The 88,683-nt window shown below is 62.0% G+C and carries 85 protein-coding genes; 38 read left to right on the forward strand and 47 right to left on the reverse strand.

All coding sequences use genetic code 11. The features are described 5' to 3' along the window. Positions 1-223 precede the first annotated feature (223 nt). The 5 genes from LQ144_RS09110 to LQ144_RS23095 all read left to right on the forward strand — a co-directional run bounded on the left by LQ144_RS09110 (position 224) and on the right by LQ144_RS23095 (position 4,285). A complete protein-coding gene (locus tag LQ144_RS09110; protein ID WP_230118245.1) occupies positions 224-1,597 on the forward strand; it encodes a cation:dicarboxylase symporter family transporter in 1,374 nt (457 codons plus the stop codon). Between the two features lie 116 nt (positions 1,598-1,713). Beyond that, complete coding sequence (locus LQ144_RS09115; RefSeq protein WP_230118246.1) at positions 1,714-2,658, forward strand: phosphoglycerate dehydrogenase; 945 nt, start codon at positions 1,714-1,716, stop codon at positions 2,656-2,658. 34 nt (positions 2,659-2,692) lie between these two features. Continuing rightward, entirely contained in the window at positions 2,693-3,388 is a 696-nt protein-coding gene (locus LQ144_RS09120) for an isocitrate/isopropylmalate family dehydrogenase (RefSeq protein WP_290369738.1), read from the forward strand. A gap of 464 nt (positions 3,389-3,852) precedes the next feature. After that, positions 3,853-4,065 (forward strand): ketopantoate reductase C-terminal domain-containing protein, encoded by a 213-nt coding sequence (locus LQ144_RS09125; RefSeq protein WP_230118247.1) that lies wholly within the window; start codon positions 3,853-3,855, stop codon positions 4,063-4,065. Positions 4,066-4,114: 49 nt separating this feature from the next. Beyond that, the gene (locus tag LQ144_RS23095) at positions 4,115-4,285 is read left to right on the forward strand and encodes a ketopantoate reductase C-terminal domain-containing protein (protein ID WP_354962137.1); all 171 of its coding nucleotides are present in this window, start codon (positions 4,115-4,117) and stop codon (positions 4,283-4,285) included. A gap of 45 nt (positions 4,286-4,330) precedes the next feature. Here LQ144_RS23095 and LQ144_RS09130 read toward each other — a convergent pair whose 3' ends face one another. The 4 genes from LQ144_RS09130 to LQ144_RS09145 form a co-directional block, all read right to left on the reverse strand. Then, complete coding sequence (locus LQ144_RS09130; protein ID WP_230118248.1) at positions 4,331-5,029, reverse strand: maleylpyruvate isomerase family mycothiol-dependent enzyme; 699 nt, start codon at positions 5,027-5,029, stop codon at positions 4,331-4,333. 166 nt (positions 5,030-5,195) lie between these two features. Then, on the reverse strand, positions 5,196-5,726 hold the full coding sequence (locus LQ144_RS09135; RefSeq protein WP_230118249.1) for an aldehyde dehydrogenase family protein: 531 nt from the start codon (positions 5,724-5,726) through the stop codon (positions 5,196-5,198). Next, positions 5,621-6,499, reverse strand: a complete 879-nt coding sequence (locus tag LQ144_RS09140) for an aldehyde dehydrogenase family protein (RefSeq protein WP_230118250.1) — start codon at positions 6,497-6,499, stop codon at positions 5,621-5,623. Before LQ144_RS09140 ends, LQ144_RS09135 begins: the two co-directional genes overlap by 106 nt. 71 nt (positions 6,500-6,570) lie before the next feature. Further along, entirely contained in the window at positions 6,571-7,671 is a 1,101-nt protein-coding gene (locus LQ144_RS09145) for an NAD(P)-dependent alcohol dehydrogenase (RefSeq protein ID WP_230118251.1), read from the reverse strand. Between the two features lie 200 nt (positions 7,672-7,871). Between LQ144_RS09145 and LQ144_RS09150 the strand changes: the two genes are divergently transcribed. The 3 genes from LQ144_RS09150 (at position 7,872) to LQ144_RS09160 (ending at position 11,513) form a co-directional block, all read left to right on the forward strand. Then, on the forward strand, positions 7,872-8,351 hold the full coding sequence (locus LQ144_RS09150) for a hypothetical protein (protein WP_290369739.1): 480 nt from the start codon (positions 7,872-7,874) through the stop codon (positions 8,349-8,351). A gap of 638 nt (positions 8,352-8,989) precedes the next feature. Further along, the gene (locus tag LQ144_RS09155; protein WP_230118253.1) at positions 8,990-10,384 is read left to right on the forward strand and encodes an aromatic acid/H+ symport family MFS transporter; all 1,395 of its coding nucleotides are present in this window, start codon (positions 8,990-8,992) and stop codon (positions 10,382-10,384) included. A gap of 217 nt (positions 10,385-10,601) precedes the next feature. Beyond that, positions 10,602-11,513, forward strand: coding sequence for a LysR substrate-binding domain-containing protein (locus LQ144_RS09160; RefSeq protein ID WP_230118254.1), 912 nt, complete (start codon positions 10,602-10,604; stop codon positions 11,511-11,513). 44 nt (positions 11,514-11,557) lie between these two features. Here LQ144_RS09160 and LQ144_RS09165 read toward each other — a convergent pair whose 3' ends face one another. The 5 genes from LQ144_RS09165 to benA all read right to left on the reverse strand — a co-directional run bounded on the left by LQ144_RS09165 (position 11,558) and on the right by benA (position 18,942). Continuing rightward, positions 11,558-14,389 (reverse strand): LuxR family transcriptional regulator, encoded by a 2,832-nt coding sequence (locus LQ144_RS09165; RefSeq protein WP_230118255.1) that lies wholly within the window; start codon positions 14,387-14,389, stop codon positions 11,558-11,560. Between the two features lie 61 nt (positions 14,390-14,450). After that, positions 14,451-15,275, reverse strand: coding sequence for a benzoate diol dehydrogenase BenD (gene benD, locus LQ144_RS09170; RefSeq protein ID WP_230118256.1), 825 nt, complete (start codon positions 15,273-15,275; stop codon positions 14,451-14,453). Between the two features lie 2 nt (positions 15,276-15,277). Further along, complete coding sequence (gene benC / locus LQ144_RS09175; protein ID WP_230118257.1) at positions 15,278-16,852, reverse strand: benzoate 1,2-dioxygenase electron transfer component BenC; 1,575 nt, start codon at positions 16,850-16,852, stop codon at positions 15,278-15,280. Between the two features lie 133 nt (positions 16,853-16,985). After that, positions 16,986-17,522 (reverse strand): benzoate 1,2-dioxygenase small subunit, encoded by a 537-nt coding sequence (benB, locus tag LQ144_RS09180; protein ID WP_230118258.1) that lies wholly within the window; start codon positions 17,520-17,522, stop codon positions 16,986-16,988. A 37-nt stretch (positions 17,523-17,559) separates the two neighbouring features. Further along, complete coding sequence (benA, locus tag LQ144_RS09185; protein WP_230118259.1) at positions 17,560-18,942, reverse strand: benzoate 1,2-dioxygenase large subunit; 1,383 nt, start codon at positions 18,940-18,942, stop codon at positions 17,560-17,562. A gap of 339 nt (positions 18,943-19,281) precedes the next feature. Here benA and catA point away from each other — a divergent pair, with 339 nt between their 5' ends. The 4 genes from catA (at position 19,282) to LQ144_RS09205 (ending at position 23,046) form a co-directional block, all read left to right on the forward strand. Continuing rightward, a complete protein-coding gene (gene catA, locus LQ144_RS09190; protein ID WP_230118260.1) occupies positions 19,282-20,166 on the forward strand; it encodes a catechol 1,2-dioxygenase in 885 nt (294 codons plus the stop codon). 124 nt (positions 20,167-20,290) lie between these two features. Further along, positions 20,291-21,391 (forward strand): enolase C-terminal domain-like protein, encoded by a 1,101-nt coding sequence (locus tag LQ144_RS09195; RefSeq protein ID WP_230118261.1) that lies wholly within the window; start codon positions 20,291-20,293, stop codon positions 21,389-21,391. A 23-nt stretch (positions 21,392-21,414) separates the two neighbouring features. After that, positions 21,415-21,693 carry a muconolactone Delta-isomerase gene (gene catC, locus LQ144_RS09200; RefSeq protein WP_230118262.1) on the forward strand — a complete coding sequence of 93 codons (279 nt, stop codon included), beginning with the start codon at positions 21,415-21,417 and terminating at the stop codon, positions 21,691-21,693. A 30-nt stretch (positions 21,694-21,723) separates the two neighbouring features. Then, positions 21,724-23,046: a benzoate/H(+) symporter BenE family transporter gene (locus tag LQ144_RS09205; RefSeq protein WP_230118263.1), complete on the forward strand. Its 1,323-nt coding sequence runs from the start codon at positions 21,724-21,726 to the stop codon at positions 23,044-23,046. A 27-nt stretch (positions 23,047-23,073) separates the two neighbouring features. On the opposite strand, the gene LQ144_RS09210 is transcribed toward LQ144_RS09205, so the two are convergent. Continuing rightward, positions 23,074-23,658 carry an LLM class flavin-dependent oxidoreductase gene (locus LQ144_RS09210; RefSeq protein ID WP_230118265.1) on the reverse strand — a complete coding sequence of 195 codons (585 nt, stop codon included), beginning with the start codon at positions 23,656-23,658 and terminating at the stop codon, positions 23,074-23,076. A gap of 1,149 nt (positions 23,659-24,807) precedes the next feature. On the opposite strand from LQ144_RS09210, the gene LQ144_RS09215 reads away from it, so the two are divergent. Beyond that, positions 24,808-24,984: a hypothetical protein gene (locus tag LQ144_RS09215; protein WP_230118364.1), complete on the forward strand. Its 177-nt coding sequence runs from the start codon at positions 24,808-24,810 to the stop codon at positions 24,982-24,984. A gap of 526 nt (positions 24,985-25,510) precedes the next feature. On the opposite strand, the gene LQ144_RS09220 is transcribed toward LQ144_RS09215, so the two are convergent. Beyond that, entirely contained in the window at positions 25,511-25,993 is a 483-nt protein-coding gene (locus LQ144_RS09220; protein WP_230118266.1) for a helix-turn-helix domain-containing protein, read from the reverse strand. A 126-nt stretch (positions 25,994-26,119) separates the two neighbouring features. Here LQ144_RS09220 and LQ144_RS09225 point away from each other — a divergent pair, with 126 nt between their 5' ends. Continuing rightward, on the forward strand, positions 26,120-26,836 hold the full coding sequence (locus LQ144_RS09225) for an SDR family oxidoreductase (RefSeq protein WP_230118267.1): 717 nt from the start codon (positions 26,120-26,122) through the stop codon (positions 26,834-26,836). A gap of 47 nt (positions 26,837-26,883) precedes the next feature. Next, positions 26,884-27,408, forward strand: coding sequence for a PaaI family thioesterase (locus LQ144_RS09230; protein WP_230118268.1), 525 nt, complete (start codon positions 26,884-26,886; stop codon positions 27,406-27,408). Positions 27,409-28,008: 600 nt separating this feature from the next. Here LQ144_RS09230 and LQ144_RS09235 read toward each other — a convergent pair. Further along, a complete protein-coding gene (locus LQ144_RS09235) occupies positions 28,009-28,782 on the reverse strand; it encodes a DeoR/GlpR family DNA-binding transcription regulator (RefSeq protein ID WP_230118269.1) in 774 nt (257 codons plus the stop codon). Positions 28,783-28,868: 86 nt separating this feature from the next. Further along, entirely contained in the window at positions 28,869-29,234 is a 366-nt protein-coding gene (locus LQ144_RS22965; RefSeq protein WP_290369741.1) for an SDR family oxidoreductase, read from the reverse strand. On the opposite strand from LQ144_RS22965, the gene LQ144_RS09245 reads away from it, so the two are divergent. Continuing rightward, positions 29,148-29,498 (forward strand): hypothetical protein, encoded by a 351-nt coding sequence (locus tag LQ144_RS09245; protein ID WP_230118271.1) that lies wholly within the window; start codon positions 29,148-29,150, stop codon positions 29,496-29,498. The genes LQ144_RS22965 and LQ144_RS09245 overlap by 87 nt on opposite strands. Before the next feature lie 227 nt (positions 29,499-29,725). On the opposite strand, the gene LQ144_RS09250 is transcribed toward LQ144_RS09245, so the two are convergent. The 4 genes from LQ144_RS09250 to LQ144_RS09265 all read right to left on the reverse strand — a co-directional run bounded on the left by LQ144_RS09250 (position 29,726) and on the right by LQ144_RS09265 (position 32,851). After that, positions 29,726-29,929 (reverse strand): hypothetical protein, encoded by a 204-nt coding sequence (locus tag LQ144_RS09250; RefSeq protein ID WP_230118272.1) that lies wholly within the window; start codon positions 29,927-29,929, stop codon positions 29,726-29,728. Between the two features lie 579 nt (positions 29,930-30,508). Continuing rightward, positions 30,509-30,826, reverse strand: coding sequence for an Lsr2 family protein (locus LQ144_RS09255; RefSeq protein WP_230118273.1), 318 nt, complete (start codon positions 30,824-30,826; stop codon positions 30,509-30,511). 323 nt (positions 30,827-31,149) lie between these two features. Beyond that, entirely contained in the window at positions 31,150-31,746 is a 597-nt protein-coding gene (locus LQ144_RS09260; RefSeq protein ID WP_230118274.1) for a PASTA domain-containing protein, read from the reverse strand. Positions 31,747-32,059: 313 nt separating this feature from the next. Further along, positions 32,060-32,851 (reverse strand): hypothetical protein, encoded by a 792-nt coding sequence (locus LQ144_RS09265; protein ID WP_230118275.1) that lies wholly within the window; start codon positions 32,849-32,851, stop codon positions 32,060-32,062. A 617-nt stretch (positions 32,852-33,468) separates the two neighbouring features. On the opposite strand from LQ144_RS09265, the gene LQ144_RS09270 reads away from it, so the two are divergent. From LQ144_RS09270 to LQ144_RS09285, 4 genes are all read left to right on the forward strand, one after another. Continuing rightward, the gene (locus tag LQ144_RS09270; protein ID WP_230118276.1) at positions 33,469-34,134 is read left to right on the forward strand and encodes a hypothetical protein; all 666 of its coding nucleotides are present in this window, start codon (positions 33,469-33,471) and stop codon (positions 34,132-34,134) included. A 279-nt stretch (positions 34,135-34,413) separates the two neighbouring features. Beyond that, entirely contained in the window at positions 34,414-34,950 is a 537-nt protein-coding gene (locus LQ144_RS09275) for a M23 family metallopeptidase (RefSeq protein ID WP_230118277.1), read from the forward strand. Between the two features lie 258 nt (positions 34,951-35,208). Continuing rightward, on the forward strand, positions 35,209-35,535 hold the full coding sequence (locus LQ144_RS09280) for a hypothetical protein (protein WP_230118278.1): 327 nt from the start codon (positions 35,209-35,211) through the stop codon (positions 35,533-35,535). Positions 35,536-35,751: 216 nt separating this feature from the next. Further along, entirely contained in the window at positions 35,752-38,613 is a 2,862-nt protein-coding gene (locus tag LQ144_RS09285) for an AAA family ATPase (RefSeq protein ID WP_230118366.1), read from the forward strand. A gap of 1,689 nt (positions 38,614-40,302) precedes the next feature. Here the strand turns inward: LQ144_RS09285 and LQ144_RS09290 are convergent. Then, positions 40,303-41,511, reverse strand: coding sequence for an IS110 family transposase (locus LQ144_RS09290; protein WP_230118279.1), 1,209 nt, complete (start codon positions 41,509-41,511; stop codon positions 40,303-40,305). Between the two features lie 328 nt (positions 41,512-41,839). Between LQ144_RS09290 and LQ144_RS09295 the strand changes: the two genes are divergently transcribed. The 3 genes from LQ144_RS09295 to LQ144_RS09305 all read left to right on the forward strand — a co-directional run bounded on the left by LQ144_RS09295 (position 41,840) and on the right by LQ144_RS09305 (position 44,637). Beyond that, a complete protein-coding gene (locus LQ144_RS09295; RefSeq protein WP_230118280.1) occupies positions 41,840-42,523 on the forward strand; it encodes an IS110 family transposase in 684 nt (227 codons plus the stop codon). Next, positions 42,510-42,779 carry a hypothetical protein gene (locus LQ144_RS09300; protein WP_230118281.1) on the forward strand — a complete coding sequence of 90 codons (270 nt, stop codon included), beginning with the start codon at positions 42,510-42,512 and terminating at the stop codon, positions 42,777-42,779. The genes LQ144_RS09295 and LQ144_RS09300 overlap by 14 nt, the downstream gene beginning before the upstream one ends. Before the next feature lie 1,105 nt (positions 42,780-43,884). Then, a complete protein-coding gene (locus LQ144_RS09305; RefSeq protein ID WP_230118282.1) occupies positions 43,885-44,637 on the forward strand; it encodes a hypothetical protein in 753 nt (250 codons plus the stop codon). A gap of 88 nt (positions 44,638-44,725) precedes the next feature. Here LQ144_RS09305 and LQ144_RS09310 read toward each other — a convergent pair whose 3' ends face one another. Next, complete coding sequence (locus LQ144_RS09310; RefSeq protein ID WP_230118283.1) at positions 44,726-45,142, reverse strand: hypothetical protein; 417 nt, start codon at positions 45,140-45,142, stop codon at positions 44,726-44,728. After that, a complete protein-coding gene (locus LQ144_RS09315) occupies positions 45,114-45,413 on the reverse strand; it encodes a DUF4193 domain-containing protein (protein WP_230118285.1) in 300 nt (99 codons plus the stop codon). The genes LQ144_RS09310 and LQ144_RS09315 overlap by 29 nt, the downstream gene beginning before the upstream one ends. A 224-nt stretch (positions 45,414-45,637) precedes the next feature. Between LQ144_RS09315 and LQ144_RS09320 the strand changes: the two genes are divergently transcribed. Beyond that, positions 45,638-46,648 carry a competence protein CoiA family protein gene (locus LQ144_RS09320; protein ID WP_230118286.1) on the forward strand — a complete coding sequence of 337 codons (1,011 nt, stop codon included), beginning with the start codon at positions 45,638-45,640 and terminating at the stop codon, positions 46,646-46,648. A gap of 212 nt (positions 46,649-46,860) precedes the next feature. Here LQ144_RS09320 and LQ144_RS09325 read toward each other — a convergent pair whose 3' ends face one another. Together LQ144_RS09325 and LQ144_RS09330 are read right to left on the reverse strand one after the other, a co-directional pair. Then, the gene (locus LQ144_RS09325) at positions 46,861-47,217 is read right to left on the reverse strand and encodes a hypothetical protein (RefSeq protein WP_230118288.1); all 357 of its coding nucleotides are present in this window, start codon (positions 47,215-47,217) and stop codon (positions 46,861-46,863) included. Positions 47,218-47,342: 125 nt separating this feature from the next. Continuing rightward, positions 47,343-48,335: a hypothetical protein gene (locus LQ144_RS09330; protein WP_230118289.1), complete on the reverse strand. Its 993-nt coding sequence runs from the start codon at positions 48,333-48,335 to the stop codon at positions 47,343-47,345. A 96-nt stretch (positions 48,336-48,431) separates the two neighbouring features. Here LQ144_RS09330 and LQ144_RS09335 point away from each other — a divergent pair, with 96 nt between their 5' ends. Then, positions 48,432-48,635, forward strand: a complete 204-nt coding sequence (locus tag LQ144_RS09335; protein WP_230118290.1) for a hypothetical protein — start codon at positions 48,432-48,434, stop codon at positions 48,633-48,635. A 169-nt stretch (positions 48,636-48,804) separates the two neighbouring features. Here LQ144_RS09335 and LQ144_RS09340 read toward each other — a convergent pair whose 3' ends face one another. Then, complete coding sequence (locus LQ144_RS09340) at positions 48,805-49,614, reverse strand: hypothetical protein (RefSeq protein ID WP_230118291.1); 810 nt, start codon at positions 49,612-49,614, stop codon at positions 48,805-48,807. Positions 49,615-49,884: 270 nt separating this feature from the next. Between LQ144_RS09340 and LQ144_RS09345 the strand changes: the two genes are divergently transcribed. Together LQ144_RS09345 and LQ144_RS09350 are read left to right on the forward strand one after the other, a co-directional pair. Beyond that, complete coding sequence (locus tag LQ144_RS09345) at positions 49,885-50,763, forward strand: hypothetical protein (RefSeq protein ID WP_230118292.1); 879 nt, start codon at positions 49,885-49,887, stop codon at positions 50,761-50,763. Continuing rightward, on the forward strand, positions 50,763-51,575 hold the full coding sequence (locus LQ144_RS09350) for a GIY-YIG nuclease family protein (RefSeq protein WP_230118293.1): 813 nt from the start codon (positions 50,763-50,765) through the stop codon (positions 51,573-51,575). Before LQ144_RS09345 ends, LQ144_RS09350 begins: the two co-directional genes overlap by 1 nt. Positions 51,576-51,608: 33 nt before the next feature. On the opposite strand, the gene LQ144_RS09355 is transcribed toward LQ144_RS09350, so the two are convergent. The 6 genes from LQ144_RS09355 to LQ144_RS09380 form a co-directional block, all read right to left on the reverse strand. Beyond that, positions 51,609-52,310, reverse strand: coding sequence for a hypothetical protein (locus tag LQ144_RS09355; protein ID WP_230118295.1), 702 nt, complete (start codon positions 52,308-52,310; stop codon positions 51,609-51,611). A 152-nt stretch (positions 52,311-52,462) separates the two neighbouring features. Continuing rightward, entirely contained in the window at positions 52,463-53,596 is a 1,134-nt protein-coding gene (locus tag LQ144_RS09360) for an XRE family transcriptional regulator (protein WP_230118297.1), read from the reverse strand. Next, the gene (locus LQ144_RS09365) at positions 53,593-54,111 is read right to left on the reverse strand and encodes a hypothetical protein (protein WP_230118300.1); all 519 of its coding nucleotides are present in this window, start codon (positions 54,109-54,111) and stop codon (positions 53,593-53,595) included. Before LQ144_RS09365 ends, LQ144_RS09360 begins: the two co-directional genes overlap by 4 nt. A gap of 511 nt (positions 54,112-54,622) precedes the next feature. Continuing rightward, positions 54,623-54,829, reverse strand: a complete 207-nt coding sequence (locus LQ144_RS09370) for a DUF4177 domain-containing protein (protein WP_230118302.1) — start codon at positions 54,827-54,829, stop codon at positions 54,623-54,625. Between the two features lie 629 nt (positions 54,830-55,458). Next, positions 55,459-55,641: a hypothetical protein gene (locus LQ144_RS09375; protein ID WP_230118303.1), complete on the reverse strand. Its 183-nt coding sequence runs from the start codon at positions 55,639-55,641 to the stop codon at positions 55,459-55,461. Positions 55,642-55,671: 30 nt separating this feature from the next. Continuing rightward, on the reverse strand, positions 55,672-56,802 hold the full coding sequence (locus tag LQ144_RS09380; protein WP_230118305.1) for a DNA sulfur modification protein DndB: 1,131 nt from the start codon (positions 56,800-56,802) through the stop codon (positions 55,672-55,674). Between the two features lie 394 nt (positions 56,803-57,196). Here LQ144_RS09380 and LQ144_RS09385 point away from each other — a divergent pair, with 394 nt between their 5' ends. Next, positions 57,197-58,744 (forward strand): hypothetical protein, encoded by a 1,548-nt coding sequence (locus LQ144_RS09385; protein ID WP_230118308.1) that lies wholly within the window; start codon positions 57,197-57,199, stop codon positions 58,742-58,744. Here LQ144_RS09385 and LQ144_RS09390 read toward each other — a convergent pair. After that, positions 58,741-59,196, reverse strand: a complete 456-nt coding sequence (locus LQ144_RS09390; protein WP_230118310.1) for a hypothetical protein — start codon at positions 59,194-59,196, stop codon at positions 58,741-58,743. The two genes, LQ144_RS09385 and LQ144_RS09390, sit on opposite strands and share 4 nt — an antisense overlap. A gap of 530 nt (positions 59,197-59,726) precedes the next feature. Here LQ144_RS09390 and LQ144_RS09395 point away from each other — a divergent pair. From LQ144_RS09395 to LQ144_RS09405, 3 genes are all read left to right on the forward strand, one after another. Further along, entirely contained in the window at positions 59,727-60,842 is a 1,116-nt protein-coding gene (locus LQ144_RS09395) for a DUF4238 domain-containing protein (RefSeq protein ID WP_230118313.1), read from the forward strand. 1,105 nt (positions 60,843-61,947) lie between these two features. After that, a complete protein-coding gene (locus tag LQ144_RS09400) occupies positions 61,948-62,568 on the forward strand; it encodes a helix-turn-helix domain-containing protein (protein ID WP_230118315.1) in 621 nt (206 codons plus the stop codon). A gap of 190 nt (positions 62,569-62,758) precedes the next feature. Further along, the gene (locus tag LQ144_RS09405) at positions 62,759-63,109 is read left to right on the forward strand and encodes a hypothetical protein (RefSeq protein ID WP_230118317.1); all 351 of its coding nucleotides are present in this window, start codon (positions 62,759-62,761) and stop codon (positions 63,107-63,109) included. A gap of 96 nt (positions 63,110-63,205) precedes the next feature. Here LQ144_RS09405 and LQ144_RS09410 read toward each other — a convergent pair whose 3' ends face one another. Then, positions 63,206-63,304 carry a DUF2182 domain-containing protein gene (locus tag LQ144_RS09410; RefSeq protein ID WP_230118318.1) on the reverse strand — a complete coding sequence of 33 codons (99 nt, stop codon included), beginning with the start codon at positions 63,302-63,304 and terminating at the stop codon, positions 63,206-63,208. A 50-nt stretch (positions 63,305-63,354) separates the two neighbouring features. Beyond that, positions 63,355-63,558 (reverse strand): hypothetical protein, encoded by a 204-nt coding sequence (locus LQ144_RS09415; protein ID WP_230118320.1) that lies wholly within the window; start codon positions 63,556-63,558, stop codon positions 63,355-63,357. Between the two features lie 473 nt (positions 63,559-64,031). Here LQ144_RS09415 and LQ144_RS09420 point away from each other — a divergent pair, with 473 nt between their 5' ends. Then, positions 64,032-64,481 carry a Rieske (2Fe-2S) protein gene (locus LQ144_RS09420; protein WP_230118322.1) on the forward strand — a complete coding sequence of 150 codons (450 nt, stop codon included), beginning with the start codon at positions 64,032-64,034 and terminating at the stop codon, positions 64,479-64,481. Positions 64,482-64,974: 493 nt separating this feature from the next. Here LQ144_RS09420 and LQ144_RS09425 read toward each other — a convergent pair whose 3' ends face one another. The 6 genes from LQ144_RS09425 to LQ144_RS09450 form a co-directional block, all read right to left on the reverse strand. Next, entirely contained in the window at positions 64,975-65,982 is a 1,008-nt protein-coding gene (locus LQ144_RS09425) for a LysE family translocator (protein ID WP_230118325.1), read from the reverse strand. Continuing rightward, on the reverse strand, positions 65,960-66,856 hold the full coding sequence (locus LQ144_RS09430; RefSeq protein WP_230118329.1) for a dihydrodipicolinate synthase family protein: 897 nt from the start codon (positions 66,854-66,856) through the stop codon (positions 65,960-65,962). The genes LQ144_RS09425 and LQ144_RS09430 overlap by 23 nt, the downstream gene beginning before the upstream one ends. A gap of 131 nt (positions 66,857-66,987) precedes the next feature. After that, a complete protein-coding gene (locus tag LQ144_RS09435; protein ID WP_230118331.1) occupies positions 66,988-67,899 on the reverse strand; it encodes an EamA family transporter in 912 nt (303 codons plus the stop codon). Position 67,900: 1 nt separating this feature from the next. Continuing rightward, entirely contained in the window at positions 67,901-68,647 is a 747-nt protein-coding gene (locus LQ144_RS09440; protein WP_230118334.1) for a phenylalanine--tRNA ligase beta subunit-related protein, read from the reverse strand. Continuing rightward, positions 68,640-69,245 (reverse strand): XRE family transcriptional regulator, encoded by a 606-nt coding sequence (locus LQ144_RS09445; protein WP_230118336.1) that lies wholly within the window; start codon positions 69,243-69,245, stop codon positions 68,640-68,642. Before LQ144_RS09445 ends, LQ144_RS09440 begins: the two co-directional genes overlap by 8 nt. 356 nt (positions 69,246-69,601) lie before the next feature. Then, positions 69,602-70,897 carry an MFS transporter gene (locus LQ144_RS09450; RefSeq protein WP_230118338.1) on the reverse strand — a complete coding sequence of 432 codons (1,296 nt, stop codon included), beginning with the start codon at positions 70,895-70,897 and terminating at the stop codon, positions 69,602-69,604. Between the two features lie 97 nt (positions 70,898-70,994). Here LQ144_RS09450 and LQ144_RS09455 point away from each other — a divergent pair, with 97 nt between their 5' ends. Further along, the gene (locus LQ144_RS09455) at positions 70,995-71,570 is read left to right on the forward strand and encodes a TetR/AcrR family transcriptional regulator (RefSeq protein ID WP_230118339.1); all 576 of its coding nucleotides are present in this window, start codon (positions 70,995-70,997) and stop codon (positions 71,568-71,570) included. Between the two features lie 1,089 nt (positions 71,571-72,659). Here LQ144_RS09455 and LQ144_RS09460 read toward each other — a convergent pair. From LQ144_RS09460 to LQ144_RS09495, 8 genes are all read right to left on the reverse strand, one after another. Further along, positions 72,660-73,001, reverse strand: coding sequence for a hypothetical protein (locus LQ144_RS09460; RefSeq protein WP_230118340.1), 342 nt, complete (start codon positions 72,999-73,001; stop codon positions 72,660-72,662). A gap of 120 nt (positions 73,002-73,121) precedes the next feature. Beyond that, the gene (locus LQ144_RS09465; protein ID WP_230118344.1) at positions 73,122-73,940 is read right to left on the reverse strand and encodes an SDR family NAD(P)-dependent oxidoreductase; all 819 of its coding nucleotides are present in this window, start codon (positions 73,938-73,940) and stop codon (positions 73,122-73,124) included. A gap of 288 nt (positions 73,941-74,228) precedes the next feature. Continuing rightward, positions 74,229-74,561: a hypothetical protein gene (locus tag LQ144_RS09470; RefSeq protein ID WP_230118346.1), complete on the reverse strand. Its 333-nt coding sequence runs from the start codon at positions 74,559-74,561 to the stop codon at positions 74,229-74,231. Positions 74,562-74,776: 215 nt separating this feature from the next. Further along, positions 74,777-75,739, reverse strand: coding sequence for an alpha/beta hydrolase (locus tag LQ144_RS09475; protein ID WP_230118347.1), 963 nt, complete (start codon positions 75,737-75,739; stop codon positions 74,777-74,779). 25 nt (positions 75,740-75,764) lie between these two features. Further along, positions 75,765-78,260: a glycoside hydrolase family 2 TIM barrel-domain containing protein gene (locus LQ144_RS09480; protein WP_230118348.1), complete on the reverse strand. Its 2,496-nt coding sequence runs from the start codon at positions 78,258-78,260 to the stop codon at positions 75,765-75,767. 46 nt (positions 78,261-78,306) lie between these two features. Next, positions 78,307-79,377, reverse strand: coding sequence for a Gfo/Idh/MocA family oxidoreductase (locus LQ144_RS09485; protein WP_230118350.1), 1,071 nt, complete (start codon positions 79,375-79,377; stop codon positions 78,307-78,309). Continuing rightward, positions 79,374-80,636 carry a family 1 glycosylhydrolase gene (locus LQ144_RS09490; protein WP_230118351.1) on the reverse strand — a complete coding sequence of 421 codons (1,263 nt, stop codon included), beginning with the start codon at positions 80,634-80,636 and terminating at the stop codon, positions 79,374-79,376. The genes LQ144_RS09485 and LQ144_RS09490 overlap by 4 nt, the downstream gene beginning before the upstream one ends. Positions 80,637-80,749: 113 nt before the next feature. Continuing rightward, positions 80,750-82,147 (reverse strand): MFS transporter, encoded by a 1,398-nt coding sequence (locus LQ144_RS09495; RefSeq protein ID WP_230118352.1) that lies wholly within the window; start codon positions 82,145-82,147, stop codon positions 80,750-80,752. Between the two features lie 165 nt (positions 82,148-82,312). Here LQ144_RS09495 and LQ144_RS09500 point away from each other — a divergent pair, with 165 nt between their 5' ends. The 5 genes from LQ144_RS09500 to LQ144_RS09520 all read left to right on the forward strand — a co-directional run bounded on the left by LQ144_RS09500 (position 82,313) and on the right by LQ144_RS09520 (position 87,319). Continuing rightward, positions 82,313-83,272, forward strand: coding sequence for a LacI family DNA-binding transcriptional regulator (locus LQ144_RS09500; RefSeq protein ID WP_230118354.1), 960 nt, complete (start codon positions 82,313-82,315; stop codon positions 83,270-83,272). Between the two features lie 108 nt (positions 83,273-83,380). Next, positions 83,381-84,988 carry an AMP-binding protein gene (locus tag LQ144_RS09505; protein ID WP_230118356.1) on the forward strand — a complete coding sequence of 536 codons (1,608 nt, stop codon included), beginning with the start codon at positions 83,381-83,383 and terminating at the stop codon, positions 84,986-84,988. A gap of 241 nt (positions 84,989-85,229) precedes the next feature. Beyond that, positions 85,230-85,991, forward strand: coding sequence for an SDR family NAD(P)-dependent oxidoreductase (locus LQ144_RS09510; RefSeq protein WP_230118358.1), 762 nt, complete (start codon positions 85,230-85,232; stop codon positions 85,989-85,991). A gap of 313 nt (positions 85,992-86,304) precedes the next feature. Continuing rightward, a complete protein-coding gene (locus LQ144_RS09515; RefSeq protein WP_230118360.1) occupies positions 86,305-86,802 on the forward strand; it encodes a LacI family DNA-binding transcriptional regulator in 498 nt (165 codons plus the stop codon). Beyond that, a complete protein-coding gene (locus tag LQ144_RS09520; protein ID WP_230118368.1) occupies positions 86,693-87,319 on the forward strand; it encodes a substrate-binding domain-containing protein in 627 nt (208 codons plus the stop codon). Before LQ144_RS09515 ends, LQ144_RS09520 begins: the two co-directional genes overlap by 110 nt. Before the next feature lie 417 nt (positions 87,320-87,736). On the opposite strand, the gene LQ144_RS09525 is transcribed toward LQ144_RS09520, so the two are convergent. Further along, entirely contained in the window at positions 87,737-88,498 is a 762-nt protein-coding gene (locus LQ144_RS09525) for a hypothetical protein (protein ID WP_290369742.1), read from the reverse strand. Positions 88,499-88,683 lie beyond the last annotated feature (185 nt).

Here is an 88,683-nt window from a genome sequence, read left to right on the forward strand (position 1 = left end):
GTCAACAGGGCCTGGAACAACTGATCTCCCGGAGGTTTTTCAATGAGGCAACGAAGGGAGCCAACCGGAGGTTTTCAGATGAGGCAACGAATCACTCTTCCCGGAGGTATTGCAATGAGGCAACAGGCTAACCCCTCTGGTAGTGCCCGGTCCCGGGCAGGGTCACTGCCCGGGACCGCACCTCCCCATTTTTCTCTGTCTGTCGTGCAAAGGAGCACCCAAGATGTCGTCCCACACCATGCAGTACCCGCAACATTCCGCACCGCCCAAGCAGCGATCCCGGTTCGGCCGGCTGATCCGCGAACTCTGGTTCCAAGTTGTCCTGGGCGCCGTCCTGGGCGTCGTCGTCGGGCTGCTTCTGCCGTCCGTCGGTAAACAGCTCACCCCGCTCAGCGACTGGTTCATCGCGCTGGTGAAGATGATCGTAATCCCTGTGGTGTTCTGCGTCGTGTCCCTGGGCATCGCCTCGATGGACAGCCTGCGCAAAGCAGGCCGCATCGGCGTTAAGGCATTGGGCTACTTCATCGCCCTGTCACTGGTGTCGATGCTGATCGGCCTGGTCGTCGCCAACGTGTTCCACCCCGGCGCAGGCATGAACATCGATCCGTCCAAACTGGACGCCAGCAAGGTGCCGGAGGCCGCCAGCAAAGGCTTCGACGGCCTCGAATTCGTCAGCAACATCATCCCGGATTCCCTGTTCGGGGCCCTGACCGGCCACACCATCATCGCCGCGCTCATGGTCTCCATCGTGTTCGGTGCCGCCCTGAACGTCTCCGGAGAATCCGGCGCCTTCCTCACCAAGGGCATCCAGGCCCTGTCCACGGTCATCTTCAAGATCGTCAGCTGGGTCATGCGCCTTGCCCCCATCGGCACGTTCGGCGCACTCGCTGCCGTGGTGGCCAACTACGGCACCCAGAGCCTGCAGCAGCTGGGCTTCCTCGTCCTGCTGTTCACCGGAACCTGCATCGTGTACGTCGTCGTGGTCCTGGGCACCATCGCCCGGGCCTGCGGACTGAACATCTTCACGGTGATGCGCTATCTCAAGGCAGAACTGCTGATCGCCCTGAGCACCTGCTCCAGCGAAGCGGTCCTGCCGCAGCTGATCAAGAAGCTCGAAAACATGGGCGTCGGTGAGTCCACCGTGGGTATCGTGATCCCATCCGGGTTCTCCTTCAACCTCGACGGATCCGCCGTCTACCTCACCATGGCCTCGGTGTTTCTGGCCCAGGCCGTCGGCATGGACCTCTCCTGGGAACAGCAGCTGGTCATGGTCGGCGTCATGATGCTCACCAGCAAAGGCACCGCGGGTATCGCCGGCGGTGCGTTCATCGTCCTGGCCAGCACACTCAGCTCAGTGGGCGGCATCCCGCTGGCCGCCCTCGCCCTCATCGTCGGCATCGACCGGCTCCTGAACGAAGGCCGCGTCTTCATCAACGTCCTCGGAAACGCGATGGCAGCAGTCGTCGTCGGCAAATGGGAAAAGGACTTCGACCCGGAACAAGCCCGCAAAGCCCTGCACGCCTCCGGCCAGAAAAGGAACGCCATCGAGTCAAACGCACCGACCGCAATTGAAGCGGAAAAGATCGAGGTCCACTAACACAGCACCCCTCAGGGCCGCCGTGCACTCCGCGGCGGCCCTGCCCGCGTGAACCGTAGGCCAACGGCCGCTTTCACAACGCATCCCCAGCCATCAAATTAGGAACGTACCGCACCATGGCTCGCATTCTGATCACCACCGACTACCTCCACCCGGGAGATGCCGTTGACCAGCTCCTGCGCGAACGCGGGCTGGAACCGGTCTACTCGCCATCCCGGGGGCCGCGGACCCTGGAGGAACGCCGCTCGTTGTTCGAGGGCATCTCCGGCGCGATCCTCGCCAGCGAGCCGGTCACCGCCGACATGCTCGCCGGTGCCGCCTCCCTGCAAGTCATCGCGCGCAGCGGAGTGGGGTACGACTCCATCGACGTCCAGGCCGCGGCCGCACACGGGATCAGGGTCTGCAACGCCCCCGGAACAAACCACCACTCGGTCGCCGAACTGACCATCGGACTGATCATCATGGCCGCACGCCGCCTCCTGGAGGTCACCACCGCCGTCCGCCAAGGGCACTGGCCCCGGGAAGCCGGCCATGAACTGCGCGGTTCCACCCTGGGCATCATCGGCTACGGCCCCGGCGGACGCGCCACGGCAAACCTGGGTGTCGCCCTCGGCATGACCGTCCTGGTCAGCACAGCCCACCCGGACCGCGACAACACCGCTGTCCAGTTCACGGACCTCGACACCGTCCTCCGCGACGCAGACTACCTCTCCCTGCACACCCGCGCAGGCCAGAGCACCGGCAAACTCATCGATGGGCCCCGGCTGCAAGCGATGAAACCCACCGCCGTCCTCATCAACACCGCCCGCGGCTCACTCGTGGATGAAGGGGCCCTGGCCAAGGCACTTTCCGACGGCACCCTCGCCGGCGCCGCGCTGGACGTGCTCGAGAGCGAACCCCTGCCCGGCGACAGCCCCCTCCGGGGCCTGGACAACGTGCTCATCACCTCCCACCTCGCCGGACAAACGATCGAGGCACGGACACGGGCGGGGCTGGCAGCCGCGCACGCCGTCATCGACGTCCTCGAAAACCGTGAACCGGCACACCCCGTCGACCGCTAGCCCCGAGTACCACCAACGACGAAGAAGGATCCTGATGTCGAAACCCCACCGCATCGCAGTCATTCCCGGCGACGGAATCGGCACCGAAGTCGTGCCCGAAGGGCTGCGCGTCCTGGACGCCGCAGCCTCAGCCTTCGACCTGAACCTCACCTACGAGCACTTCGACTACGCCTCGGCTGACTACTACACCCGGCACGGGAAAATGCTGCCCGACGGATGGTTCGAGGAACTGAACCAGTTCGACTCCATCTTTTTCGGCGCCGTCGGGTGGCCCGACGTCGTCCCCGACCACGTCTCACTGTGGGGCAGCCTCCTGCAGTTCCGCCGCCACTTCGACCAGTACGTCAGCCTCCGCCCGGTCAAACTCCTACCCGGCGTGCCCAGCCCCCTGACCGGCAGCGTCCCGGGTGATGTCGACTTCTACGTCGTACGCGAAAACACCGAGGGCGAGTACTCCAGCATCGGCGGGAAGATCTTCGAAGGCACCGACCGCGAAACCGTCATCCAGGAAACCGTCATGACCCGCACCGGCGTGGACCGGATCCTCAAATACACGATGACCTGGTCCGGGCCGGCCTTGATGCCCTCGAGCTTCATCAATTCGGAAATGTGGGCACGCAGCTCGGGGATGCCGTCGCTGGCACCGTACTGGAATGAGCGTTCCCCGCTTTCGAGCAGGATCCGCTGGGCGTCTGCAGCGATCCGGTCGAACGGGAGGGCACCGAGGTAAGGTGCACCATTAGCGAACGAGATCATGCCCGGCCGCTGGGCGGCCCTGAACACTTTGCGGACTTCCGAGGGGCGCGCGGCGAGGGTGCGCTGCGCTAGGTGCTGCTGCCGGACGGGGACGCTGACGTCCCCGGGAATGCTGGCAGGGCCTGGAGATGTTTCCACTGATACGGACACGGGATACCTTTCAATCGCGAGTATCCTCCCAGTGTCGCGTTGGCCCGCGAATGCTGTCTAAGACCAAAGTCCGCGGGTTAGCATACCTGGACGGCATGATGCGCTTGAAGCGGCGTGGGCCAGAGCCCAATAGGCGACGGCTGTTCGGTGCAGCTCAAACGGACGATGGCGGGAGGTCCCGCCGTCGTATTGGCCACCGTTGGGCATTACGAGCGGCAGATCACGAGGTCTTTGCGTGTGATTCGGCCGGTTTGCTCGCGTGCGTCGGCAGACTTAGGTGGGCGGAGGATGAGCAATGCCTCCCCCGAAGAAGCCATCCAGGAACCCAACTGGGAGTGGCTTGCCTTCAACGCCGCCCTGAACACCCTAAGCGCCGCGACCGGACAAACAGTAGGCCAATTTGGAGCAAGCGCCCCGGCCCGCGAACTCGTGGCCCGCGTCGTCGACGAGACAATTGCCGTGGCACAAACCCAAAGCGTCAACCTATCTGCGGCGAGTTGATGCGGCCCTGGAAAATGCCTACGCGTACGCCGGTGAGCACAAGGCCTCAATGCTCCAGGATCGGGAGGCGCGGCGCCGCACGGAGGCTGACTTCATTGGCGGGGCAATTGTTCGTCTTGGCGAGCATTCAGGCGTTTCTGTTCCCGTGCTCGACCCACTGACCCCACTCGCGGCCGCGCCGATCCGGCAGCAGAATCTTCGGACCGCTGCCGGCGGTTGAACCCAACCGGAAACGAGCTGAAGACGGGCCCGCAGGATACGGGTCTTACCAGGACGGCAGTAGGGGCAGCGGGCCGTCAGCCTCGACATTGTCGGTCACACCGCGGGCCAGCCATTCGAGCAATCCCTCGCGGTCGGACATAACGCGCAGGGCACCGTCGCCGATCACCCACTCGTCGCGTTCCTCCGTCACGAGCGTCATCCCCGGCGCCCCCTTGGCGCGCATGGTGCGCACGGCGGCTTCCAGGGCGTTGAGCACAGAGTCCGGGTCCGCTTCCTCTATGGTCCATGCGGTGTCGAGGTCGTGGTGGTGCACCACGATCTCGGCGATCCGCAACGCCACAATGGACGTCGCAGGAATCTGCTTACCGTGCAAGTGCACTTCCTCCGCGGCGATCTCCCCGCCGAGCCGGAGGGCCTCTGCGGCGAAATAGGCGGAGGACTGGCGGAGTTTGCCCAGCAGTTCCCGGCGCGGCAGGGCGGCCAGCTCGGCTATCTCCCGGGCGCGAGCCTCCTGCGAGGCATACAGTTGCTGCTCTTCGCCGGACGTTGCCCAGTCGATGAGCTTGACTAAGGCCTGGCCGTTCGAAGCGATGTGGGCGATGACATCCGCCCGGGTCCAACCCGTGCACAAGGATGGGGTGGCCATTTCGACGTCGGACAGCGACTCTACGGTGGCCATGAACATATCGGTCTCCCGGCCCAGGCGGGACAGGTCCGAGTGCAGGCGTGCGGGATTGATCATAAATTCACCTTATCCATTGGCCCGGACGCCGGCTGGCAATCCGGGCCAATGATTCATATTGAAATCGTACCGATCCATACCGTTTGTGATGGCTGTAAGCGGCACGATGGAAACGGAAGTGCCCCGTCAATGCACGCTTATCCGTGCATCGGCGGGGCACCCGGCATTAGAGTCGCCTGACTCCAACCGTGTGGTCGGTGGTGAATTCAGCAATAGCCCAGTCTCCGTTGAACCGGCCCAACCCGGAGTTGCCCTCGCCACCGAAAGGGACGTGTGATTCGTCATGGACGGGCATCTCATTGATATGCGTCATGCCGGCCTTGATGCCCAGGCCGAATTGCACGCCGCGATCGAGGTCCTGGGAGAACACGGAACTGGAAAGTCCGAACTCTGTGGCATTGGCCAATTCCAGTGCGTGGGCTTCGTTGTTGGCCTTGATGATGCCCACCAACGGTCCAAAGATCTCCTCGCGGGCAATCTCCATGTCGGGACGGACGTCGGCGAACACGTGCGGCGGCACGACCCGGCCTGTGATTTCGCCTTCAAGGACAGCGCGGGCGCCCTCAGCCTTGGCTGTTGCGATTTTCGTTTTCAGCCCTTCAAGCTGGCTGTCGTTAACCACCGGACCCACCAGGGTCTGCGCTGAAGCGGGGTCGCCGAATGGCACTCCAGAGGCCGCCGCGGTGAAACGCTCCACAAATTCATCGTAGAGCGGGGCCTCAACAATGATCCGGTTGACCACCATGCAGATCTGAACGAAATCAAGCCAGGCACGGGATGGGTGACAAAGTCATCGCCGATTTCGGATCCGGCGCCCACCACCACGTTCAGCACTCCCGGCGGCAACCCCGCTTCCTCGAATACCCTCGCGAGGATCAGCTCGCCCGTAACTGGTGTATCACTGGCCGGTTTGATAACCACTGCGTTGCCCAAGGCGAGGGCCGGTGCCACTAAACGCTCGGACAGGTGAAGCGGAAAATTCCACGGGCTGATGACGCCGACCACGCCGATGGGGCGCCGGTAGACCCGCAACTCTTTGCCGGGCGTATTGGACTCGACGATGCGACCGTGGACGCGGGTGGGGAAAGACGACGCCTCCAAGGTAATACCGGCGGCCAGGGACACCTCAACCTGGGCCTTGCCCATGGTGGAGCCGGACTCTTTGATGAGCCAGTCCACAATTTCCTCGCGACGCTCCTCCAGGATCTGCGCTGCCCGGAGAATTACCTGGCGGCGGGCGGCAGGAGGCTGGGCGGCCCACTCCTTTTGCGCCGCTTCGGCAGCCCTATACGCCTCGTCCAGGTCCTGCTTGTTGGCTTGGCGGATGGAAGCCAGCACCGAGTCGTCGAAGGGGTTGGTGACTGTCAAAGTCGTCTCGGACCTGCCCTCACGCCACGTCCCGCCGATGAACTGCTGGGTGACGGGCAGGCCGGCAAAAGTCGCCGTGATTTCCAAGGTGGTCGTTGTCATGGTTTCGCTCCTGGGAGGAGTGGAATGGGTGAAGTGGAATCGTGGCGGCCCTGCATTGGGTCCGCCGGTGGTCAGAAGACCAAGACAGGCTTGATGACTTCGCCGGATTCGGAAGCGTCGAAAGCGTCGTTGATGTCGGCAAACGCAAACGTTTTGGTCAACTTTTCCAGCGGGAACTTTCCTTGCTGCCAGAGTCGGATGAGCTGCGGAATGAAGACCTGTGGCACGGAATCTCCTTCGATAATGGTGCGGAAGTGCCACCCTTTGAGTAACGAAGCACCACCTTCGAAGGACACCTCTGTGCCCGGGGCCGGGGCCCCGACGAGGGCCACCGTTCCACCGGTCCCCAGGATGCCGGCAGCCTGCCGCAAGACGGCGGGAATACCCGTGGTGTCCAGGGCATAGTCGACGCCGCGCCCACCGGTGATCTGCGCTATCTCTGCTGCCACGTCCGTGGAGCGGCTGGTGATAGCGTGAGTGGCACCCAGGTCCTTTGCTGTGGCCAGCCGGGACTCGACGATGTCGACCGCAACAATGGTGGTCGCACCCACAGCCGCGGCGGCCATGAGGGCCGCGCAGCCAGCGGCGCCGGTGCCGAAGACAACAATGCTGGAACCCGGACGTACGTCCAATGAGTTGGTGACCGCACCGGCCCCTGTCTGGAGGCCGCAGCCGAGGGGGCCGAGCAACTCCAGCGGAAGATTCCCGTCTACCTTCACGACGCTGCGGGCAGCAACGTTTACGTGCGTCGCGAACGACGATTGGCCGAAAAAGTGTGAGGAGACTGCTGACTCGCCATCGTTCAAGGCTGTGGAACCGTCGGGACGGGTACCCGCGAAATTGCGGCCGAAGAAGTCGCTGCAGTCGGCGGGCCGTCCGGTCACGCACTGCCCGCATACTCCACAGGAATTGGCGGAAAGAACCACAGAGTCTCCGACGGCGACGGAGGTCACCAAGGAGCCGACCGCCTCTACTATTCCTGCCCCCTCGTGCCCGAGAACCGCCGGCAAGGGCGTGGGGTAGACCTGGTCGCGGACGATCGCGTCGGTGTGACAGACGCCGGTTGCGACGAGCTTCACCCTGACCTCGTCGGGGCGGGGCTCATCCAGGGAGAGTTGGACGATCTCGAAAGGGGCTTTGGGCGCCGTAGCGAGGGCAGCAGTGACCTTCATTGGAATGGCTCCTCAGTGTAAGTCTTGAATTGGCGGAAGCTGACACGTGCGGCGCACGGTATGGGGTCGACGGCGGTGAGCGGCTTTCGGGGCCAAGGACCCAACGCTGGGCCTTGCAGCCGTCAAGCGTTTGGTTGCCGAGGAGAGTCCGTGCGTCCGGACCGGTGCCTATACTGTGACACGGAGCACAACGCGCGGGGTTGTGCTCCACGTTTGGCGGGCTTGAGGTAGTGGCTCTGGGCAGTTCCGCCGGGCAGGTTTCCGGTGCGCTGGCGGCGAAGGAGCTCGGCCACGTCGGAGTATATGGAATCTCGGGCACGCCACAGCAACTCGTCCGTTCACCCCGTGCAGTACGCCAGTCGCCGACGGATTTACTCAAGGTGTGCGCGATGCGCCGCGGGCGCTGCATCATCGAACAGTCCGGACGCGAGCTGACGGTCGAACCCGGGGAATTTGGCTTTTACGACACAGCGGTGCCCGACCGGCTCACCTTCCACGGCGCATGGCAATGCGAGGTCATGACGGCGCCGTCAACGTCCCTGGGCGCGCCACGTGCGGCCGTTGACGAAGCGCGGTCGCACCCTTGGTCGGCCACAACCGGGGCCGGGACGGTGCTGGCACAGTTCATCAGTGCCTGCACCTCCATGACTGTGCCCGCATCGGCAGCGAGGAACCACTAGGCCGCGGCCGGTGAAGCACTGCTGGCCAGCGTAGTCCTGCAGGATTATGAGCCCGGCTCCGAGGACATGGCTGAGTTCCTCCGGCATGAAATCGAGTCCTATGTCGATCGAAACCTGCAGGACCCGAACCTGGGCCTGAAGCAGATCGCATCCTCGCACCACGTCTCCGTGCGAACGGTTCAGCGGCTGTTCGTAGGAAGCGGGATGGGGCTGACCGGCCTGGTGCGGCAGAGACGCTTGGAGGCCGTCCGTCGTGACCTTGCGGCTCACCGCACTGCCCATCTCACCATCGCGGAAGGAGCGGCGAGATGGTGCATCCATGACGCTCAGTGGCTCGCCAAGCTTTCAAGTCCGAGTTTGGCATGGCGCCGTCGGAGTTCCGCAAATCCTCCGTGGGGCGTACAAACAGCGAATCTGCGCTGTAGACGCGTTCTTTCGCTGGCAGCAGCACTACTCTTTCCGAAATACGACTAACCATTTCTGATTGATATCTTTAAAGTATGGATCCTACCCCGGCCTAATCCCGGGTATTTGCCGCATATGGCGGGCGTCACACCTCTGGAACACTGGAGCAAAGCCAAGGGACACAGGTTCACCCCACGGCACTCCATCCATGCTCCGTCAGAGAGGACAGGCATATGGCTACGCTCCACGCCGTCATCGCCGAAGACCCGCGCAAAGAGGCGCGCACAGCAAACTGGGTGGCCTTCGTCATCTGCGCAGCACTGTTATTCGATGGCTACGACCTTGTTGTATACGGCACCGTCCTGCCCGGATTGCTTGCCGACTCGAGCCAGATCGGCGCATTCGACGCCGCCGCTGCCGGCCTCTTGGGCTCGTGGGCGCTGGTTGGTGTGCTGGTCGGGTCGCTGGCCTGCGGGGCGGTCGGCGACTTCTTCGGCCGCCGCCGGCTCATGCTCCTGGGCATCGCCTGGTTCTCGGTGGGAATGTTCGTCACGGCGCTGACCACAACCGTGGCGTCCTTCGGCGCTTTGCGTTTCATCACTGGCGTGGGCCTCGGTGTCGTCATCGCCACCGCAGGCGCCACGATGGCAGAGTTCGCGCCAGCCGGCCGGCGACAGTTCTACAACGCGATCGTCTATTCTGGTGTCCCCGCTGGCGGTGTGTTCGCCTCCGTCATGGGCATTCTGCTCCTTAGTAACATTGGTTGGCGCGGACTCTTCATGATCGGCGCCCTCCCCCTCGTCCTGCTCGTGCCCATCGCCTGGTTCAAACTTCCGGAGTCCCCCCGCTGGCTGTTGGCGCGCGGCCGTGAGGAGGAGGCCCTGGCTGCTTCGCAGCGGACCGGCGTTTCGCTCCTTGAAGAACAGGTCATCCGGCAGATCGGCGCAGCCCCGCAGAAGACCGGCTTCGCGGCTGTGTTTTCCAAACAGTTCGCCGTGGCTTCCGTGCTTCTGGCCTTGATGTCCTTCTCCGGCCTGCTGTTGACCTACGGCTTGAACACGTGGCTGCCGAAAATCATGGAGGGATACGGCTACGGGCGAACATACGCCCTGTTCTTCCCCCTGGCGTTGAACCTCGGTGCGGTGGCGGGAGGTTTGCTGCTCTCGCGCTACGCTGACAAGGCCGGTCCCCAGCGGGTTATTGCCAGCACCTTCGTCCTGGCCACTATTTCACTGGTGCTGATGACCTTCGGCTTCCCCCTGCCGATGTTGTTCCTGTGCATCGCCATCGCCGGAGTGGGCACCCTCGGCACCCAGGTGCTGGTTTACGGTTTCCAGTCAAACTACTTCACCACTAACGCGCGGGCAGCCGGTGTGGCCTGGTGTGCCAGTGTGGGCCGCTTGGGCGGCATCCTCGGGCCAATCATTGGCGGCTGGCTGGCGGCGGCGGGAATCGGCGGAGCCACCGCGTTTTACATCTACGGTGGCGTCGCCCTGCTGGGTGCAATCGTCACGGTTCTGGTCCCCCGTCAGCGCAAGCTGGAAGAAGCTGAGCACAGGGCCGAGGCAATCGTTGAGCACTCCGTGGACGAGGACCTCAGCACCGCCACTCCCCCGGCGCGCCTTTGACCCAGCGCATCCGGCCGCTGCCTTGAATGAGCCGGATCTACCGCGAGGGTGCCCAGGCCAGGCCTGGGCACCCGGCCGGACGCCAGTAAGCCGAGCCAAGCCAAGCCCTGCCATTATGTCTGGATCAGACAAGGGTGGTGGGCTTTATACTTGATTTCTGAATCAATGTGGTTTTGGCGCCTGACCGTAGGCGCCACACGGAGGGACGGCACAACCAATGGAGATCAGGCAGCTCAACTACTTTATTGCCGTTGCCGAGGAGCGCCACTTCGGCCGCGCCGCCAAACGCCTGCATATGGCCCAGCCACCTCTGTCCCAGCAAATCCGGCAGCTGGAAGAGCAACTGGGTGTGCGCCTGCTGAATCGCACCACCCGCCGGGTGGAACTCACGGCCGCCGGGCAGGCGCTGCTGGACCGGGGCCGGCAGATCGTCAATGCGGTCGGAACACTCCGGGCTGACGTGTATCAGGTCGGGCAAGGCGCATCCGGCGTTCTGCGCGTGGGCTTCTCCGGCTCAGCAACCTACGGCGTTATGCCACCGATCGTTCGACTGGCCAAGCAGGTACTTCCTGGGCTGTCGCTGAATCTGCATGGCGAGATGCTCACCCCGGCCATGGAGGCCGGCCTGCGGGATGGCACCTTGGATGCGGCCCTGTTGCGGCCGCCCATCGCCTCCCAGGAGATCGATTACCGCATCGTGACGCGCGAGGCGCTCATCGTGGCGTTGCCGTCCTTCAGCGCCCTGGCTATGGACCGGCCGGTGGCCATGCACGAACTCCAGGATCAGGAATTTATCTCCTACCCGCCGGAGTCGGTGCTTTACCGGACCACCGCAGGTCTTTGCCGCGAGGCAGGTTTCCAGCCACGCATCACCCAAGTCATCAGTGAGACGTCCACGATGCTCTCGTTTGTGGCTGCCGGTAGTGGAGTTGCCATCCTTCCGGCGAGCGTCCGTGCCCTGCAGCTTGAGGGCGTCGTTTACCGCGATATCGAACAAGCCCCCGAGGTGGAGCTGGCCGTGGCGTGGCGGCGTGAGGACCGGTCATCACTGCTCCAAAGCTTCCTGGATGTTGTAGGCACCGCGACCAAAGACCTGCCCAACCGCACTCCCAGCCCTCCAGGATCCTGATACGGGGCGGGGCCGGGCCGGTTCGATGCCAGATGGCCCGCGCTTCAGTCCGTGGGGCGGAATCGTGCGGCCAGTTCGCTGCGGGAGCGGATCCCTAACTTCCCATAGATGCGGGTTAGGTGGTACTGCACAGTCTTGTCGGCCAGGAACAGTGCGCGGGCAGCCTCTTTGTTGGTGGCCCCGGCCGCCACGAGTTCCGCCACTGACTGCTCCTGGGCAGTGAGCTGGACCTGCGGTCCTGTCACGGCTGCGAGCACGGCGTCAGATGGGTCGGGCATGTTGCCGACGTCCAGGCCGGTCGCCTTCAGCTCCCGATCGCATCTGTCGACATACGTGGCAGCGCCCAGGGAATCATAGAGATCCCTGGCCACGCGCAGCACTGAGGATGCCAAGCGCCTTTTGCCGGCACGTCGCATGCTTTGCCCGAAGGCAAAGCTCACCCGTGCCCGCAGATATGGCCGGTTGAGCCCTCGCAGATGACCCAGCGCCGTCTCGAAATGCTCCCGGGCGGTGTCTGGATCCCCCTGGGCGGCAACGAGCCGGCCCCGGGCCCACGCCATTCTTGCCAGATCTGACGGCACGGCCCGCTCCCGCGGCACCTGCTCGAAGGCGGTAAGGAAAGCGTCTGCCGTATCCAGCTGGTCGGTCATGACCAGGGCATTGACGTAGGAGTCCTGCCACGGCCAAAACGACACCCTGCTTTCTGTCCAGGGGTCCAGCTCCGTCAGTGGCTGCAGCACGGACAGGGCGCTTTCGTAGTCCGCCCGTGCCTCATGGAAGCGCGCCCGGGCCAGGCTGGCAGGGACCTGCATGGCGCGATAGGTGCCGGGCTGCACCGCCGCCTGGGAGACGTAGTACCGTGCACGGTCCCAGTCCCCGCGCATGGACCAGAGCTCGGCGGCTGTCCAATAAAGTAACGGGCGGATCAGCGGCATCCGAGAGGTCTCCAGCCGGACCGAGGCCCGTGCAACCGTGGCCCCCGCCGCATCCCAGTTGCCGAGTACAAGTTGGGTGCGGGCCAACCACGCCTCTGCCCAGAGGGAGATCCGCAACGAGCCGCCGCGGAACTCAGTCGGGGCAGCGGCTTCGAGATTTACAAGCGCTGTCTCTGCGTCGTCCAGCCGCAGGGCCAGCCATCCGGATCCCATCTGCACGCGTTGCTTTTGCGCGTTTTCGGAAGCGTGTTCGAAAGCCTGGCGATAGGAGGCCTCGGCTTCAGCCAGCCTGCCTTGGGCGTAAAGTCCCAGCCCATAAATGGCCTCGGATTCGATGTAGGCGGGGGTACCTGCCGTTGTCAGTGACATGGCTTGCTCCGCCCAACGGGTGATGACAGGGCCATCCCAGGAGGCCACCCCGTGCAGGACCAGGCGTTGGGCCACTTGGGCGGCGGCGGTGGGGTCCTGTTGCGGGTTGCTTGTTCGCCAGGCCATTTCCAATTGGGTTTGGGCGCTGTGGTTCTGTCCGGACGCAGTGGAGAGGTAGCCAAGAACGGAGGAACGCAGTGGCGAGGGTGCCATGGCGTCGACGGCGGCGCCCCACATTTGGGCCTGGGCAATGTTGCCGGACCCCACGAGGGCATCTACTGCTCTCAGCTGGCGATCGTTGCCGACCCGGACGTCACCCGAAAGCCGGGACGCGGAAAACAATGCGGTCGAGACATCGTGCCAGGCACCTACGAGGGCCTGTTGCCGGGCGTACTCCTCAAGCTCCGAGGCCAGGGCCTCGTCTGGTCCCGGGGTAGCCGACACCCGGTGACCCAGGCGGTCGCCCTCATTCTGCACCGAGTCCGCAGCCCTGCGGTGCAGGCGCATGCGCTGGCTCGGTGCAATTTGCTCGTAGACGGACTCGGTCATTCCCGTTTCGAAGAATGTCACCAGCGAGTGGGCCTGGTCCACTGAGAGGCCCAGCAGGCCGGCCCGGTGGCCCTCGTCGAGGGCATCCATCACGTGCTCGATCCCGCTGACACGGGCGACCTCAGCCACCCCGGCATTGCGGCCGAGTACGGACGTGGCCTCGGCCACGGCTACCAGGTCGGGGGACGCGGCTTGGAGGAGGCTACGCACTTGGGCCCGCACGCGTGAACTCGGAGGCAAGGACGAAAACCACGTCTGCCAGGTTTCCGGTGGAAGCTCGCCGAGAAGTTCGACAACCGGCTGCGGCCATCCCCCGGTATGCCGCACGATCTCGTGGGCGGCCGTGGCGTTCAGGTCGATGCCAAACCACCGCCGTGCGAGCTCCTGGACCCGCTGCGGTGACAGCGGATCCAGTGGAAGGCGGGAAACCTGATGCCCGCTGAGGAAGGCCAACACGCCGGCTGGCACCAGCCGGGCCTGAGCGGGATCCAGGGTGATCAGGAACAGGACTCTCTTGCTGCGCAGCCGGCGCATGACAAAGACGAGGACGTGCAGAGTTTCTGCGTCCAGATGCTGAACGTCGTCAACGGCAACCACCACGCTCCCGTGCAATTGCAGCCCGTCGAGGTGTGCACCCAGAGTGGACGCATAGTTGGCGGCCTGGACGGGGCTGAGTATGCCGCCCAGCTCCGCGGAACGGTCGTTTCCTCTGCCAGGGTCCTTTGCCAAACGCGGCGGCGGGGTGACCATGAGCTGGGAGTAGCCGGCGAGCGGGAGCTGCGCTTCCCATTCATCGCCCGTGGCGGACAGCACCCGCACGCCACGCGCGGCGCCCCGGCAGTGCTCCAGGAAAAGATCCAACACCGCCGTCTTTCCGGATCCCCGGGGGCCACTGAGCACCACCGTGCGCACGTTGCCTTTACGCACAGTGCGGAGCGTGTCCAGCAACTCCTCGAAGACCTCGGTATGGCCGAGCAGCGCCAGGTCCTCCTCGGGGTTGCCGTGGTGGTGGCCCGGAATCATGCTGGCAAGCTTACTCGACCGCGCGTCGCGGCCACGCCAGCGGGTTTCAGTCACAGCAGGCTCAGCCCAGGTCTCCGCCTGCCACCGGAAGGATGCTGCCAGTGACATACGATGCTTCGTCGGAGGCCAGGAATACGATGGGCGCAGCCTGCTCATCCAGTGTGCCGTACCGCTTCAAAAAGGATGATTCCACGGTCTGGTCCACAATGGCCTGGTACCACGCCATTTCGGTAGCTGACTGGGCTTCCGGTCCGCGCTTGACCTTTCGTGGCGGAGCTTCGGTGCCGCCCGGGGCGGTAGCAACGACGCGGATGCCGCGCCCGGCAACCTCCATGGCCAGGGACTGGGTCAGGGCGTTCACACCGCCCTTCGCTGCGGCGTAGGGGACGCGGTGCATTCCGCGGGTGGCCACTGAGGAGACGTTCACGATGGTGCCGGAGTCCTGGGCGAGCATCGCCGGGAGGACGGCGCGGCAGGACCACAGGGTGGGAAACAGCGAACGGCGGATCTCCCGCTCAATCTTCTCCTCGTCGTATTCTTCGAAAGGGCGGGCCCAAATGGTTCCTCCCACGTTATTGACGAGCACGTCAACCCTTCCGTGAAGGGCCAAGGCGGCGTTCACTGCCTGTTCTGCTCCGGCGAAGCTTTCCAGGTCCGCCGTGACGAAGCTGGCTGACCCGCCGCAGCCAGACTCCTGGGCGGCTTCCTGGATTCCCTTTGCAACGTCCTGCACAATGTCGGCGCGGTCAACCAGGACCACCGAGCCTCCTTCAGCGCCGACCCTCTCCGCGACTTTCTGCCCGATTCCCTGGGCCGCGCCGGTGACCACGGCCACTTTGCCGGCGAAGCGGCCGGGCGTGATGAACTGTCCTGAGTACGCAGCCACCGTCAGAAGCCCTTGACCGTTGCGTTGATCGCTTCGGCCATAGTTCCTTTTGCCTCGCGGGCGTGAGCCATGATCACTTCCCGGGCCCGCTCCTTGTCGTCGCGCTCAAACGCGTCCACGACATCCAGGTGATCCTGGGCGACCCGGTCAAAGATATGCGTGCCCTCTGCAAAAGTGGCTGCCATTTGGGCGTGGACGTCGAGCCGACGGTAAGACTCGAGCAGCATGGGGTTGTCGGAGATCATGAACAGGTACTCATGGAACTCTTCATTGGTCCTGACATACTCTTCCGGGTCGAGAACCCTTCCGGCATCCACCGCCCGGATGGTCGCTTCGGCAAGACGACGGAACTGGTGCAACTGCTCCTTGCTCAGGCGATCCAACATCAGCTCGGTCACGGCAAGTTCAAGGCCCATGCGGGCGTCCAGGTGCGCGAAACTGTCTTCCTTACGGAACTCGAGCCGGCCGGTCTCCATGGACGAAATGGCTTCCACGCGGCTGATAGTGTCACCTGTGGTCTCCACCTTCTCCGCGGGGGCGGGCGCGCCTGTCTCGGCGTCCCCGCCGGTGGTTTCCTTGGGAGCGAAACGTTCAAAGTAGAAGTTGGCTGGCTGTATGCCCTCGGTGTCCAGCCACTTGGAGACGGCATTGACCATGGGCGGCGGTCCGCAAAGGTAGATATCGACGTCGCCGTCGTTGAGGTGGGACGGCTGGATGATCTTCGTGACGTATCCCGTGTGCGGGGCGGACGTATCCGCCTCGGAGGCAATGTAATCCCAGGTGAAGGTCGGCAACTTCGCTTCGTAGGTGCGCAGCCAGTCGAGTCCCACGATGTCGGCTTCACGGGAGACGCCGTAAATCAGGTGGACCGGCGTGGCCGGGGGGTTCTCGGACAACTTCTCCAGAATGGACAGGAGGGGGGCCAGACCGGTGCCGCCTGCCAATAGGAGCAGGGGGCGCTTGGGCTCGCGAAGGAAGAAGGAGCCGTAAGGGCCCGTGAACTCGATGGTGTCCCCTACTGCCGCGCGGTCACGCAGGTACTCGGACATTGCGCCCTGCGGCGTGATGCGCACCATGAAGGAGGCATCCATCCCTTTGGGGCCGTTGCTGAACGAGTATGAGCGCTCCGCGTCGGTGCCCGGGACCTTGATGTTGACGTACTGGCCGGGCAGGAAAGCCAGTGCATCCCGGTTCTGCACCTCCAAGGTGAAAGAGATGGTGGACTCCGAGTGCTTGTCGAGTTCCTTCAGCGTGGACGCAAAAGTGGCGGCTGAGGTTTTCGCGGATTCGGAGGTCGCCGGGATCTGAATGGCGAGGTCCGATTCCGGAACGGCCTGGCAGGTGAGGAGGTAGCCCTTCTCCAGCTCCTCTTCGGTCATGGCGTCGTCGATATAGTCGCCGGGGTCGAACGAGCCGGAGTCGCAAAACGCCTTGCACGTGCCGCAGGCGCCATCCCGACAATCTGAAGGGATGTTGATGCGCGCCTTGTACGCCGCGTCCATGACGGTCTCATAGTCGCCGACTTTGATGACTTTGGTGACGCCATCTTCGAAACTGAGGGCTACCTGATGGCCCATGATTCCTCCTGGTTGGGGGTCGCATCCTCGCAACCCCCGGAAAGTTAGTGCGGTTATCTCTTGCGAGCAAATCTGGCGGCGGGCCGCTCCTGGCTGCCTTGCTGCGGCCGCGCCGTACGCGTGCCGGGTGCCGTCAGATCATGTAGACATCCACCACGTGGTGGATGTAGTCGTTCTTCAGTACAACCTTCTTTTTCAGGATCACCGGCTGCTCACCGGAGAGATCGATGGTGTAGAAGCTCGTGCCGAAATAGGTGTCGGTGGTGTTGTACCGGAAGTACAGAGTGAACCAGTTGAAGCGGACCTTGACCTGGTCGCCGTCGTGCTCCAGGACTTCAACGTCCGTGATGTTGTGCCCGGTGCGCGGCTCAGGGAGGGAGGTAGCGGAGGAGCGGTCCGTCTTGATGCGGAAAACCCGGTCCTCGATGCCGCCGCGGTTGTCGTAATAGATGAGCGAGATCTCGTTCTGGGGGTCCACCGTGAGCCGGTCGTCGACGTCCCACGCCGGCATCCAGTACTCGGAGTCCGGGTGGTAGCACTGGAGCCACTCGTCGAAGTGGCGGTCGTCCAGTAGTCGGGCTTCCCGGTAGAGGAAGGCGCGGACAGTTTCGAGGGTCGCGATTTCGTCGGCGCTCTTGAGCGCGGTCAAGGGGTTTATGAGGTTGGCCATTGATTCAGCACTCTCTGTAAGGATTCGGAAGTCTTAATTACGCCGTGACCGGCAAGGATTCCTGGGCAGCGGATTCCGCCTCGGCGAGGGCCCTATCCATTACTTCCTTCCAGTACCCGTGCTGGACCGGGTAGAGACCCTCGTCTTCGGTGCGTACACCGGAGGCGATCACCCGCGACATGCCCAGCGCTGTTGCCTGCTCGTCAGGACCGGCAATTTCGTGGGTGGAGCCTCGCGTCATGTCGTTCCACGGCGCGGAGGTGGCCCAGTAGGTCTTGTTGCAGGATCGGAACTCCTCGAGGTCGTCCGGTGTGGCCATGCCGGTTGCGTTGAAGAAGTCCTCGTACTGGCGGATGCGCTTAGAGCGGTTTTCCTGCGATTCACCCTTCGGCGCGATGCAGTAGATCGTCACCTCGGTCTGGTCCGCTGATATGGGACGGAAGTGACGGATCTGCGACGAGAACTGGTCCATGATGTACACATTCGGGTACAGGCAGAGGTTGCGCGAGATGTTGATCATGAAGTTTGCCATCTCCTCGCCATACTTTTCGACGAGCTCGTCGCGGCGGTCCCACAACGGACGGTCCTCGGGGTTGGTCCACTCCTGCCACAGCAGCAGGTGCCCGTGATCGTAGGAATAGAAGCCGCCTTTAACCTTGCCCCACTTGCCGGCGTCCATGGCCTTGGTCTTGTTGGCGGAGTCACCGGCGGTGCGGCGGGCGGTGGTCGCGGCGTAGTTCCAGTGCACGGCGGTGACGTGGTAGCCGTCGGCGCCGTTTTCCGCCTGGACCTTCCAGTTGCCGTCATAGGTGTAGGTGGATGACCCGCGCAGCACCTCGAGCCCCTCCGGGGACTGGTCCACAATCGAATCGATGACTTTGGTGGCATCTCCCAGGTGCTCCTCCAGCGGGAGGACGTCAGCATTCAATGAGCCGAACAGGAAGCCCCGGTAGGAGTCGAAGCGGGCCACCTTGGTGAGGTCGTGTGAGCCCTCCTTGTTGAAGGTTTCCGGGTACCCGGCATTGCGGGAATCCTTGACCTTAAGGAGCTCTCCGGAGTTCTTGAATGTCCAGCCGTGGAAGGGACAGGTGAAGGTGGTCCTGTTGTCGGTCTTGCGCCGGCACAGCATGGCGCCACGGTGGGAGCAGGCGTTGACGATGCAGTTGATCTTCTCGTCCTTGTCCCGAGTAAGGACGACGGGAGTCCGGCCAATGTAGGTGGTGAAGTAGTCCCCCACGTTGGGGATCTGGGATTCATGGGCAAGGTAGACCCAGTTGCCCTCGAAGATGTGCTTCATCTCCAATTCAAAGATTTCCTGGTCGGTGAAGATTTCACGCTTCGCCCGGATAACGCCGTTCTCTCGATCGTCGACGACGGCGTCAGCCAGGACTCCACGGACACGTGTCAGATTCTCGGTCATGGTGTGCTCCTTCTTGGGAGAGGGTGCGGGTAGGCGGGCAGCGACTGTGCGGCCACGCCTGTTCCCCTCGGACGGAATGCATGTGTTCCACCCAGTCTGCTGCAAGGTGACAGCGCTCACATCAGGCAAAACCCTAGTGCTGACCAAGGGTTCTTTTATGTAAGTTCAGAGACATAATAATGGCCATATAAGTCCTTGTTTCGTCCTTATTAGCTGGCTAGCATGAGATGGACGTCACGCGAAGCCGGTGAACCTGCGGGTGCACAGCCTGCGGACGGAGCGTTTCGGGGAACGGGCTCATATCCCGTTTCTTATGCATCTAGGAGTGTGGAGATCACTATGACTGAGAATCAGTTGGACACCCGCCAGGAAAATGAGGGCAGCGCTGTGGAGGCCGGTTCGAAGGCGACCGAGCGCTTCGCCGCGTCGGGCAAGCTTGTGGTGACGGGGGTTCCCAAGGAGCGAGTGAGCTTGCTCGCCGGCGCCCTCATCAAAGCCGCTAACGACATCGTCGTCGAACACGAAGTCACCTACGAGGAGTACAACGCCCTGAAAGCCTGGCTGATCAAGGTGGGCAACGACGGCGAGTGGCCGCTGTTCCTCGACGTGTGGCTTGAGCACACCGTGGAGGATGTCAACTCACAGGACCGGCCCGGCACCAAAGGCACCATCGAGGGACCCTACTATGTCCCGAACTCGCCTGAGCTGGATTCCCCCGCCACGGTTGAGATGCGTGATGACGAAGCGGGTGTTCCGCTGCAGTTCAGCGGCCGGTTCACCGATACCGACGGCAACCCGATCCACGGGGCACAGCTGGAGATTTGGCATGCGGACGCTGCGGGCTTCTACTCTCAGTACGCCCCGGGTTTGCCGGACTGGCTGTTCCGCGCCAATGTGCAGGCTGACAGCGAAGGACGATTCGTCCTCCACACCATGCGCCCGGCTCCGTACCAGATTCCCACTGACGGGGCCTGTGGGCAGCTGATCAGTGCTGCGGGCTGGCACGCCTGGCGCCCCGCCCACATTCACATCAAGGTGTCAGCGCCCGGTTATCAGTCTGTAACCCAGCAGCTTTACTTCCCCGGTGACCCGCACAATGCGGACGACATTGCCTCAGCTGTCAAGCCGGAGCTGATGCTGAACACCACTCCACGGACGGACGGCGCTGCCGGCGAAGAAGCCTCATATGACTACGTCCTCGCCAAAGTGGGACAGTCCGAGTAGAAGCTCCTGACGTGGTCGGGTTCATGATTTCCATCCAATGAGGTGCCCCAGGGCAGTGAGCCCTGGGGCACCGTTCTTCCCGGCACCACTGGACTGCCTGACACAACCGAAAGGAACCGAGCCGTTGAAGATCGAGCGGATCGAAGTGATCCCGTACTCCATCCCGTACACGCACCCCCTGAAGTTCGCCAGCGGCGAGGTGGCAAACGCTGACCACGTTCTTGTGCGTGTGTACACCGACGACGGCGTCGTGGGAGTCGCGGACGCCCCTCCCCGTCCTTATACCTACGGCGAGACGCAAGAGTCCATCGGGACAATCATCGAGAAGACCTTCGCCCCGCAGCTGACCGGTCTGGAGATTGTGGATCGGGAAAAGATCCATGCAGTAATGCGCCGGACCATACACAACCAGGTGGCGAAAGGCGCCGTCGACATCGCGGTGTGGGACGCGATCGGCAAGACGCTCGGCACTCCGGTGCACAAGCTACTGGGTGGGTATACCGACCGCATGCGGGTCAGCCACATGCTCGGCTTCCGGCCAGCGCAGGAACTCCTCGACGAGGCCCTGCGTTTCGGCGAGGAATACGGCATCACCACCTTCAAGCTGAAAGTGGGCCGTCGGCCGCTGTCACTGGACGTGGAGGCCTGCCACGTGCTGCGCGAGGGACTGGGCGAAGACGTGGAGATATACCTTGACGCGAACCGCGGCTGGACCGCGAACGAAGCCCTTGAGGTGCTCCGGAGGACTGAGGGGCTTGGACTGACCATGCTCGAGGAACCGTGCGATGCCAAGGAATCACTGAGCCGCCGCCGGCTGGTCGATAAATCGCCAATCCCGGTGGTGGGCGATGAATCCGTCCCCACGGCCGGGGACGCGTCCCGGGAACTGCTTTCCGGTGGCTGCAACGCCATCTGCATCAAGACCGCCCGTTCCGGCTTCACAGAGGCCACGGAGATATTGGGGCTATGCACTGGGCTCGGCGTGGATGTGACCATGGGCAACCAGATCGACACCCAGATCGGCTCACTTGCGACCGTCACCTTCGGCGCCGCCCACGAGGCCACGAGTCGCCGGGCAGGGGAACTGTCGAACTTCCTCGATATGGCCGATGACCTGCTGGCTGATCCGCTCCGAATCATCGACGGCACGATCTCCGTGCGCGATCTGCCGGGGGTCGGAGCAGAGATCGACGAGGACAAACTCGCAACCTACCGCCTGTCCTAGGCCCACTCACCAAGGAGAATCAAATGTTGTTTTTGGCCCGTATGGACGTGCACTTCCCAGCGCACCTCTCCGCCGAGGACGTCACCCGCATGCAGGGGTTGGAGAAGGAGTATTCCCACGCCCTGCAACAGGAAGGCCGCCTTGCCTCCATCTGGCGAGTGGCCGGCGAGTATGCGAACTATTCGGTGTTCGACGTCGGATCAAACGACGAACTGCACCAGATCCTGAGCAGCTTCCCTATGTACCCCTTCATGACAATCAAGGTCACACCGTTGGCCCAGCATCCCAACTCCATCCGCTGAGGAATCTCTTCAGCCACCAGGGCGACTTTTGTGGTCACCAGAACCCCACGTCCGTCATCTCTCAGGAGACATCATGCCCCGCTTCCCAAGGGCCGCGTCGGTGATCACCGGGTCACGACCGCGCCCGGTCCATGGAGCCCACCCCTCTTCGAACGGCCCGGGCTCCGTCCGGCTGGCGTACGCGACATCTGGCGGGACATCGGCCCGCACTACGTCTCGAACGGGGTCGTCGGACTGGCTTTCTCAGCATCCGGGCCGGTAGCAGTGACCCTTACCGTCGGGTCGCTAGGCGGACTGACGGAGGCCCAGCTCGCGTCGTGGGTCTTCGCCATGTTTCTCTCGGCCGGCGCGGCCACCCTGGTCATGTCACTGATCTATCGCCAGCCGTTGGGTTTCGCCTGGTCCATCCCGGGGACCGTGCTGTTGGGGCCGTCGCTGCAGCATCTGTCGTTTCCTGAGGTGGTAGGGGCATTCTTTTCTGCCGGGGTGCTGATACTCGCACTTGGTTGTTCCGGAGTGGTACGTCCGATCATGGCCGCGATTCCCGTGCCGATCGTAATGGCCATGGTTGCCGCCGTGTTCCTGCGGTTCGGGACGGACATTGTCTCCTCCACACAAGCCGACCCCGCAGTGGCGGCACCCATGGTGGTGGCGTTCCTTGTACTCACCGCAGTGCCCTCCCTGGGCAAACGCCTCCCGCCGGTACTCGGCACTTTGGCAACAGGCGTCGTCGCCGTCGTGGTCAGTGGCCGGTTCACGATATTGGCGGGCGGACCCATCCTGGCAGCACCCGTGTTCACTGCCCCCGCGTTCACTTGGGCCGCCCAACTGGAACTGGTGATCCCGTTGGCACTCACGGTCCTCGTGGTGCAGAACGGACAGGGTGCCGCCGTACTCCGGGCCGCAGGACATAACCCTCCGATCAACGTCTTCGCGATGAGCTCCGGTTTGTTCTCCCTGCTCAACGCCTTACTCGGCGCTGTCTCCGCGTGCGTGACTGGCCCTACCAATGCCCTGCTGACCGCCTCCGGGCAGAAAAGGCGCCAGTACACGGCCGCGGTGGTCTACGGACTGCTGTCCCTGGCCTGCGCTCTGTTGGCCCCCACGCTCACCAGCCTCATGCTGGCCACGCCCGAAGCATTCGTCCTGACTCTTGGCGGTATAGCTATGCTGCGTGCACTCCAACAGGCCTTCGTTACCGCCTTTGCCACAAACTTCACCCTGGGAGCCCTGGTGACTTTCGTCGTCACGATCTCTGGCCTGGACCTCTTCAACATCCATGCCGCATTCTGGGGCGTGCTCATCGGCTACGGCATATCGCGCCTGCTCGAGCGCCAAGACCACAAGCCCTGACTCCCAATTTGCGTTGGGGCCAGGATCCTATGTATCTGGCGGTTGCTCAAAGGCGGACGTCGTCAGGAGAAGATCGTTGGCGCCCGTGACGGCCACGAGACTCTCCAGCCGGTCGGCCACGGCGTCCAGGGTGCCCACAAAGCGCGTGAGCAACCGAGCACGGGCGATCCCGCGGTCGTCGTCGCTAAGGCCGTTTTCAGCGACCGCCGAGGGACCCAGCTCTGGTCCTGAACCGACGCCTTTGCGGATCTGGACCAGGCGTTCGGCGTAGCCGCGGCCAATCCGGTGGGCTTCGGAGTCGGAATCGGCCACCACAACATCTACTGAAACGGTGATGTATGGCGTCGCTAGTCTGGCTGATGGACGGAGGGCCTCACGATACGCTCCGATCGCATCCGGCACGAAGGACGGCGTTACATGGTAGTTGGAGCCGAAGGGCAGCCCCAGGGAGCCTGCGATGCCGGCGCTTAGGCCCGCCGTGGTGCCGTGCACCCAGACGTCATTGTCCGTATCCTTCGGCAACGCCGCCTGCAGCGGTTCACCGCTGGCGTCGGGGAGCGAGCCGTCAAGGAGGGAAAGGACGCTCTCGACGTCCTGCTCGAAGGGGTCCACGGCCTAAGCGTTCAGCAAGGACTCCAGCGTCGGGCTCGGGGCCGCCGTCGTGCCTGAGTATTCAGTCACGTTCGCCCCACCAGGTGTCCAGGTAGTACCAACGCCCATACCGCCGAGCCAAATGTGCGCAGTCATCCGGCGGGGCGCCGGAGATCACGTCCACGTTGCGGCCGCCCTGGAAATTCTGCGCTGTCGCCTACTGCGGCCTGCTGAGACCGCGGAAGCCATGCGGGCTCAGCCGGCGCTGGGCAAGCCGAGTAGCTCGCTGGCTGCGACGCTGTCTGTGACAAGAGTTGTCCCCAACCCGTTGCCATGACAGCCTTGAATCAATTCATGCCACTCCTTGACGACTTCTCATATGTTCCTCTCCTGCCAGCGGTGCACCGCAAACTGACTTCACGAAATCGGCATCTCTTTTCGTGTCCGTTGGGCTACACCCCAAGCTGACGTCAGGGTCGGAGGCCAGGCGTGCTCAGAATGAGGTTCGCTTCTTCTTTTCCCACATTGGCTTGGGAAGGCTCTCAGATCGAAACGCCGAGACCGAAGTATCGAAATGTTGCAGCGCGTCCGTCGCCCAGGCCGCAGCGCGGGCAGTGAGTTTCGCCCTCGGCCCGGCCAGTGCATGACCCTTCGGTGAATGTCGTTCTCGGGCCGTCGCGGTCCGGGCAGCGCCAGACACGCTTGGGGGCGTCAGATTGTTTGTGTAGGAGAGCTGGAGTCGCTGGATGATTGGAGAAGCATTGTGATACCGGCATTGGCCGTCGGATGTCCGGACAGAAATCGAGGACAACCTGGAGTTCATGCTGGATCCGGCGAACTGCGGCCGCTAGGAATCCTGGCAGGCAACAGTATTTTCACTGCGTGCCGACGATGTCGTGGAGGCCGTCCGAATCGAAGGCCGACCGCTGCACACCACCTGTAAAGCCAAGCTGAAGGGCGTGCATCACGAGCACGGTCAGCAGATCTAAGGCAGGATTGGTGAGACATTTTTCGCCTTATACGCGGGTATCGGGCGTTCAGGAGTATGCGCCAAAGACCACGTGTCCGTGGCCGGCCTGACGTGCTGCTGTACAAGCAACCGGCCAATGCCATCTCTGCTGCCCTGAAAAAAATCAACGGACCAGCGCGGCCGACCTGCCGGTCATAGAGATCAACGAAGCCTTCGCCGCCGTTGCCGCCCAGTTCCTGCACGAACTCGGCACGGACCAGGAAGGCATCAACCAACACGGCGGGGCCATCGCGCTCGGTCGTCCTGTAGGCGCGCCCGGAGTCCGACTCATTGGCACGCTGGCTAGGCAACTCTCACTTGCCGGCGCCGGCAAGTGAGACCCGCTGGAATCTGCGGCGGCGGAGGACAGCGCAGGCTGTCATCCTAAGGGCGAACTAGCATTCACGGGACTGGGTCCGCCGCGGGCGGGCGCTGGCGAGAGCAGTAGAAGGCATGGTGACCATGGTCGCGAATGTCCTCGTTGCCTCCTTTGGCACACCATAGGGCGTGGGGCACTTCGTCTTGGAAGTCAAACGTGTCACTGTGGACCCGGCAGCGCGCGGCCTCGTGCGGCGACTCGACTGGTGGCCGGACTGGAGCAGATGGCAGCCGTGGCTGGCGCCAGGCGGGTCACTCTTCAAACTGGCGGCGAACAACCAGAAGCAAAAGCCCTGTACCCGAAGATCGGCTATAGATACACACGCGGCTATTCGCCCTACGACACCGCGACATCACAGTCAGTCTGCTTCGAGAAGCATCCTGAGGCTTGATTCCAGGGAATTCGACCGGCGGAACGCCGTGCGCAACCGTGGCCAGAGGACGACGGCGGTGGTACCACCGTCGTCCTCTGTCCGGTTTTTGTTCTTACTGGTCGGACGCCGGGTCCGTACCGGCCACTGACACAAGCGGCCCCAGCATCAGACTTCCTGGGGTGAACTCCTCACCGCATTCCGCACACGACACCACCGGTTTCAGGTCGGCCCCGCAACTGTGCCGGTAAGAGGCACGGGGAGTCTCGTCGCGCATCCATGTACTGCTCCACGCTGCGAGTGAAATGAGGATGGGCGCGACTTCGGCCCCGGAAGTTGTGAGGTGGTACTCGTAGCGCGGGGGGCGCTCGGAGTACTGGACACGCTCGATCACGCCTTGGCTTTCGAGTGTGCGCAGTCGGCCCACCAGGATGTCGCGGGACGCGCCGGTATTTCGCGCGATCTGATCGAACCGGTGAACGCCCAACGACATCTCACGAAGCGCCAGCAGCGCCCACCGCTCCCCGAGCACGTCGAGCCCCGCCGCGATGAAACACGCCCTGGGCGCATCTACTGCCTTGTCGGTCGGCCGATTCATCGTTCACCTGCTTTCGGTACTTTCTTCAAGTATACAAGTCAGTTGGAAAATCCAACTCACTCGACTACTCTGATGTTCTGAGGTCGCGACAACCGCGTCGCCGCCTATCTGAGATCAGGAGAATCCATGCCACTGCTATCTGGCGCCGTCGTCCTCGTTACCGGTGCAAATGGAGGCCTGGGCCGCGAGCTCGTGGAACAGGCCCTCGCCCGGGGTGCTGCGAAGGTGTATGCGACGGCCCGCCGCCCGCAAGAGTGGAACGACTCCCGGGTCGTCCCCCTCGCCCTCGATGTCACCAACCCTGACTCGATCCGGGCCGCCGTTACCCAGGCCCGAGACGTCACCGTTCTGATCAACAACGCCGGCATGAGCGTCGAATCGGACACCCTGTTGGCGCTCTCCGACGAGGAGTTCCGTGAAGTCATGGAGACCAACTTCTTCGGACCGGTCGCCCTGACCAGGGCATTCGCACCGGTGCTCGCCGCCAGCAAGCCATCAGCGGTCCTCAACATCCACTCAGTGCTCAGCTGGATCGCACTCACCGGCGCCTACAGCGCATCAAAGGCCGCACTGTGGTCGGCGACCAACTCCTTCCGCGTGGAACTGGCCCCCCAAGGTACGCAGGTCACGGGTGTTCACGTCGGCTATATGGACACAGCCATGGCCAAGGGCGTGAATGCCCCCAAGACCTCCCCCGAGGAAGTCGCCCGGAAGTCGTTCGATGGGCTCGAGCAGGGTGATTACGAGGTTATCGTGGACGAAATCAGCGCCGGCGTGAAGCTCGGACTGTCTGGTTCGATCTCGGATCTGTACCCGGCACTGAGTACCAATGCTTCGATATGACCGCGACAAACCCTGAAGACCTGCAGAGCGCTAAGGAGGAAACCCCGGTGTCAACCAACACCTCGGCGCAACGCTCGGAAACCTTCACCTGGATTGATCCGGCAGTCGCACTCAAACAGCTGCCACGGCTGTCGGGTCTGGACTACTTTTCCGGCCTCCGCGACGGCAGCATTGCGCCGCCGCCGATCGCTTCCCTCATGAATTTCGATCTCGTCGATGCGAGGTACGGACACGTCGAGTTCCAGTGCTGGCCGGGAGAAGCGCACTACAACCCCCTCGGAATGGTGCACGGCGGCCTGGCCTGCACGCTCCTCGACACGGTGCTCGGCTGCGCAGCACACAGTACCTTGGAAGCAGGGATCGGCTACACCTCTATCGACCTCGCGGTCAAGTACCTGCGACCCATCACGCTCCAGAAGGGTGCTCTGCGCGCCGAGGGGTCAGTCGTGAAAACCGGCCAGCGGGTGATCTTCACCGAAGGCCGCCTCAGCACCGCCGACGGAGAACTCCTCGCCACCGCCACGAGCACGCTGCTCATCTTCCCCCACCAACCGGGCCCTCTGACAACATGACTGATACCGGCACCGCCGTTGCCCTGACGCCAGCCGCTCAGGTTCGCGCCTTGCCCCAGCCCCCCCCCCTTTCTGGAATGCCGGCGTTGAGCCGTTTCGGCGTTCCCTTGGGGCTTGCCGGTCTTGGCGGCGGCTGGTCCGCCGGGAGGGCACCTCCTTCCACGCACAGGAAGCCCGGGGGTATGGCCGGATCCTTCCCCGTACGACGCGTTCGAGTGCGCTGTGGCTTTCATCGAGGGCATGGGTGGGCGTCGGTCCTCGCAACCGAAAGCCGGTCAATCCACCGACGTGGCAGCCAGGACCCGGTACCGGTACGCCTGCCGAATCTCGCGAGCATGGGAGTTCGGCGCCGCTCGCGCGGGCGCCAACGGCCGGTCATTTAACAAGACAGAGGCAGGGGCGGGGGCAACAACAAGCGGGCGAGCGACCGCGGCAGAGGTGTTTGACAGGCAAATTGTCCACAGGACCAATTTGCGAACGGCGTGATTCCGCAGGTTCTGCCTCCCCGGATCTGGCTCGTTCTGCCATCGAAGATGGTCCTTTTCCACGCCCTCCAGAGCCGCAGACACCGCTCGCGAAGGGCATAGCGGCTCTGGGGAGTCAGATCTCGGCGATATGGATTCCAACGCCAAGGTCCTGGATCGCGTGCCGCGTCGGCTCAGCGAGAGCTGAGTCCGTGACAATAGCGTGAAGCTTCGCGAGGGGCACAATGTTGAAGCGCTCAAGGGATCCGAAGTTCTCGCTGCCGGCTAGCAGGACGCCCAAGGACGCCGCGTCGAGCGCCGCCCGCTCGAGGAGAACCGTCTCGGCCGACGTCGTGGTGACCCCGTGCTCGACGTCCCAAGCTTGAGTGCTGAGGAAGCAGAGGTCGAGGTTCACCGAGGAAAGGGTCGCGGCAGCGAAGGGGCCGCTGCTCGAGCGGCTATCAACGTCGATCGTGCCGCCCGTGTGGATCGTCTCGATCTGTGGGTAATCGAAGAGAGCAGCCGCGGCATAGTACGAGTTCGTCACGACGGTGATGCCTTTGCGGGCGGCTAGGAACGGGACGACCAATTCGCATATGATTCCCGCGTCGAGGAAGACGACCATGCCGTCTTCGACGAGGGCCGCCGCGAGTTCGCCTACGGCCCGCTTGTGCTGCAGGCTGAGCTGAGAGCGTGACGAGCGCTCGGCCGGCGGCTGGGTGCCAGAATTCTCCGCCAGGCGGACTCCACCTTGGACCGCTACGACGTGGCCGCTGGCCTCGAGGTTGGAGATGTCGCGGCGCACGGTCATATACGAGACCCTCAGGAGTTCCGTGATGTCGCGGATGCTCAGGACTCCAGCCGTCCGGAGGAGGCGCAGCAGCTCCTTCTGCCGCTGCTCCGGAATCATTGGACTTCCCACGGTCCCTCCCCTCGTGCCCGCGCTTTTGCCCGAAATCACGGTTGCCGGGCTCGGACCCTCCAGCGACCTCACGCTCAGGTCCCCATACCGAGGTGCGCACCTCCGGCCACGTCGAGTGTCACGCCGGTGATGTAGCGGTTGTCCGGGTCGGCGAGGAAAAGGATGGCGCGGCCGACTTCGTCGGGTTCGGCGAACCGGCGCATTGGAAGTTGCGCGGCGCGCTTGGCCCGGTTGGCGGTTGCGTCCGGTCCTGAGTCTTTTGCGAATTGTGCCCACATGGGAGTGTTCACCGGTCCCGGTGCGATGGCGTTGACCGATTTACCACGGTCAACGCCGTTGTCACCGAGATGGCCGTGGACTATGACCTTGCGCCCGAATGGCTGAATTCCAACGCATCGCCCTTCGTTCCAGACAACGCCACCTGGGTCGAACTGGAGCAACTGGATGGACTCACCATCCGCGCAGCGGACACAGAAACACTCCTGGCCATGAAAATCGCCGCCGAACGGGACAAGGATATGCTCGATATCGCCCGCCTCCTGCGCCGCCTCAACATCACCAACGCCGACGACGCCGTGAACCTCGCCTACGGCAAGTATGGCGAACACTCCATCCCTCTATCCGCGGGCCGGGACAACTACCTCATCGTCGTCGACGACGCCCTTGACGCAGCTACAGCTCTCAAGCCCGAACCCGGAGTATAGTCCAGTGCCTTCAAGAGCCACCGGCATCAGACTTGGGTCCATTCGCCTCACCTCGGATCCCGTCGGACTTTGTACGTTGCTAACCCCATGAGGAAATCAGGGAGCACGCAGCCTCGGCTCAGCGGGCTCCAGGAAGATGACTCCATGCCAGGTTCATCACACCGACGGCGATCAGCACGAGACCACGGTAGCTCGTCGTTGTCAGTTCCGAGGATGCGCCACCGCTGCTAACTGGCCGGCGTCACGACGTCCTCCAGCATTGACCTGTCGAAGAATCGGACCTCGCCCGTTGCCTGGAAGAACACTGGAACTACTGAAGTGTTCGCGTCCTTCGAGGTTTCGTAGATCTCGGGCGCGCTCGCGTGTTTTCGCGCAATGGTTCCAATCAAGTCGGTGCCGCGAACCCGGACGGTTCGATATTTATAGCTCATTTGGACCCTTTCGTCGGCCAAGGCAAACCCTACTCCTGAGGCACAGCGGGGAGCTGATCCGGGCGTCGCTGACCCAAAGCATCGAATGCTCGACACGGAAGCGGTCTCCGTGACGAGGCAAGAAGGCTTGCCCTTATCTGCGGCCCCCACCCCAGAGAGGCCGAAGCCCACAACCCGGTGACGGGTTTCGGCGGCACCGGAATAGGACTGCCTTCGACCCAAAGCACTTCCATCACGGCTGACAAAAGATCCGTTATCGGCGGTTGGGGGTCAGTCGAAAGCGGCTGAGGATTCCAAGGGGCGGCGAAGGCCTTCTAAAGCGGGAACCACGTTACTAGAAAGTTCGCCCGGGCTAGCAGTGCCGGTACCCAATGCTATAAGTAAGACGATACAAACTTTTCAGGTAATCCGTGCGCAGCATAGGGCGATACCTTCGGGTAAATAACCAATCAAGATCAGAAGCCGAAATGAGGCCTGATCCTGATTGTTACGTTGGCCGCCCGATTTTCTACAGTCCTGGGCCCGTTATAGCCAAAGTCAGTCCCGTGAACTCACTAGCCTCTTGGCTGTCATCTGTTGCTAGTGGGCAGCTTGGTACTTCTCCACCACGTCGGCCTGAATCCGGCCGCGGGTATTGACCTGAATACCGTTGTCGAGAGCCCACATCCGAATGGCCTTGGCGTCATTGCCACTCGATTTACGTACTGGCCGGCCACGGCCACCAGAAGTCTTACGGGCGGCATCGGTATAACGGCGTAGGGTTTCGCGGAGTTCGTTAGCGTGCTCGTCGTTGAGATCAATCTCATATTCCGCACCGTCAACAGCAAAATTCACGGTTTCGCTGGCCTTTGAGCCATCGAGATCATCTTCAAGGGTAACTACTGTTTTACGTGCCATACAAAAAGACTATCACCGCCGCGCTGTTATCGGCTTGCTCATTAGGGACTTGCCCCGGCTGAAGGGATTTGCGCTTCTAAATAATCCTACGTCTGTGAACCAGCGCACCCGTGCCTTTTTAGACTCCAAGTGGACGGGGTCAAGTGCGAAGCGCTGACGGCAGGTTGTTTTATGAGCTGCCGGATCTTGACGACTGAATTGAGCAATCAGTTGTTGATCGTGTCCGGCGCGAATGACGCATCCGGCGTTCCTGACTGCTGTCTCGCCGGCTGACACGGTATTGCGTGATACCGGAGGCAGCTTCACCTGGCTCTGCGGCTCGGTTACGAGACGTGGATTTCCTGCCAGGGAGCGATTCTTTCTCCGGGGCTTGGGGTTTGCGATTGGATAATGCTCGCCGGTTTCGGTGCGGGCATGTTCACCTTGAGGGTGAAATCAGTGCGGGTAATGAGAGATTGGGCCTGTTCTAGGGTCTTCCCCGTCAGGTTGGGGGCTACGGTCGACGCATGGGCGGTTGCGGCATCCAGCATATCCCGCCGGGCGTCGGTTGCATTAGCGGAGGCGAAATAAAATCCCGCGGCAGCAGAAGCCAAGGAAACAATCGGGCCGATCAAGGTCTTTTGTAGGTCAGCATTGCTCGAAATAAGAGAAGCAACGGACATGATGACAAGCGTCCCGACCAATAGAACGGCCAAAATAGGCCGAGTCAGGGATGTTGTATTTTCTCGGGCACGATGTTGCCGGAACTTGAAAACCACAATAGAAACCAAACTGATAATAACCAGGGCAATGACAAACCACAGTAGGGCGCTGGCAGCGCTGACAGGGAAGTCCAATGAAGTATCCGCTGCTATTTCTCCGTGCGTCGTCTTCGCTGTGAACTGATATTGGGGCATGGAAGCGGCCGTGTGCTTTTCCACGAAAAATTCCTTTCAAAATGTAGTGCAGGGCCGTGGTTCTGTCGCCCGGTTCCCTGCTATTTGCTTTCCGAATCCTCCTGCCGGAGGCAGAGAAATGGTGGTGCCGTATCTATGTGCCGGCTGTGAGCGTGGTCCTATGACGGGTTTGACGCCCCGCCTGGGCTGACCAGAAACAGCGCAGACAGGCTCGCCGATATTTGCTGACAAGGGGCGTTCCTCAGTCCTCCCGCAAGATTGCGGGGAGGACTGAGGAGTCCCATGCCTGACACCGCATACGGCCGGGTTCGCCGAGGGGTAGTCGACGCAGGTCGTGTTAGGACTTAGTTAGCTGGCCAAGGACGTCCTTGACCTCTTGGGCAATGTCGCCCGCAGCCTTAATTCCGTCGATGAGCTCGTTCCTTAGATCCCGGTATGACGGTGTGTCGGCCTGATACACGTCGACCCGGGCGCCATAGCGCCCGACTGCCTCAGGGAAGTCGTCACGGAATGTTTCCTGCCCATACGAGGCGCAAGCCGGGTCAGGGACCGAGCACCGGGTCGCCGCCGCGAATTCACGTGACACCCAAATTGCATGACCGCCCTCATCCACCACGAGGAGGAGCACCTTCCCTCTTAGCCCTCCGGTCCAGTTGTCATTCTTGGTATAAACGGAACACACGGCCTGACCCGAGCGGTAGAGCGTGCCGACCGTACTCATGGTCTTGGCGTAGCCGACGTTCTCATTGAGTTTGCTGATTGTAACCACGGCCCCAGGAGCGTAAACCGTGTTCGACGACCAGACTGCGTTCCCGTCGGAGCGGTAGATAACGAGGTTGCGGTCATCGCCCAGGACGAGCCTTGAGCCTCCGTTTCCTTCGGTGTGCGTCGCCCATACCGGGACTCCGCCCGGAGTGAGCAAAACAAGGTTCCCGTCGGGCTGCATGACGGCGCGATCTGGCCTGTGTTCCACCGGCAGCTGCCAGGTCCCCGTGTCCCAAACAGCCTGATTCCCAAACGCATACAGGACCAGGTTGCCGTCCCCTTGCATCACAAGGGTGTACTTACCGTTACTGGATGCAATGGACGAATTCGCAGACAGAGTAACGCCTGAATTAAGAGTGTCCACTCTCTTTACCTTCCTCGAATAGTGCCGGCTGGTTGCCCGGACACATCGAGTTTCTTTCAGCGCCCCTGTTTCAACATCCGCAGTTCGACATATGCGGCGGGGTCAAAAGCTTTAGTTCACATGTTCGCCCCGCGGCGACGGGAACCAACCCGGTTCTCGCGTACGTGGTTTCCGGCGGTAGCGGCGATCCGTGCTGTCGCAGGGGAGGACGATTCGGTGCCTCCGTTCAGTGTGGCGCCTGGATTTGCAGGCTAGTAAAGGTCCAGACCTAGCGCGATGGCCGGAGGGCCGCTCCATGCGTTAGGGGCCGGCATTACACGTTGGATGCCGGCTGGGGCCGGCGCCGCGGAGTTCGGGATGCCTAGAAAACCACACCCAGACTTTATCTCCCGGGGATGTCGTCCGTGGGCTCCGAAGCGTTGCCATGTTTCCGATGACTGCATTATCTGCCTGTGACGGAGGTCGCTCTCGTATCGGCTGCCTTGGCTAAGGGTTTTGGCCTGCCCGAGTACGTCGCATTGCAGATGTTGAGACCGCTGTGTGGGAACAGACTCAATCTACCTGGCACCGACAGGAGCCTGAGATACACCAAACAAAACCCAGCAAAGGATTCAATAATGTCCAAAGTTACCTACAACGGCGTTTATCTTCGTATCGAACTTGATCACGAAGAAACTGCGAAATTCACGGACACCCTGACCAATGGAGACGTGCGCGCGATTACGGCATTCCTGGCCGCGCTTGGGGTTTCCGCCGTCGTGGCGCCCATAGTCGCGGCAGCGGTGGCAGTACATCTGGCGTGGGAAATACCGGCGACGAAAGCCGCCGACAAAGGCGATGGTGTCTTCCTAACCGCGTACGGGTTCCCTCTCAACCCTGCCGCGTTCATTCCCTCGACAAGATACCCGCATCCCCAAAACGACACATGGTTCTCATCGGATGACGGAGTTATCGGCTCCTCCGAGGGCGACGTCATCGAAACCCATATCGAGCACGGAGTGATAGATCCGAACGCCGTGGCCTTCCGACTCAACAACCAGAGCCCTGAAGGGTGGGACAAACGAATGATCCTGCGCGATGGGAACGGCGCCGAATACCGCATCGAGGCCAAAGGGTACGCCTCCAACGAGAACGCCATCTATGTGAATGAGGCCGCCAACGACGCGCCCCTCACATTCTGGAAGCCGAAGATTTTTGGAATCTGGACGGAAATTTTTTCGGTCCGGGGCATTCGCAACATACCGGGCGGTGCCCGCGTGTCATTTACCTGGGCTCAAGACTGAGGCCCAGTTCATGCAAGCGACGACTATGCCATCTGCTCCCGGTCGATCGGGTCCGCACCGGGAGCTCTGGTACCCCACCCACAGGCAACAGCATGACTTGAACTCCTTGTGGTGCTGTGCCATCCCAACACGTTCAGAAAGACCATCAGTGAATCCGCATCATCGCGCTATCAACAGGACCATCGGCGCCCCAGCACGGGTCCGCAATTACAGAAGTCCGTGCGCACCGAATGAGCTTGTCTCCGCAGCTTCCGCACGACCAACGGAAGGAATCGTTCGGTGAGACCAGTTCCAGAGACGTTCCCGGTCTCGCAGGACTTCGGAGGAGGGGCGACGGCCGGTGTGGCACCAAGTCCGGACCCGAACAGCGGAATCGCCTACCTCGTCTACCTCTACGGCAACTACCAACCGCTTGGCCACGCTGGTCGGGACATCGCTTGTCCTATCGGTACGCCTGTCCGCGCCATGGCTGGAGGAACGGTGTTGTGGGCGGACTGGGCCACTAACCTCCCGGGCGATGATTCTTGGGTCGGGTGGGCGTCACGATGGTTCCTCTATAAGCGATTTCCTGGCATCTGTTCAGTCATCCAGCACCCGTGGGGCATCGGCGTTTACGCGCACCTGTCCGATAACAACATGGCCCCTGCCGGGATGAAAGTCCGGGAGGGGCAAGTTATCGGGCTTTCCGGCAACACGAAAGCCATCGGCCCGGCCGAATACGTCGGCGCGCACCTGCACGTCGAAGCGCTCATCGACCTCGGCTACTCCAACGCCAACGGTCTCATCTATGGCCGGACCGACCCGGCACAGTTCTAAAGCGGCGCCGCTCAGGACCACAGTATTGACCCCGACATCGCCCGCTACATAGCGGGCGATGTCCCTCAAACGCACGTGGAAATTCAGGTGGCGACATTGTCGACGGTGCCGGGTTCAGGCCGCTCCTTCCAAAGGACGTATAACGCATCTCAAGTGACGGTCACACCGGGCCCTTAACCGGCGGTCCCAAAAGTCTGGGCAATCACGCCCATAGCCTCTGGCAACTGAACAAACATAACAACCGAGGAGAAGCACAAAATGAGTAAAGACCGCGGCAAACAACATCGCCAGCTAAAGGCATCACCGCCGTCCATCATCGACCAGTCGCCAGCCATCACTCTTCAAGGGCTGCAACCATCCCGCGCCTTCGCGAGTGGGGCACAGAACCTGGACCACCACGCCGGTCGTCCCGAGAGGGACCTTGCGGTTGCCGACGAGAAAACGAAGCAGAACCTTCGGTACTGCGATTACTACTGCTTTATGTCATTGAAAGATTTTACGGCCTGGGTCCAGAGGGACGACGAAAGCGACCCGTCCATTTCCTATTCTGTGACCGCATTGGCAACTGAACTTCCCTTCTACTAACGATCACAGAGGTTGAGCCTCTAGCCGGACTTCAAAGTGAGCCCACAGGCATTTTGAGTGGGCCACAGCGGGTCGACTACCAACCACGCGTTTACTATTACCCACAGACATCACTAAATTGGGAGTGTTGGATATATTGGGCTGTCCCGACTCTGGCAGTTGGAGTAGTTGCCTCGCAGCCTAAAGGACCGCGCCACTAGAGGTCGTCCTAATATGATGATTTTTGGCAGGAGCTCTGAGCTTGCCCACTTATCTGCCCGACTTGACCTGGCTTATGGCGGATCGGGCCAGATAATGCTTGTGTCCGGGCCGGCCGGGATTGGGAAGACCAATTTACTCGATTGCGCGACTTTGTCGTGGGAGTCCAGAGGCGGCGCGACGCTGTGCGGCCGAAGTCCCGCTCTCGTGGGCCATGAACTGCCCTATCTTCCATGGGCGCAGGCGCTCGATTCGCCCCGGGGGACCCTGAGCACCCGTGCCCTTGAGAACTTGGGTCGGGCTGCCCGCTGTTTGCAGAGTGATGTGCAGGGAGGCCCACGCTCCCAGGCTGCGGCGTTCTGGCAGGCCCTAGTCCGAACTGCAGACGAAACGCCCTTGCTGGTTGTGTTGGATGACCTCCAGTGGAGCGACGACTCCTCCCTAGGCCTCCTCGCGTCGGGAATCGCGGAACTACCCCGCGCCCCCATATTTTTGGCCGTCGCGTTCCGCGTCTCCCCTGACATGAATCAGTCCCTGCGGCACCTGTGGCCTGAATGGGAGCGTCTGGAACTCTGCCATCATGCCCGCCTCTCAGCACTAGAAGACGGGGCGATAGTCCAGTTGCTAAAGAAAGCAGGCTATGACGGCAGGACTGAAGAACTTCTAAAAAGGGCGGCTGGCAATCCCTACTACGCCCTCACGCTGGCCCGCGCCGCGAGTGACAGTAGCCGCGCAACGCTTCCTGCCAGTCTGCTGGATTTTCTTTCGTCCCAGTTAATTCTTGCTGGCGAAGACGTTCGGCGGCTTGCACAGACTGTGGCTCTTGCGGGAGGCAGTATGGAGTTCCTCATTTTGGCCCGGGCGTTCGGGGGTGATGCTGTCTCTTCGGAGAAACAGATCATTAAGGCGGTCAATCAAAACATCCTGATTTTTGACGTTTCGACTGAAACGGTGGCTCTGGCGCACGACTTGATAGGGGAAGCGGCCACGCATTTGCTTGGACCTGAGGCCCGGGCAAGCATCCACCGCGCGCTAGCTCTCGCGTATGAGTCAGCAACACAGGATGTGCCTTTCCGCACGCCTAAGATGGCTACCCACTGGAGGGAAGCGGGTGAAGCGCCACGTGCCTTCGAGGCCTACCTCCTCGCGGCAGACGAAGCTTCATCCAGCGGTGCGTACAAGGAGCAATGGCACCACCTCGAGCAAGCAATGCTGCTCAGTGAAAGGTCGGCCCCGGCATCAGAGGAGCGCCGCAAATGGATGAATCATCTGCCAATCGCTGCGGAAGCCTCATACCGTGCAGGTAATGCTGCTATGGCGGCACGGTTGGCTCAGCAGGCCTTGGATTCTATGGAGCCCGAGATCGCTGACGAGTTGGATCTGGCCGAAAGACTGGTCCAGTACCTGCGGTGGGCAGGCGACGGGCCGGCAGCAGTGGAACGCGCCCGGTTAACAGCCCGTCGCGCTGGGTCAGCTGAGGGCGTCAGCGTACTGCGGAAAGCCGAAATCACTGCGACTCTTGCTGGCGCTCTGATTGGTTCAGGGCAAGCAGAAGAGGCCATGGAAGCCGCCGCCCAAGTTTTGGCTCTGTGCGCAGAGCAGCCCGGTGACCGTTCAGGGCAGACACGGGCGAACGCGCTGACCACCACAGGGATAGCCTACGCCTTGGCGGGTCGGATAGATGAGGGCGTGGAGATACTTGACCAGGCTCTGGCCCTCGCCCGCCAGCATGACGCAGGCGAAAACCTCCTCCGCACGCTGAATAATCACTCTTTCGTGCTTCAGGAAGCCGGACGCTACGAAGCGGCCGCGGGAGATGCCCTAGAAGGTTACCTTCTGGCAGGGGAACTCCATCTCGACCTAGGTGTAAACGGCCTGTGCATTAGTAACCTCGTGAGCTGTCTCGAATGGCTCGGGCGCTGGGACGAAGCAATGACATGGGTAGGCAAGGGACTCAAGGACGCGGTCGGGTACGAAATCAAAGCCGGCCTTCACGGCACCGCCGCGCTCATACTGGCATATCGTGGAGAACAGGTGGAGGCCTTGGCTTGGATGGAAACTGCCCTGAAGGACATTAGGAAATCCGTACTACCAGGAGTTCAATTTCAACTCACAGCCATGGCAGCTGATGTCGCTCTGGCCTCGGGTGAATATGTGAATGCACTGAACACCACAGTTCAGGCCCTGGAGTCCCCCGCCCTCCATGAGGAACCCAGAGACGTGCTCTACATGGCAACGTTGGGCCTTCTCGCGTCCTCCGGCGCCCGGCCCTTCATGGCCAACTCATCCATCGAAGAAAGAGTTAAACTTCTGGGTACCGCCGGATTGAGAGCAGCGGCGGAAAATTCCGGTGTCGTCCAGCAGGCCTGGGCAACAACTTTCGGCGCCGCGTTCGCTGCGGTATCAGGAGCACAGTCCACACCGGAGTGGCTGAAGGCAGCTCAACAGTGGGAAAGCCTCAGCAATCCGCTCTGGGCTATTCGGTGCCTTAACGCTGCTGGGAGCGCGGACCTCCACAGGAATCGTCGACGCGCAACTAGATTGCTTTCAAAGGCAAGATCCCAGGCCATTGCTCTCGGCGCTAGCCAGCTCATCCAGGGCATTGAAGCGCAGGCGCTAAGCACCAATCTGGTTTTGGCGGACCAAGTGGCGCCGGGCAAGAATCCATCACTTCCGTGGGGGCTTACGGCCCGGGAACTGGAAGTACTGGAGTTCCTCACCCACGGCGCCTCCAATCGAATAATCGGCCGCGAGCTCCTGATCACGGAACGAACAGCAGGGGTACACGTTTCCCACATATTGACAAAGCTTCGAGTCAAAACAAGAGCCGAAGCCGCCGCCATTGCGTTCAGGGAGCGAATGAAGGTGGCAGCGGAGTAGCCCAAAGGGGCCCGCATATCAGGGGATCGCCATATCAAGTGATCACCCGGATGCCGTGCGTTCCCCGATCATCTCTTAGCGACGCTACCGCAATAGTGTAAGAGCCTGAGTCCGGTGCGAGCCCACGCACTTCATCACCTCTGACTGGGTAAGGAACCCCTGCGTCGATTGAGGCCCAAAACTCAGACAACTTCTGTTGTGCTTCGGGCGGATACCCTTGGCTGGGGTAGGAAGCCACGCACCACACGGTGCGGCGTTCATGATCGACTTGAATAACGGCTATGTGCTCAGGTAATTCCTCGAGGCCGATCTTTTCGAGCTGGGTCCAAACGTCCGGCCGTTTATGTGCCAGCCAAGTCTGCAGCAAGTAAAAATCAGCCTTCTCAATCCTGAAGACTATAAGGTCCTTCAATGGCCATGACATGAGCTCCGCCTCCTCAGCAAAACATCTCTTAGACTACGGGGCCGCACCCTAGCCCCTTCGGCTTGCTTGCCGACGCCCTCGAACACGCAAACGACAACAGACAAAAGGATCATCGCACCCGCTGAATCGGATTGTGGGCACCACAAAGGATGCTCGAAAATACGGGAATCGTAGTCGGCGGCATTTTCGCGAAACCGGTCCAGTGTGTGCCCATGCCCGGCGTTAGAATCCCCTCGCGACACCTCCTTCGCTTGTTGACACAGAACGAAGTTACGCCTGTCTACATGAACCGTAAACAGCAAGGGATGAGACGATGGCCTTCCCGGTCATGAAACTGTGCCGCCGGCCGCCGTCAAAAAAATTCCCGGACGCTTGTCACATAGGTACGCCTCGTAACGCTCGGCTAACAAAACGGCCGAGGCTAATGGTTCGTCGCAGAGGGAGGCTGGCCGGCTACGGCCTGCTGATCCTGGGCCATGGTGCCAGCCAGGCGCTCGTAGCTGGCTCCTGGCAACTGTTGATCCGTTGGTGCGTCGCCGCATTTGTCTGGTTTGAGGGCTTCGGCTGGTCTTCATCAACAGGCTCCGGACTCGCACGTGCCATCCAAAACCCTTGATAGGTATGCCGGTCGTCAATCGGTCCTATACTTGGCACGGCAAACACGCGCAAATCGGACATGTGGGTTCTTAGCGGCGGCGTCGTTCGCGGCTTTAACCTCGGGTGGATCGGTGAGGCAGTTTTGCCCCTAGAGGAACAGCGATGACGTCAGTCTGAAGTACACCCCGACCTGACGTCAGGCAGGTGGTCAGGGGTCGTCCAAATAGGGTTAGATTCTTCTTTTCTGACGATGGGTCGAGAAACTCTTAGACCGCACAGTGACACCTGATTACTCCCTGACGGCAGCACGACACATGGCAGGATATGGGCGTTTCATAGAGGTGCCGGGCCGGTGCGGCAGAGCTGTTCGACTTGGCGATCGCACAGGAACTAGCGGTTCGGAAGCCAATCCGTGCAGGCTGATTCTAGAGCCTTCATCATTCGCCGAGCACCAATGCAGGAGAGATGAGAGCTGCGGGGTGCTTCTGTATTCACAGACAAGTCCCTCGTCGAACATGCCGAACTCGCCCTCGCAAAGCACTCGGCCCACACCTAACACAGTAGATTCCAGACGAACTCCGCAGGATTCGACGGCGTCATACCGCCCCACTCCCCCGCCTCCATCAACCACCAGAAGCAACTTCGCTGTTTGATGCTCCTATGTCTCGTCAAGCGGCGTTAAGCCATTGCCGGTAGGCGGTTGTTAGGGCGGTGTCGTGGAGTTTTCCGCGTTCGATCTCTGAGATCCGGGCGGGTTGGACTCCGAAGTGGTTGGCGACGGTTTGAAGGGTGATGGCGCGTTTGAGTCGGGCCGGGCGTAGGTCCTCGGTTCCCGGGGTGGTGGGCGGGTTGGTCAGGAGCCGGTAAACCTCGCGGGCGATGGCGCGTTTGAGACAGCGGATGGCTTCCTTGGTGCCTTTGCCTTCGCTGGTTCGTTTCTGGATGTAGGCCCTGATGCGTGGTTCGCTGTTCATCCGGGTCAGGGCGATGCGGTGGAGCGCTGCATTGGCTTGACGATCTTCGCCTCGGTTGAGGCGGTGACGGGTGGTCTTGCCGGAGGATGCCGGCAGGGGGCTGGTGCCGCAGAGGGCAGCGAACGCGGCTTCGTTCTTGATCCGCTCCGGGTTGTCCCCTGCGGTTACCAGCAATTGCGCGGCGGTCACGATGCCGATGCCCTTGGCCGCGAACAGGGCCGGAGAGGTGGCCTGCACGAGTGCGCGGAGCTGGTCAGTGGCTTCGTCGATCTCTTCAGTTAGGCCGTGGTGGCGACGGGCGAGGTGGCGCAGGGCAATCATGGTGGCAGCCTCGGTCCCGGCGAGCACTTCACCCGGGCGGACGCGGCGCGGGGTCTCGAGCAGGGCTTTGCCGGTGTGCCGGGCGAGTTTCTCGCGCTGGGTTGCAGGGGCGGTGACCAGAACGGCCTTGTTTTGGCGCAGCACGTTCGCCCTGGCCTGCACGGCCGAGTCACGCACCAGGTGCTGGACACGGATCGATTCCACGGGACCGTTGGCGAGTTTAGGTGCCGGCAGGTCATCGTGGGCAAGAGCTTCCCGGGCGGCGGCCACCGCGTCCAGAGGGTCGGATTTGCCACGCAGGCGCCGCGCGGCCCTGTTGGGGCGGACGATTTCTGCGACCTCGAACCCGTTGCGGTGCAGGTGGCGGGCCAGGCCTGCTCCGTAGGAGTTGGTGCCTTCAACCCCGAACCGCACCGGTTCACCGTGCGCCAGGACGAACTCTGCCAAAGCCGCGTAGCCGGCCTGGTCGGCCCGGAACTGCCGGTCTGCCAGCATTTCGCCGGTCCCTGCGTCCAGGACCGCTGCGTGATGGGTGTCCGCATGCGTGTCGACGCCGACAACAACCGTGCGTTGATTTGTCATGATGGAAGTGCCTTTCGCTCGAGCGCGGGGCGGCAACACCGGCCGGGCGGGCAGACAAGACGTTGATGGGGCCTCTTGGCCAGGCTCCTGACTTGTTTCATTGATGGTGGGATGCCGCAGGATCTGCAGTCTTGTAGCGTCCAGGGTGTCAGCCGGCACAGGTCCGCAAGCTCCTTGCCGCCCGGTATCGTCCGGGTTGGCTCACTGATAGCGTGCCGCGCCGCTGACACCCGCCCGGGGCGTGGCTCGACAGAGGCATGCAAACACTTCAAGTCAGGGTGCCCGCCACGGGTGATTCATCACCGACATCGGCGAAAGGAACCCGGACGTGATCGTTATCGGCATCGACCCGCATAAATCCTCCATCACCGCCTCAGCCATCGATTCCTCGGGCTGTCAGCTCGCGGTGCGGCGCTTCGTGGTCAACGCGGGCACCGCCAAGCAACTGCTGGGCTGGGTCGCGCAATGGCCCGAACGCAGATTCGCTATCGAGGGTGCCAACGGACTGGGACGCGGAATCGCCCAGATCCTTGTTGCCTGCAGGGAGTCAGTTGTCGATGTCCCCTCGACACTGGCCATGAAGGTCAGAGTCCTTTCTACCGGCGGTGGCCGCAAGAGTGACCCGGCCGATGCGTTCGCTGTTGCCGTCACTGCCCTTCGGCAGGAGAACTTGCGCCCAGTCACCGCCGAAAACCAGAGCACGATTCTTCGCCTGCTGGCAGAACGCCGCGGAGACCTCGGCCACGAACGCGCCCGGCTGCTCAACCGCCTGCACCGGCTCCTGCGCGAACTGATACCCGGCGGCGTCGATCCCGGCCTCAGTGCCGACAAGGCCGCCGCCGCGCTGCGGACCATCCGGCCAGCAACAGCCACCGACGCAATCAGACGCGAGCTCGCCCGGGAACTGCGACGCACAAATCTAACAGACACCCCGGTGCCCGCCAGCCGCGGACTACCTTGCCCACGACGCCAGCCTGCTCTTTGCCGTGTACACCGGAATGTCCATCCGTGACGGGCTCCTCGTCGGAGACAACACCGTTTCCCAGTACGACGGCGATACCCACGACGGACTGACCCTCCCGCTGAAGGCGACCCAGTCGAGCCAGATCAACGCCGAATTCTTCTACCGCGGCAGCACCATCGCATCGACAAACCACATCACCCTGCCAAACCGCCCAGCAGATCTTGATCCCGACATGACGGGGAAGCGACTGAAAAGTAGAGAAGATCTTTCACAGCCGGAACAGGTCATGTCGCCCACTCGCTGAACGACGATGAAGAGGTAGCACGCACCAAAAACATCGAGGAATCAGACAGGGAGCCGCCGGCCACAGCATCGGCCACCAACAAAAAGGGCCCCGGGAGGGGCCCTCATGTGAACAGTTTGTGCACACTCAGAGGCCCGTAAGCCCCTGAACAGGGAAAACACGTGCCCGAGGTGGGACTCGAACTGCATTCCAGCCCTTGCAAACACTGGGCTCCCCCAGAAACATGCGGAATCCGGCGCGATCCGACCCCTCTACGACCCAGTCCGACGGCAAAAGTGTGCACAATGTGCACACCCCCAAATTCGCCATTCTGCGCGCTCCAAAGAAGAGCCGCGTTCCCCAACGACGGAACGCGGCTCTTCTTTTCGCTCGCATCAGCAGGAACTAAGGACGGGTTCACCCCGTCCTAGATTGTCGGTGCCGCCGTCTGCACTGCACCGAGAGGTGCACCCCGCACTGATGAACTTCACTATGGCGACACCTCCTTCACCCATCTCATGGGTTGCTCGGCACACACGCACATGACCAGCCCAAAGAGTGGACGTAGCCATCCGGGCGCCGCACCAAACGATCGGACGCTCGCTGTGGCGGAAGCCCCGAGGTCATCCTGCTGGTCCAGCGTAGCCGCCTACCGTCACGTCCCGGTTTGGCAGGTCTGAAGACAATCCGGCTGGTGCACGGTTCAGCGCCGTACGCACTCCGTTGGCGGCTGTCGTAATACTAGATGCATGGTCATCAAGATCAGACTCAGCGACCGACAGACCGCGGCTAGCGATGATCCGCTTGGACGTGATTGGTGAACCTCGCGGTGCTGGACACGAACCACACGCCCTACTGTGTGGGCAGCCCCACCGAGGACCTGAACAATGTGCTCACTAAAGAGTGGCCCAACGACATCCTCGCGGCACTTCCCTCTGGCCGGAATGGTCATCGCTGAAAAGGCTTCCCTCCCGTACGATGAACGCGTCTCGTCACTCTGGTCGTTGGGGGAACCATTAGGTATCCGAAATACCCGCAGCAGCATCTGCCACGCGTCTTCGACACTTCGTTCGACTACAAGACGGACACACCGAGGACCAAACCCGACGCTGACAGCGACAGCCAGTTGCTCAGGTGGGACCACGAGCTGCTGTGGACCAAGGAATTGCGTCCCGGTGTCCTTTTCGCCCCGAAGGTGACAAGCAGACAGCGCGAGTACCTCATCTTCACGGACGCCAATGAAAAGAGGCATTGCTACGGCAGCGACGCCATCACCAGCTCCTACACCGGAAGGTCAAGTCCAGCGCCTCTGGCCAACGCCATGGCCAGGCTGAGCGAGGACCAGAAATCTCGCTACCTGGACCCTCCGTACACCATCGGCAGTGCAATGATTTGGCCCGTCAGGACGGGCGAAACCACGATTAACCAGGCCAGGGGATTCGGTCCCTCAGGTCGGCTGATCGGCGATCGCATGGACCTCACTCTTGAGTGCATCCGGCGTCACTACAGCACAGAGCCGGAGGATCCCCCCGTCGGCGCTCTCAAAGACGCCTACGCGGACTTCCTTGCGGTCATCGACTCCTACAAGGACTTCTTCGCGCTCTTTGACGGGTTCAAGGAGTTCGTAGACTTCTTCCACTTTCAAGACCTAGTGACGCCCGACTACGAAGCCGTTCGGTTCTACCTGACCTTCGACAAGTTCGAGGTTTCCGGGACACCGGCCACAAAAGATGAGTACGTGACGTACAGGGAGGCCACGCTCCAGTTCATCGCGGGACGGGGGCGTCGGATGGCCGAGTGGGTCACGGAGCACCACCCCGAAATTGAGGTTCGTAACCCTTGGTGGCAACCCGGTAAGCCAGAGACGGCGTCCACCTGATCTGATAAGTGTGCCCGCCCGCTTCGCCTAGGGCTAACCCCGTGGGCGCGAGTGGCGGCGCTTACAAGGCTTCACCGCCGCCAAGCCATCACTGGCGCTTTTCGACCGGCCGGTACCTGTCCGCGAAGGCCGCGAGGGAGCTCTGGAGCACCGTCATGCTGCCCAGCATGTCCACGGGCCGGGAATGGGATTCTGCCGGTAGCGGGCGGACCATCCAGGCAGCGAACACGTTATGAAGGACCTTCAGGCTCATCGCGTGGTCAAAGAGTCGCAGCGCCGGTTCGTGAAAGTACCCGTCATTAAGCTGGAAGCCGGGACAGAAGGTTTCCTCGCCGATGAACACCCGGATTGCACGGCGCATGGCCTCCGGCTGACCGAGAGCTTGGAAGTGGGTCTCCAGATCTGTCGCCGTCGGCAGGGTAAATTCTCCGCGGATGCTGTCCCAGATATGCTCCGGGACAGCCGGCCAGAAGCGCTCAGCCTTCACATTCAGTGCAGTAGGCATGGCCGTCCTTCTCGCGCGCTTTCTGCGACCGGTGGCGGACCAGGAAGCAGGAGTAGCAGGTGAACTCGTCGTCAGCCTGCGGGACAACCTGCACGACGAGCTCTTCGGCAATGAACTCGCCACCAGGGATCAGACCGTCCAGAGTGTCAGCCTCGTCGAGCTCCTGGACCACGGACCGGGCGTCCGGAGAATTGGCGGACTTCAGGGCCTCCAAGGAGTTTTCCTGGGATTCCTTGACGTCGGTGCGCTGTTCATCGTAGTCAGTTGCCACGGAGGTGCATCTCTTTTCTGTTGATGGGTTTGTCGGCGACAGCAACGTACCGGACGCAGCAGGAATTCCCGAAATGATCAATGCTGTCGCCTCAGTCGAGCAGCCGAAGAACTAGGCCGGGTCCTCTGCCTTAGGGGGGTCAGTTAACCCATTGGCAGGGGTGGCAATCGGTCTTATTTCTGACCCTACGACGAAATGTCAGGCCTTCGGCTCATACTTTGCCCATGATCGAGATACGTCGGCTCTTTCCCCGGAAGTGGGAACCGTCAGATCCCCTCGTCGCCTACAACAACGCGGACGGGCAGGTTGTCATCGCTGCGGCCATGGGCAGGGGAAACAACTCCTACTACGACCGCTACGGTTACCAGGGCTCCAAGGAGATCGTCTGCATCGACTGCAAGGAAGCGGGCCGTGAAGTCCCGGTCCAGCTCGTAGAAGCCAAAACGCGATGCAAGCACTTCCGCCATCAGGCCGGGGAGGCCCCCGACGGCCTGCGCCGCCACGGCGAGACCGCTGAACACCTGCACGGCAAGCGCTTCATCATGGACTGGGCCAGAGACCAGCACCACATCCTTCCTTGGTCCGTCGAAGATGAGGTCTGGATCCCTGGCGTCCGGCTGCGCAGCGACGTCAGGGCGACGGCAACCTCCGGGCGGCATTTGGCATTCGAGGTCCAGCGCAAGCCAATGGACAGCAAAGAGTGGGACCGGCGCCACGGCGGCTATCAGACGGCAGGCATCCGTGACGTGTGGCTGTGGTCTCCGGACGTTCCTGATCTGGTTCTCGATCTGCCGCTGACCAGCGTCGTCCTGGATATGGAGTACGAATCCCTCGGTGTCCTCGTGGCTATGTACTCGGGCAGTTACCGCCACCCCACGGCTGAGCGGTACCTCATGACTCCCACCCACTACGCCTCCGCTCCGCTGTCGGAGTGGATGCTGTCGGACGAAGGATCCCTGGTGCCTCCACCAGGGCTTGCTGAATTCATTGGGCACAAGCCGGAACCGGCCCGGCTGGCACAACTCACGGCCCATCGGGAAGCGCTGGCCCGGCGGACGTCCAGACAGCAGGCGACGCCGGTGGAACGGCGGACGGAGGAACTCAGGCAGTACCGGAGCCGCACCAGTTACAGCCAGGTACTGGGAGCCAGCGCAAGTGCTGCGCGTCTCGACCCGGAACGGGAGGCGCAACGTGAGGCAGAGGCCATCGAACGTATCATGGGCCGCAAACGCTAGACCGATTGGCTCCCCGGCACCCAGATTCGACCCATCACTAAGTCTCTTCGGCTGCAACAGCCAGCACACGATCTGGTCCCAGTTCAAGGGTCAACCTCGGCTGGCGGCCAATCTGAACGTCTCAGTTTCGACCTGCACCGCCGTGCGCTTGTACTGGTATCCCCAGTCGTTCTGCTGTTCATCCCCTCATCCGAGGCTGCTGCCGAGAAGCCTTATGCGCGGGCAGACCGCAGCCGCCGCAGGATCGCGGAGCCCGCTACGGTCATCAGCGCGAAGACAACACCGGCCACGGCCCCGATCCACGACCCAAACATGAAGCCGATTCCCCGAAGGTCCAGTCCCCGCCCCTCTGACAAACCAGGGACGTAGGGAGGCGGGAATAGCTTCGCAATCAGGACGCCGGCAAACGCCGCGTAAATGAAGCAGCCAAGGATGCCGAGGATCAGGTACCGGGGCACCCACGCTGTGGACAACCTGTTGTGGGCGATGATTCCCGCAGTCGCCAGGAAAACGCCCGGGGCAAGCGACAGCACCCAGAACGCGACAAGCTCGAAGTCGTTGTAATCCACAGTCCCTTTATCCCCCTCGTTCAGGAACCGACCAGCCTAGCGGCCGCAACCGGACGGCGAATCCCCTGAGCGCCGATGTTATGACCCCGTAGCCAGCGAAGCACATCGAGGGTAGAAAGGGTGCCTCAGTCTGTACCGGCCGATGCGTCTTTGACGCGTACGGAGGATTCCAGGAAGTTACCGGCGACCTCCAGTAAAATCAGCGTCTCAGAGTAATCGGGCGACTGAGCCCGGTGGACAGCGTCATTACGGGCCTTATTCAGACGCTTCAGATCCTCGAAAGGCACCTCGAACTCAAACCCGGAGACTTTCGCGATGTCGATGGAAATGCCCAGCGTTGGCCCACCCTCCAGGCGCTCACGCTGTCTCTCCGGAAGATCCTCAACCCTCTCGTCCAGAACCCGGACGAGTGCGATCTCTAGCGCCGCAGCGGCGTCAATGACTGTGCGCCGGTAAAAAGCCCGTGCAAATGCCGCATGCGCGTCGCGAATAAGAAGACGCTCCAGGGGCGGCTCCATACCGTCACGGACAGCTTGGAGAATCCCTCGCCATGCAGCCGCGCTGACCGGCTGTATGTGACGCGTGGTGAGTCGAACACCGAGATCGCCTTCGCGTGGTGGGGCCATGAATGTCAGCCCGGCCCCGACCGTTTCCGAGTCGTAGACCCGATGACCGGGGTCGAGATCCTGTCCCGTAAGAATCTCGACCCAGGAGCGTACCTGGTCGAACCAGAACTTGATGAACTCTCCGAGCTGCTGGTCCGGACCCCGCCAGGCTCGGGCTGTATCGGTCGGAGCCTCGACCGCGGTGATGACTATGCGGCGCAAAGCGGTCGCCGGCTGAAGCTCTTTAGGGATCCACGCTGCGTACTTTGTCGTCCACGCGATCAACTCCCCATCAAAGGACTCAGGTACCTCAACGCCGTCGATCACCGGAGGAGCGCCGACAGGAGCGTGGTCCTGCGGCATCACCACGTCAAACTGAACTCTGCCGTATCCGGACGGGTAGGTCCCGCCCAGAGCTGCGCAGCTCACCCAAATGGGAACGGGCAGCTCGTAGATTGCCGTCACGGCCTCGGAAGCGTGTGGAGTCGTTTCTGCCACATTCATCTCGTTCACGACTCCAAACTACTTGGTCCCGCCCTCGTGCCAGTGCCCGGAGTCGTCGTCGCCGGCTGACCCCGCCGGTGCAGATGCGACACCTAAGCTGGGGGCATGAATAAGACCAGACGAGACACGCTCATTTGGTCGCTGGGGGCAGTAGTTTTTTCTCTTAGCGGCGTCAGTTCAGCACTCACCGCAGACGGCAGGTGGTACCTCATCCTCCGGGCGATCCTTCTCCTCGGTGCCGGCGTCGCCTTTACTTCGCGGGCAATCCTGACGGCTCGGACGGTGAACGACTCAAACACCACTGGATAGACACCTTTGCTGTGCGCAGCAGAATGGCCGGCACCCTGATGGGTACCGGCCATTGCTGTGTCCCTCTCCCCCGGCCGGCGATCTAAGCCAGCCCTGGGCGACGTCGTAGCCGGCGGACTTGAGCAGATTGTTCCGTGCCCGGTCGTACCTGCGCGTTGGCCGCAGGATCCTAGACCCTCTTGACCCAGCCAGGTTCCTCTGTCGCACCCTGATACAAGGTGCGCAGTGTCTCAAGATTTTCGACGCCGGCAGTCAGGAATCCACCCAGAACGCTGATACGCGAAGTGAGACGGAACTTCTTGCCATTTTCAACGTCGCTGGCAAACTTCCGCTCCAGAATCACGGGCATCACAGCGCTGTTCGCGTGGGCAAGGCCGCTGCACGATTTCCACACCTGGAGGCCGGTGAAACTGACCCTCCCAGACACTGCTTTGTCCGCAGCAGAAACTACGTCAGTTGTTGTTGGCCGCGGCGTGAGATCCCTGTCCCGGTAGGCGGGAATGGCTTGCTGAAGCTCCAGCAGCCGCCTACGCACGTTGCCGCCTGTTCCCTGCTCAGGCCCAAAGACCTTGCCGAGGTTGGCGAGGTCTTCATTGTTTTCGTACGAGATCCGAAGCGAGAGGAAAGCTTGCTTGTCGACCCTGCCAGCACCTAGCAGCCAGAGCCCATACGATGATGCTTCCACAGCTGACCGGATCATCGAATAGAGGGCCGTCATGGGAACGTCATTGGCTTTCTCGATGTACGTGACGGCCGCCCGGAGGTTGTCGAGGGCAACCATGTGAAAGATGGAGAGCTGATTGGACATCGGCTGGTATGGAGTGAGCGCATCGACGGCGGCAAGCCGACTGCCCTTCTCAGGATCGCGCAGGGTTGGCCCGCTCAGTATCGCTTCCACACGGTGTCCAGCCTGCTGAATGAGCCACAATCCGGCCTGTTCGTCCTTTTCAGATTCAGTAGTATCCAGCGAGTAGACCATGCCCAGAACCCTACAACCGATGCAAGCACCGGATGTCAGGAAAACACATCAGGAGAGGGAGAGTGTCCCGCCATGTCGCCGTTCTAACGAGACAGGACTCGTCCACGGCCAGCTCGTTGCCGTCGGCGATGCGGGAGTCGTCCATCGAGTGCCCCGGATGCCCTCTGAGCAGGTCTTGTCGCGATGTATTTGGCTGCCACCCCAAGCAAGATTCCGATTGGTAGAGTCAACCACGCGGCACCTTTGCTGTTGACGTTCAGGGGGAAAATCATGGGGATTGTCAGTTGGCTGCGGCAGGCAATCGGCGGTAGCTCAGCCTCAGTGGCTGAGCAGAAGGATCCGGTCGAGCAAAAACCAGACCAGCCACCCTTCACAGTTCGCATCTCCATGCACCTCAACGCCTGCCTGGAAGTCGCCGGCACCACCACTTTCGCCAAGGATGCAGTCGTTGCCCTGGCTGATCGCAAGCAACTGGCTGAACGCGGCTATTTCGAAGGCCCGGCGCTCCTTCAGCGCGAGCCAGAGAACCCCGTCGATCCTCAGGCTGTGGCTTTGTTTGTGGATGGCGAGAAGGTCGGCTGCCTCCCGTCCTATGCTGGCAAGGATCTCCCCCTGCCAGCCGGTGCCAGTGAACCGGTGCGCTACCAGCTGCACGTCCTGCGGGATCAAAAACTACTGGCCAAGGCGTACGTCTGGCTGGGCGAGGGTGAGCCGGCATGGCAGTTCACAGCACAAAACCCGCCGGCGCTCACATCCAGGGAACGGATCAACAGCTCCCACACGGAGAACTCCTCGATGGTCAGGGAAGCACTGCAGGGCGCTGGCGAACGGGCTCAGCAGTTCAAGCGCGGCATGGTCGACGGGTTCCACTACCTTGAGCTCGTGGAACCGATCAAGCAGCTGAAACGCGAAGGCCGGCATGAAGAAGCCCTGGTCCTCTGCTACAAGGCCATCGAAGGAGCCGAAGGCGACGCTGGGCGTGACGCACCGGCTCCGGCGTACACCGAGCAGGCCGCCATCATCCACCGCAAGCTAGGCCAGAAGGAAGAGGAGATCGCGGTGCTGAAACGGTGGCTGGCCCGCTGCCCGAAAGCCCACCGCGCCGGCAGCAGCATCGCCGAACGCCTCGGTAAACTCGAGGCGAAGTGATGCCAGGCGGTTCACATGGGCCAGCCGACATCGAGTCCGGCGCTTGGGGTGAGGCCTTCGTGTCCCCGACCCGGAGGACGCCACCGCGAAAACACTTCGGGGAGACCCTGCGGGCCAGTAAGTACAGCCACCGGCTGACCAAGGACGAATACGCATTGGTGAACAAGAGGAACTCGACTCGGCCGCCGCGGGAGTATTGCACCGACGCCGAGTGGGAGGCCGACGCGTGGGCTTTCGAAGACGAGGACCATACTCGCCTCACGGATGAATACTGCGCGATGCACCGCGAAGCCGCACTGGAGAACTTCGACCTGAACATGGCCTTCTTCAGGCAGCTCTCTGGAAAGGACTTCCTGGAGGCGATGGCCGGGGTGCTCGCCAAGCACGAGAATCTGCGGCCCCTCACCGATCTGTCTGTGTGGGACGGCGTGGAAGGGATCTATGTCATGGTTCTCGACCGGTACAAGCAGGCCTACATCGGCCAGGCGCGGGACATCCGGGCGCGGATCAAGCGGCACTGGAGCGGGACCAAGCAGTTCGACCGCCTCATCTTCGGGACCAAGGAATCTTCAGTCCTATCCATCGATTCATTCCGGGCCATGGACACCACACGCATCTTCGCGGCCAAGACGACCCGGGGACTTGATCTGGAGGAGCGTATGGTCAAAGCCTTCCCTCCAGAATTTCTTCTCAACCGCGTCCCCGGCGGCGACAGGCTTATGGGCGACCGGTTCCTGCCCTGGGAGATTAAACGGCGCCAACTGCTGCCCGTGGACTCTGAAGCTGATCCCTCAGGACTAGCCAGCACGTGAGCGGCCGGTCGATGCCTGTGTCCGGCCACAGGGCTAGCTGAAAGCCATCCTCCAAGGGGATCCACCGGTCCAACCGATGCCTTTCAGAAAGACGTCTTCAGCCACTTCTATGTCATCCTCCAGCGGAGGTTCGTCCGGGCTGGCGCCGGCAAAGAGGTACTCCGTCCAGTTGCGGTCCTTCTGAGACCATTTGGACAGCAAACCGGGATACCAATAGACCCACAGAGAGTCGAGAGCGACCCGTTCGTCCAAGGCGGGCAACAGATGACCAATGACCGGTCCCCCGCTGATGAGCTCCACCGCCAGCCCGTCCATGGGATGAATGATCATGAAGGCATTCTTGGACGTGGCGGACGCTCCGACCTTTTGTTGGAGGGCCTCCACCGCCTCCATAATCTTCTTCGAGGCCAATTCAAGAATCTGGACGGCGTTCTGGACTTCGATTTGGTAGGTATCGCCCAATCTCATGTTGTATTCATGCTTGCGCCATTTCCCTGGGAGCGACTTGATCTCCACAGCTGCCCCTACCGAGTCACCGAACGGCCAGGCCGCCTGGATGCCGGCGCGCTCAAACACGAGGTCTACTCCTCCGTCTTCGTCTACCTCCACTGGCAGTGAATGCAGTGCGGTAAGCAGGATCGCCGCTATGTGCTCCCCGGATCGCACTTTCAGCTTCTCTGCCCCCGGCATCTGGACCAACTGGCGGGCGGCATGGACCAGGGCCGCGGCAGACATGGCCACCACATTAAGCCCTTCAGGTCCTCGGTCGACGGGGGGCTTTCCCCAAATGCTGGTCTCGTAGGGCACTAATCCAACTTTCTGATCGCCCAGCAAGAATCAGTCTCCTAGGCACAATGGGATCACATCGAGGTGGGCAGGGGGCTCTGTCAGCGAACGAGCGTAAGCCTGGGCCGCTCATCCGTAATCCCCAGCACCTGTCGAACTCGCTCCGGCGCCCATCTAAGTTCATTGGCCAGGTCGGCTATGGAATACCCAAATTTGTCAGCGACCTTCATGGCTTCGGTCAGCAGCATCGGAACTTCTCCCGGGTAGTCTGCCACAGAAGCCTCCTGGCGATTACCCGACCTGAGCTTTTGGTACGCACGTCGAACTGAAACGTCCGAGGCGCCCTTGAGTTCCTGCATGCGAAATACCAGCGCTTCCGGGGAGACGCCCCACTGCTGACTGATCTGACCAAGCTTTGGGAGATTAATAGTGGCGGGCAGCACCGGCTCTATTTCAGACCGGGGCATAAGAAATTCGGCAGCAAAGGCGTCGGCTTCTCGTTCCTGTCGAGGGTCCCCGACCGCGAGTTCGCGATGGAGGATAAGGTGGCCGAGCTCGTGGGCACATGTAAACCGATGCCGGTAGACAGAACGGGCCCTTTCCGGGGTCACGACTACGATCGGGCGGTTGAGCGCTGTCGTGGAGAACGCGTCCACCCGCGCAGTTGCATCCTGCTCCCCCCGTAGAGCTAACACGGAAACGACGATGCCATTTAGCTCCATGAGTTCTACCAGGTTGGGGACTGGTCCCTCAGGCATTTCCCAATAGGACCTCAGTGCTCTGGCTGCTTCGACAGGAGACATGCTGCCATCCGCTTCGTTGAACGGAACATTCACATCCGGGAAGGCAACCCGCTTTTCCAGAGCAAAAGTTACTTCCCACACCTGTTCGACGAAGGAAGTGGCCTTGAGTCTCTCGGATGCGCGTGTGGAACGAAGACTGCGGAAGTGGGCCTGAGAAACGTCCAGCTTCCCAATCGGCCGGCCCATCGCAAAGAACGCAACGGGCTGTCCTAACTCCTTGGCCAGCAGACCGAGTACTTCGGGACGTGGTGACACGCCGGCCTCATATTGACCTATGGCCGCCCCCGAGACGCCCACTGAATCGCCAAGCGCATGCTTGGTAATTCCCGCCAGCCGGCGTGCCTGCGTCAGCCGGGCCGGGTCAAAGGAATCCCTGACAGCCTGAGTCGACATAAGTTCTTCGGTTGAAAATAGGGTGAGCTGCTTGGTCATGATCCGGATGCTTCCTTAGGCATCAAATTGAGGGCACGACGCGGCTGGGAATCGAAGCCCTTCAGCTCCGCCATTGCTGCTGCATCGGCAGAATCGGCGTCGAACAGCACCTGTGCGTTCTGCAGAATGAGTGTGCCGTCCTCATCCAACTGGGCGTCCGCCCATATCGCGTTGTGCAGTGCATTGTGGTTGCTGGCATAGGCAACCACTACTACGCGGTGATGCTTCAGCGATTCAGAATCGTCCAATTCCCGCAGTGCGTCAACAAAGTCGGTTTCCTCGGGGGTCAGGGAGGCGCGGACACCGTCGCCGAGGTCCAGCATGCCCTGGGACGGCCCCACAGGCATGGAGAAATTGCCAACCCGGGCATCCGATGTTCCATATTTCTGCTGCTTCAGGCCGGCCGTCGCCAGCCTGGAGTACCGCCACGTAAGGAGAGCCGTGCCGTTGACGACGAGTACCTTGGGTTTGCCGCGGCCCGGCCGCTTGAATTCGACTCCCTCAAGTCCTGTCAAAGCCTCTTCGAGCCTCTCCTGGACGGTGTAACTGACCTGTCCGTAGGACCGCTTATGCCTCGAGCGGACCAAAGCTTGCCCGTCCGCATGCTCGTTGTGGCATTCGGTAAGAGTGGCCAGGATAGTCTCAGGAAGACTCTTTCCGTGGGCGCTAAAGCGACGAAATGCCCATTCAATGTCGACCGCACTTTTCAAAGCAACCTCCTGTAGTTTTCTCCCTGAAACCTACATGATCACTTTAGAAAAGTCCACGAATGCGACACTTTTGGGCGCGCCCCCTCGCTACCCTGCCACGATGGCCTCATCACGGCCGGCATGGAAGTTTGTCCTCCGCACAGCTCGTCGCCGTTGAAGATGCCAGCACCGTGCGCCGGCCTCTGCGCCCAGGAGGCCAGGAGGCCAGGAGGCCAGGAGGCCAGGAGGCCAGGAGGCCAGGAGGCCAGGAGGCCAGGAGGCCAGGAGGCCAGGAGGCCAGGAGGCCAGGAGGCCAGGAGGCCAGGAGGCCAGACGATCATCCCAGGCTCTCGAACACCATCGTGGCCTGGATGCGGTCACCGCCGCCGAGACCCTTGCTCCCGCTGCTCGCGGTGGTTATGGTGTGGAGCCGGTAGCCCTTCGCGGCCTGGTCATTGATGGTCTTCTCCAGAGAAGTCAGGTTGCCCGAACCCGTTCCCCACAGTTTTTCTTTGAGGATCACCTGCAGGACGACATAGTGCATTAGGAGCTTCCTTCCAGCGCTGGTCAATTGGGAGCAATGCTAGTTGATGCCTCGCGCTCCTCAGCGGCGCAGGCTATGGCGCGTCGAGGGTGACGCAAGCCTGCTGCGTCAGTCCCCGCACAGCCTGTCATTCCCCGTTTGGGGGGTTGCCCGGGTGAACCGAATTGGTGCTCGTACGCCTGAACTACCGCGAGCGTGTCCATGAAGTGGCAATGAATTCCAGAACTGGGCAGCTGTTTGGAGGGCCAGCCACGTGGCGACTGGTAATCCCCTGGCTTCGGGTAGCCACTCCTCGACAAGCTCTTCCCGAAGGAGCCCGACAATCCGGGCCCGGATTGTTTCGGTGTTTCGGCCCACGTGACCTGCCTGGGGCTGCCCTTGAGCTGGGGCCACGACGATGGCCATTTGTCTTCTAGCCCCTACGGAGTGTGTTTCAGGGCCCGAAGAATAGACTCCTGCGCTGCTCTCTGCTCCGAGATGCGCCGTAGCCGGGCTGACTCTTCCGTGCCTTCTCTGCGGCTTCGCGCGCGCTCCTCCCGGCGTCGCTCGCGCTCCGCAGCTTGTCGGCGTTCCACTGACGCCTTGGCGTACCAGAGGTGAACCGAGCCCAAACCAAGGGGGGATATCTCTCAGTCTGTCAGCGGTCCCCCGGCTTCCTTGATTTCCACCCCGTCATCGCCGTCGCTTTCGTAGCTGACGCCAATCCTGCATTCCTTTTTGGCCCAGCCCCACCAGATCCTCAGGATCCAGCCACGGTCGGCAAGTTCTGCCTTGTAGGCCTCTATGTCCCTGGACGCGTACAGCCACTGCACTGTGTTGGCTCCACCAACATAGGTCTGGACCTAAAGGCCTTCCGGTGATTCCTGCGCAATGCCCATGGCATCGCGCAGCACCCGAACGGCCGCCCTGCGGGCGGGGAAGCTGTTACGGGTGGTGAGCGTCCCGGCACCCGAGCCGCTTGGGGTGACAACGCCTGCGTCGGTCCAGACCGGGTTACCCCAATCGAACAGGTCGCCGGGGGCCCGTGCCTCGATCCGTCTAAACACAGCGTCCGGGTCGATATGCCGGGAATAGATTGTCGACATGGCACCGATCATCCCGTAAATTGCAACTGCTGTTGAACTGATGTTCAACCGCCGCTGCTCCTGGCGTGCGGGGGTGGACAACTTACCGAACTCCGGACGAACCTTCACCAAGGAATCCCAGGCACTGATGAGCCAGCTCGCCTGCGCCTCGAGGTCGGCGGCCGTCACCGGCCCCCCACTCCACAATGTTTCGATGGCACCACTAATGGTGTTGAAGGCGCAGAGCTTGTGCGAGCTCGCGGACACAGAGTTGGCCAGGACTTCCACATTGTCCTGCCCCAAGTGCTCGCTGCCATTGACCAGCCGACGGGCAAGCTCCTGCTCCTTCGTTTCGGAGTAGGCGTACTTCGCGGTCGAATCGTTGACCTTGTCACCTCGGGTGTTATAGATCGTCGCGACTTTCTTGGCCATGGTGTCGTCAAGCATCCAGATGCGCACCTGGAAGCGGGTACTGAGCTCAAAGCTTCCCAATGGATTATCCGCGGCGGCCAGTATGGATTTAATACGCGAGAGCGAATCAACAGCGCAGTCCAACACCCCTGAGGTGATGGTCAGGTTGTTCTGCCCGGTTTCGTCGTCGAACCATATGGAGGATTCCGACTTGCTGGGGTCGAGCCTCACGGAGATGTTGCCAATGATTGCTTCGTTGGCAAGAAGCTCGCTTGTCCACTTGTTGACTTTTGCCTTCGTCTTGCCGCGAAGCTTGGCCTGCATGTGGGCCGGTCGAATATTGCCCGTGAGCACCAAGAGGCCGCTCCGGTAGAGATCGACAATGAACGCCCCAGTCATCTGGCATTCCACATGGACACCGCCAGCGTCGTCGACTTCAGAGACGTTGAGGATTTCCAGCGGAAGTGTGAGCCCCTGGGTTTCTACATGAACCGTCATCTCTACTCCTTGGGTCGATGCGTAAACCAGTTTACGTGTCTTACGTGCATTAAACAATGATCACGTGCAAATAGCTTGATATACGTGTTGTCTCTGGTGGAAGTGCGGCCTATCATGAAAGGCAGTCGGCCCCAACGAAAGAGAGCCCATGCTGCAGGTGGTTACGGGAAGGTTCTTTAGAGACGTCGCCCTGCATGAAACCACGCATCGGCGCGTGCTGTTCACCAACACACGGGCCCTTGCCCTCGATAAGATCGTTTTGCCGATGGCCCAGCTGACCCCCTCCACCGAGTGGACTCCAGTCACCACAGTGTCGGTCGAGCTCCGGGAACGCCTGGAGGCTGTGACCTACGACGGAAGAGCGGGAGGTATCGTCTCAACGGGAGGCGACGCCTTGCTCAATGACCTCGCCGCAGTCCTGTCCTTTGCCGCCAACGCGATTTTCAGCCAGGATGTGGACTTGGTGCGGCGTCTTGTTCCGGTTGCAGGCAACAAAAACGACCCCCGGTCACCCTCCCATGTTCTGCGGAGGACCTTCGAACCGGGCGTGTTCTTGCAGGAAGACGACATCCAGGAGGTGATCCGCTTTGTCGAGCAGCTTGTCGCTCTGAACCGCAGCAGCTATGAACTCGCCATACGGGCCATTCGTCAAGTAGTCGGCGCAAGTACGAGAGTGGCCGATGACCCTTCATTGGCGTACACAATGTTCGTGGCGGCCCTGGAATCGCTATCTTCGGTCACAGATGCACCAAGACAAACATGGGATGCCTTCGACGTCCGCAAACGACGCCTCATCGATGCGTCGCTTACCGGGCTGGACTACGACATGGCCGGGAAGATCCGGGCAGCCGTTCTGGAGGCAGAGAAGGCAGGAGCCACTCGCCGCTTCGTGACTTTCGTCCTCGACCACATCTCGCCTTCCTATTATCGGACGGAGGCCGTCGACGCCCTCCGTCCGATACCAGCCGTCAATATGGAGCGGGCCCTGAAGCGCGCATACGGCATCAGGTCCCGGAACGTACACGATTTGGAGGAGCTCGCACCGGAAGCGTGGACCTACACGAATCAAGCGGATTCGGTGGATCCGGCTGGCAAAGGGCTCATGCTGACTCTCGAAGGGCTCAACCGGCTCTCACGTCACGTCATCCGCGAATTCGTCGCCCGCGCCTCGACCGTCCAAGATGAAGCCTTCGACTACCGAGCGGCGCTCCCCAACGTCCTGCAGCTGCGGTTGGCACCGGAGATGTGGATCAACGACGCGACCGGTCTGACCGCAAAAACGGCCGCTGCCTACTTCGAAGGCTTTGTCGAGCTCTTACTCGACAAAGCTCCACAGATGCCTTCCCCAGACGGCGAGCCGCCTGGACGCGTCATCCTACCGGCCATGGGTCCAGTCCTGTCGCTCATCGAAAACAAGGTTCCCCGGACAAGGAACCTCGCCGCCAAACGGTCCATGGTCGGAATCTACGTTCTGTGGCATTCCCTGTTGCCGGAAGATTCGCATCTCCCAGCAGCTCAAGCGTTCCTGCACACCTACGCTCCGGTTCTTGACCCGCCGAGCATTCAGGCTTTCGTGGTCGCGACCATCCTGGGCCAAGAGATCATCTGGGCAACCGAGGAGTTCCGGGAATTTGCCAAACGTCGGTTGAACGACCGAGCCGATGGCAAAGCGGACCCCATTGCTACAGTCTTCGAAGCCGCGATCGCCGCACGGCTAGCCATGACCTTCGCGTCCACGGAAAACTTAGAACTTGCCGCGGCTTATCTGTCCCGGGCTGTTGAAGAGCTCCCGGGCAATCAGCGCCTAATGCACGCGGAGACTTCATTCCAAAGCGGTGAAACTCTTGAACTAGACCTACATGGGTTGATTTTTGGAGTGCCCATATCGGAGAGCGACGACTCCGCGTCCTTCCCCGTCCGGAGAAGGACGGTTGTAACTTAGTCGGACTGAGACTGCCGGACAGGAATGACAGCATTCGTGTGTGGGTCATAGTTCAGGTCCCCCAACTCGACCACATCAAGATCGTGCCCCACGTTTCGAGTCCTGAGCTGGACTTGGAACTGGTTGAATGACTCGCCGATCAGGTCGGCTGGCGATACTCCATGCACGAGGAATTTCGTGACGGGCACCGAGCCGTTGGCTTCGCCGTGCAGCTGGATGGCATCCCAGTTGGTAATACCCATTGAGTCTTTCCGGACGGCGAACACGAAGAGTCCGTCCTTGCTGGTCATCTCGGCACCTTGGAAATCAAAGCCAACGATCCACCATTCATCGGAGTTGAGGCCAACGACTTCGTACGGGGACTTGTGTCCAATAGTCTGGTGCTCATCTGCAGCGGCAGTGCCTTTCCAGTCGCCATAGCTGGTTTGGGCCGTCTTCAGGATCTCAGTCATGCTGGAAAGCCTAGCCTTGTTTAAGGGCTCGCATTGGACGCTAACGACCAGTCCGAGAAACTAGGCGCGTCATCGTTCCCGGGCAAACCCCATGCCTCAATGAAGGTGGCCTCCAGCAGCTAGAACCTGCGTGGAAGTCGCCGGCACAACCACATTCGCCAAAAAGCCGTCGCAGCGTTGGCTCACCGGAACGGACTGGCGGCCCCCGGCTCCTACGAGAGTGCGGCCCAGGCCCCAGCGGGACCGGAGAACCCTGCAAACCCCCAGGCGGTGGCCGTGCTGGTTGACGGCGAGAAGGTCGCATACCTCTCCCTGTGATGGCGCAAAAAATGGCCTTGCCGGAAGACGCCAGCTACCCAGCGAAGAACCAGCTGGGCGTCCTGTACGAGCCGAAGTTGCTGGCGTTGGCCTGGAGTATACGATCGATAATCCGCCGGCCATTACCACCCATGACCGGATCAACGAGGCCCCTGCCTCGACCATGGTTCGGGAGTTCCCGGCCCGGGTTCACGTTGCCATATTCTGGGCTCATGACTTCCCCGCCCCCAGATGGCCGCTGGCAACTTCAGAAAGTCACCCGCAACCCCTGGGGTGAAATCCCGCTCACAGGCGGTGGCGAGTTCCTCAACCAACACGCGAAACGATACTACGAGCGTCTCCTTGGTTTCGCTGAAGCAACGGACACAGATGCCCGGCGCCACCACTATGTCCCGAAGACGCACTTGAAGCGCTGGTCCAGCGATGGGAAGCGAGTCTGGACCCTAAACACCGACACCGGCGCTCTGAAGCAGCTGGGTGTAAACGACATCTGCGTTGCCGAGAATTTCTACAGGGTCATCGGACCCGACGGCGAAGCTCACAACCGGGTGGAGCTGATGTTCGGCGCCGTTGACGAAGAGGTAAGGCGCATTCAGGACATTCTGCTCGCACTAGGAAAGCGCAGCGACATCAGCTTCGAAGACTTCATGGCAGCAGGGGTGACGGCGGCGCTCCAACGAATGCGGACCTCGCAAAGCCGCCGGCTTATGGAGCAACAAGACCTCTGGTGGGGCGGGCAGCAGGCCGATGGGTTCAGCAGCCCTCTCGCCCATGAAGACCCGCTGCGCCTGAATAACATACACACGGAATCCGTGTTTCACGCGATGTGGGAGGCTGCAGATGTCATGACAAGCCGCCAGCTCGAAATATGGGATGACCCGAAGGGGCGCTTCCTCACCTCGGATGCCCCGGTCCAGACTTCCTTCGTTGGCGACGTGCGTCCCGGCCTGAATGACGCCAAAACCATCTGGTGGCCGATTAGCCCACATCGGGCCGTGGCGTGGACCAATGAGCTCGCCGGCGAAAGGGTCGTCTTCAAGAGGGCTACAACGCCGGTCGCCGACAAAGTTCGGGCAATCATGCTCCAAGGCCGGGACCGTTTCATCATCGCCACCCAGGAACAGCTGCGTACACTCCCAGCTGGAAAGCCCATACCGCGGCGGGCCCAGATGCGCCTGCGGTGTTCCCAGCACCAGCCCTCTGGCGAATATGTCGAACCTCCCGGGTGCGTGGTGGAAACCCGGGAGTGGTACGGCAGCGCCCCCAGCGTCCTGCTGTGCAACAACGGACTTCACCGCCACGTTCCCGAACTGGCCTCACACCGCTGATGAAGGACGATCAGTTGAGGCAAATACGTCAGCAAATTCGCAGCTGCGGCGGGCCATACCCTTACCGCGCTGCCGATCAAGGCCGCCGGTCAGTTCTGAAAATCGCTTCGTACTGTACCCTCATTTTCGGCGCCAGCCTGCTCATGGGCCGTTGAAGAGCGGACTCAGAGATGCAGGTACATGGGCCGCGCGCCCAGACACGGACAGGCCATGACGGGCCAACCAAACCAGGACCGTCTCCGGAAGAAGAGTCGGGATCCCACACACCTGCACTCTGTCGACGGCTCGTTCGCCAGCCACTGGACCCCCGGAGACGTTCCCGCTGAACCCGGAACGTCCAACAACGCCGACGGTCCAGGCCGCAAAGTCATGTCGCCCGAAACAGAAAACTGCATGAAGTGGTCAAGGCAGAACCATGAGCAAGGGACAAAAAGCAGGTCGAAACCCGCCCGTGCACAAGGGTGTGCACAATGTGCACACCCCCTTTGGCCGGACAAACACGCGATGAGCGGACTCTGCTGGCTGGCAGAAAGCAGGTATCCAAGGGTGATCCTCGAAGAAAATTCGGCTTGGTCATGTCGTCACCACAACTCCTGGCCATGAATGAGTGACGGCCAACAACTGGCCACCAAAACAGCAGGAAAGGACAACCCATAACCCTAGATTCCAGCAGACGGAGGGGCCACCAGCGAGGACCCTAACCCCGCCACCCACACAACTGAACAGGTCACCGCGGCGCCAGGCACAGACCGCGGACAGCGTCAGAGGGACCCGCGGAGGGTCAATGTCCACACATTAAGCAAAAACCCCTCTGACGAGGGGTCATGCTGTGCCCAAGGTGGGACTCGAACTGGACTCCAGCCCTTGCAAACACTGGGAGATCCCGGAAACACGCGGAATCCGGCCCAGTCCGGCACCGGTACGACCCCAGTCCGACGACCAAAGTGTGCACAATGTGCACACCCCTCTTTCTCCCCTTCATCAGCTATCGCGCCCCTCGGACAGACGCACCTACCTGATCGCCACCACCAGAATCGGGCGCGCATGAGGCAAAGTGCGACTGTCACCGTTCGGTGACATAATGGAACCGGCGAAGGAGGGACTATTGACACGTACGACCAGCATCGACACGCCCGCGGCGGCCGGCGCCATCATCCGCGCCCGGCGCCAGGAGCGCGGGCTCTCGCAGCAGTCCCTCGCAGAGGCCACCGGTGTTTCGCGTAAGTTCATCGTTGATCTCGAGGCCGGTCACGAACGAGCCGAGCTCGGAAAAACCATGGCCGTCCTCCACACCCTTGGGGTGTCGCTGACCGCCACCGAGCCCATCCCCCGCGGCAGTGACTACGACCCGGCCAGGCGGGACTACGCCGAAACCTTCACACAACTGCTTGACTCACGAGACTTCGAGTTCGCCATCAAGATGCTCGCCGACTACGCCACCGCATCCCTCAAAGCGGGAAGGCCACTACTCCAGCGCAGCCCCCGGCTCAAGGAACCACACTGGTCCGCGGCCCTGGCCGGCATCACCAACTACACCGCACACCGGCTCGGGCAACCCGCCCCGCCCTGGACCAGACGCATCAGGCCCCTCAATGAGGCATGGATGCCGGCAGAGTCCTACCGGAGCGTCCGGGAACCAATGAAGAAACTCACCATGTCCGAAACACCACCGGAACTCGCCGCCATGAACGTCTTCATCCGCGAACGCAGCCTGGCCACCACGTGACCAGCGGAGAACTCACGGCTGCACACATCCGCGCCCTCCTCCAAGAACTCGGCCGACGCCTACAGGCCCGCGGCATACACGGCGACGTCAAACTCGTGGGCGGTGCCGCGCTCATCCTGCAAGGAATCGGCAACCGCCCACATCGACGCCCGACCTAACCACGGTCAACGCCGTTGTCACCGAGATGGCCGTGGACTATGACCTTGCGCCCGAATGGCTGAATTCCAACGCATCGGCCTTCGTTCCAGACAACGCCACCTGGGTCGAACTGGAGCAACTGGACGGACTCACCATCCGCGCAGCGGACACAGAAACACTCCTGGCCATGAAAATTGCCGCCGAACGGGACAAGGATATGCTCGATATCGCCCGCCTCCTGCGCCGCCTCAACATCACCAACGCCGACGACGCCGTGAACCTCGCCTACGGCAAGTATGGCGAACACTCCATCCCGCTATCCGCGGGCCGGGACCACTACCTCATCGTCGTCGACGACGCCCTTGACGCAGCCACAGCTCTCAAGCCCGAACCCGGCGAATAGTCCAGTGCCTTCAAGAGCCACCGGCATCAGACCTGGGTCCATTCGCCTCACCTCGGATCCCGTCGGATTTTGTACGTTGCTAACCCCATGAGGAAATCAGGGAGCACGCAGCCTGGGCTCAGCGGGCTCCAGGAAGATGACTACCGTGATCACCGCCATCCATGCCAGGTTCATCACACCGACGGCGATCAGCACGAGACCCACGGTAGCCCGTCGGTGTCAGTTCCGAGGATGCGCCACCGCTGCTAACTGGCCGGCGTCACGACGTCCTCCAGCATTGACCTGTCGAAGAATCGGACCTCGCCCGTTGCCTGGAAGAACACTGGAACTACTGAAGTGTTCGCGTCCTTCGAGGTTTCGTAGATCTCGGGCGCGCTCCCGTGTTTTCGCGCAATGGTTCCAATCAAGTCGGTGCCGCGAACCCGGACGGTTCGATATTTATAGCTCATTTGGGCCCTTTCGTCAGCCAAGGCAAACCCTACTCCTGAGAGGCACAGCGGGGAGCTGATCCGGGCGTCGCTGACCCAAAGCATCGAATGCTCGACGGTTGGACACGGAAGCGGCCTCCGTGACGAGGCAAGAAGGCTTGCCCTTATGTGCGGCCCCCACCCCAGAGAGGCCGAGGCCCACAACCCGGTGACGGGTTTCGGCGGCACGGAATAGGACTGCCTTCGGCCCAAAGCAATTCCATCTCGGCTGACAAAAGGTCCGTTAGCGGCCTTCAAAAAAAGTGCTGAAAAAGCAGCGGCTTCGGGCTTCCGTGATCGGTGCACGTGGGCCGATACGGAGGAGTCGTTGGAGGTTACGAACCAGTCGTTGAGGTGGTCGGAGTTTCGCCCCTCGTGGTCCCGCGCATGTCGGTGGCGTACGGTGTTTTCGGGGAGCGCAGCATACTTTCAGGCTGAGCTGGCACGATAGCTCCATGAGTTCCGGAAAGCCCCTGCCTCGACGCTCCCTGTTGCTGGGTACGGCTGCCACCACGGTCGGCGGCGCGCTGGGGCTGTGCGCCTGCTCCGTCCCATCCTCGGGTGGCACCGCCGTCCCGCTGGCTCCCGGCGCTTCAGCGCCAACCGGTCGTTCTTTCCGGATCGGGAAGCTCAGCGAGGTCAGCGTAGGTGACACCGCCACCGGGAAAGCCAACGGCAGAACCGTCGTTGTCTTCAGACCCGAAGACCGCAAGGTCGTGGCCTATGACGCAACGTGCACGCACGCCGGCTGCCCCGTGGCGCCTGCCGGTACGAACTTCGAATGTCCCTGTCACGGTTCCACTTTCAGCGGTTCAGACGGCAGCGTCATCACCGGGCCGGCGCGCCGCCCTCTCATGCCTCTAACCGCCGCCATCGACGGGGACTGGATCACGGTCGTCGCCTGACAATTTGGATGAAATGGCACGTGGCGCCTCGCTTGGACTGTCGGTCTGCTCTTAGGGACATCAAGCACAGATGCGCCTGAGAGCGCCGGCGGGCTCGGTCGGGCCTGCCGCACGGCCTACAGGACGGTCTGGCCTGGGAGGTCCCCGCATTGCGCCGTGGCATGAGCAAACAAGCTGTCCACGGCAATACGGAAGCGATAATCCACTGTCCACGCTTCGGAACTCTGCCGCCTGGCCGAGGCCCAAGCCTCCATGGCCGCTCCACTCCCCTGTCCCCGGTTGACGGAATCTGCATTATTGGCCCTTTAAAACAGGCGGGCGAGTGCCTGCAAAAGGTGCTGTTCCGTGCAGGGACATCTCACCCGGAGTACCGAGATCTGGCGCGGCGCAGGACCGCCAAGCTGATGGCCTTTGGCGTAACTGCAATAAGCCGAGCTACTGGAAAGAGGGCCCCGTCATGCAACTACCAGGACAGCTGAACGGTTTACAACTGCTAGTGAGCAGGTTGGAGTGCCAGTTTCAGGCCGAAACCCACGAGGACGGTTCCGGTGATGCCAGCGATGATTCGGATGCTTTTGGCACCTTTGAGCCAGCGGGCGGCATATCCTGCGCCGATAATCAGCAGCGTGAACCATGCCATGGCCAGCAGGCAGTGGAACCCGGCGAGCAGAATGCCCATCAGTAGGGGCGAGGTGTCTGAGGGGATGAACTGCGGGATGGCGGCGATGTAGAAGACGCCAACCTTGGGGTTGAGCAGGTTGGTGCCCGTGCCCGTAAGCCAACCTCTGAACAGATCGTCTTTGCCTGTGATGAGCGCGGGCGCTTCATTTGCCGGGATATCTGGCTCGTTGGTCTTTCGCAGGCAGGTCCACAGAAGGGATGCCCCCAGCCAGATCATGTAGGCCGCACCGGCGAGTGTGAGCATGCGGTAGGCGAGCTCGGAGGCCGCAAGCAGGGCTGATACGCCGACGGCTGCGGCTATTCCCCAGATCATCGCGCCGGTGTTGATGCCAAGTGCTGTGGCAAAGGCGAAGCTACGTGACTTCGAAATGGACGACCGAAGGACCAGTGCGGTGTCCAGACCGGGGAGCAGTGTAAGCAGCCCGGCAACCAGCGCGAATGAAAGGACAGCTGTCATAGGAGTCAACAGCACGGCCGGCCAGAATGCTCCGGCTGGCATGAGCAAGGCGGCAGCCCCAAGCAGCAGTCCGTGGAGGACGGCGGAGCCGGCGATGACTTTGCGCCCGTCACGGGCGGTATCCAGCGTTCGGGCGATGAAGGGTCCCAGCAGGCGGGGTGCGGTGATCGAGGCACCCAGCAGTCCGGCCAACCAGCCGGGAATGCCCCTGGAGTGTGCCAGCAGCACGATAGCGACTACTGCGCCCCCGTCGGCGCTTCGAACCAGGGTCACGGCGAAGACATAGCGGGCCAGTGCCCCGGCCCGGAGTTTCGGCCTGTTTGTAACTTCGGTGCCGGTATTACCCGTGGATACTGAGCGCATCGATGACCCCGGCAACACGGTGGCGCTGGTCCTTGGTCAAACCCTGGATTGGCAGCGGCAGGCAGGCTGCCGGGGCCAGACCCAGATGCTCGGCGATGGCCGCAACCACACGAATACTCCCACCGAACTCGGCGAACAGCTTCCAGAGTGGTGCAAGGCGCTCGGATTCGGTCAGTGCGTCCTGGAACCGGCGTTCCTGGGCCGCCCGGGTGAGCTGCATGGCCAGGGCGGGCAGGGTGCCGCCGATGACCGAGTACCACGCGTCGCATCCGGCAGCCAGGCCGGCGGCGGCCGTGGCGTCACCGGACACACCTATGGTCACGTGCTGGGGAATAACGGCCCGGATGTCTTCGATCCGGGCCCGCGCCTGCTGCGGGTCAGCTGGTACCCCTGGGATTTTGATGGACGCGATACGGGGCAGTTCGGCGATGCGCCCGTAGAGTTCGGTGCTGAAGGTGAAGTGCGTGGTGCCGGGATTGTGATAGACGACGACGGGCAGCGACGAGTGCGCCGTGACCGTCCGGAATAGTTCGAACACATCATCATCGGTGAGGGGCTGGTAGGTCATCGGCGCCAGCAGCAGCGCCGACGCTCCGGCCCGCTCGGCGTTTTCCGCGTGCGTAAGGACCTGCGAGGTCCGGAGTGCCCCGATGCCAACTATCACCGGCGTCCCGCCAGCATGCTGCACAGCCAGATGCGCAACACGGCTTCGCTCGTCACTGCTCAGGTACGCGTAGGAACCGGTGGAGCCGAGTGCAGTGATGGAGTCGACCTTGGCCTCGCTGAGCCTTTCTACCAAGCGGATGAATGAGGCCTCGTGTACCGCATCGTGTGCCAGCGGGGTGATGGGAAAAGCGCTCAGACCAGTGAACATCGGGATAACTCCTCTATTAAATTCGGGATGGAAGCAGTGTGCGAGCGTACGTCGCGACGCCTCTTGTGAGCGTTGCGCCGGCCGGTGCCCCGCCAGCATGTCGTTGGGGTGGCAGGTTGCGCTGCGGGCCGTTAACCGACGAAGTCGAGATCCGCAGGGCTGGGGTTCTGCTCCGGGTGTGCCTGGCGTCGTCGTCCGCCGCGCTGCGCCGCTGTCCCGGCGAGGACGACGAGCAGGATGCCGGCAACCTGGATGGCCGAAGGCTGCTGGTTCAGGATGAGCAGTCCAAGGAGCACGCCAACGGCCGGTTCGAGGGCCATCAGGGTGCCGAATGCGGTGGGCGTCATCCTGCGCAGGGCCAGCATTTCCAGCGCGAACGGCAGCACCGGCAGCAGGATGGCCAGCCCGGCCGCGGCGGCCAGGATGTCAAGGCTGAGGTGGCCGGCCGCCTGGGGAATTCCGACGGCGGCTGCCGCCACTGCTGCGATGGGTACCGTGAGCGTGAGCGCGCCGATGCCGGTGAAGCGGTCCCCGATCCGCTGCGTGAGCAGGATGTAAAAGCCCCACCCGACGGCCGCCAGGGCGGCCCACGCCACGCCAACCGGGTTGAAATCGCCCTGCCAGGGCTGAGTGAGCAGTACCACGCCCGCCAGCGCCAGCGCGGGCCAGGCTAGGGCCTTCCGGTTATGGCTGCGGACCGCGGCCACGGTCAGCGGTCCGAGGAATTCGATGGCGACGGCGGTGCCGAGATCGATGTGCTCCACCGCCGCGAGGAACCCAACGGTCATCACGCCCGTGGTGATCCCGAGGCCGAGCAGTGGCAGCACATCGGCCCGGCGGATGGAGCGCAGGGGCGGGCGGCCAATGGCCAAGAGGATGATGGCGCCCATGCTCAGGCGCAGCCACGCAGTTCCGGCCGGACCCACGGTCTCGATCATGTTCACAGACAAGGCAGAACCAAGTTGGACCGACAGGATCGCCGTCACGGCAAGCCCCCAGGGCGGCGGGACCGGGACATTGAATGAGCCTTGTTGCTTGGGCATCTCAGTTTCCTTCCGTTGTTGCCGGGGTCGGGGTTCCTGCCAGCCGACGACGGGCGATCCTGACGTCCGGACCTAGCCTTTCCAGCCGGGCAGCCAGGTTCTCGGCAGCGGCGTCCAGTGCCTCGTAGGTAATGGGCTCCAGCGCGTCGAGGATGAAGAAGGCTGCGGTGGTTTCGTCGCGGAGCTGCGTTCGGCGGCCTTGGCGCCAATTCCACCGCCGGCAGGTCACGCCATCGTCGTCGCACCACACGACCTCGCCCGGTTCTGGATGCTCAACCATCGCGGCGCCGCCGGCGATAGTGTCGAACAGCTCCGAGCCGGTGGCGCGGATCAACCGCGGTGCTCCGGCATAGCCTTCCAAGTCTTCGCCGCCCAAGGGAACCTGGTGAAGCACCGAGACGGCGTTATAGATGTCGGTCAGCCGGTTCACCCGAGGCAAACCGGATACCGCACGGCGCAGCAATGCCTCCAGGCTATTGCGCGTGCGCTGCGGCTTCGCTCCAAAAGACTTGTACGCCTCCCGCCACGCAGCCACGTGCGGCAGATCCTCCGCAGACCGGGCGCTAAGTACTTCGCAAGCAGAGGCCTCCGCGGCTTGGAGCAGCCTGTCACTGGCATCATCGCTTGGCCCCGGTACCAACCCGTCCACCGCCAGCAGAACAGCCCGGTAGTCCGGCCGCAGCGCCAACACTGCGGCATCGACCCGGGCGCCGCCCAGGAACTCCTGAAGCGTCTCCACATCACGCATCGGTCGCCTCCGGCCGGTGTCCTGACCCCACACCCGGTTCGAAGACCGCCAAGGAGAACCGCGCCGGTTCCTTGCCCACGGTGCTATACGAGTGTTCAACGTCGCCAGGGAACGAAACAGCGTCACCGGCCTCGAGGATGAACTCCTCACCGGCAACGACAACAACTACCGATCCATCCTGGACCTGCAGCAGCTCCTTGGTCCCCGCTGCATGTGCTTCGCTCTCGTGCCTATCCCCGGCGCCCATTGTCCAGTCCCATAGCTCGACCACATCCGGTGATTCAGTCCCTGCGACAAGCACGCCGCGTCCACCGGCGTCGGAACTCCAAAGCGCAGCCCCTTCACCACGGCGGGTAACCGTCACGGGCCTGCGGCGGGGCATCTCGACCAACGCAGGCAGCCCGATCCCCAACGCGTCGCTGAGCCGCAGCAGGGTCCCCACGCTGGGGTTCGCTGCACCCTGCTCCACGTTGACCACCATGCGGCGGCTCACCCCCGCAGCCTCTGCAAGCTGATCGAGGGTCCAGCCCCGCAACTGCCGTTCCTGCCGCACCCTGCCACCGATCGCCGTCGCAAGCGCAGTTGTACTCATATCCATATAGTGCAGCATACTGCACTTCCAGTGCAGTATGCACATCGTGGTTGGTGGGCTAAGCCATCACACGCGCTAAACCGGCTGACGAAGGCGCGCCGCAGGCGCCAGCCTCCCTTCACGACGGGGAGCGACGAGGGCGACCCTTAGCGAGCACGTCTTATCAACCTATCGGCGCTTTATTGAAAGCTAATAAAGCTCCCTAAAACCGTTCTTGAAACCAGCGCTTCCGAGACGGCGTCAGCCAGAAGCAGACTCGCAACTCTTGCGGCGTAAGGCTAGGCGGGAGATGCGCCACCACTCCCCCGTTGGCCTTTCAGGCCACGCAGGCCGACATATGGCTGGGTATCGGCGTTTGAAACTCACAGGACGCCCGTCTGCCTTTGACCATGTTCGCCGGCAACCGGGGCGAAGCCCGCCGCAGCAGATGCAGTCCGGGACCTGAAGAGCGCAGACGCCAGTGCGATGAGGGCCAGGACGATGACGGCGCTGCCCATGGCGATCGCGGTGGCGTTGATGCCCCAGGACGAGGACAGGACGCCGGCGGCAATGGCCGGTACGCTCGTGGCGAGGTAGCTGATGACGTAGACGGTGGCGAGAAGAGTAGCGCGTTCACCGGGGGCGGCTGCGGGCATGATGGTGCGCAGGGCCCCTTGGAACCCGCCACCGAAACCCACACCAGCAATTGCGGCTCCGACGAACAACAGGGCGGTTTGGTGGCTGAGGACGCCTACCAGGAGAATGCCGACACCGGCGGCAAGCGCAGCGGCCCCGAGGATGAAAAGCTTCAGTGGCGGGGACGAACGAAGCAGCATCACAGCTACGGCCCCGGAAATGGTCAGGGCGAACACGAACCAGCCGCCGATCATGGGGGAATTGGATCCCGTTTCAGCTCGCACAAGGGTCGGTCCCAACGAAAGGACGAAACCGCCAATAGCCCATATCGCCACTAGCATCGGCGCCGCGGTAAGAAGGGGACCCCGGGCCGGACTGGGGACCGTCATCCGGACGGCAAGCGACTTCCAAGCCCCCGGTTTCTTGCTGGCGGTCTCGGGGAGCCAGGAAGCCGTTATGAGCAACACCGCGAACAGAGCCGCAAGAATGATGAAGATTTCAATGGTGGGAACAGCTGCGACCGTCGCTAAGGCCGCTGATCCGAGTGCACCCGCTGCCATACCGAGAATCGGGGACACGCTGTTTATGATCGGAGCCTTTACGGGCGCCAGGTCCGTCAGTCCCGCGGCCAAAGCAGCCGTGGCCGCACCCGTCGCGAGCCCCTGGATGGCTCGCACCGCAATCAGTTCCGTGGCGTTATCCGCAAGAATGAACAGGATCATCGCTGCGAGTTGAATGGTCAGAGCGCCAATAATAACGGCGCGCCGCCCCACGTGGTCGGACAGCGCACCGAACACCAGGAGTGCCAGCAGCAGCGCGATCGAGTAGGCCGCGAAGATTGCCGTGATCAGCAGCGCCGACAGATGCAGGGATGATTGATAAATCGCGTATAGGGGTGTGGGCGCGCTTGAGGCCGCGAGGAAGGCGACGGATATGGCCGCCTGCAGTACGAAAGCGGGCCCGGGCTTAAGGCGGCGGCCACTACGCTGGGTGACCGTGCCGGGAGAGCTTGACGCTCCTAGGGTCTTGCTTGAAACATCCATGGACATCGTCCCTACTTTCATAAAGCAAAATTGTGGCTTTTGTCCACAGTAGGACGGTTCAAGCGTTAAAGCAATATTTCTGCGTTAGACTTCTTGTATGACACCCCTTGATGGCTCTCGTCCCGGGGGCCGCAGCGCTCGGATTCAGCAAGCCGTGCATGACGCCACCCGAGAACTGCTGGTCGAAACGGAACGGGACGGAATCAGCGTCCCGGCAATCGCAGCGCGTGCAGGGGTCAACCCGACCACCATTTACCGACGCTGGGGCGATCTGGCGTCCGTGCTTTCCGACGTAGCCGCTGATCGCTTTCGGCAGTCCGACCCCCCCGCCGAAACTGGATCACTTACCGGCGACCTGTCCCTCTGGGCCGAATACTTCCTAGAGGAAATGGGCTCGGGGCCGGGGCGGTCGTACGTCGCGGACGTGCTGGCGGGCGATGCCAACGGTGAAAATACCGGCATTTGCGCGCGATACGCCGCCGACGCCATCACCCAGATATTGGCGCGCTTTCCGAACACGGCAAACCCCGCGGTTGACGAAGTTCTCGACCACGTTGCCGCGCCGATCTTGTATCGCATCCTGTTCACTAAGCAGCGTCCCGAAGCTGGGTACGGGAGCCAGCTAGTGACCCGGCTACTCCGCGGCACCCAAACTGACGCCCATCAGGTCTAATTGCACACCTGAACTCGTCCTACTTAACAGGTGCCGAACGTCTAGGCCCTGATCAGAAAACGTCAGAGGGTCCTCTCCGACGGCACTGCTGTTCTGCTCGTAACCGCCCGCACTTCGAGGGTCGCCCTCGACCGGGTCCCGGTCGAGGGCGATCCTCTGTCCAGTCCATCGTCGAACATACCGAACTCGCCCTCGCAAAGCACTCCGGCCCACGCCTAACAAATAGATTCCAGACGAACTCCGCAGGATTCGACGGCGTCATGCCGCCCCACTCCCCCGCCTCCATGAACCACCAGAAGCAACTTCACTGTTTGTCATTCTGATCCCCATCATCGCTGGGCAGGTCCTCCGCGCAACCAGGGCGCCACGCGCCGCTCACGACCCAACGTTTCGTTCGGCGCTCCTGCGTCGCTTATTTCCTCACGAAACGTTGAATCGATCCCGGTCCCCCAAGTTGCACTCCGGACCCTCAAACCCAGCGGGAACTCCTTTATCAGAGCGACGCACAAATCTGACAGACACATCCGGTGGCCGCCAGTCGGTGAACGAGAAGGAACATGGAACCGCTCACCATCAAAACCCCGGCCGACGTCCTCAGTTTCATTAGGCACACCCTCGGGTTCTGGCCAGCAATTCACAGGATTGAACGCGGGCGATGCACTCGAGCAAGCCAGGACGCTCCGGGAAGACACGCTGGACGCGGGGCAGATCCTGACCACGTTATGGCAGGAAGACGACTGCAAAATAGGGAGTCTTTCACGACGGGAACCGGTCATGTCGCCCCCTCCGTAAACGACAATGAAGAAGTAACAAAGACCCAAGCCATCGAGTTTTCAGTGGAAGGAGCAGCCGGCCACAGCAAGGGCCACCAACAAAAAAGGGCCCCCGAAGGGGCCCCTACAGCACAGTTTGTGCACATTCAGAGGCCCACAAGCCCCTGAACAGGGAAAACACGTGCCCGAGGTGGGACTCGAACTGCATTCCAGCCCTTGCGATCATAGGGAAGTCCCGGAAACATGCGGAATTCGGGCCAATCCGGCCGATGTACGGCCCAGTCCGAAGCTAAGAGTGTGGACATTGTCCACACTCTCATTTCGCCATATTCCAGCTACAAAAAGCGGGCGTCAGGAGAGGCTCCCCCGTTGTGACGAAACGTCCGTTATCGGCTCGTGTAGTACGGGAGTGGAAGTAGGCGACATCGAGGGCTACCGCAAGGAACTGCGGAGTCAATCCCACAACGCCTTTGGCGCCCAACCCTTTGATCCGGCCAAGCGTAATGCCGAAGAAGCTGCCGGCAATGCCAACAGGTGTATTGATTCCGAAAAGGGCTACTTTTACCTGCGAAACCACAGAATGAGGTGGCATGAGGCTTTCTGATATCCCTCCGGCCGGGGCATCGATCGACGCTTGATGCCCCGTGTTGTCACGCATGGGCGACATCACATATCGTCAGGCAACTGCGCCAACTCGTGTGAGAACGAGTAGAAATAAATGGGCGCCGGGAAGCAGGACCTCCCGGCGCCCACACCGAGATCCGCTGTCGCTTGGCGGCTAGATCGCCGACCAGCCAGCGTCGGAGGCCAGAACCGCACCGTTGATGTTGGTACCGTCCTCGCTGAGCAGGAAAGTGATAGAGGCGGCCAACTGGGCGGCGTTCGCAGGCGTGGGGATATTAGCCTGCATGAGAGGCAGGAGCCTTTCGATGGCCAGCTGGGAGCCGAAGTTTGGCTCAATGCCAGTGAGAGTAGGCCCGGGCGCTACGGTATTGAATCGAAGACCCTTCGGGCCATACATCACTGCGGAGTTCTTAGTCAGGCCAACAACGGCATGCTTGGAGGCAGTGTATGCAGCACCAGCAGCTGAACCGCGGATGGCGGCCTCTGAGGAAACATTGACTACCGACCCTGCCCCGGCTTCAAGCATCAGCGGTACAACGGCGCGGGTAAGGCGCATTAGGGCGGTGACGTTGATCCGGAATACGCGGTCCCAGAGGTCATCGTCCACCTCATGGATTGGTGCGAAGTCATCCATGATTCCGGCGATGTTCGCCAAGGCGTCGATGCGTCCGCCGGCGGCAGAAACCACGGCGGCAATAGTTTCCTCAGTAGAGATGTCACCGGCCACTGGGACCAGATCAAGGTTTTTGTTCTCTTCGACGAGAGCGTCGAGGCGTTGCTTGCTGATGTCCGCGGCGATAACCTTACCGCCCTCCTTGGCGATGCGCAGGGCAGTGGCCTGCCCAATACCAGACGCTGCACCCGTTACGACGACGGTTTTTCCTGCGAAGCGCCCAGTAGTGATGGTTTCTTGCCATGTAATTTCGTTGCCCATGATGTCCTTCCAGACGCTAAAGAGTGTTGAGTCAAACATTTGGCACCCGGTCTCACTAGGTGCGGGTGGAAAAGGTGAGGGGCTTTCTACCGATTCGACGAGCGTCGGGTCGGCGGAGCGCCCGGCGATCATGGATCCCGAGGTGGTCGCCGCGGAAGACTCCGATTCACCGCCTAACCGGAGCTGTTGAGGAAGCAAGGAATATCTCCGATCCCGTCATGCCACTCATGGTCAGCCTGGCTGAACTAGCGCGACAGAAAGACTCTCCACTGCCGGTTCAATTCATGGTGAACTTATACCGGGGATTCCGGGCAAAACACTTGAGCACTAGTCGTCCGCTGTCCCATTCTGCCGTCCATCTAGGGGTTCGTGTCGTTGGCGGACCAGTCCGAAGGGGACGGCAGGATGAGCACGCACAATGTATCTACCAGTATCGATGCGCGATATAAGAATCCCCGTTTTGTGTTCCGTGGCGGCGATCTTGACCACGTCGATTGCTTTCGTGAGGGCGTCGTCTACTTCGTAGGCATGTTTGGCGTGTACTTCCAGCATGCCCGGCGTTTCTGTTTGTTGACGGTTTATGTCCATGATCTTCCTGAGTTTCAGCTGATGGTGCGGTTGAGATGCCCATTCAGGCCTGGGTGGGCGATCTTTTTTCACGGTCCTAGGGTGCAGGGCGGAAGCAGGGAGCGTTTGCTAAACAATTCGGGCAGCTCCGAATCCCTACACGGCTGGTTTTCGCGAACAGGCGCCACCGGGCCAACGGCCACGCCGTCGTCCGAGGCTCGATGGGCTACCCGCTGCCCGGTTGGGGGGCCGTCGTGATCGGCGAGGTGTTGAATGGTGGCCTGCTGGCCGAGGGGCGGTCCCGTTGCCTATTTCAGGTGTGCGAGCAAGAACGTGCGAATCTGCTGGAGGAGTTCGCGGTCCTCGGGCGCGACGCCTCCGAAATGGCCGTGCGGTCCGGCTTCCCAGACGTGCAGTTCCGTCGTCACCCCGGCGTTTACCAGCTTCCGGTGCAAGCGAACGGCGTCGGAGAGCAGCATGTCGCGGGTGCCGGAGGTGATGATCGTTGGGGGGAAGGTGTCATCGTATTCGCCGAAGAGCGGCGAGATGTAGGGGTGATCAGCCGGGTACTCGCCCTTGTACGACTCGAGCATGTTGGTGAAGTCGTCGGGGGTCGTGCCCTCGGCGTTGGTGTACCAACTGTCCCCCTGGAAGGTGAAGTCGGTGGGCGGTGTCGCCAGTCCGAGACCTGCGGGAACGGGGAGTCCTTCGTCTCGTGCACGCAAGGTCAGAGCGAGGGCGAGATTGGCACCGCCCGACCCTCCCATGACGACGATGTTGCGTGGGTCATGATCTTCGAGGAGCTCACGGTAGACGGCCATGCAGTCGTCGAGCCCTGCAGGGAAGGGGTGGTGCGGTAGCTGACGGTAATCCATGCCCCAGGTCTGCAGGCCCAGGTTCGCTGCCATCAGCTGGGTCGATCGTCGCGCGGTCGCGCCGCCGCCGAAGGTGAAGCCTCCGCCGTGCATGTTCATCACGACTCGGGGGTCGTCTGGGGTCCAGGACTCTGGTGTGGCGACGGTGAACTTGGCTCCGTTGATCGTGCGGTCAACGCTGTCGACGTGTATATCCGACAGGGGTGCTCCGACGGTGGCCATCGCCATCATCTCCATGACTGCCGGGTCCGTCGACGCGGTCAGCGCTTCGACCAACGCCCAACCTTCGGTATCGGAAGCGGCAGGAGTGGGCACCGAGGGACGCTCATGGACCGCTTTGAGGATCGCTTGCGCTTCGGGCGAGATGCTGGTTGGGATGCGGGATTGTACTGCCACGAGATTGCTCCTAAGGGTGAAGTTGTTAATTGAAGACTGAAGACATGAGGGGATGGTCAGAGCGTTCCGCGCGGAGGGCTGCCTGTTCGGCTGCGTCGAGCGAAATGGTGACTGTGTTATAGCCGTTCGACGAGACCGACACGGTGATGCTGCCGGGTCCGGTGGGGCGAATCGCGGCCAGGAGACGCCCGTCGAAGCTGGTGTGCTGGGCGGCGTCGTATCGTTGGGAGTTGTTGGGCTTGGCGCTGCCCAGCCCCTGGAGGATGGCGGGCCCGCTCACCTCGACGGAGACGGGCTGATTGATCGTCGTGGCGACGGTGCCGGCCGGGTCGCGGAATTCGATCGCGATGAAGGACAGCTCAGCGTCGTCCGCCGTCAGGGTCGTGCGATCGGGGGTCGCGGTGAGAGCGACCTCGTCTGTCACGGTCTGGAGTCTCGTGCGTGCTATCTCCACTCCGCCCCGGTAGGCGATCGCGGTGATCTCTCCTCGCACGTAATCAACGTCGAATGTGCAGATGTAGGCGTGGTCGGGCCCGCACGACCTGCGGCCTTGGGATGTGCCGTTGATGACCAGTTCGATCTCCTCGGCGTCGCTGTACACCTCCACCTCGGTGGGGGAGTGATCGGCGGCATCCCAGGTCCAGCTGGGCAGCGTGTCGCTCCACGCCCACATCCCGGGCAAGCGCGGGCGGCCGAAGTTCTCCGGTCGCTGCACGGCGATGAAGGGCATCGTACGAAGGCCGAAGACGGTCTCCCGATAGTAGGACATGGTGCGGCGATGTCCCGTGATGTCGAGGTCGCCCACCCAGGCGGCGATCCAAGGGAAGGGGGCTTCGAACACGGGGGGCACGTCGGCGTACTGCACCCGTCCGATACCCACTTCGCCGAGATAGTCCCAGCCCGTCCAGGTGAAGTCGCCGAGGATCTGCGGGTTGTCCTGGACCAGCCGCCAGTACTTCGCGATACCCGGAGGGAATGTCTCGCTGCCAACCAGGATCCGGTCGGGGAACAACTCCTTGTCCATGAGGTATCTGCTGTCGCCGTAATTCAGGCCGGCCACGTCGAGAACTGAGAAGGACTCCTCGGTCTTGGCAGTGACCAGCGGGGAGGCGTTCACCTGACCCATGAAGTCCGCGGCGGAGTTCATCAGCCCGTTGACCCCGCCCTCGCTCTCCGCGGCTGCTCCCCCCGCGTGTGCGTGCATCATCTCGACGACCTCCCGGAGGGCGGAGACGAACCCGTTGATGCCGTTTGTGATGAACCGGGTGCTGTCCAGCGACCGGACCTTCTCGGCGATCTGCCGTCCGAGGTTGGATCCGAGTGGGTCCCCGGTTTCCAGGATCTCGTTTCCGATGGAGTAGAAGATGACGCTGGGGTGGTTGAAGTTCTTCGCCACGAGTGCTTCAACGTCGCGCTCCCACCATTCGGGGAAGGAAAGGGAGTAGTCGAAGGACGATTTGCCCTCGGTCCACATGTCGAAGGTCTCGTCCATGACGAGCATCCCGTACCGGTCGCAAGCGTCCAGCATGGCCGGGCTGAGCGGGTTGTGGGAGCTCCGGATCGCGTTGAATCCAGCGTCCTTCAGCAGTTGGATGCGTCGTTCCTCTGCACGGCGAATGGTTGCGGCGCCGAGGATCCCGTTGTCGTGGTGGATGCACGCGCCGCGGAGTTTGACGGACTCCCCGTTGATACGAAGCCCGTGATGTGGGTCGAGCCGGAGCTCACGGATCCCGAACGTGCTGGAGATTTCATCCTGGACTTCGGTTCCCTCGATGACCGCGACTCCGGCAGAGTAGAGCGTCGGTGTTTCGACATTCCACAGTGACGGGCTGGGCACGTAGAGCCGGTGCCGGACGACGACGCTCTCGCCCGCCCGGATCGTGGCGGGCGAACTGCTTTCTGCTACTTGGGCGCCGTCGGGGCCGTCGATGCGGGTGACGACGGTGACGGTTCGGGTGTGCAGACTGTCGTTCCGCACCGTGATTCCCGCGGCCACGACTGCGCGCTCCTCGTCGATGTCGGGCGTGGTGATCTGTAGCCCGCCATGCTCGATGTGGGTGTGGCTGGTGACGATGAGTCGGGTGTCGCGGTAGATGCCGGCGCCGGTGTACCACCGGGAGTCGTCGTGGGCTCGCGCATCGACCCGGATCGTGTTTGGTGCTCCGTATCGGAGGTAGGGGTCGAGGGCGATCACGAATCCCGAGTATCCGTTGGGGCGCTGGCCGGCGAAGACGCCGTTGACGAAGATCATGGCGTCCCGGTAGACACCTTCGAATTCCACCGAGACCTTCTTATCGGCGAAGTCTGCCGGAATGTCGAAAGTCTTCGAGTACTCGAAGACGCCGCCGGGGAAGTAGGCGCCCCGCCCTCCCGAGATCGCGTCCTCGGAGCGGGGAAGGGTGATCATCGCATCGTGGGGCAGGGTGACGGGTGTCCCATCCTCCTGAGGTGCCTGCAGTTGGGCGTAGGGGCTCACCTTAGGCCGGACGGTCCAGCCGGTGTTGAAGGAGGTCGTGGTCAAGGTTCAGCTCTTTTCGGGGCGGACGGAGAAGGTTGGATGACTCGCGTCACGGAAGGGGGTGTTCAGCATGGATCTGCTTTTCTTTCATATTTCGGGGAGGTGATACGCGAAGTTGCGCGAACACCTGATCGATCGTTCGCATGGCGGCGATGGTCTCGGCGGCGGTGTGGGCGGGATGCTGGGTGAGGTCGGCGCTGATGGCATCCCGCACAGCCCGGAGCATTGGGCGGTATCCGCTGCCCTTCCGGGGGTACTCGATCAGTTCCGGGGCGCGGAAGATCTGATGGGGGCTGCGGGCGTGGATCTCCAAGTCGGTCGTGGCCCAGAAGGGCGGGGTGAGGGTCAGCCACCCTGTCTCACCACCGACAGAAGCCGTAAGTTCGCTGAACTCCCCCATCGAGCTGGAGCACTGCGCAAACCGGCCGTCGGAGAACTCGAGAGTGAAATGCTCCGCGACGTCCAGGCCGTCCCCGCGGACCGTCCCGGACGCAGCGACTCCGATCGGCTCGCCGAAGACCGACTGTGCGAGGGTGATCGGGTAGATCCCTTGATCGAGTAGAGCTCCGCCGCTTCTGGACACATCCCACTTGCTGCCGTATTCGTCGTCGGGGAAAGGGATGCAGAAGCTCGCGCGAAGGTTTCGAGGCTGCCCGATCACGCCGTCGGCGATCTCCTTCTTGAGACGGAGGAAAGCGGGACTGAACTTCATCCACATCGCCTCCATAAGGAAGACATCATGTGCGGCCGCGACGTCGAACAGGTCAGCGGCGTCGGCAGACGTCATCGTGATGGGCTTCTCCACGAGGACGTGCTTTCCCGCTTCGAGGGCCGCACGTGCCATCCGATGATGCGTGACGAACGGGGTCGCGAGGTAGACGAGGTCGATGCTGTCATCTACCAGGAGACCTTCGTAATCGTCGGTGGATCGATCGATCCCGAACTCGGCGGCGAACCGTGCTGCTTTGTCAGCATCACGGCTGTGCACCACCACCACCTCCACGCCCTCGCAGGCTTGGATGTCAGGTACGACGCTTCGCGAAATGGCCCCAGTGCCGATCGCCGCCCATCGCTGAGTTCGCGCAGTTTCGGACGACACCGCGCCTGCAGATGCGGTCATGATCGGATGGCGCTGCCATTGGTCCGGGCAACATCGCCGAGCCAGTAGGCACTCGGTTTCGGAGTCCGGGCGAACGTGGTCCGGTCGACAGCGATCAGACCAAACGTCTTCTCATATCCGTGTACCCACTCGAAGTTGTCCATCAGGGTCCAGTGCAGATAACCGCGCACATCCAGGCCGTCGCGGAGGACCGCCGCGAGTCCCTCAAGCGCACCGGTGGTGTAGTCGATCCGCTGCTGGTCATCCGCTGTGGCGATCCCGTTCTCGGTCACCATCATCGGGGTGCCACCCGTCGCCTCCCAGGTGTGACGAAGGGCCAGCCCGAGAGCGTCGGGCCGGTATGCCCACCCTGTCTGCGTCAGCTCCGCGCCTTCCGGTGCACCCTCGAGCCCGTTGGGGCCCACGAGCTGGCTGGTGTACGACTGCACTCCCACCCAGTCGTCATCTTTGGATGCCTCAAGGAACACGTCCTCCCAGACCCACTGGTAGCGGGCCAGTTCGCTCTCGAAGCCGGGGCGGGCGACGAGCCCCTGCACGGCGATCGTCCAGCCGACCTTCACCGACGTCTTCTCTCGCAGGATGGCCCGGGCACGCTCGTGAGCGGCGATCATCACCTGGGTCGGTATGCTCTCCGGCTCCGGCATGGTAAAGGCGTTGATGCCGGCATCGCCATTCACCGGAGCCATCGACTGATTGATCTGGGCAACGACAGCCGCTGGGTCGGGGTACTGCAGTGGCGTGGACATCTGGAACATGACGGCGAACATGTTCGGTTCGTTGATCGTCGCCACCCAGGTCACCCCCTCGAGGATCGGGGCGACGGCGGCGACGTAGTCCCCGAAACGGTCGACCGCTTCGTCCGATCCCCATCCACCAGCTTGGGCGAACCAGAGCGGGCTCGTGAAGTGGTGGAGTGTGATGACCGGTTCGACTCCCACGGACAGGCAGTAGTCGATGATCCGTCGGTAGTGGGCGAGCTCGGCCTTGGCGAACTGTCCTCGCGTCGGTTCGACGCGGGCCCACTCGATGCCGAAGCGGAACGCCGTCAGCCCCAGCGACTTCACGAGGTCGACGTCCTCCTTCCAGCGGTGATAGAGGTCGAGCGCGTCGCCGCTGCGTTCTGCGAACACCGACCCCGGCAGCTGCTCGAGCGCCCAGAAGTCGCTCATGGTGTTGTTGCCCTCGTTCTGGTGGGCGGCAGTCGACGCACCCCACAGAAAGCCGGCGGGGAAACGTGACGTTGTGGTCTCACTAGTCATTGTGATGGCCGTTCTCTTTGTCTGTCTTCACACGACGGACCTCGCTGGTCTGTCCGTCTTGAGGGTTCGGGTTATGCGCTATCGGGGCGGGCATTGATGCTCGCTCCCTTGTGTTATTTCATGATTTGGATGCTGTGGGTGTCGAGGTCGGCGCGGCGTCCGGCGGTGATGGGGAGGATGAGGAGTGCTCCGAGGACTGCGATGATGGCGCCGACGATGTAGACGATGGTGTAGTTGCCGGAGCCTAGTGCCAGGACGAGGCCGGCGGCGAAGGGGCCGATGGCTTGGGGCAGGGTGCTGCCGATTCCGATGATGGCGAGGAAGCGGCCGTTTTCATCGGTCTCGCGTGGGAGGACGTCCAGGGCGAGGGCTTGGTCTACTGCCCCGTAGACGCCGATGGAGAGGGAGAGCAGGAGGCCTCCGAGGATGTATTGGGGGACGCTGGTGGCGGTGCCTGTAATGATCATGCTTCCGCCGAGTGCGATGGCGCTGAAGATCAGGAAGGGTTTGCGGGTTTTTAGTTTGTCGGAGAGGTATCCGGAGCCGACGGCGCCGAGGATGCCGGTGGCGACGCTGGCCAGGCCGGTGACGGCGAGCAGTGCGCCGATTTCGGCTGGGGTCATGCCCAGGCGGCTGGTCAGGAGGTAGACGCCGTAGAGGCCGGCCATCGAGATGGCCAGGAACACGCATGCTTTGCTGATCCATACCCAGGCGAGGTTCGGGTACCGGCGGGGGTTGAAGTAGAAGCCTTCGAAGATCTTGGAGATTTTCAGTTCCGGCCGGGGGGTGTTGACCTTGGGGTCTTTCATGACGAGGGTGAAGAAGAGGCCTCCGACGAAGGCGATGCCGGCGGGCAGGAGGAACAGCCCGATCGGGCTGGTGACCAGGGCGCCGGCCATGGAGATGCCCAGAATGGGTGCGATCTGTGTGATGGCTCCCAGGATTCCCATCACGCGTCCGCGCTGAAGCGCCGGAAGGGTGTCACCGAGGTGCGTGTTCAGCATCGAGGAGGCAATGCCGTACCCGGTGTAAGCAACACACCATCCGATGACCAGACTCGTGACATCGCCAGTGAGCGCGATGGCTGCGGACCCGACCAGTCCGAGGATGCTGCCGAAGAGCAGCCAGGGCCGTCGCCTCCCGAAGCGGGATCGTGTGCGGTCGCTGAAGATGCCGACGATCGGGGTGCCGATCACGACGAACAGGCCGGGGAGGCCCACCGCGAGGGCGAGGATCGCGTCCCGGTTCTCCGGGGCGACCTGAGCGACCCTGATCGCGAGGGAAAAGGCGATGGGAACGATGAAGGCGATGTAGAGCGTCAGCTGGGCGATGTAGATCGCCCAGAGGTAGCCGGTGCGCAGCTTCGGCAGATCATCGTCCGGTTTATCGGTCAAAGCCTCGCCGATACGCTCGGCTCCTACTTGGATCGTCGCCGACTGGTTCAGCGGCAGTTCATACGCTTCAGGGGCGGACAATGGCGAGGAGGACTCCTCAGAAGGTTCGCGTGACATAGATCAGAACTCCATTGTTGTGAAAACCGGGCGGGCTTCAGTCAGCCGTCCCGGTGTCGGGATGCATCGGTAATCCGATGTTGTTACGTGACAATACACAGTGCTGTGGTCTTTGTCACGTGACACTCGTGTAGGCTGGACTCAATTCCAGGAGGAGGAGGGTGCGTGGTCACCACCAGTCATGACGTTGCACGAGGTGCGGGCGTTTCCCGTTCGACCGTTAGCGAGATCCTCAACGGGCGGGGCCACAAGTTCGCCACCGCGACCCGCGAGAAGGTCGAGCAAGTCGCCCGTGAGCTCGGTTATCAGCCATCGGCTGCCGCCAGAAGCCTGGTGCGGGGAACCAGCGACCTGGTCATCGCCCTGATTCCCGACACGACGTTCGGCGGGAATCTTCAGGACATCTTCGAACGCGCAACCGAGGAACTGGCGCAGCACGGGCTCACACTGGTCCTGCGCCTGGCCACGCACTCACCGCAGTCCTTCGACCGGCTGATCTCGTCCTTGAACCCCCGGGGCGTCCTCTCCCTGGCGCCGTTCACAACTCAGGAGCGGCAGATCCTGCAGACCCGCGGAGTGGAGTTCTTCGACGCCGCGCCCCCGGCCGATCATCGCAGCGTCGACTACGAGATCGGCAGGCTCCAGGCCGGCCATCTGATCGGCCGCGGACACAGCAAGCTGGCCTACGCCCACCTCAGTGATTCCCGTCAAGATCCTTTCGGCGCTGACCGGGAGGAAGGAGTCCGGGACGAATGCCGCGACCGCGGCCTGCCCGAGCCCGTCATCCTCAAGTTAGGCATCGACCGCGGCGAAGCCCTCGCAGCCCTCGATTCCATGGGCCAGACACCTTTCGCCGTCGCCTGCTACAACGACGACGTCGCTGCAGCACTCATCGCAGCCGCCCAGGTCCGCGGCCGCCACATCCCCCAGGACCTCGCCCTGATCGGAGTCGACAACACCCCACTATCCCAGGTCATGGTCCCGCGACTAAGCACCATCGGATACCCCGCCAGCGGCGCAGCACACGCCGCAGTCGCCGGCATCATCGCAGCCGTCACCGGCAACCCCGCCCACGCCACAAACCGAGACCTCCCCCTGCAAGTCATCCAAAGAGAATCCACCTAAAACGGTCAGGCCGCGTACCTACTTCAAGCCTGCCTGTATATAGGTGCCGTCGCGGGCTGCCTATGCCGCGTCAGTCTTTACCTAACGTCACCATTCAAAGGAGAATCGATGTCCCTTCAGGTCCCCACAGCTGAGGCACTCATTGCTCAGTACAGTGCGCACGACGCCTGCGCTGCCGATCTACTTTGCGATAGTCATGATCCGGACGCTATTGCATTTTCAATCATAGAAGCCGACCTGACCAGTGCGGACATAACCTACGGGCAACTGCGCGAACGGTCAGAACAAGGGGCTGCAGCTTTGGCGGAATTGGGGGTGGGCCCTCAGGATGCCGTGGCTACGCTCATGAGCAAATCTGCCGATCTGGTGGTGATGCTGCTGGCCATCTGGCGACGTGGTGCGATCCATGTACCCCTGTTCACGGCATTCGCATGGCCGGCAATTGAGATGCGCCTGACATCGTCGACGGCAAAAGTGATAATTACGGATGCCGACCAGCGTCAGAAGATCAAGGACACAAGCGCGACGGTCATCGTAGCTGGGGAGAATGCTTCAGCACCCGACCTCGCCCTCGCCACACTCCTCGCAACCCCACGGCCGCGCATCCCTGCGGAGGCCATCGGAGGAGACGGCACCCTGGTGCTGATCTTCACTTCCGGTACCACTGGTTCGCCGAAAGGCGTCCCAGTCCCGGTTCGGGCGTTGGCCTCCTTCCGCCAGTACATTGACCTCGGACTGGACGTGAATGAGGATGACGTATTCTGGAATGCTGCAGACCCAGGTTGGGCCTATGGCCTCTATTACGGGATCCTGGGACCTCTAGCAGCGGGCCGGCGTAGTCTGCTCTTGCATGCAGGCTTCTCCCCCGAACTCACCTTTGGTGTGTTGGAACGCTTCGGCGTCACTAACTTCGCCGCGGCACCCACGGTATACCGGACCATGCGATCAACGACTAAAGCCTCAGCGAAAAATATTCGGCTGCGTCGCGCATCCTCCGCTGGGGAACCGTTGACACCGGAGGTAATTACCTGGGCTGAGGAAGCCTTTGGCATCCCAGTGAGGGACCACTACGGCCAAACTGAACACGGAATGATGATCGTAAACGCTTGGCACGACAGCCTCCGGGGCCAACTTCGGCCAGGTTCCATGGGCAGGCCCCTACCGGGTTGGAGTTGTTCGGTCCTTCAAGACAACACCGATGAACCCGCCGCAGCAGGTGAAATGGGTCGCGTGGCCGTCGACGTCGCAGGTAGTCCCCTCATGTGGTTCGCCGGTTATATGGAGGCTCCGGAAAAGACCGCTGAACGGTTTAGCGCAGATGGACGATGGTACTTCACCGGAGATGCCGGCAAAGAGGACGAGGATGGAAACTACTTCTTCTCATCGCGCGATGACGATGTCATCATCATGGCCGGGTACCGCATCGGTCCCTTCGATGTCGAAAGCATCCTCGCGGGCCACCCGTCCGTCCAGGAATGTGCCGTCATCGGCGCTCCTGACGAGCTCCGTGGTGAGGTCCTGGAAGCTTACATTGTTCTTTCGGAGGGGACTGCCGGTAGCGACGACCTAATCCTTGACCTTCAAAAGCTCGTCAAGACGCAGTTCGCAGCCCATGCCTACCCCCGACACATCCACTTCGTGGAAGATTTGCCGAAGACGCCCTCAGGGAAGTTGCAGCGGTACGTTCTGCGAAAGCGGCGCGCTCTGGGGAGTTGATGGAAAGCCGCCATGGCAGGACAGCCGCCGACAAGCGCTGGGCCCACACCATTCGCTGCCGCTGGGGCCGGAAATGCGGACATCGCGCTGCCGAACCCCGGCGCGTGATGCCTCGAGTGCTGTACCTCGCCCTCAAAGTTGCCGGCCGCGGGGGCGGTCAAGATGATGCCCTGATCCGGCATGCCCCCTCGAAAGCACCCACTAAATGACCCCGATTATCTTTGACCATTAGGAGAGCGTTGTGAACATCAACGGAGCAGTTGCCCTAATCACCGGAGGGGCCTCCGGGCTCGGCCAAGCCACCGCCACCGCCTTGCATAGCCAGGGAGCTCAAGTGGTACTGGTGGACCTGCCTTCATCAGAGGGCGAAATCGTAGCGAAGACTCTCGGAAGCGGCGCCCATTTCCTGCCTGCCGATGTGACATCCGCCGAAGAAATCGGCTCCGCAGTGGATTTCGCAGCCTCATTGGGAGCTCTACGCATTGTCGTCAATTGCGCCGGCATTGTCGCTCCCGGCAAGGTCCTCGGCCGCAACGGGGCTCTGCCTCTTGCCGATTTCGAGCGGGTGGTGCGCATTAACTTGATCGGCACCTTCAACGTCATCCGACTCGCTGTGGAGAAGATTGCCGTAACGGATGCAGTTGATGGCGAACGCGGGGTCATCATCGATACAGCATCGGTGGCTGCTTTCGATGGACAGATCGGCCAGCCTGCGTATGCCGCTTCCAAGGGTGGCGTTGCAGCAATGACATTGCCATTGGCCCGCGAACTGGCCGGTCACCTCATCCGCGTGATGACTGTGGCCCCCGGCATCTTCGAAACCCCCATGATGTCTGCCCTGCCTGAAGAGGCCCAAAAGTCTCTCGGTCAGCAAGTCCCGCACCCCTCCAGACTTGGTAAGGCCTCCGAGTACGCTGCTCTGGTCACCCACATCATCAACAACCCAATGCTCAACGGCGAAACCATCCGCCTTGACGGTGCGATTCGAATGGGCCCCAAGTAGCTAAGGCGGAGCCCACCATATTCGGGCTAGTCAGTTAGCCCGGCAGCGTGGGCGCACGTCAGGGAACCACCCGGCTGCGCCATTTTTAAACTCCAAGAGGATGCGCACGTGGTGGTCTCCTGGGTCACCTCCACCGGCCGGTAGTGGGATCCAGACGAACGTGTTCCCGGGAGCGGCAAAGAACCGCGATACGTGAAACGACCTCCGGGTGGAAACACCGTTGGATGCACCATGTGGCGGACTTTCCTTCCAGAGTCAGCCGGGCAAACTGCCGGACAGGGGGGGTGAGGTCGGACAAACCTGAAAGGCCATCATGGCAGTCAGATCCACACGTCCCCCGACACCAGGGATCAAGGACGTCGCACGGGCTGCGGGCGTATCCCACCAGCCGGTATCCCGCGTACTCAATGGCCTTCCGCACGTAGCCACAAGTACCAGGGCTCGAGTGGAGTCAGCCGTCGAAGAACTCGGATATCAGCGCAACACCATTGCGCGAACCCTCCGGACGCGCAGTTCCCGGACCACTGGTGTTCTCACCACTAACCTCGCAGGGTACGGGCAAATGCAGGCACTGCTTGGCGTGGAGCGGGTTGCCAGAAGCGCCGGATATTTCGTCAGCATCGCTTCGATGTCCAACACGACAATGGAAAGCACAAAAACGGCCACTCGAAAAGTTCGCTCAAGAACCAGTAGTAGGAGTCATCGTCCTTACTCCCCATCAGAACGTTCCAAGCGCCCTAGAGCATATTGCCCATCCCATCCCTTTGGTAGTTGCCGGATGCTCCTCCAGCGACGGGCACCTGGGTGTTGACTCTCAGCAGCGGCTTGGAGCCCGGTTGGCGGAGCACCTCCTGGACCAAGGACACACCCAAATAGGGCACCTTTCCGGCCCGCTGGCTTGGCATGACGCCGTAGAACGCGCCGCTGGGTGGCAGGACGCCCTACACGAAGCGGGATTGGAAGCGGTCACACTCATCGAAGGTGACTGGAGCGCCCGGAGCGGCTACGAAGTTGCGATACTCCTGCAATCAATGCGCAGTGTCACCGCCATGTTTGTGGCCAACGATCAAATGGCACTGGGCCTACTCCGAGGATTTCAGGAATCAGGTCTCAAAATCCCGCAAGAGTTCGGCATCGTTGGCTACGGCGACCAGCCCGAAGCCTCCTACTTCTACCCGCCTCTAACTACCGTACGGCACGACTTCGAAGCACTTGGATCACTCTGCGTCGAAGCGCTCCTCAACCAGGAAACGGACCGCCTGCGCGACGTCCCCACACCTTCACCGCTCCTCATAGTCAGGAGTACAAGCCCACGCCTGGGCGTTTAGGTCCCCGGCGGTGATGGCCTTTGCCCGGACGCGGCCTTCTGTGTCACAGGTTCCTTGGGTTGCCACTAAAGGTGCCTTTGGCCGGATGGCTCATCGGGGGTCCAATGGTAGTGCCACAGGTGAAGCTTGGGAGATCCCGGCTACGTTTGCTCCTACCAACCTCTCCCCAGGTCATCCGCCCCTCCCCCATAACCGAAGGCTGGGGATACGATCAGGTGTCGCGTCCCCAGCCTCCTCAAAGAACACGACATGAACCTAGCGGATCCAACATCTTCCTACGCGACATCCGCCTTGGCTTCGCACGCTTCGTCACCCAGGTGTGAAGCCGGCGCAGCGCATTGGTACGGGGTCCTGCCGTGGTTCGCCGCGCCGTCGAGCAGTGTGGCCCCCCACTCTCGACGCAGCTCGGTGAGGCTCTCAATCGCGCGGGTGGCTCTCCGTGTCCGCTGCCGACCCCACTCGCAGGCGCCAGGACCAGTGGTACTCAAGGTCGGTCAGCCGGAATTCCGGTCGCGTATCAGGTCCCAGCTGGGCTGTGCCGAGGCCTCGGTGCGCAATGTCGAGCTGCACGATGGTTCGGCGACTCTCCGGCAGCTCCCACCAGTGCTTTGCCGCCTCGAGCTCTTGGACGGTGTGGCGAGCGACGGTTAGCTGCATGGGGGAATCGTGTGTGGTGGTCACCACTCCGACCGGGCCGGTGAGACGCACCGACCGCACGTCGCCACGCCCGCCGTTCTCCTGCGGGAGCACGTACGGCACCGCTGCGTCGTTGATGGTCGAGGTCCATCGGCCGAGCAACGCGGAGGCTCGGCGATCTGGATAGTTCTCCCACGGCCCCAGCCCCACCCATTCCATGTCGTCGAAGGTGCCGGCCAACTCGAACTCGACCCCCACGCGGAGCCCGTCCGCTGTGCCCTCGGGCAGCTTGACGGTCTCGACGAACTCGAACTCATCAGGCGATACCCGGAGGATCCGCTGAGAATGCAGCACTTCGTCACCGAAGGCCGTGCGGTAGCGAATGCGGACCAGGACGGCGCCGTCCGGCTCGTCGTCGATCGACACGGACTCCTCCGTCAGCTCGAAGAAGCCTGTTCGGACGAATCGCTGATCCAGGAAGAAGGACATGTCATTATCGACAAGCGCGCGCCACAGATTCAGTCGCGGGGCGGCCGCCAGCAAAGGATGCGCAACTCGGCCGTCGGCTCCCGTTGGACGGCCTGATGACGTCCTGACCGCGTGTTATGCGTCGCATTGTTTAGCGATGGGGGCGTCTTTGCCGGTGACGATGCAGGTTTCCCCGTCGGTGTCTTGATTTAGTGCCGTTGGCGGCGTCAGGCTGACGATGACTGGATACAACGAACGGC

The sequence above is a fragment of the Arthrobacter sp. Bi83 genome (assembly GCF_918698095.1).
Lineage (GTDB): Bacteria > Actinomycetota > Actinomycetes > Actinomycetales > Micrococcaceae > Arthrobacter.

What these genes read in the sequence shown, in the direction of transcription:
- LQ144_RS09390 (WP_230118310.1), bottom strand. Translation starts at nt 59,196, where the DNA reads ATGACTGAGATCCTGAAGACGGCCCAAACCAGCTATGGCGACTGGAAA.
- LQ144_RS09465 (WP_230118344.1), bottom strand. Translation starts at nt 73,940, where the DNA reads ATGTTTGACTCAACACTCTTTAGCGTCTGGAAGGACATCATGGGCAAC.
- LQ144_RS09460 (WP_230118340.1), bottom strand. Translation starts at nt 73,001, where the DNA reads ATGCGTGACAACACGGGGCATCAAGCGTCGATCGATGCCCCGGCCGGA.
- LQ144_RS09490 (WP_230118351.1), bottom strand. Translation starts at nt 80,636, where the DNA reads ATGACTAGTGAGACCACAACGTCACGTTTCCCCGCCGGCTTTCTGTGG.
- benB (WP_230118258.1), bottom strand. Translation starts at nt 17,522, where the DNA reads ATGGCCAACCTCATAAACCCCTTGACCGCGCTCAAGAGCGCCGACGAA.
- LQ144_RS09360 (WP_230118297.1), bottom strand. Translation starts at nt 53,596, where the DNA reads ATGACCAAGCAGCTCACCCTATTTTCAACCGAAGAACTTATGTCGACT.
- benA (WP_230118259.1), bottom strand. Translation starts at nt 18,942, where the DNA reads ATGACCGAGAATCTGACACGTGTCCGTGGAGTCCTGGCTGACGCCGTC.
- LQ144_RS09335 (WP_230118290.1), top strand. Translation starts at nt 48,432, where the DNA reads ATGAATAAGACCAGACGAGACACGCTCATTTGGTCGCTGGGGGCAGTA.
- LQ144_RS09255 (WP_230118273.1), bottom strand. Translation starts at nt 30,826, where the DNA reads ATGGCACGTAAAACAGTAGTTACCCTTGAAGATGATCTCGATGGCTCA.
- LQ144_RS09380 (WP_230118305.1), bottom strand. Translation starts at nt 56,802, where the DNA reads ATGACGGTTCATGTAGAAACCCAGGGGCTCACACTTCCGCTGGAAATC.
- LQ144_RS09515 (WP_230118360.1), top strand. Translation starts at nt 86,305, where the DNA reads ATGGCAGTCAGATCCACACGTCCCCCGACACCAGGGATCAAGGACGTC.
- benC (WP_230118257.1), bottom strand. Translation starts at nt 16,852, where the DNA reads ATGGGCCATCAGGTAGCCCTCAGTTTCGAAGATGGCGTCACCAAAGTC.
- LQ144_RS09370 (WP_230118302.1), bottom strand. Translation starts at nt 54,829, where the DNA reads ATGCACTATGTCGTCCTGCAGGTGATCCTCAAAGAAAAACTGTGGGGA.
- LQ144_RS09300 (WP_230118281.1), top strand. Translation starts at nt 42,510, where the DNA reads ATGTCCATCCGTGACGGGCTCCTCGTCGGAGACAACACCGTTTCCCAG.
- LQ144_RS09445 (WP_230118336.1), bottom strand. Translation starts at nt 69,245, where the DNA reads ATGGATATGAGTACAACTGCGCTTGCGACGGCGATCGGTGGCAGGGTG.
- LQ144_RS09110 (WP_230118245.1), top strand. Translation starts at nt 224, where the DNA reads ATGTCGTCCCACACCATGCAGTACCCGCAACATTCCGCACCGCCCAAG.
- LQ144_RS09395 (WP_230118313.1), top strand. Translation starts at nt 59,727, where the DNA reads ATGACTTCCCCGCCCCCAGATGGCCGCTGGCAACTTCAGAAAGTCACC.
- LQ144_RS09290 (WP_230118279.1), bottom strand. Translation starts at nt 41,511, where the DNA reads ATGACAAATCAACGCACGGTTGTTGTCGGCGTCGACACGCATGCGGAC.
- LQ144_RS09430 (WP_230118329.1), bottom strand. Translation starts at nt 66,856, where the DNA reads ATGTTCACTGGTCTGAGCGCTTTTCCCATCACCCCGCTGGCACACGAT.
- LQ144_RS09505 (WP_230118356.1), top strand. Translation starts at nt 83,381, where the DNA reads ATGTCCCTTCAGGTCCCCACAGCTGAGGCACTCATTGCTCAGTACAGT.
- LQ144_RS09435 (WP_230118331.1), bottom strand. Translation starts at nt 67,899, where the DNA reads ATGCCCAAGCAACAAGGCTCATTCAATGTCCCGGTCCCGCCGCCCTGG.
- LQ144_RS09345 (WP_230118292.1), top strand. Translation starts at nt 49,885, where the DNA reads ATGGGGATTGTCAGTTGGCTGCGGCAGGCAATCGGCGGTAGCTCAGCC.
- LQ144_RS23095 (WP_354962137.1), top strand. Translation starts at nt 4,115, where the DNA reads ATGCTCCAGGATCGGGAGGCGCGGCGCCGCACGGAGGCTGACTTCATT.
- LQ144_RS09355 (WP_230118295.1), bottom strand. Translation starts at nt 52,310, where the DNA reads ATGTCTGCCGCGGCCCTGGTCCATGCCGCCCGCCAGTTGGTCCAGATG.
- LQ144_RS09125 (WP_230118247.1), top strand. Translation starts at nt 3,853, where the DNA reads ATGAGCAATGCCTCCCCCGAAGAAGCCATCCAGGAACCCAACTGGGAG.
- LQ144_RS09440 (WP_230118334.1), bottom strand. Translation starts at nt 68,647, where the DNA reads ATGCGTGATGTGGAGACGCTTCAGGAGTTCCTGGGCGGCGCCCGGGTC.
- LQ144_RS09145 (WP_230118251.1), bottom strand. Translation starts at nt 7,671, where the DNA reads ATGAAGGTCACTGCTGCCCTCGCTACGGCGCCCAAAGCCCCTTTCGAG.
- LQ144_RS09320 (WP_230118286.1), top strand. Translation starts at nt 45,638, where the DNA reads ATGATCGAGATACGTCGGCTCTTTCCCCGGAAGTGGGAACCGTCAGAT.
- LQ144_RS09340 (WP_230118291.1), bottom strand. Translation starts at nt 49,614, where the DNA reads ATGGTCTACTCGCTGGATACTACTGAATCTGAAAAGGACGAACAGGCC.
- catC (WP_230118262.1), top strand. Translation starts at nt 21,415, where the DNA reads ATGTTGTTTTTGGCCCGTATGGACGTGCACTTCCCAGCGCACCTCTCC.
- catA (WP_230118260.1), top strand. Translation starts at nt 19,282, where the DNA reads ATGACTGAGAATCAGTTGGACACCCGCCAGGAAAATGAGGGCAGCGCT.
- LQ144_RS09420 (WP_230118322.1), top strand. Translation starts at nt 64,032, where the DNA reads ATGAGTTCCGGAAAGCCCCTGCCTCGACGCTCCCTGTTGCTGGGTACG.
- LQ144_RS09250 (WP_230118272.1), bottom strand. Translation starts at nt 29,929, where the DNA reads ATGAGCTATAAATATCGAACCGTCCGGGTTCGCGGCACCGACTTGATT.
- LQ144_RS09165 (WP_230118255.1), bottom strand. Translation starts at nt 14,389, where the DNA reads ATGATTCCGGGCCACCACCACGGCAACCCCGAGGAGGACCTGGCGCTG.
- LQ144_RS09160 (WP_230118254.1), top strand. Translation starts at nt 10,602, where the DNA reads ATGGAGATCAGGCAGCTCAACTACTTTATTGCCGTTGCCGAGGAGCGC.
- LQ144_RS09220 (WP_230118266.1), bottom strand. Translation starts at nt 25,993, where the DNA reads ATGAATCGGCCGACCGACAAGGCAGTAGATGCGCCCAGGGCGTGTTTC.
- LQ144_RS09495 (WP_230118352.1), bottom strand. Translation starts at nt 82,147, where the DNA reads ATGTCACGCGAACCTTCTGAGGAGTCCTCCTCGCCATTGTCCGCCCCT.
- LQ144_RS09270 (WP_230118276.1), top strand. Translation starts at nt 33,469, where the DNA reads ATGTCCAAAGTTACCTACAACGGCGTTTATCTTCGTATCGAACTTGAT.
- LQ144_RS09425 (WP_230118325.1), bottom strand. Translation starts at nt 65,982, where the DNA reads ATGCGCTCAGTATCCACGGGTAATACCGGCACCGAAGTTACAAACAGG.
- LQ144_RS09310 (WP_230118283.1), bottom strand. Translation starts at nt 45,142, where the DNA reads ATGCCTACTGCACTGAATGTGAAGGCTGAGCGCTTCTGGCCGGCTGTC.
- LQ144_RS09140 (WP_230118250.1), bottom strand. Translation starts at nt 6,499, where the DNA reads ATGACAACGACCACCTTGGAAATCACGGCGACTTTTGCCGGCCTGCCC.
- LQ144_RS09350 (WP_230118293.1), top strand. Translation starts at nt 50,763, where the DNA reads ATGCCAGGCGGTTCACATGGGCCAGCCGACATCGAGTCCGGCGCTTGG.
- LQ144_RS09235 (WP_230118269.1), bottom strand. Translation starts at nt 28,782, where the DNA reads ATGATTCCGGAGCAGCGGCAGAAGGAGCTGCTGCGCCTCCTCCGGACG.
- LQ144_RS09130 (WP_230118248.1), bottom strand. Translation starts at nt 5,029, where the DNA reads ATGATCAATCCCGCACGCCTGCACTCGGACCTGTCCCGCCTGGGCCGG.
- LQ144_RS09485 (WP_230118350.1), bottom strand. Translation starts at nt 79,377, where the DNA reads ATGACCGCATCTGCAGGCGCGGTGTCGTCCGAAACTGCGCGAACTCAG.
- LQ144_RS09280 (WP_230118278.1), top strand. Translation starts at nt 35,209, where the DNA reads ATGAGTAAAGACCGCGGCAAACAACATCGCCAGCTAAAGGCATCACCG.
- LQ144_RS09115 (WP_230118246.1), top strand. Translation starts at nt 1,714, where the DNA reads ATGGCTCGCATTCTGATCACCACCGACTACCTCCACCCGGGAGATGCC.
- LQ144_RS09415 (WP_230118320.1), bottom strand. Translation starts at nt 63,558, where the DNA reads ATGAGCTATAAATATCGAACCGTCCGGGTTCGCGGCACCGACTTGATT.
- LQ144_RS09450 (WP_230118338.1), bottom strand. Translation starts at nt 70,897, where the DNA reads ATGGATGTTTCAAGCAAGACCCTAGGAGCGTCAAGCTCTCCCGGCACG.
- LQ144_RS09225 (WP_230118267.1), top strand. Translation starts at nt 26,120, where the DNA reads ATGCCACTGCTATCTGGCGCCGTCGTCCTCGTTACCGGTGCAAATGGA.
- LQ144_RS09155 (WP_230118253.1), top strand. Translation starts at nt 8,990, where the DNA reads ATGGCTACGCTCCACGCCGTCATCGCCGAAGACCCGCGCAAAGAGGCG.
- LQ144_RS09120 (WP_290369738.1), top strand. Translation starts at nt 2,693, where the DNA reads ATGTCGAAACCCCACCGCATCGCAGTCATTCCCGGCGACGGAATCGGC.
- LQ144_RS09455 (WP_230118339.1), top strand. Translation starts at nt 70,995, where the DNA reads ATGACACCCCTTGATGGCTCTCGTCCCGGGGGCCGCAGCGCTCGGATT.
- LQ144_RS09285 (WP_230118366.1), top strand. Translation starts at nt 35,752, where the DNA reads ATGATTTTTGGCAGGAGCTCTGAGCTTGCCCACTTATCTGCCCGACTT.